The sequence below is a fragment of the Acinetobacter sp. 826659 genome (assembly GCF_000588515.1).
Taxonomy (GTDB): domain Bacteria; phylum Pseudomonadota; class Gammaproteobacteria; order Pseudomonadales; family Moraxellaceae; genus Acinetobacter; species Acinetobacter pittii.
Map to the genome: position 1 here is coordinate 576712 of NZ_JFYD01000001.1, position 115343 is coordinate 692054.

A 115343-nucleotide genomic window follows, 5' to 3' on the forward strand; every position below is an offset into this window, starting at 1 on the left:
TTTAACTTTGGTCAGTTTGAAAAAGCATTCGATATTTTAGTCACCCAAGCTGGCTATTACGGCATACATAAAAAGATTGCAGAAAAACGCGCTGAACATTATTTAGAAAAACTAGGCCTATGGGAAAAGCGTAATATACAAGCACGCATGTTATCTGGTGGTATGAAACGCCGCCTCATGATTGCACGTGCCATGATGCATGAGCCTAAACTTCTTATTTTAGATGAGCCTACCGCAGGTGTAGATATTGAGTTACGCCGTTCTATGTGGGATTTTCTGACCGAAATGAACGAAAGCGGAACTTCTATTATTTTGACTACACATTATCTCGAAGAAGCAGAAATGCTATGTCGTCAAATTGCCATCATTGACCGCGGTGTCATTAAAGAAGATACCAGCATGAAAAGTTTCTTAAACCAGTTGAGTGAAGAATCTTTTATTTTCGATTTGGCAGAACCGATTGCCCCACTCCAGTTAAATATTATTGGTGTGAAGTTCAACTTAATTGATAGCAGCACTTTAGAAGTGACGATGGATAAGGCACATACATTAAATGACTTATTCCAACTTTTAGAGTCACAAGGCATTCGTGTTCGTAGTATGCGTAACAAATCGAACCGTCTAGAAGAGCTATTCGTCAAAATGGTCGAGAAAAATCTTGAAGGAGAGGCAAAATGAATTTTAACCAACTGCAAATTGCCCTCTGGACTCTAGTTCGTAAAGAAGTACGCCGTTTTCTACGTATTTGGCCACAAACCCTATTACCACCTGCGATTACGATGAGTTTGTACTTTGTCATTTTTGGTAATTTGGTTGGTTCGCGCATTGGACAAATGGGCGGTGTGAGCTATATGCAGTTTATTGTACCCGGCCTCATCATGATGGCAGTTATTACCAACAGTTATGCTAACGTATCTTCAAGTTTCTTTAGTGTAAAATTCCAAAAAAGTATTGAAGAACTGATTATGAGTCCCGTACCACTCCATATTATTTTGTGGGGCTATGTCATTGGTGGTATTTGCCGTGGTGTATTGGTCGGGGCAATTGTGACGACAATGAGCATGTTCTTTACAGACCTTTTTATACATAACTGGTTTGTGACTATATATACAGTCTTAATTACCTCGGTTCTTTTCTCATTAGGTGGTTTTATTAATGCAGTTTATGCAAAATCATTTGATGATATTTCTATTATTCCAACCTTTGTCCTTACACCTTTAACCTATTTAGGTGGTGTGTTCTATGCCATTAGTGCACTTGGCCCTTTTTGGCAAAAACTTTCTTTAATTAATCCTATTGTGTATATGGTTAACGCTTTCCGTTTCGGCATTTTAGGTCATAGTGACGTGAACGTTACGTTCTCTTTAATCATTGTGACATTATGCTGTGCTGTACTTTACGGAATTGCTTACTATTTACTTGCTCGTGGTTCAGGAATGCGTGAATGAGTGTCGAACAATCTTTATTGGGTAAAGAAACTCAATATCCAACTAACTATCAACCTGATGTTTTATTTCCAATTGCTCGTGCTCAGTCTCGTGAGGCTTATTCGCATATTGAAGGTATTACACAAGGTAAAGATTGGTGGCATGTTTTTGAAATTTCATGGTTAAACGCTCATGCCATCCCGCAAGTTGCTATTGGCAGAATTACACTGCCCGCCTCTTCACCAAATTTGATTGAATCAAAGTCTTTAAAACTTTACTTCAATAGTCTTAACTTCACTCAGTTTGATTCTAAACAGACGTTTATTGAAACGGTTGAAAAAGACCTATCTGCTGCGGCAGGGGCAAAAGTTGAGTTAACGTTATTTCAAGTAGATGATTTAGAGATTTCTAAGCCTCAAGGCATTTGTATTGATGACCTAGATCCAGAGCGTTTAGAGCAACATCCAGATGCGACTCTTTTGAAACGAGATGCGTCTGACGAAGAAGTCGAAATTGAACTGTATTCTCATCTTTTAAGAAGTAACTGCCCAGTCACAGGACAACCGGATTGGGGTACAGTTTTTATCCGTTTTAAGGGCAAAAAACCTTGTTATCGTAGTATTTTAGCTTATATTATCTCGTACCGTCAGCATAACGGCTTTCACGAACAGTGTGTCGAGCAGATTTTTGCTGATATTTGGCAAAATTTGCAGCCTGAAAAGCTGATGGTTTATGCAACTTATACTCGTCGCGGCGGACTTGATATTAACCCTTGCCGAGTATCGGATCTTTCATGGATGCCAAAACCGATTCGATTGGCACGACAATAAAACGAATAATTTGAGGATATACCATGCCGTTTTTTGGTTTTACCCCTTCTGAAGGCTTATTGAATGATATACAAACTGGAATTGCGAATAAAAATTCTAGTGAACCTTTATATCCACTTCGCGATAAGATTGCTTTACAACTTAATGAAGAGATTATTGATAATGTCTTAATTCAATTAGTTCAGCACTTCCCAGCAAGTGAAAAGCGCGATACTGCCGAAAAACTTGCAGGCTATGTCAAATCAACAGTTGCTGTTCTTTTAAAACAATTGTTAAGCAAAGCACCGAACGATGTTGTTAAACAGTCAGTAGAGTTCTCTGAAAAAAGCTTATTTAAAGATCCACAAGGTCAATATAAAGTAGGCGTAACTTTAGATGCTGGCCTAGTGACCAACCTTAAGCATAATTTTGCAGAACTTCAGGCAGGCAATGATATTAATAAAGCAGCGTTAGCTGAACTATATAAACAGTTTGGCGATGCTATGGTTAGACACTTTATGTCTGATTTTAACAAGACATTAGATCTTGGCATGATCAAGCGTAAAGCAGCTGATATTGGCGCAGCAGCTGTAACAAAAGCAGTTCATATTGCGATCGATAAATTAATCCCTAGCTTAAATCGCACTGAGCTAAAAGCGATGGCTGAATATCATGACAGTCTATTCTTTAACTAATAAAAAATAGCCTATCGGAAACCTAGCGAGAGCTAGGTTTTTTTATTGCAAAATATTGATATACATTGCCATTAATCAGGTTTATGTTAGCATGCGCCAAGCACTGATTGACCTAGTTAACGCCGCATGTCTCCTAGCCCACAATATAAGTTTTTACGCCAAGCTCCTCGAGATGGTCTTAGCACCGCTATGCAACCATCAAGATGGCAACAACTCCACATTGACCCGTGGTTATGTCTATTTTTGCTGTTAAATGCGCTATTAGGTTTAACTGTACTATATAGTGCTTCGGCGCAGGATGTAGGGCTGGTCAGTAAACAAGCCATGAGTTTTGGTATTGGCTTTTTAGTAATGTTTGGTCTAGCCCAAATTCCGCCTAAGGTCTATCAAGCGTTTTCCCCCTACTTTTATTTGTTTGGCCTATTTTCGCTTGTGGCAGTTATGGTATTCGGTGAAGTCCGAATGGGTGCTCAGCGCTGGATTGATATTCCAGGTTTCGGAAGTGTCCAACCCAGTGAGTTCATGAAAATCGGCATGCCGATGATGATTGCATGGTTTTTAGCACGAAAACCTCTTCCCCCTAGTTTTTCACAAGTTGTTTTATCATTAATGTTAATTGGTATTCCCTTTTTACTGATTGCAGAACAACCTGATTTAGGCACATCACTTTTAGTATTAGCAAGCGGTATATTTGTCTTATTTTTAAGTGGGCTATCATGGCGGATGATTGGTGCAGCTGCCGCATGTGCAGCAATTGTAATTCCAATTGCGTGGGAATTTCTTTTACACGACTATCAACGCCAAAGGGTTTTAACTTTACTTGACCCCGAGGCAGACGCACTCGGTACGGGTTGGAATATTATTCAATCTAAAACTGCAATTGGTTCTGGTGGTTTTTCAGGTAAAGGCTTCCTTGAAGGTACCCAATCACATTTACACTTTTTACCCGAAGGACATACTGACTTTATTATTGCTGCATATTCCGAAGAATTTGGACTCATCGGTGTACTTATTTTAGTAATTCTTTATTTTGCCATTATTTTTAGAACATTCCAGATCGGTTTACAAAGCTTCCATAACTATGGACGTTTAGTTGCTGGCGCCTTTGGTTTGTCTTTTTTTGTTTATGTATTTGTAAATGCGGGAATGGTCAGTGGTATTTTACCTGTAGTAGGTGTTCCTTTACCTTTTATGAGTTATGGCGGAACAGCTATTATTACTTTAATGGCCACCTTTGGTTTAGTCATGTCCATTCATACACATCGATAATCTGGAATTTTAAAACGATATGTTGTCTCAACACTTAAATAAAACTTTAAAAATGCTCGCTTTGTGTACTGGCTTAATCAGTACAAGTCATTTCGCTCAGGCCAACGATTTTGCAACACATCCTGATTATTTGAATTTTAAACAAAAAACGATGAATGCTTATGGCTTAAGTAGCGATCAAGTCGATGCAGCCATGAGTGGCGCAAAAAATTTACCAAACATTCTAAATATTATGACTCGTCCGGGTGAAAGTAAGCCTTGGTATGATTATCGCTCTATGTTCTTGGTTGAAGGCACAATTCAACGTGGTGTCCGTTTTAAAAATCAATATGCAGATGCGTTAAATCGTGCAGAACAACAATATGGCGTATCTCAAGCTGTCATTTTAGGTATTTTGGGCGTTGAAACAGGTTATGGCGCAAATAAAGGTTCTTTTATTACACGTGATGCTTTAGCTACGCTTGCTTTTGGCTACCCTCGCCGTGCTGAATATTTTGGTGATGAGCTAGCTGCTCTTATTGCTTGGACTTATAAAGAAGGCTATCCAACAAATAGTATTGTAGGTTCCTATGCAGGTGCGATTGGCTATCCACAATTTATGCCAAGCAATATTAGTAAATATGGTGTGGATTATGACGGCAATGGACATATCGACTTAAGAAACTCAGCAGAAGATGCTATTGGATCAATTGCAAACTACTTAGCAAAACAAGGTTGGCAACGCGACCAACCGATCGGGTTTATGGCTCGTTACACTGGGTCAAATCCAGAAAGTATTATTGCTAAAGATTTAACGCAACCTTTCCCATATGGTGCATTAAAGACACTCGGTATTTCTCCATTGAATCCTTTAGTTAAAATTGATGATCTCGATATGGTGAATGTTATTCAATTACAAGACTATAATGGACCAATTTACTATTTAACTTACCCGAATTTTCAAGTGATTACGACTTATAATAAGAGCCGTATGTACGCTACTGCTGTATGGTTATTAGGCACCGAAGTAGCTAGCCGATAGGCTAGCTTTTTTATACTTTATGTAAAAGTCAATAAATATTTTTGTTAAATAGATCACAATACATACATTTTTAATAACTTGTTACATTATTGATTATTTTTTAGACTAAAACTGTAAGTTTTTGCCCTTTTTGTAAAGATTTCTCGTTAAAGACTAGACACTCTCCGTAACCGATGAATATTATCCACCCCAATATAGCAATTGCAAAAGTGAATAATAAGGCATGTTCACTTTAAATTTCAGTCAATGGCTGAAAGAAAAAAGTACATGTTCTCAGGAGTTTATACAAATGCAGTTATCGCTGAAATACGTTCTTGCACTGACGGCTAGTTTAAGTATGGCCCCACTGCACGCTGAAATGGTGCAGTCATCATCATTAAACAGTGATGTAGATGGTCCTAATCTAGCAGCACGTGTATTGAGTAAAGATACTCAAAACTTTAATTCTCGTTTTTCTAACATTAACAGTCTTTCAATCACTGAACGTTCTGGCGATCAAATCCGTCGTCAAGCTATCGCAGCAAAAATTGAAATCCCTGAAGATGAGCCTTCAGTGATTGAAAAACTTAACACAGTAGCTTCAAACACTGTTCGTAAGTTTAGCCAAACTGGTATGGCATCTTGGTATGGCCGCCAATTCCATGGTCGTAAAACTGCAAGTGGTGAAACATTCGACATGAATGCTTTAACTGCTGCTCACCGTAGCCTACCGTTGAACTGTTACATTCGAGTAACGAATAAAGACAATGGTAAAAGTGTGGTTGTAAAAGTAAATGACCGTGGTCCTTTCCATGGCAACCGTGTACTTGACCTATCATACGGTGCAGCTAAACGTCTTGGTATTACCAATGCTGGTACAGCTAAAGTAAATATTGAGCGTGTTGATGGCCCAACTTCATAAGTTATAGCCTCTCGAGTTCATGTAAAAAGCCGCAATTTTTTCTGCGGCTTTTTTATATTTTAAGTTATTAAAATGATGCCTAACGTAAAGTTAAAAAATCCTCTTTTTTTGACCCTTATCCAGCTCTGAATTTGAATATTTTTTAAACAAAAAACTATGTTTATTTAATACCAGTTAATTTTACGTCTAATTTGCGTTTAGAGCGTCTTTTTTAAATTTGCGCTACCCTAGTACCATTTTTCCAAAATAAAGGCTATTTATGGCGTTTTTAGAGTAGATGAGTAGAGCTTTTTCATACAATTTTCCCATCAATCTCAAAATTACGCTTTTTTAGATGATTTCATCATCTAGCAACACAAAAAAATATTATGAAAAATCGCCCCATTCTTGTGGTCGAATTGTCCACCTTGTCAATTACACTCGCATTATTTTTTCATTTGCCCTTTCTTAGTTTTTTTAATACAACGCTCCCTATAGTTGAATAGTGTTAGTTTCTTGTCGAGATCCTCAAGAACAGGCTAAAATATACTCACAAAAAATAAATCAAAGTTAAAACAAGGAGTGTGCTACTAATGAAATCCATTACTGAATGGTTTGATGAATATAGCGAAAGTCATCAAAATCCAACCAATAAACAAATTCACTGGCTTTGCGTTCCCGCCATTTTATTTTCTATTATTGGAATCATTGCACATTTCAGCACATTGCTTACTGCTTTATTACTTGTGTTGACCTTAGTATTTTATGCACGTTTAGATCTTGTACTTGCTGTGGCAATGGCTGCTTTACTTGTTGTTATGGCATGGCTCATTTATACCCTACCTGTAGGAGTCGGGTTTTATATCGCTATTTTTGTGATTGCTTGGGTTGGACAATTTTATGGACATAAAGTGGAAGGCAAAAAGCCCTCGTTCTTTAAAGATTTACAATTTTTACTCATTGGGCCAGTTTGGTGTATGGATGCTTATCTCTCAAAAATCTTACCAAAATGGAAAAGCAGACAAAAACAAGCTCTTGCTTAAAGATGAATTTAAAGCTGAATCCTTTCGATTCAGCTTTTGCATGTTAGTAATTTATTAGAAAATTTATAAAATAAAAAAATCCTAAACTTGCTATCACACTTAAAAGAACTTTTTTTAGGTACATAGCAATCACAATACAAAAAATTGCTGCATAAATATAAGGATTATTTATCACGCCTCTTAAATGATTACCATCGAAAAAAATAACTGGAATACAAATTGCAGTTAACAAACAAGGTGCAGAATAGTTAAGCATCTTATTCAGAATAAGCGGCAGTTTAATTTTTACGTGAGGTTCTAAAAAATAATAGCGATTAAAAAAGACGATTGCTGCCAAGCCTAAAATCATAAACCAAGACATATTATTGCTCCTTACCTATTTCTTCAGTTAAAACAGCAATCAACATTCCCATCAATCCTGAAAGTAAAATCGCACCCTCAATTTGATAAAATTTAAATAAAAACCCACTTAAACAAGTTGTTAGCACCCCAGCTATGACCGGAAATCCTTTACATAACGGCACAATCATAGCAATAAAAATAGCAACGATCGAAAAATCCAAATGGTAATTTAAAAGATCAGGTATCACTGTCGCCAGCAGTATTCCCACCAAACTAAAAGCAACCCAAAATAAATAAAAACATAGTCCAGCTCCCAACAGATATTCCGAACTTCTTTTTTCAAATGGAGCACTCACCGCAAACAATTCATCTGTTAATAAAAAACCTAAACTCAATCGTTTAGGTAGAGACAAGATAGAAATGTCATTTCTTAAAGTTAATGCATAAATAAAATGCTGAGCCGTTAAAAAGAAAATAGTCAAATAAATTGTAAAAACAGAAGCACCTTCCATAGCCATGCTTAAACTAACCAACTGAGCAGCTCCAGCAAAGACGAGCCCAGACATTGCTAGTGCTTTATAGAAAGATAATCCTGCATGAATTGCCATAGATCCCGCTAAGATTGCCCACGGAATAACAGAAATTGATAAGGGCAAAATATCCATTGCGCCACGTAAAAATAAATAGGATGGCTTATTTTTTGAAAACCCAACTGGCTGATTAAGCTGAATATTCATATATAAAATCCAATATAAGAAACATCTCTATACCATGCTTGATGAGTGCCGACTTATATTGGATAAAATTGCTTTAAAACTAATTTATTTATATGTTCAAACTTGCTACATATTGAGTGGGTGTGACGCCCATTGCTTTTTTAAAGTGACGGTTAAAATGGCTTTGGTCAGAAAAACCACATTGTTGTGCCACCATGGCAATTTGGTCCCCCTGTTTTAATAACTGTCTTGCTTTTTGTAAACGTGCTTGTACAAGCCAAGCATGAGGTGGCAAACCTACATATTTTTTAAATTGCCTTAAGAAATGCCAAGCGCTCAAGCCGACCATGTCAGCCAAATCTTGTAAAGAAAAGTTTGTTTCAGGGATTTCTACAAGTAATTCTTTAACTCTTAATATTTTTGAATATGCTTCTGGTAACTCACAAAAAGTATGATTTGATTTACCATGTCTCTTCATAAGACAAGCTAAAGTTGTTAAATACATCGTTTCTTTGAGCAGGAAATTATCTTTTTGTTCTAATAAATCAAAAAGTAAGCAAAGCTGTTGAGCCAAACCTAGGTCGCGAATCACGGCTTGAGGAAACCATGGTGCGCCATGTGGATTTTCAAAAAAATCTTGGCTAACTTCTGCTAACATTTCAGGTGTTGGATAGATCGCTCGATAACGCCACCCTGACTCAACAGCCGATGAACCAGTATGAATCTCATCAGCATTGACTAAAATAATATCGCCTTTAGGAGCTACATGTAGCTGTCCCGTCCTAAAAAAAGACTGTGCTCCCTCTTCAATCACACCAATACAGTACCCTTCATGAGTATGCTTTGAAAATTGTGTTTGGTGATAATGTGCTTTTAATAACTCTAAACCGCCCAACTCTCGCACATGCAGATAATCGGCTTGCTCCCGCTGCATAAATACGTCTCATCTATTCAATAAAAAAACCATAGCATGTTTTAATAAACTGAATAGAACAAAATTGCTCTATGAAAATAATCTGATTAAACGTACACGTGAGCTTTATTGATAGATCTGTCCGTCATGTTTAAGCCAACCACTTTCATGACGACCTTGTGGATCGTGATGAGTCCAATGTAGTACACCACCTTTTGGGTTGTATTCATATTCGCCATAAAACTCAACGATGTCACCTTTATTTAGATTAGAAATTTTAGGTGCCAAATCGATATTATGTGCAACCAAAATTGAAAGACCATTTTTTAATACTAGAATGAATTTCTGGTGTCTTGACCCATCATTATCATCTCTTAAAATTGCTTTGACTCGACCACTTCCCTGCACTTGAACATTACTTTGTCTCTGCTCATAAGCAGCTTTTACAGTGTCCACCCCATTATTTGAAAGTGTAGTTTCATTACGCTGAGTTGCGGGTATAGTTGATGATGGTGATTGACTTTGCTTATGCCCAGATAAATCCAGGCCAAAATAAGCAGCAATCAATAAAATAATGACACCACCAATACTGAGATTTTTTTTATTTGTCATTGTATACCCTTATTTTAACTGAGATAAAAAAAGCCCCAATGGGGCTTTTTTTATTGTGATACGAATTACTTCGCAGCAGCTTGAGCAGCAGCAACTTCTTCAGCGAAGCTAAGTTCTGCTTTCTTCTCAATACCTTCACCAACTTCGAAACGTACGAATTCAGCAACAGTAGTACCAGTTGCTTTTAATACATCAGCAACTTTCTTGTCGTTGTCGATTACATACATTTGACGATCAAGAGCAACTTCGTTCAAGTATTTATCAACTGAACCAGTTACCATTTTCTCAACGATGTTAGCTGGTTTACCAGATTCTAACGCTTTCGCTTCAGCAATTTCTTTTTCTTTAGCGATAAGGTCAGCAGGAACAGCTTCAGCATTTACAGCTACTGGGTTGAATGCAGCAACGTGCATTGCAATACCTTTACCAGTGTCAGCATCACCAGTATAAGAAACTACAACACCGATTTTTAAACCGTGTTTGTAGATAGCCAAGTTTTCGCCTTCAACGATTTTCGCGCGACGAACTTGGATGTTTTCACCGATTTTTTGAACAAGTGCAATACGAGCTTCTTCAACTGATTGACCGTCTGCTAATTTTAATTCAGCGATTTTAGCAGCATCAGTTTCACCAGCAGCTAAAGCAGCAGTAGCAACAGCTTTAGAGAAGTTAGAGAAGTTTTCGTCTTTAGCAACGAAGTCAGTTTGACAGTTAACTTCAACTAAAATTGCTTTGTTGCCTTCTTGAACGATTGTGATTGCACCGTCAGCAGCAATGTTACCAGCTTTTTTAGCAGCTTTAGCTTGACCAGATTTACGAAGGTTATCAATAGCAAGCTCGATGTCACCGTTCGCTTCTGTTAATGCTTTTTTGCATTCCATCATTGCAAGACCAGTACGGTCACGTAATTCTTTTACCATGCTTGCAGTAATTGCAGTCATGTTGATCTCCTAAAATCGGTAGAAAATAAATCTTTTCAACAAAAACGGCCCAAAGAAACTCTGGGCCGTTTGCACTCTCGACGCTTAATTTGCCACCATTACATGTCGCAAAAATGACAAGCCTGCGTCAAAACGCATTAAGCCTCAGAAGCGTCTTTCGCAGCGTCATCGCCTTTTGCTTGAGCGTTCGCTTGAGATTGAGCGTATTCTTTACCAGCAAGAATTGCGTCAGCCATAGCTGAAGCATATAGAGTTACTGCACGGATCGCATCGTCGTTACCAGGAATAACGTAATCAACGTTGTCTGGGTTAGAGTTTGTATCAACGATACCGATAACAGGAATACCTAAGTTCTTCGCTTCTTTGATTGCAATCGCTTCGTGATCAACGTCGATTACAAATAATGCGTCAGGTAAACCACCCATGTTTTTAACGCCGCCTAAAGAGCGCTCAAGTTTTTCCATCTCACGAGCACGTTCTAAAGCTTCACGTTTAGTAAGCTTAGCAAAAGTACCATCTTGAGATTGAGTTTGAAGATCTTTTAAACGGTTGATAGATTGGCGAAGTGTTTTCCAGTTCGTCAACATACCACCTAACCAACGGTGATCTACATATGGTTGACCAGCGCGTTGAGCTTGTTCACGGATGATGTTAGAAGCAGCACGTTTTGTACCAACGAACAAAACTTTGTTCTTTTTGCTTGCTAATTGGTTAGCGAAGTTCAAAGCATCATTTAACGCAGGAACAGTGTGCTCAAGGTTGATGATGTGAATTTTGTTGCGCGCGCCAAAAATGTATTGACGCATTTTTGGGTTCCAGAAACGAGTTTGGTGACCAAAGTGCGCACCTGCTTGAAGAAGGTCGCGCATGCTTACGTTGTAATCTGCCATTTTCTTTACCTTAAAAGTTGGGTTAGGCCTCCATATATCCGCATTCTCCACCTTTTTACGGGCACCCAGAGTAATGTGACGATATATGTGCGGATTTTTTACTCCATCTATCAAAATTGTTCGTAAAAGATATTCACGAAAAGCATTTGATAAAATGGGCGGCTATTTATACCATAGACACTTGTAAATTACCAAAAGTTTTTAGAGATCATGAACAGTACTTATACAGCTCCACGTCGATTAATCAAAACTCCAGATGAAATTGAAAAAATGCGCATTGCAGGACGACTGGCGGCTGAAGTTCTAGAGATGATCAAGCCCCATATTAAGGCAGGGGTGAGTACACTTGAACTTGATACCATTTGTCGTAATCACATTGAAAATGTGCAGCATGCTATTCCTGCATGTGTAGGCTATGGTGGAGCTCCTGGGCGCCCTGCTTTTCAACACTCTATTTGTACTTCGGTTAACCATGTTGTCTGTCATGGTATTCCCTCTGAAAATAAAATTTTAAAAAATGGTGACATCCTTAATATTGATGTCACTGTCATTAAAGATGGTTATCACGGCGATACCAACATGATGTATGTCGTTGGTGGTGAAACTTCTATTTTAGCCAACCGTCTATGCAAAGTTGCTCAAGAAGCGATGTATCGTGGAATGGCAACTGTTAGAGATGGTTCATATTTAGGTGATATCGGCCACGCAATCCAAAAGTATGTCGAATCAGAACGTTTTAGTGTAGTACGCGAATATTGTGGTCACGGTATTGGAACTGTTTTCCATGATGAACCTCAAGTACTCCATTATGGTCAAGCTGGTACAGGTATGCGTCTGGAAGCAGGTATGACTTTTACGATTGAACCTATGGTAAATGCTGGCGTATGGCAAACTAAATTGTTAGGTGACAAATGGACTGTCGTAACGAAAGACCATAAACTTTCAGCTCAATATGAACATACCATTTTAGTTACCCAAACAGGCATTGAAGTCTTAACTGCTCGTCCTGAAGAAGACCTATCTCGCTTCAACCAATAATTTAAAAAACTTAAATAAAAGGCTACTTTGTGTAGCCTTTTATTATTTATTATGTACTTTTTATTAATAAATCTTTCTAAATATAAACAAATATTTCAAAAAAATTACAATTATTAATTTTTAATACACAATCTATTCAATAAAACAAGGTATGGTGGGCTCAATAAAAATCAGTAAACAAATGTCGGACATGGAGTCCTTTTATGATGAAAAAGTCATTATTTTGTATGACAGCTGCCTTTTTTGCTCTGCCAACATTCACTTATGCCGCTTCACCATATTTTAGTTTTAAAGATGGCGATGGCTTCAAACGTTTTTCTGTCTCTGCTGGCTGGTTACATGCGATGCCTCAAGGCTCAGGAAACCCTGTCAATATCAATACTAGCGTTGCAGAAGGTACAACATCTAAAGTTGGAGATGTATCTACAAAAGCCGTTTTAGGTGCAATCGACCAAAGTAAAACTTCAGGAAAATTCTGGTATAGCACTATTAGCCTTCTTGATAAGTTTACAGACACTCTTCCCTCATCACTTGCAGGTACAGCAGAAGTTAATGGTCTCTCTCAATGGCAACAACAAGGTTCTGGCTTAGAAGCTGCTGATGTTGATACTGTTGGTCTTATGTTTAATTACAACTTTACGGACAATTTATCTTTAGAAATTAAAGGTGGTATTCCTCCTAAAGTAGATATTAATGGAAAAGGTAATATTTACGCTCCCCTTTCTGGAAAAGCGACTCCACTAAAAGATGGATCTTTAATAGGAGGAATCATAGGAGATGGAATTTCCGAGGCGGGGGGAGATATTCCTTTAAAACAAGACCTGCATATTACTGATCTTTCTCAGGGAGGTAAGGCTGCGACTGCTCGTGCATGGTTACCAGCCGTTGAACTACATTATCAATTTGGTAAATCAGGGGTAAATAAGTTCCGTCCTTATATCGGAGCTGGCGTGATGTATGCATACTTTAATGATTTAAAAATGAATCCCGGTATTGAGGCCGATTTAATTCAAGCGGGTCACATGATCCAGAATATCCATGATGGTAAAGCTGGTGCAGCATTAGATCGCAAAACATCATCAGCAAATCCTATCGTTAAACTAGAAGCAACCGATACTTTTGCCCCTATTGTGACTTTAGGTGCATCTTATGACTTCAACCCGAACTGGTTTGCTGTTGGTTCAGTTTCATATTCCAAAATGAATAGTGAAGCAAAAATCTATGTGACTGACCAAAATACAGGTAAAGAGCTAATTAAAGCGAATACCAAAATTGATATTGATCCACTCATTACATATGTTGGTGTCGGTTACCGCTTCTAATTTTTGTGTCACCCAAAGCTATAAAAACTTATGCACGTTTTTATAGCTTTCTTTTTTCCAAATTTTGCTTCTTTTTAAATCAAAATGCTAAAAAAATGAGCACTTTTATAAAGCCGATTGAAAAAATCTACCGCCTTCCTCTCTTATGAGCCTTTACTGATTTATTTCAATTTTTTAATTAATTTTATTTTTAATAAACTAACTCAATAGAATTAGAAAGTAATTTTTCCTTTTTAGTAAAATTAATTTTTTGGCACAAGCTTTGCTTTATTCATAGCAAGATGAGTCAACGATGATTCAATGAATAAACCAAGACGGCCAACGATGTCCGCTCTGATCGGTCTGCAGATAGGCAATAAATTGCCATGCAAATTAAAATTTCGTTCAGTTCAGAGGGACGGCGTATGTCTTCAAATATCAATCTAGATGCAAAAAAAGCAACTGAAATAAAATTATTTAGCTTTTCTACTCCTGCAATGCGCGCTTTCCATATGACATGGCTCGCATTCTTTGTGTGCTTCTTCGCATGGTTTGCTTGCGCACCATTAATGCCAGTGATTAAAGGTGAGTTCGGCTTAACCAAAGATCAAATTGCCAATATCAATATTGCCGCCGTTGCAATTACGATTTTAGTACGCCTCGCTGTCGGTCCGCTTTGTGATAAATATGGACCGAGGATTACCTATACAGCTCTTCTCTTGCTTGGCAGTATTCCTGTATTTGGCGTTGCTGCTGCTAATAGTTATGAGTCTTTTTTATTCTTCCGCTTACTGATTGGTGCAATTGGCGCAAGCTTTGTTATTACGCAATATCATACAAGCGTTATGTTTGCACCTAACGTTGTAGGTACAGCAAATGCGGCAGCGGCTGGTTGGGGTAATGCTGGTGGTGGTGCAACCCAAGCTCTAATGCCTTTATTACTCGGTGCAATTGTCATGTTTGGTGTCGAACAAACTATGGGCTGGCGTGTTGCACTAATCGTACCAGGCGTAATGATGGTCATTGTTGGTATTCTTTATTGGAAACTCACCCAAGACTGTCCTCAAGGAAACTTTAAAGAAGTCCGCGCACAAGGTATTGAAGTTGGTAGTGGTAAAAAAGGTGGCATGGCAATTTTGATGCAAGCTGCTCGTAACTACCGTGTCTGGATTTTATTTGTGGCTTACGGTGCATGTTTCGGGATTGAAATTTTTATCCATAACGTTGCAGCAATGTACTATGTTGATCAGTTCAAAATGGATTTAAAAACTGCTGGTTTAACCGCGGGGATATTTGGTCTTCTTGCACTCTTTGCTCGTGCACTTGGCGGTATTATTTCCGATAAAGTCGCACTCAAAAAAGGTTTAGATGGCCGCACTAAAGTACTAGTGCTCATGATTTTAGGTGAAGGCTTATTCTTGATTCTTTTCTCTCAAATGAATGTGGTTGCTCTTGCAATTATTTCCATGACCATTTTTGCCTTGTTTACTCACATGGCTTGTGGCGCAACATATGCTCTCGTACCATTTATTGATCGTAATGCTTTAGGTGGTGTTGCAGGCATTATTGGTGCAGGTGGCAATGCGGGTGCTGTTGCAGCTGGCTTCTTATTAAAAGGTTTGCTAGATGTTCAAACTTGTCTATTTATTTTAGGTGGTTTGGTTATGATCGCAGGCTGTAGCGTAATTCTAATTCGCTTCACGACTGAACATAAAGAAAAAGAACAAGTCCTTTTTGAACAAGCATTACTTGAACGTAATTCCGCAGCATAATTTCTACAAGAAGCAGAGATCAAAATGATGTCTGCTTCTTTAATTTTCTTGTCATAAAATACGATCCTTAAGAACTTTTTAATTCTTCTTAAATATTCCCTCCAACTATATCGATATTTTTCGATATATCTTCTACAATAAATCATCATTATTATAATTTTCCATTAATCATGACTAAAACTGGCAACCAATTTTCTCAGTCCCTCATCTATATGCTGATTGGCAGTGCAATTATTCTAGCCCTTTCATTAGGTGTCCGTCATGGTTTCGGTCTCTACCTTGTACCCATGAGCCATGAATTTGGCTGGGGACAGCATGTTTTTAGTCTTGCGATAGCCATGCAGAATCTGATCTGGGGAGCTGTTCAGCCTTTTACTGGTGCAATTGCAGATAAATATGGCAGTAAAGTTGTAGTTGCTGTTGGTGGCTTACTTTATACCCTAGGCCTACTTTTAATGGCTTTTAGTTCGAGTGTACTCATTTTGAATTTAAGCTTAGGTCTTATTATTGGTTTAGCTTTATCAGCAACCTCTTTTACTGTTTTACTGAGTGCAGTAGGCCGAGCTGCCTCTCCAGAAAAAAGAAGTATGGCAATGGGTATTGCCAGTGCAGCAGGCTCTTTTGGTCAGTTTATTATGCTACCTTCCACCCTTCTCTTGCTTAAAACGGTAGGATGGTCGTCAGCTTTAATGGTGAGTGCACTGTTAATTGCCCTTATTATTCCTCTTGCATGGATGTTAAAAGGGCCAAGTAATCAAACACCAAAAGCAATTGCTCAACCACAGCTCACATTTAAACAAGTACTGAATATTGCTAGAAAACATAAGCCATTCTGGTGGTTAGCTTTAGGATTTTTAGTCTGCGGATTTCAGGTGGTCTTTTTAGGTGTTCATCTGCCGGGCTATTTAATCGATCACGGCTTTGATGCAGCTACAGGAACTGTGTTTCTGGCACTAGTAGGACTATTTAATATTGTGGGAACTTATGGAGCGGGTTGGCTGGGAGATCGATTCTCAAAACCTAAATTATTAATGGCACTTTACGGTAGCCGTGGCATCGCAATCATCGCCTTTTTACTATTACCTCTAAGCACTTATACGGTATATGCTTTTGGCGTCATTATGGGACTTTTATGGCTCTCTACAGTTCCACTTACCAACGGCATTGTAGCGAATATGTTCGGTGTTAAATACCTTTCAATGTTAAGTGGGATTGTGTTTTTCACCCATCAAGTCGGTTCTTTCTTTGGCGGTTGGCTTGGCGGTGTTAACCATGACTTAACAGGTAATTACAATGCGATTTGGCTATGTTCAATAGCTTTGAGTATATTAGGGGTAATCGTACATTTCTTTGTAAATGAGGAGGCTGTTATTCATGACGCATAATGCCTTACTTTTGAAAACAATTATGACTTTGCTCGTGATTACTCTGCTGGCCTGTTCAATCATTTTATGGAAACAAACTCCTGATTTATTTGTATATTTCAATCAAGCATTTTGTGCCCACTAGAGATATAGACAGCCAGACGCATACTGCAAATTGTCATAAAAATATAAAAAAACTATGGTCTAATGAAAATAAAAAAGCCCGCAAGTTTGCGGGCTTTTTTATGGAAAACTTATTTAAAATCAAAACAAACGATTCATACCATTAAGCGCAGCTACACGATATGCTTCTGCCATTGTTGGATAGTTAAACGTTGTTTCAACAAAATATTTCAGAGTATTGTTTGGGCTGTGCATAACTGCTTGCCCAATGTGGATAATTTCGGCAGCGTTATTACCAAAACAGTGAATACCTAAAATTTCCATAGTGTCGCGGTGGAAAAGAATTTTTAACTCGCCCACTGTATCACCAGTAATTTGCGCACGAGCCAAATGACGGAAAGAAGCTTGACCTACTTCATACGGAATTTTCTCTTCCGTTAGTTCCTGTTCATTTTTACCAATTGATGAGATTTCCGGAATAGTATAAATACCAGTCGGGATATCACGTACTGGCTTCGCATCTTCACCACTCATGTTTGCGCCAGCACAGCGCCCTTGGTCATAAGCAGCAGAAGCAAGTGATGGCCAACCAATCACGTCACCAGCAGCATAAATATTTTCAACTTCAGTTTGATATTGATCATTTACTGAAAGTTGACCACGGTTATTTGGTACTAACCCAACATTCTCAAGACCTAAGCCTTCTGTGTTACCTGAACGGCCGTTACACCAAAGAATCGCATCGGCTTTAATCTTTTTACCACTTTGTAAATGTAGTACAACATGGTCATCAAACGTTTCAAGATGATCCATTTGCTCATTGTGACGAATCAATACACCTTGTTCACGTAAGTGATAAGACAAAGCATCAGCAATTTCATCATCTAGATAACTTAATAGTTTTTGCTGAGTATTAATCAAGTCAACTTTATGATCTAAACCAATAAAGATTGAGGCATATTCACAGCCAATAACACCCGCGCCGTAAATAATGATTTTTTGAATTGAATAATCAAGATCAAGGATTTTGTCCGAATCGAATACGCGAGGATGATCAAAGTCTAAACCTTGCGGATGATAAGGACGACTACCTGTAGCAATCACGATTTGCTTACAGATAATTGTTTCTTTAATGCCTTCATGGCTAAAAACTAAAACTGTATTTTTATCTTGAATATATGCACGGCCGTGGAATACACCGATTTTATTGCGATCGTAAAAACGTGTATGCGTATCAACCTGTTGTTGAATTACTTTGTGTGCATTACGCAAAACCTGTTTCATGGTGAACTGTTTCCATTCACCTACTTTTTGAAACATTGGATCGCGCTGATAGCGAATAATACTAGAAACTGTTTGACGTAATGCTTTACTTGGAATGGTACCTACGTGTGCACAGTTACCACCCAGTTGATCACGCACATCTACAATTGCAACACGCTTACCCGCTTTTGCAAGCTTCATTGCCGCGCCTTCACCTGCAGGTCCAGAACCGAGAACTACCGCATCGTATTTAACGAAATTCCCACTAACGACCTCTTTTTTACGTGGCATTGAAAGCTCCTTCCTCACTTGAATGACCATATTTTATAATAAATTATGGCTAATATGCGGTGAATTTATGTATTTCTCAACCCTATATTTCTGAATAACCACATTTATTATATGAATAGTTATTTTCCGCTATTAACTGCAGAAGTTCGCTATAATACAATGTCAATGTCTCTATAAACGAGTGGAAAAGTTAAATATGTCAGAACACCGTAAACCTGAACAGGGTGTAAAACTTCGTGGCGCAGAAAAAGTCGCAAGAATTCCTGTAAAAGTTGTACCTACGGTTGAAGTGCCGCGTAAACCTGACTGGATTCGTGTCAAGATGACGGCACCAGAAGAAGTTCAGCGTATTAAAACCACTTTACGTGCTCAAAAACTCCATACCGTTTGTGAAGAAGCTGCTTGTCCAAACCTACCAGAATGTTTTGGTGGTGGTACAGCAACATTCATGATCATGGGTGATATTTGTACACGTCGTTGCCCTTTCTGTGATGTAGCACATGGTCGTCCAAATGCACTCGATGCAGATGAACCTCGTCACATGGCAGAGACAATTGCTAATCTTAAGCTCAAATATGCAGTAATTACTTCGGTTGACCGTGATGACTTACTTGACGGTGGTGCACAACACTTTGTGGACTGTATCAAAGAAGCTCGTGCACTAAGCCCAAATACATTGCTTGAGATTTTAGTACCAGATTTCCGCGGACGTATGGATATTGCTTTACGCATTATGACTGAATGTCCGCCAGACGTATTTAACCACAACATCGAGACTGTGCCACGTCTATATAAAGCAATGCGCCCAGGTTCAGACTATCAACATTCTTTAAACTTATTAAAAATGTTTAAAGAATATTGCCCTGATATCCCAACAAAATGTGGTTTGATGGTGGGTATCGGTGAAACTGAAGAAGAAGTTATTGCTTTGCTTGATGACTTGCGTGCTCATGATGTTGACTATGTGACTATTGGTCAATACTTACAACCTTCTAAACAACACGCGCCAATTGACCGCTTTGTAACGCCAGAAGAGTTTGAACGTTATGCAGAGCATGGCCGTAAACTTGGTTTTAGAAATATTTGGTCTGCACCAATGGTTCGTTCAAGTTACTTTGCTGATCGTCAATACCACGGTGAACCAGTACCGGAAGTTCGTCGCAAAGTAGATCCAGCTAAAAAAATCGCTGTTCAAGTTGTCGAAGCTTAAAAATTAAATATCTATAAAAGCCCTCTACTTCAGAGGGCTTTTTATTTGTATAAGAAAATCAATAACATTTCTTGACAAATCGATAAAACAACCCATTACACTTTCACTTAAAAATATCTTATACCTAAAAGTACGATATATCCCTGCTCTAGCATATACATCAATTGCGACATAAAAAATTAAATTTAAACAGCATTAAAAATTAGCTAGTTAAGCCTTAAATATCTCCTCGCTTTTTTGTAACTTCTAACTTGAGGGCTTATCTAGCAAGGAGCAAGTATGATTTTCCTACTCTTTGTTTTAAGCGTTATCATTCAGCTTTTTGCAATATGGGCAATTTTCTTTTTTAATCTAAACAGAACCATTGGTAGTGTTATTACGATTGCTGTAGCCATACTTACTGCATTTATACTAACGCCATGGGCTCTCCTTTTAGGTATTCCCCTTATTGCCCTTAGTATCATTATTTTATTTGCACCATTACGCTTTAATCTGATTACTCAACCTGCATATAAAACATTAGCAAACTCAATGCCGAGCATCAGTACGACTGAACAAGAGGCTTTAGAAGCAGGTACCAGTTGGTGGGAAAAAGAATTATTTATGGGGGCACCCGATTGGTCTCAATTTGAAAAATATCCCTACCCAACCTTGTCAGCAGAAGAACAAAGTTTTATCGACAATGAAGTTGAGCTCCTTTGTAGCATGTTAGATGAGTGGGAAATTCATCATCACTTAAAAGATCTGCCACCAGAGGTTTGGCAATTTATTAAAGACAAAGGTTTTTTAGGCCTCATTATTCCAAAATCCTTTGGTGGCAAAGAATTTAGCTCGTTTGCTCAAAGCCGTATTATGAGCAAAATTGCTTCCCGCTCACTCACCACAGCTGTGAGTTGTATGGTTCCAAACTCATTAGGACCGGGTGAGCTACTCATGCATTACGGTACAGATGCACAAAAACAGCAGTATTTACCGGGCCTTGCTAAAGGTGAAGAGATCCCATGCTTTGGTTTAACCAGCCCAGAAGCAGGTTCAGATGCAGGCGCGATTCCAGATTCGGGCGTTGTTTGTTACGGCGAATATGAAGGTGCTCAAGTCCTTGGACTTCGCATGAATTTCTCTAAACGCTGGATTACGCTCGCACCAATTGCCACCGTTGTTGGCTTAGCATTTAAACTTTATGACCCAGAAGGCCTACTCGGAGATAAAAACAAAACAGAATACGGTATTACTTGTGCTTTAATTCCTGCAAGTCATACAGGTGTGAAAATTGGAGCACGACATTATCCTGGTTCACCATTTATGAATGGAACAGTAGAAGGAGAAGATGTTTTTATTCCTATTGACTGGATTATTGGTGGTCAAGAAAATGCTGGTAAAGGCTGGCGTATGCTCATGGAATGTTTAGGCGTGGGCCGTGGTATTTCCCTTCCAGCTCTAGCCACAGCCGCAGGTGAAATGAGCTATTTAACCGTTGGTGCTTTTGCAAAAATTCGCCAGCAATTTAATATTTCTGTCGGTAAATTTGAAGGCGTACAAGAAGCAACTAGTGAAATTGCCAGCGATGCCTATATGCTTGAAGCATTCCGTTATTTAGTGACATGTGGCCTAAACCAAGGTGGAACACCTGCTGTGATGACTGCTATGGCAAAATATTATGCAACTGAAACGATGCGTAAAGTTGTCAATCACGGAATGGATATTGCTGGAGGACGTGCTATTCAACTTGGACCACGTAATTTCCTTGCCCTTACCTATCAAGCGATTCCGATTGCTATTACAGTAGAAGGCGCAAATATTTTGACCCGTTCATTGATGATTTTTGGTCAAGGCTCAATGCGTTGTCATCCTTATCTATTTGAAGAGTTACAACTCCTTCAATCTGAAGATAAAAATAACTCAGTCAAAAAATTCGATGATTTGTTATTTAAACATTTAGCCTATACCTTTAACCGCGGTGCTAGATCATTTGCCTACGGTTGGACAGGTGGCTCAAGCGATGCGCCTCAGTCAGCAGATCAATTCACTGCAAGTTACTATAAAACGATTAATCGTTTTAGTGCCAACTTCGCACTTGTTTCAGATATGTCACTTGGCCTACTTGCAGGAGATCTAAAACGCAAAGAAATGTTATCAGGACGCTTGGCAGATATTCATGCGCACCTCTTTATTTCTACTGCGATTTTAAAATTTTATGAAGCTGGACAAAAAACTGAAGCTGAACAACTTCACGCTAAATTAGCGCTACAAAAAGCTTTCTTGAATATTCAGGAAGCATTTTGGGGATTATTTGAAAACTTCCCAGCCAAACTTCCAGCAGCATTTGTAAAATGGATTTGTTTCCCTTTTGGTCGTGTTATTTCAAAACCAGATGATGAGTTAAAACAACAAGTCGCTGAACTTATGATGCAAGAGCACCCTTTCAGAGAACAGCTTAAACATCACGTATTTTATTCAACCAAAGCCGTTGATGTAACTGGTCGTTTAGAACATGCTTTCCAAATTCTGCGAACGCTTGAACCGCTTTGGGATAAGTTTAAAAAAGCTGAATCTAAAGGCAAGTTTACGGGTCTTACTTTTGAAGAAAATATTGCACAAGCGATAAAAGAAAGCTTTATTTCTGAAAGCGAAGCTCAACAATTATTGCAATACAACGCAATTCGATTCGATAGCATGCTTACAGATGTGTTTGATGAAGATTTAAATAAAGATCTTCCTTTGTCGAACCCTCATCAAATTTAGTGACTGATGCCTCCACTAATTCACTATTGCAATCACACTTGATTCGCATTAATTAATAAACAGCCATAAAAGCGTCAATCGACGCTTTTATTTTTAGGAGAAATTAATGTCTAAGCAAGATTACGAAAATGGATTAAAAGTTCGCACAGAAGTGATGGGAGAAGCTTTTGTAAAGCGTGCACAAGAAAATACCGTACCCTTTACCCAGCCTGTGCAAGACTGGATTAACGAGCATGCATGGGGATCGACTTGGCAACGTGAAGGTGTGCTACCTCGTAAATATCGCTCATTAATTACTTTGGCAATGCTCACGGCACTAAAATCACCAACTGAACTCAAAGGCCATGTTCGTGGTGCACTCAACAATGGCTGTACAGTTGAAGAGATTCAAGAAACTTTATTACACAGCCTGCCATATTGCGGCGCCCCTGCTACACAAGAAGCCTTTCGCGCTGCTTTAGAAGTGATTCAAGAATATCAACAAAAATAACTTCAATATGAGCCAGCACTCTACTGGCTCTTCTTATCTAATTCAATTTGGATGAATGCATCTGAAAATTACGATCATCAATCACAATAGCCTGACGGCAAATCCCCTCTACTTGACGCTGCTTTTCAAAAACTGCCGCTGACATCGGTTCAAAACTATCAAAAAAGCAGATTTCATTTTGATCTATAGAATAAATGAGCGACTGGTTTCCAACCCCTTCTAAAGTGTCGTAGTACACAATTACCATTTTTCCGTTTTGAATTGCAGCTTGAATATCTTGATAGCTCAGCGCTGGTCCAGTTGGAATTTTTAATACCGTTGCTTCTTTATAGCTCATGCGTTCGCTTTGGCTAATGCTAGGATCCTCATCTGAATGAAATGACACTTCAAATCCTAGTTTCTTTAAAGCAACAGCTAAGGCAATAGTATAGGTGCCTCCTTCATCGTGTCGGCAAATATTAATCAGCTCAACCACATCAATTTGTATTCCATGATGCTGAAGCAACATCCAAACTGCAAAAACGCCACAGTTTGACTCTAGGCTTGCCAAGGACTCGGGAATATTTAATGCCATAATTAGAATCTAAAGTGATAATTACGCAGATAATAAACAAAACTGGATTGGCACTAAAAGCTTTTCCAAGTACAATGTTTCGCTAGTCGAGGGATGCTGCGACAATTGATCGGCACTAAAGATCAATTTGCCAGGCTCGACGATCGGTTAAACACTCGTTTTAACCAACAACGGCATCCGCGAACAGAATGATCAATACTATTTTTTCCTAGGAGATCCTGATGAACGCGGTTAATGCTTCATTTACAGATTACAAAGTTGCTGATATTTCTCTTGCTGACTACGGCCGTAAAGAAATCAAACTTGCTGAAGCAGAAATGCCAGCTCTAATTGGTTTACGTAAACGTTATGCAGCATCTAAACCACTTGCTGGCGCAAAAATTCTTGGTTGTATTCACATGACCATTCAAACAGCTGTTCTTATTGAAACGCTTGTTGAATTAGGTGCTGAAGTACGCTGGACATCATGTAACATTTTCTCTACTCAAGACCATGCTGCTGCTGCAATTGCTGCTCGCGGTATTCCAGTTTTTGCTTGGAAAGGTGAAACTGAAGAAGAATATGTATGGTGCCTTGAACAACAGATCAATGTAAATGGTCAACCTTGGGATGCCAACATGATCTTGGACGATGGTGGTGATTTAACTGCTCTTGTTCATGAAAAATACCCTGCGCTTTTAGAACGTATTCACGGTATTACCGAAGAAACCACAACAGGTGTTCAACGTCTTATCGAAATGTGGAAAGACGGTTCTTTGAAAGTTCCTGCAATTAACGTAAATGACTCAGTTACTAAATCTAAAAACGACAACAAATATGGTTGCCGTCACTCATTAAATGACGCAATCAAACGTGCAACTGACATGCTTTTGTCTGGCCGTCGTGCACTTGTAGTGGGTTATGGTGACGTAGGTAAAGGTTCTGCTCAATCTTTACGTCAAGAAGGCATGATCGTTCGTGTAACTGAAGTTGACCCGATTTGTGCAATGCAAGCATGTATGGATGGCTATGAAGTTGTATCTCCATACAAAAACGGCGTACAAACAGGTAAAAAAGAAGATATTAACCAAGATCTTCTTGGCAACACTGACCTCGTTGTAACAACAACTGGTAACTACCACGTGTGCGATGCAGCAATGTTAGACAGCTTAAAAGCTGGTGCAGTTGTATGTAACATCGGTCACTTCGACACAGAAATCGATACAGCTTATTTACGTGGTTACAAGTGGGTTGAAGTTAAGCCACAAGTTCACCAAGTTTATCGTTCAGAAGATGAAAATAACTACCTTATCCTTCTTTCTGAAGGTCGCCTTGTAAACCTAGGTAATGCAACTGGTCACCCATCACGTGTAATGGATGGCTCTTTTGCTAACCAAGTTTTAGGTCAAATTCACTTATTCCAAGAGAAATTTGCTGATCTTCCTGCAAATGAAAAAGCTGCAAAAATTCGTGTAGAAGTTCTTCCTAAGAAACTTGACGAAGAAGTTGCTGCTGCAATGGTTGCAGGTTTCGGTGGTGTACTTACTCAGTTAACTCAAGAGCAAGCCGATTATTTAGGTGTTGCTGTTGAGGGACCATTCAAGTCTGACGCTTACAAGTACTAAGAACTTAAGGGCAGACGGTGAACCGACTGCCCTTTTTTCTAAAATGTTTCGCTGTTTACAAGGATTTGACATGACTAAACGTACACCTATTTCTTTTGAGTTTTTCCCGCCAAAAACTGATGCTGGTGCTGAAAAACTTCGTATTGTTCACCAAGAATTACAACTTCTGAACCCTGAGTTTTTCTCAATTACTTATGGGGCTGGTGGTTCTACTCGCGAACGTACTCTGGCTGCTATTGATGATTTCAATGGTAAAGGTACACCAGTTGCACCTCACCTTTCTTGTATTGGTGATGATAAAGCTCGTATTGCTGAGTTACTGGATTTATATAAAGCTCAAGGCATTAACCGTATTGTTGCTTTACGCGGTGATTTACCTTCTGGTCAGGTTGGACTTGGGGAACTTCCTTACGCACAGGATTTAGTACGTTTTATTCGTGAGCACTCAGGTGACCATTTTCATATTGAAGTTGCAGCTTATCCAGAAATGCATCCTCAAGCTGAAAACCTTGATTCAGATATTCAACGTTTTATTGAAAAAGTACAAGCTGGTGCTAATGCAGGAATTACTCAATTCTTCTTTAATCCAGATTCCTACTTTTATTTTATAGAGCGTTTAGAGCAAGCTGGAATTAACATTCCGGTGGCTCCAGGAATCATGCCAATTACCAACGCAAGTAACTTAATTCGCTTTGCAGACGGTACGGGTGCTGAAATTCCTCGCTGGATCCGTAAGCAATTACAAGCCTATGGTGATGACAGTGAAAGTATTAAAGCTTTCGGTCATGAAGTTGTTGTTAAGTTGTGTGAACGCCTTATTGCAGGTGGTGCGCCAAGCTTACACTTCTATTCAATGAATCAAATCGAACCAACTCGTCAACTTGTTGTTGATCTTGGGTTAAATTAATTTTGTAAGGCGTACCCAATGAACCGTTTTTTTATCGAAACTGAACTTACAGTTGGCTCAACAATTCAACTGACAGAATCAGTATTCCATCATTGGGTGCGTGTTTTACGTGCACAACTACAAGAACAAGCGACTCTATTTAATGGACAAGGTGGGGAATATCTCGCGACTTTGACAGAAATTAATAAAAAAAATGCGTTTGTCACAATTGAGAATTTTAACCCTGCAAACCGTGATGCCCCTTTTAAAGCTGTTTTAGGTCAAGTCATGAGTAAAGGCGATCGAATGGATTATGCCATTCAGAAAGCCACTGAATTAGGTGTAAGCCAGATTCAATTGCTAACTAGTGAGCGTTGTGAAATGCGCTTAAAATACGATCGAGATCAAAAAAAATTAGATCACTGGCAAGCTGTTGCAATTGCAGCATGTGAACAATGTGGCCTCAATTTGGTTCCAGAAGTATTAGCGCCTATTTCTCTTCATGAATGGTTAAGTTCTTCTGAGCTTCCTCAATCTAAATTTGTTTTAGCACCAGAAAAAGAACAAAAAGATGTATTGGCGGGAATACAACCTGAACTTGCCTTATTGATTGGCCCAGAAGGGGGACTAAGTGAAAATGAAATTACCCAAGCCAATCAAGCTGGATTTATGAACTGGTGCATTGGTGACCGAGTTTTGCGTACAGAAACTGCCCCTGTTGTTGCCTTGTCTATTTTAAATTATCGATTTTTATCCACCTAAGTTCTCTGCACATTGATTAAATCATTATTTAAAGTTAACTTACTTTTATTGTATGAATAAAATTTCAAATTCTTTTTCACTGATAAATCAGATTCTTTCTGTATATATGTAAAAAAAATAGGATAGAAAAATCTTATGTCTGGGCTTCAGGAAGAATATCTACAGCATCAAACAAAAATTGAACAGCTGAAACTTTCAACTCAATATATCCGCTGGTATTTAATTAGCCTGATATTACTGTGCCTCATTTCATATGGTATTTTTTCTTACTATTTTTCATCTACAATAACAATATTTAGCTGGTCTATTGGTCTTACCGTCGTTGCTCTTGTCAGCTTATTATTTATTCCAAATATTTTAACTCACTATCGTACGATTGATTTTACAAAAAAAGCTGATCGTGTCTTACAAAGTATTTGTTTATTCTCAGGAATTTTAATTGGAATAAATGTCACAATTATTCATTTTTATCTACCTCCTGAATTAATTGCACTACCAGATGCTCATATTTTAATTGCTTTATTTATTACTTCGGCTCATATCATTGGCCTTACTTTTTTAACCCAACAACCCCGATATTTTTATCTCTTATTTATTCCTAGCACCTTCCCTCTACTAATTGCTCAATTCACACATAATCCAATTACTCAGCTACCTTTTTATTTCGCCTATAACCTCACCTTTGTCGCAACTGTGCTTTGTGCATATGCAACTCAACGCAATTACAAAAAGATCTCTCAATTATTATTAAAAAATAAACAGCTTGTTCAAATTTCAGACCAGCATACCCAATGGGCTGAAGAATTATGTGTACAACTCCAACAAGAAGTGAATAAGTCCAAAGATATTGAAGCCCAGCTTCAATTTAATAATCATTTACTTGAGCAAAAAGTACGTGAACGTACCTATGACCTCACCAAAATGAATGAGCAACTCGAAAGCCATCACTATAATTTAGCTTTTGCACATGAAACTGCGGGTATTCGACCTTGGGATTGGGATATTGAAAGTCAAAGATTGGAAATTACATTTTTCGATCAACAAAAACAAACTCAAACCGCCGTTATTCATCTCAATACAATATTAGATCGTATACACCCAAGCGATAAAAAACTTTTTGATGAACGTTTAAAACAACATTTAGAAGGCGTTACAGATCATTTTAATATCACCTTTCGAATTTTACGTCGAGATGGTTCTTGGAGATGGATTCATGATGTAGGTCGTGTCATCACCAGAGATCCAAAAACACAAAAAGCGCTTCGTATGGTGGGAATGACCCGCGATATACATCAAGAGAAAAAGGACCAAGAACATTTAAGACTATCTGCAATTGTGCTCGAGCAAGCTGCGGAAGGAATATTTATTTTAGATGAGCACCTAAACTATATTGATGTAAATCCCTACTATGAAAAATTAACCGGATTTTCTAAGTCAGAACTTCTGAATAAAGAACTATTTAGCATTACAATTAATCAAAAAGAATTGCAACAACAGTTTCATACATCAATAACGCAACAACTTCTGGAGACAGGAGAATATATGGGTCAGTTTGACGAAAAGTTTAGTTCTGGTAAAAGCGTATATTTATGGTTGCATATCAATGTGGTCAAAGATGAATTCAATCAAATTACCAATTATATTGGATTTGCACGTGACCTCACTGAGCAAAAGCGCCAAGAGCAACATCTATCTTACTTAAAAAACTACGATAGCCTCACCCACCTGCCTAATCGTCTTTACTACTACAATCAATTACATCAATATCTTGTAAACCCTTCATATAACATTAAAAATTTAGCATTAATACGGGTAAATATTGACCGCTTCCGAGCTTTCAATGAATTTTTAAATAATGATAGTGGTGATGAATTACTTAAACAGTTCGCACAAAGATTACGCTTAATCAATATCAATGCGATTTTAGTCGCCTATTTAAATAGTGATGATTTTGCAATCATTTATGAAATTTCGCCAATTCATCCAAATGTTGAACAATATTGCCAAAATATTTTACAAGCACTGAATGCACCTTTTTACATTGATAATCACGAATATTTTATTACTGCATCTATCGGTGTTGCATGTTTTCCTGAACATGGTAGACAAATTGATCATCTCAACAATCATGCAGAGCAAGCTCTTTCCGAGGCAAAACGTTTAGGTGGTAATACAATTTGCTATTACTGCAATAAAACAAATCACTCATATAAAACTGCCGATTTAGAGCAAGAATTACGTAAAGCCATTCAAAATGATGAATTTGTCATTTATTACCAGCCCAAAATTAATCTACACGATCAATCTATTATCGGTTTTGAAGCACTCATTCGTTGGCAACATCCTGAAAAAGGATTAATCCTGCCAAATATGTTTATACCTTTTGCTGAGCGTAGTAGCCTGATCTCAGATATTGGGAAAGTTGTTTTAGATAAAGTTGGAAAGCAACTCCAAGAGTGGAAAAAAGCTGGTTATATCAATATTCAAGTCTCTGTAAATATTGTCGCTCAACAAATACATCGAGGCTTATTACTCAATGACTTAGATGAGGTTTTGCAAAAATATAATATTCAAGGTTCAGATCTCGAGCTTGAAATTACAGAGTCAGCCCTTTTAGACAATACTGCCAATGTAAAAACACTATTACACGCGATAAAACAACGAGATATCTCAATTGCCTTAGATGACTTTGGTACGGGTTATTCCTCTTTAGCCTATCTGACAGAGTACCCAATTGACGTATTAAAAATTGATCGTGCTTTTATTTCTAAAATTGGTGATCACAAACAAGAAGCAATAGTAAATGCAATGATCGCGATGGGTAAAAGTATGGGACTTAAACTGGTTGCTGAAGGTGTAGAAACAAAAGAACAAGTCACCTATCTACAAAAACAGCAATGTGATTTTTTACAAGGCTATTTCTTTAGTCGCCCTATTCCTGCCGAGCAGATTATTCCCTATCTACAAACAAATCCGCATATTTCTTAATTGTTCCAATCATCTATTTTACCTATGCTGCTTTTTCCAAAAATGAGCGTTTTTGACTGTGAGAAATAAAGAAGTAGTGTTATATTCTTTAGCATTTAGCTCACCACGGGGCTATTGGCAATTCGTCTACTATTCTCTTAATTGGTAAAAATTAAAGCGTAGTTAAAGAAGTGAGTTGCCTCTCCCTAAATGAGCAATTTGACTAGTTTGCTTTTTTGTATCAAATAGAGACTCAGATGGACGATCAATCTTTAAAACAGGCCGCTTTAAATTACCATGAATATCCAAACCCAGGGAAAATCAGCGTCACCCCAAGTAAGCAACTTGTCAACCAACGAGATTTGGCTCTAGCCTACTCACCAGGAGTTGCTGCGCCATGTTTAGAGATTGAGCGTGATCCATCAGCTGCTGCTAAATATACAGCTCGCGGAAACTTGGTTGCCGTAGTCAGTAACGGTACAGCTGTTCTTGGTTTAGGTAATATTGGACCATTAGCGTCTAAACCTGTAATGGAAGGTAAAGGCGTACTTTTCAAGAAGTTTGCTGGTGTTGACGTATTTGACATCGAAATTGCAGAAAACGATCCAGATAAAATTGTAGATATTGTTGCCTCTCTTGAGCCAACTTTCGGTGGTATCAACCTCGAAGATATTAAAGCGCCAGAATGTTTCTATATCGAAAAGAAACTTCGCGAACGCATGAAAATTCCTGTATTCCATGACGATCAACACGGTACAAGTATCATTGTAGGTTCAGCTTTGCTCAATGCATTGCAACTTGTAAATAAGAAAATTGATGAAATCAAAATTGTAGCTTCAGGTGCAGGTGCTGCTGCCCTTTCTTGTTTAGACTTGCTTTGTGCTTTAGGCGTAAATAAAGAAAATATCATTGTTGCCGATTCTCGCGGTCTACTCACTACTTCACGTGAAGGCTTGGATGAATCGAAAAAACGTTATGTTCAAGACATTAAAGCAACTCAGTTACATGAAGTAATGGCTGGGGCTGATATGTTCTTGGGTCTTTCTGCTGCTGGTATTCTCACCAAAGAAATGGTGAAACAGATGGCTGAGAACCCTATTATTTTTGCTTTGGCAAACCCAGATCCAGAAATTTTACCTGAACATGCACATGAAGTACGTCCTGATGTAATCATGGCAACTGGTCGTTCTGACTATCCAAACCAAGTAAACAACGCATTATGTTTCCCTTACATTTTCCGTGGTGCGCTTGACGTTGGTGCAACAACGATTAATGAAGACATGAAAATTGCATGTGTACATGCAATTGCACGTATGGCACACGTAGAAGCAGATGCAGCAACTTATGGCGAAAAATCTGCTTCATTTGGCCGTGACTACTTAATTCCACGCCCACTTGACCAACGTTTAATTTTAGAAATTGCTCCTGCTGTTGCTAAAGCTGCAATGGACTCAGGTGTCGCGACTCGTCCAATCGAAGATTTCTCTGCATACCGTCAAAAATTATCTGAGTTTGTTTATAACTCTGCATTCTTGATGAAACCGATTTTTGCTCAAGCAAAAACTGATCCTAAACGCATCGCATATGCTGAAGGTGAAGATGAGCGCGTATTACGTGCAGTGCAAATCGCAGTTGATGAAGATTTAGCTAAACCAATTTTAGTAGGTCGTACTGCTGTAATTGAAGCTAATATCAAAAAATTAGGCTTACGTTTACAACATGGCGTAAACATTGAGATTGTAGATCAAGAACAAAACCCGATGTATGAAGAGTTTTGGAAAGACTACTATCAAACAATGCAACGCAAAGGCATTACTGTTGAATATGCTCAACGTGAAGCTCGTCGCCGTTCAACTTTAATTGCATCTTTACTGGTTAAATTTGGTAAAGCAGACGGTATGTTATGTGGTACTTACAGTAGCTATAACATTCACCTTGACTTTGTACGCAATGTTATCGGTCTTAAAGAAGGCATGAACAACTTCTTCACATTAAATGCATTAATGCTTGAAGATCGTAATTTGTTCATTGCAGATACCTATGTAAACACTAATCCTACTGCTGAACAACTTGCTGAAATGACTATTTTGGCAGCTGAAGAAGTACGTCGCTTTGGTATTACTCCACGCGTAGCACTTCTTTCTCATTCAAGTTTTGGTAGTGACCAAACTGATTCAAGTGCTCAAAAAATGCGTGAAGTTTATCGTATTTTATCTGAGCAAGCTCCTGAGCTTGAAGTTGAAGGTGAAATGCACGGTGATGCAGCATTAGACGAAAACATTCGTCAATTTGCATTCCCTGGCTCACGTTTTAAAGGTTCTGCAAACTTGCTCATTATGCCAAACCTAGATGCTGCAAATATTTCATTTAACTTGTTGAAAGCAACTTCTGGTAACAACGTTACTATTGGTCCAATTTTACTTGGTGCAGCAAAACCTGTTCATATTTTGACACCGACAGCAACAACTCGTCGTCTTATCAATATGACTGCTTTAACTGTTGCTGAAATCCAACAACAAGAAAAGTAATTTAGAAACTGCTTTTTACGAAAAGCATCTCTAATGACTTGAGAAAACCTCTATTCTGTAGCATGATTGCTTGAAGAATAGAGGTTTTTTCATGCAAGTGTATTTAGTAGGCGGTGCCGTCCGTGATTTTTTACTTGGGCATCCCTATCAAGAAAAAGATTATGTTGTTGTCGGTGCAACGCCGGAACACATGCTCGCCCAAGGTTTTCAACCTGTAGGCAAAGATTTTCCTGTGTTTCTTCATCCTGAAACGAAAGAAGAATATGCACTTGCACGTACTGAAAGAAAATCTGGTAAAGGCTACCACGGCTTTCAATTTTTTACCGATACCACAGTAAGTTTAGAAGAAGATTTAATCCGCCGTGATTTAACCATCAATGCCATAGCAATGGATCAAGATGGCAAACTATATGACCCATATGGCGGTCAAACAGATTTAGAAAATAAAACTTTGCGTCATGTTTCAGAAGCTTTTGCTGAAGATCCTTTACGTGTTTTACGTGTTGCACGTTTTGCGGCTCGCTATTCTTCATATGGTTTTCAGATTGCGCCAGAGACAATGCAGCTTATGCAAACTATGGCTGAGTCAGGTGAGCTTGATGCCTTAACACCAGAGCGTGTGTGGAAAGAGACTTCTCGCGCACTTTTAGAAGATCATGCGGACGTTTATTTTCAGACATTGCGTGACTGTGGGGCGTTGAAACATCTTTTCCCTGAAATTGACGCATTATTTGGTGTACCACAGCGCCCTGAATATCATCCAGAAGTGGACTGCGGCATACATACCTTAATGTCATTACAGCAAGCTTGTAAATCAAACTATTCACTTGATGTTCGATTTGCTGTTTTAGTACATGATTTGGGTAAAGCATTGACTCCAGCTAACGAACTTCCTCGCCACATCATGCATGAAGAACGTGGAGTAAAACCTGTTACCGAGTTATGTGAACGTTTAAAAGTTCCAACTCAAACTAGACAGTTGGCATTATCAGTGTGTAAAGAACATCTAAAATGTCATCAAATTATGTCGTTAAAACCAGGAACTGTATGGCGTCTATTACAGCGTCTAGATGTATTACGTCGTCCTGAGAGAGTTGAAGCTTTTGTACAAGCATGTGAATGTGATGCTAAAGGAAGATTAGGTTTAGAAGACCGACCTTATCCACAAGCTCAATACATGTTGGATGCGATGCAAATCGTTCGCTCTATTAAAGTTCAGGATTTACCTGAAAACATTAAAGGTGCTGAGATTGGTGAAATGCTCATTCAGTACCGTATTGATGCTTTAACTGAGTTCAAACATCAGCATCAAGCACTATCTCATACTTAATTAACACCAAGAAAAAAGCCTCATTACGAGGCTTTTTTATCTTTACTGTTTAGGCAGCGGTATAAATTGTGATTGAGTATTTTGGTTTTTTCTTTCCCCTACTGTCACCACAAAGTTTTGTTGCTTCCCATCTCGCTCGACCATTACATTAATTTCACTGTTAGGTGCTTGTAATGCAACGTAATTAATCAAATGAGATGCTGAAGTGATTTGTTGATTATTCACCTGAATAATTTTATCACCAATCTTAATACCTGCTGAGGCAGCTGGACCATTTTTCAAGACATCTGCAACCACAACCCCAATTTGCTGTTTTGGTGCCAATACATCTTCTTGTGTAGGTGGCACTAAACTAATCCCTAACCATCCACGAACTACACGGCCATCTTTCAAAATTGAGTTTAGTACTTGTTGACAAACTTTAGCAGGAATTGCAAAACCAATTCCTAAAGAACCACCTGACTGAGAGAAAATAGCAGTATTTCCCCCGATTAAATTCCCAGCCACATCAATTAATGCTCCACCAGAGTTACCTGGGTTAATTGCGGCGTCTGTTTGAATGAAGTCTTCATAGGTATTAATGCCTAAATCAGAGCGTTCAGTCGCAGAAATAATACCTTGAGTTACCGTTTGGCCTACGCCAAATGGGTTACCAATTGCTAAGACCACGTCACCTACTTCATTACCACTCAGTTTAAATGGCAATACCGGTAATTTATCTAAGTCGATTTTAATTACAGCCAAATCGGTATCTGGGTCAGTTCCAACAATCGTTGCTTCTGCACGACGGCCGTCATGTAATGCAACTACAATCTGATCAGCTTGAGCAATCACATGATTATTCGTCAAAATATAACCATCAGCTCGTACAATAACCCCAGAGCCTAAGCTATTTTCATTTTGCTGTTGTTGTTCAGGAACCTGATTTCCAAAAAACTCACGGAAGACCGGATCACTTAATAATGGATGATTTTGTTTAACTTTCTGGGTCGTAAAAATATTAACAACTGCTGGCGCTGCAACTTTTACTGCAGCGCTATAAGATACCACCCCGCCCGCTCGCGAAGTATCAACGAGTGGTTCAACTTTCTCAGCAGGCATTTGCACCCCATCAACTGCAACAGTTGGTTTCGGCTGATGGTATTTTTGCCATGCAATAAAACTGGCAATTACAATAATAAGTAACACCCAAGGTAACCATGTAAAGGTGCGGCGCACGTTCATATCCTCTACGCAAAGAAGTTTTTAATTAAATTAATATATTGAACAAAAAGAGTTTTCAGTTAAGCATTTTAAATTAAATATGTCGATATACATAAAAAAGTCAAAAAAGATTTGTCTAGCTTTAGTTACACAACAAAATATGTTTCTATAGCTTTAGCAATTATTTACTACTCAATTCAGGAAATATCATGGCAAATTTGCATGAAATTATTCAGTGGTGCGACCAAACCTTAAAAGCGGCAGAATTTAAAGATTACGCACCAAATGGCCTGCAAATTGAAGGTTCAACTGAAGTAAAACGTATCGTTTGTGCGGTTACTGCTTCCGAAAATGCGATTGATGCAACAATTGCTCAAAATGCAGATTTATTACTCGTACATCATGGTTATTTTTGGAAGGGTGAACCGTATCCAATTACTGGAATGCGAGGCAACCGCATTAAAAAACTCATTCAAAATAATATTTCATTAGTCGCTTATCATCTACCTTTAGATGCACACCTAACTTTGGGCAACAATGTAGCGATTGCAGAAAAACTAAACTTGAAGAATTTAGAACCACTCGATTTAACCGAGAAACATCCGATTGGTAATATTGGTTATTTAGAGCAAGCAGTTTCTGTAGATGAGTTTAAAGCACAGCTTCAAAACAGTTTTGATTTTAAAGTGATTCATTTACCAGCAGAAAAGCAAAGCATTCAAAAAGTAGGCTTCTGTACAGGCGGCGCTCAAGATTTTATTGCTAAAGCTGCTTTGCAAAATTGTGATGCTTATATTTCAGGTGAAGTCAGTGAACGAACTTTTTATGAAGCAAAAGAATTAGGGGTTCACTATTTCGCCTGTGGTCACCATGCTACTGAGCGTTATGGAGTTCAGCGTTTGGCACAAGCGATCTCAAAACAGTTTTCAATTGAAGCTGAATATTTTGAATTGAATAATCCGATTTAATTAAGTCTTTTTTTCAATCTGTGTTATGCGTATTAATTAGATCTTTATTGTGTATAGTTCTTTAAAACGATGCCCTATTGTTACCAGAATCATTTACAATAGAGCCACTTAATTGTATAACCCAGCAAATGCAAGGAATAGGAACATGACAACCATTACTTTACCTGCACTTCCATATGGCTATGATGATTTAGCGCCACATATTAGTAAAGAAACTTTAGAATACCATCACGATAAACACCACAATACCTATGTTGTTAACTTAAACAACTTAATCAAAGGAACTGACCTTGAAGGTAAAACTTTAGAAGAAATCATTAAAGCGACTGCTGGTGATGCATCTAAAGCTGGTATTTTCAACAATGCTGCTCAAGTTTGGAATCACACTTTCTACTGGAACAGCATGAAGCCAAATGGTGGTGGTAAGCCTACTGGCGCAATCGCTGCTAAAATTGACGAAGCTTTTGGTAGCTACGAAAAGTTTGCAGAAGAATTTACTGCTGCTGCAACAACTCAATTTGGTTCAGGTTGGGCTTGGTTAGTTGCTGATGAAGTAAATGGTAAATTATCTATTACTAAAACTTCTAATGCAGACACTCCACTTGCACATGGTCAAATTGCTGTTTTAACAATTGACGTATGGGAACATGCTTACTACATCGATTTCCGTAACTTACGTCCTAAATACATCGCAACTTTCTTAGAAAGCCTTGTGAACTGGGACTATGCAAATGCAAAACTTGCAGGTCAACCAGCTGGCGTAGAGAAATAATTTTATTTCTTTATAAAAAACCACCCTATTTTGGGTGGTTTTTTTATTTTTAATACAACAAAAGCATATTAATCAAGCAAACGATTCATTTTCTTTAATATTCTTATTGACGCTTTTAGATTTCATCCATAAAATGCGCATCAGATTCTCCAATAGCTCAGTCGGTAGAGCGACGGACTGTTAATCCGCAGGTCCCTGGTTCGAGCCCAGGTTGGAGAGCCATCTACTAATCTCCCATAGCTCAGTCGGTAGAGCGACGGACTGTTAATCCGCAGGTCCCTGGTTCGAGCCCAGGTGGGAGAGCCAAGATTATAAAAGCCCGCATTTATTGCGGGTTTTTTCTTTTCTAATGATTTAATCATTTTTTCATTATTTTGAATAAAATCAATGTTTCGAGTATTTTTAAACCAAACGATTAGATATTCACTCTAATTCTGTTATTAAGGCTTGACCCAGCCCCCTTTCCTGCCTAAAATCCTTTTCCAGATTCTCCCATAGCTCAGTCGGTAGAGCGACGGACTGTTAATCCGCAGGTCCCTGGTTCGAGCCCAGGTGGGAGAGCCAAGATTCTTAAAAACCCACTCATCATGAGTGGGTTTTTATTTGTATGATGCCTTCACATGTTCGAATCGAGTCACTTATTTTTTATTGTTTTAGGTTGCGTAAGCACCTGTATTTTTCTTCTTGTTTGTTTACGCCCTTATTTATTTCCAAAACAAAAATTCTTTGCTCGTCCTGTCATTACAAACTTTGAAACTCAAATGTTTATACGTTTAAAACAAAGTTTTCCAAATTATCATGTATTAGCACAAGTGGCTTTTAGCGCTTTAATTACGAGTAATGATTATAAAATTCGTAGTCAGTTCAATCGTAAAGTTACTGACTTTGTCGTGCTAAACGACAAAATGGAAGTCATGGCCATTATTGAGCTAGATGACCCGACCCATCTTGAAAAAGTAGAAGAAGACCGTATTCGTGATCAAATGCTCACTGAAGCAGGCTACCTTGTAAAGCGTTACACAAATATTCCTACTGTACGCCAATTACAAAAGGATATTCATTAACAAGCTATTTCGATTCAGAATTTGCAGCTTCTTTCTCAGCTATTCTTTTTGCCATCTCTAAACGCTGCTGTTCATATTGTTTTTTATTCTTAGCATCACTTTTTGCAGCCAAGAAAAGTATTCCAATAATCAGAAAAGGAATAAGTAAACCTAATCCCATTAATAACCAAGGAACAGATTTTTTTTCAACAGGTTGCTGGCTCATAAGTTCTTCAAACTCAAATAGTATCGATTTCAGAATGCGTAACAATATAACAAAAAGAGCCACTATAACGTGGCTCTTTTAAAAGCTAATTTCTAATTAAACAAATAAATCTTAGAATTTACCTGTGCAGTGTGGACTTTGGCTGGCATCTTTCTGTGCATCAGTCAGCACAATACCCGTACCCGCTGACATATTAGCTTGAATGAAATCTACAGCATTGGCATTTTGACATACGATTGCTTGTGTATGAGTTGCGTTCGGTACAATTGTTAAGTTATAGCCCTTATCGTAAGCTGCTTGAGGGAAAAACTTCAAAGCATTCGCTTTCATATTCGTGAATAAGCCTTGCGTTACCACAGGCAATACCGCTTGATCTTTTTCGCCCTGAATAATAAATACCGGTGTTTTAATAACTTTCTCAGCAGTAGCATTCGTTGCAGGTTGAGTAGCAGTCAAGAAGCGTTGAACAACTTGATCTGCTTTAAATTTATTTAGATCAATACCGTACTGGGTAATTTGATGTGTAGGGTCAGCCAAGAAAGCTAAGATTCCCGCTTTAAATTTCTCTTGCAGGCCGTTTGCACTATCAGGTGTAGGATAACTTAAACAAGCACCATCATCCCCTGTACGACCATAAGCCAATTCTGCAATGTCAGCCGCTCCCGATGTAAAAATTGCTTTCAAATCATAGTCTGGTTGCTGTGCTTTAATCCCTGCACTAGCAAAAGCGGCATATGCTAACAATTCGGCATATCCTTCTGCAGTTTTATCAATTGTAGGTACAGCAAGCGCCAGTGGATCATTTGGAGACATTTGCCCTGCAGCAATCGCTGCATCAATCTGTCTACGCGCTCTAATTGCCTGATCTAGCTTACTAACTGCAAAATTACTATCTTGATTCATTGCAGGATCAATATAAATTTGAATGATTGTTCCTAAGCTTGATGCAGGTGCTCCAGCTACCGCACCTTTATAACTTACATCCGTATTAGCAAACTCAGCAGTACCCAATGATGCATGGCCACCTTGAGACTGACCAATCGACATCCAATCACCTTTTAACTGAGCACCATAATGCTCTTTTACTGCTTTAACTGCAGCTAACGCTGATTTTGCTTCGCTAGATAAGTTTAAGTACGGATGTACCCCTGGTGTGCCTAAACCCTCATAATCTGGTGCCACAATCACATAACCTGCTGCTAATAAGGACTCAGCAAGGATTTTAAATCGCGGATTAATAGCATTTTTGCTTGGCGCACAACCATCACCCACCCCAACAGTTCCATGTTCCCATACCACTACACGATAACCATCTCTCGGTTGTGTTGCTTTTGGAAACAATACCATTGCTGTAGCAGTTGCTGTTTTTCCTTGAACATTTGCCATGTTATAAGTCATTACTTTGATCGTTGAAGCATTATCAACTTTATCAATCGCGTAATTACTTTCTGAGACATAAGCTTTATTTGTGTCTATCCCTGTATAGTCATCATCATCGTCATTACACGCTGTAAGAAATAGTGCTGAAATTGATAATGTTATAGCTAAAGCAATTTTTGACCGTTTCATAGAATATCCTTTTTATGTGTTATTTATTCCGCATATTTTTATGCACAAATATTAAGACATAAAAAAAGTGCTCTGCATAGAACACTTTTCAACCTCACGGTCATTTTTACTATATGAAATTTAAAAATATTCCTAGAAAAATGATTAATCCAACCCAGCGATTGTGACGAAATGCCCAAAAACATACTTGAGGGTTGCGGTCTTTGGTTTTAATTGTTTGATATACAAAATCAAAGGCCACTACAACTAAAGCAATAATTGTCCAGGGGAATAAGATATTTTCTAAATATAATGCAGTACCAATCAAAACAAGACTAGTTGCTTGTAAAAGAGCAATAATCTGGATGTCATATCGACCAAAAAGAATAGCTGTAGATTTCACACCAATCTTTAAATCATATTCACGATCTGTAATTGCATATTGAGTGTCAAAAGCCACTGTCCATGCCAAATTACCAAAATAAATTAGCCAACACGTTATATCTAAAGGCTTACCCATTGCAGTAAATGACATTGGAATCCCCCAAGAAAATGCCATACCTAACACTACTTGCGGTAAATGGGTATAACGTTTCATAAAAGGATATATAAATGCTAACGCTAGGCCCCCTAATGCACAGTAGAACGTCGCGATAGGTAAAAAGAACAATGTACAAGCACTGGCAAATACTAATGCTAAAAATACATACACCGCTTCTCTTGGACTAATTACCCCTGTTGCCAAAGGGCGTGTTTTTGTACGCTCTACATGTCCATCTACTTTACGATCAGCAAAATCATTAATTGCACAGCCAGCGGCACGCATAAAAATTGTACCTAATACCATCGCCAAAAGAATATGTAGAGGTGGCATTCCCTCTGCTGCAATCCAAAGTGCCCACATGGTTGGCCAAAACACCAGTTCTGTTCCAACAGGCTTATCAAATCGACATAGATAATAATAAGCCTCTAAACGCTGACGCCATGTTGTACCTGTTGCAGTCGTCATAGTAATTCCTTGTCGTGCTGCTGATTTAAAAAAGCTTCAAAAGCCGGTAAGAATGTTTCTTGGACGATAAATTTACATCCATGCCAAGTATAGCAACTTTGTCGCGTCCAGCCTTCTGACAAACGAATGACACGACGGTCACAAAGCGGAGTTGTTCTTTGAAATAGGAAAAAGCCAATCGGTTTAGAACCGATGTGCTGAAATATACGCGCTCTTTTTTGTAAGCTTTGAATTGGAAAAATACTTTTTGCTTTCACCCACGGCTCTGCTTCACAACCATATAAATAGGTTTCCCTTACCCATGAAGTATGAGCATGAGGCATATTCATCCATTGACTATCTGCCAAAGTTAAACGCTGAAAGTGCTCTTTAAAGGGCTTCACACTGAACTGGCCACCACCAAGCTCAGTGAGTTGTTGAGTCAGAGAACCAGAAGCATACAACCATGTTTTCAACTCAGGATTTAAAGCCTTTTCCTGTTTAAGTACTGGTTGTCGTTTACGCATAATCTGCTCACATGAAAACTCGCACTTAGTTTACTCCAATTTTTTGATAAAAAACGTAGATAATTCAATCAACATTCCAAGCAATAAAAAAGCCTGCATATGCAGGCTTTTTTACGAAATACGTATTACAAGCTGTAGTACATATCGAATTCAACTGGGTGAGTAGTCGTGTTAAGACGACGTACATCTTCAGTTTTAAGTTCGATGTATGCATCAAGCATTTCTTTAGTGAACACGCCGCCTTTCAGCAAGAACTCGTGATCTGCTTGAAGTGCTTCAAGAGCCATATCTAAGCTATGAGCAACTGTTGGGATTTTTGCTTCTTCTTCTGGAGGAAGATCATACAAGTTCTTATCAGCAGCTTCGCCCGGATGGATCTTGTTTTGGATACCGTCGATACCAGCCATTAACAATGCAGCGAAGCCTAAGTACGGGTTCATCATTGGGTCTGGGAAACGAGCTTCGATACGCTTACCTTTAGGGCTAGAAACGTATGGAATACGGATAGAAGCAGAACGGTTACGCGCTGAGTAAGCAAGCATAATTGGTGCTTCGAAGTGAGGAACCAAACGCTTGTATGAGTTTGTAGATGGGTTTGTGATTGCATTCAATGCACGAGCGTGCTTGATGATACCACCGATGAAGTACAACGCCATTTCTGAAAGGCCTGCATATTCATCACCAGCAAACAAGTTCTTACCATCTTTAGAGATAGACATGTGAACGTGCATACCAGAACCGTTATCACCTACCATTGGTTTAGGCATAAAGGTTGCAGTTTTTGCATATTGATGTGCAACATTCCAAACAGCATATTTGAACTGTTGAACTTCGTCAGCTTTACGTACAAGTGTATTGAAGCTCACACCAATTTCTAACTGGCAAGAAGCAACTTCGTGGTGATGTACTTCTACACGACCTGGACCCATAATGTCTTCGATTTTTGCACACATTTCTGCACGCATATCTTGTGAAGAATCAACTGGAGGAACTGGGAAGTAACCGCCTTTAACACGTGGACGGTGACCAGAGTTACCAGACTCATAGTCTTTACCAGTAGACCAAGCAGCTTCTTCAGCGATTAATGTATGACGAGCGCCAGACATATCGATGTCCCACTTCACTTCGTCAAATACAAAGAATTCTGGTTCTGGACCAAAGAATGCAGTATCACCGATACCTGTAGATTTTAAGTATTCTTCTGCACGGCGAGCAATCGAACGTGGGTCACGCTCATAACCTTGACCTGTTGAAGGTTCAATAACGTCACAAGTCACAACTACAGTTGGTTCAGCAAAGAACGGGTCGATGAAACCAGTTTCTGCATCTGGACGTAAAATCATGTCAGATGCTTCAATGCCTTTCCAACCAGCGATTGAAGAACCATCAAACATTTTACCGTCTTCAAAAGTATCTTCATCAATAGAATCAGCTGGGTAAGTTACGTGCTGTTCTTTACCCTTAGTATCAGTAAAGCGAAAATCGACCCATTTTGCGCCACTTTCTTGTATGAGTTGAAGGACCTTGTTCGCCATGCTCATTTTGCTCCAATGAAATTTTGTTGCACTTGTTAAGTGCGTGTTAGTTGCTGGTATTTATATAGCAATTCTCATACCAACTTTATAAGACTTACCTAAAACATTGAATTGCTTATAACTATCCATGATTTAGGCCCCTTGTCTCGAACCCATTATACTGTTTGCATAGTTAAATGCACCATATTCAGACATTTTCAAATTATGGCATACAAGAATAGCTCGCAATCGCCCTAATTTAGTGCAAAATTGTTGCGCCAATATGAATCATCGCATCAATATCTAGCAGTCATTCATGATCATAATACTTTCTTATATATAATGTTGAGATTCTTATGAGATTACACAAAAATATTTACACCTCTTAAAAAGCTACAGATTTCGCCCTTTTTTACGCTTCTTAAAAGACTCAAGTTTCTTGACTAAGCAAGTTTGAAAAGTTCTTTATTGCTTATCCACAATCTACCAAATACTTTTCATTTTTATGAATTCTTAAAGATCATTTCGCTTCTTAACAGTTCTTTGATTTGTCAAATGAACGCTCCTTTCTATTATTTATTTAATAACAAACTCCACTATTCATGTTCTTTTTCATTCACTTTTTTTATACAAGGTAAATTTGCTTTTATTGTTAAAAATAACTAAAAAATAAAAACATAAATTTTGGTTATAAATAAACAAACTAAAAGTTATGTTTATAAAAAACATAAAATCATTCAAGGATTTGAATAATGAAACATGAACTTGAACAATCTGATAAAGCATTTTTCGGTCATCCAAAACCACTAAAAACTTTATTTTTTACAGAACTTTGGGAAAGATTTTCTTATTATGGAATTCGGCCTTTACTCGTTCTTTATATGGTTGCTATGGTGAATGACGGTGGGCTAGCACTTGATCGACCAACTGCCGCCGCAATTGTTGGGTTATTTGCAGGCTCTATGTATTTAATGACCGTTTTAGGTGGTTGGATTGCCGACAACTGGTTAGGTCAAGCACGATCCGTTTGGTATGGCTCCCTCATTATTGCTTTAGGTCACTTATCAATTGCGCTTACCCCCATCTTTGATCAGTTCTTTTTTTATTTCGGCTTAGTCCTTATTGTTCTTGGGTCAGGTTTATTTAAAACCTGTATTTCAGTGATTGTCGGAACATTATATAAAGCTCAGGATAGTAGACGAGATGCCGGCTTCTCCATTTTTTATATGGGGATTAATATGGGGTCGTTTATTGCCCCGCTTATTACAGGTATATTGGCTCGCGATCATGGCTGGCATCTAGGTTTTGGGATTGGCGGCCTTGGAATGTTGATTGCATTACTCATCTTCCGTGCATTAGCCATTCCTCAACTACAATCATTCAATCAATTGCGTCAGCAAACTGACAATTGGAATAAACCTGTCGTAGAAAATAGAAATGCGCCAAAAATTGCTTTCTCATTTTTACTATCTGTTGCAGTCGTTATTGCTCTTACTTTCTTTGGCGTTATTCATATCAATCCAGTCGCGGTAGCAACTTATTTAACAGTCGGAATCGGCGTTGGAATTATCGCTTATTTTATCTATTTATTATTTTTCCTTGGTTTAGAAAAACATGAAAAATTTAAAATTATTATCTGCTTTATCTTATTAGCAACATCAGCTCTTTTTTGGTCTGCTTTTGAGCAAAAACCAACATCTTTTAACCTATTTGCGCAAGATTACACAGACCGTATTGTTTTCGGATTTGAGATTCCAGCAGTATGGTTTCAATCAATTAATGCTCTGTTTATTATTATTTTTGCCCCAATTGCAGCATGGCTTTGGGCTAAACTTGGTAAGTCAAATAAAGACCCAAGTTATATCAGCAAATTTATTATTGCACTTTTACTGGCAGCAGGCGGTTTCTTGTTGATGTCATTTGCAAGCCGTTTTGCTATTGCAGGTGGATTAGTTTCACCATTTTGGTTAGTCGGAACTTTATTTCTACTTACTATCGGAGAACTTTGTTTAAGCCCGATTGGTTTATCAACTATGACTAAACTTGCACCTGATGTTATACGTGGTCAAATTATGGGTCTATGGTTTACAGGTTCAGCTTTAGGTAATCTTATCGCTGGTCTTATTGGCGGGCACGTATCGGCAGATGGGATTAATCATTTACCTACCCTATTTATGCGATGTGTTTTAGCGTTAGTGATTGGCGCAATCGTGTTATTTTTATTAAAGAAACCTATTAATAGATTAATGAACAAAAGTACCAGTAAAGTTCAACCTGAGTTGGAAACTATATGAGCGTTTTAACTGTTCCAGAAAAACTTGAGAAACTTCGTGAACTCATGCGCAATCAGCATGTTGATGCTTTGATTGTGATGAGTGCAGATCCCCATATGTCAGAATATTTACCAGACTATTGGAAGGCGAGACAATGGCTCAGTGGTTTTAGTGGTTCGGTTGGTACGCTTGTGGTGACCCAAAACTTTGCAGGCCTATGGGCAGATGGCCGCTATTGGGTACAAGCCGAGCAACAACTTGCTGGAACTGACTTTCAATTACAAAAACTGACCAGTGATGAAACTTCTACACATCTCGCATGGATTGAGAAAAATCTACCAACTAGTTCGGTCATTTCAGTAAATGGCCAAACATTATCCATTCAACAATTTAAAGCGCTCGAACATACTGCACGAGTTCATAACTATAAACTCGAGACTCAAAAAGATTTAGTTGGAGAGATTTGGTTAGACCGCCCAGAACTACCCTCTGAAAAAATCCATTTAATGCCTGAAGGGCTAAATGCCCTCTCTCGTAAAGAAAAAATTCAGGCTATTCGTGAGACTTTACATAGCAAGAATATTGCGGGACATTTTATTTCATCTTTAGATGATATTGCATGGGTCTTAAATGCACGTGGACAAGACGTAGAATACAACCCTGTTTTTCTTTCTCATTTTTATATTAATGCAGAGCAAGCTGTTCTGTTTATTGATAGCAGTAAACTGGATTCAACCATTCAACAAGCTTTCGCAGCCGATGGCATTCAAATTCGTAATTATGAAGATACGTCTAAGTTTTTAGCTAATATTTCTGATCCATCTGTGCTTTTAGATCCAGCAAAAGTATCGATTTTTCATGAACAAGCCATCGCAAAAGATATTCAGGTTGTATACGACATCAATCCGAGTACGCTTTTTAAATCGCGTAAACATGAAAGTGAAATTACGCATATCCGTCATGCCATGGTGAAAGATGGAGTCGCGCTTTGCCACTTTTTCCACTGGTTAGAGAAAGCCCTTCATCATGGTGAAAGCATTTCAGAACTCACTATTGATGAGAAAATTACGGCTTTCCGTGCTCAGCAAAAGGGTTTTATAGGCCCAAGTTTTTCAACGATTGCTGGCTTTAATGCTAATGGTGCTTTACCTCACTACCGTGCAACTGAAGAGCACTATTCATTTATTGAAGGCGATGGTCTATTGCTGATTGACTCAGGTGGGCAATATGTAGATGGAACAACGGATATTACTCGTGTTGTTCCTGTAGGCACGCCAACAGGGCAACAAAAACGTGACTATACTCTGGTTTTAAAATGTCATATTGCTTTGGCAAAAACGATTTATCCAGAAGGTTTAGCTGCACCGCTACTCGATTCAATTTGTCGTAATACTTTATGGCAACATGGTTTAGATTATCGACATGGAACAGGCCACGGCGTAGGCTTTGCGCTTAATGTTCATGAAGGGCCGCAAGTTCTTTCTTATTACGCGCCTATTCATGCCTATAGCAAATTGCGTGAAGGAATGATTATTTCTAACGAGCCGGGCTTATACCATGAAGGACAATACGGCATTCGTATTGAAAATCTGGTTGCAAACAAACTTCACTCAGGGTTTGAGAAAACCTACGGTGATTTCTTAGAGTTTGAAACGCTGACCCTTTGCCCGATTCATTTAGATTGTATCGTCGTTGACATGCTAACGAATGAAGAGAAAGACTGGTTAAATACCTATCACCAAATGGTTCAAGAAAGACTGGCCGAACATTTATCTGGCGATGTTTTAGATTGGCTGATCTATAACACACGTAAGATTTAATCTTCTTGTGTGACCAAGGCAGAATAGTTTTTTATCTCTAAGAAAAGCTTATTCTGCCTTAATTTTAGTTATCTCTCTTTCTAAATTAATAAAGTAAAAGATCCTTATTCATTGATAACTCCACAACTATTAGCCATCAAACAATTTTTATTAGGAATTAGTAAACATAAACGTAACTATAAAGAAGTAGTTTTGAAGAGAACTTTGTAAGCGATATGCTATTTTTAAACGCATTGAATATTTCTTTGAATTAAAGGGTTTCCCTATGCAGGTATCCAATTTCGCAGTTACACGTGATGATAATTATACTGTTTCTACAGATCCCTCTAAACTCGACATAGAGATGATTCATTCTTTTTTATACCATTCAAAATGGGCAAAAGGGATTGATTTAGAAACAATGCAAACCGCTATACAACATAGTTTATGCTTTGGATTATATGATCCGAACAACCAACAAATTGGTCTTGCTCGTATCATTACAGACTATGCAACCTTTGCTTATGTAAAAGATGTTTTTGTCATCGATGAGTTTCAAAAGTTAGGTTTAGGGCGATGGCTGATGGAATGCTGCTTAGAACACTTGGAAACTCTTAAACTTCGCAGAATTATGTTACTTACCAGTACAGCTTCGTGGCTCTATCAAAAAATAGGGTTTACTCCACTGAATCAAGAAAATTTTGTGTGGCAACTTTTGCCTAATAACACAGAGACAATTTCAAATTAAATTATCGATTTTCCCTACTCTTTTTTAGTTTAAGAAATACATCAACTTATAATTATTAATATGCTTTTGCTAGCAATAAAGCATGAAGTTATTACAAGCCAAGCAAATTCTGGTACATTAGCCGCTTAGATAGCGGCTTTATTTTTGCCCCAAATTTTAGTGAGATGCTAAAAGCGGGTAATTAAACGGGTAAAAATTTAAACTGTTATTTAAATAAATATCATATATCAAGAGGTTAGACTCAAAATGCTTCTAATGATCGACAATTACGACTCTTTTACCTACAACATCGTCCAATACTTTGGCGAGTTGAATCAGGAAGTAAAAGTAGTTCGCAATGATCAAGTCACATTAGAGGATATTGAACGATGGCAACCTAAATATCTCGTGATTGGTCCTGGCCCTTGCTCTCCAAGTGAAGCTGGTATTTCAATTCCTGCAATTAATCACTTTGCTGGGAAAATACCTTTGCTTGGTGTGTGTTTAGGACATCAAAGTATCGGGCAAGCTTTTGGCGGAAAAATTGTAAGAGCCAAAACAGTGATGCACGGACGTTTATCTGACATGTACCATAGCAATAAAGGTATTTTCAGTAATCTTCCTAGCCCATTCTCGGCAACTCGTTATCATTCGTTGGTGATCGATCAGCAAACACTGCCTGATTGCCTTGAAGTAACGTGCTGGACTAATGAAGCAGATGGTTCAATGGAAGAAATCATGGGTGTTAAACATAAGACATTGCCTGTTGAAGGCGTGCAGTTCCATCCTGAATCAATCTTGAGTCAACATGGCCATCAAATCTTTAAAAACTTTTTAGATATTTACGCATAAGCCAGTCGTAAATAGATTGTTTTAAAAGTAATTTAATAAGAATCCTAAATAAAAAGCCAACTGCGATCAGTTGGCTTTTTTCATGTTTGAATCAATTACAACTTTAACTGTTGCACAATTGATCCATCTTGTTTTGCCACCAAAGATTCGCAGAGTTGAATACGTTCTTTGGTTTGTTTCAATCCTCTTTCAACACCGACCAATTCTTTAGTTCGTGGTGCAAAAAAGTCATTTAACTGTGCCGCTTTTTGTTGGCTACATGCTGCTCCACTGAACATTGCAGGAAAACGCCCAGCCGAAGATTTACCTAAACGATCAAACACGGCGTCATGATTTACCTTAAACCAAGACCATAAGTCACCTTGTTCATCTCCATAATTATTGATGGAGTTAACCACAGTACGAACTTCACCGACTTTAACACGCGGGTTTAAAATTAACTGACGTGCTTGTTGGCGTGTTGCTTCTTGATTTGCTGAACCTAGGGCTGTAAGAATTGCAAGACGTTGTGTCGGTTGAGTCACGCGTTGTAGCTCTCCAGATAAACGATCAAAAGCAGGTTGGCCTTTTTCTTGTACACGTACAGCTAAAATAGTTGGCAATAATTCAGGTGTTACTTGAGCAAAGTTAAGCTGCTTTTGAGCAAAGAGAGCATCTGACTGTTTTAACAGTTGTGTACGAACTTCTGAAACTTGAATATCTAAAGCAAGAAATCTAACCAACTCACTACGCCATAAACTGTCTTCAGCTGGTTCACCTGTTTTGCTGACATAACCCAACTGATTTAATTTAGGTAAATATAAATTAGCTAAGACTTTTCTAAAATGTTCACGTTCAGCTTCTGTTTTCAATACATGACGATAAATCGTACTTAACTGGGAAAACAGCGCTGTACTAATTTGTCGGCTATTTGAATTGGCAAATTTCTTCGCAGCATCTACGACAGCCAATAAATTAATATCACCGTGGTTAAATGCCGCTGAAATCGCGTAGGCGTAAGCCAACTGTTCAGTATTAGAAAGCTTTTCTGTAGCAGCAGTCAGATGAGTAAACTCTTTTTGAGGCAAACTAAATTGGTAATATCCTGCCGCATCTGCATTTGGAATATACCAACTGCCAAGGCTGGCACCTTTGAGTTCAATCTTTGCTTCTGCTTGGTCTACCAGCTCACACTGGACCTTACTGGCTGCATTTGGAACTTCATAACGTACGCATAATGGTACACCCCACAGACTTCTTGCATCACCTTTTGAGCCCACAGGTAAATAACGTGTTTGCTTCACATTTAAAAAGACTTTATTGCCTTCTTGCTGTAATGCGGTGTTAATTAAAGGCACACCAGGTTGATCAAGGAAACTTTTCATCGCTCTGGCAAAACGCTCACCTTGTCCAGACTGCTCTGCTAAAGCGCTAATTAAATCATTGGCTGTCGCATTACCATATTGGTGCTTATTAATATAATTGCGTACCCCTTGTTTGAATTTTTCTTCGCCTAAGTAGCTTTCAAACATATTTAAAACAGCAGCACCTTTTTGGTAAGTAATACCATCAAAAGCCGTTTGAATATCGGCATTGCTTAAAATAGGTTGGCGAATACGGCGCACACTCATTAAGCTGTCACTTTTCATCGCATCTGCGGTATCCGCAATACGTTCTAGGTCAGCATTAAATTCCGAATGTAATTTTTGAGTGATTTTACTTTGCATCCATGTCGCAAAAGATTCATTGAGCCACAGATCATCCCACCATGGCATCGTGACCACATCACCGAACCATTGATGCGCCAGCTCATGTGCATTGACATTAAATGAATTCTGTACAAAAGAGACTGGCGAGTCCTTATCTAGCAACATCAAGTAATCTCTAAAAGTAATTAGCCCTGGGTTTTCCATTGCACCAGCGGCAAAGTCTGGTGCTGCCAGTAAATCTAGCTTGTCAAATGGATAACCAAAGGCAAAATAATCTTCTAAAGTTTTTAAAATGGCTGGCGTTTCAGATAAAGCATGCTGCATTTTTTCAGCTTTTGCATCGGGTGCAATACCACGTAACTGGATCGGCTGCTTACGCCATGAAGTTGCACCAATATCAGGCCCTTTTTGTAATTGCCAAGGTCCGACAGCCAACGCAAGTAAATAAGTGGGTAGTGGTTTAGTTTGTGCAAAACTGAGTGTTTTCCAACCTGACTTATCTGCTTGCTCAGATGTTTGTTGGGTATTGGCAAAACCTGAATATTTGCTTGGAATCGTCAAACGAATATTAAACGGCGTTTTAAAACGTGGCTCATCAAATGACGGAAATGACTGGCGTGCACTAATTGCTTCCATTTGAGTCATCACATAAGGTTTACCTTCAAACTCAATTTTATAAATACCGTCAAGTTGCTGGTCATACGCTGCATTAAAATCTAGAACGAGTTGATACTGTCCTGCGGGCAAGGTTTTGGCAAATTTAATTTTACTTACCCCATCAACCTCGGAGGCTTGCTCATACTTTGCTTTGGTTTTGACGCCCTCTGCCGATGTGATATTCACATCTTTCACCGTCAAAGATTTACCATGAATCCAGATGTGATCTGTGGCTTGAGCCAGTTTTAGATGAATCGTAGTTTTACCGGTATAGCCTTTTTGTGCGGGATCAATCTTAAAATCTAAATCATAAGATTCGGGTACGACCCACTCGGGTAATTTACCAATCGGGATTTGTTCACTGTTATTCGATGCAAAAATCTGTGTCGCCGATAAAGATAATAATGTTGTAAGTAGTAATCTTTTTTTAAATGAAGGCTTGACCAACATAAGGGGTTTTATCCTCTGTAGTTTTAAATAAAAATATGCAGCAAATGCTGTACCACTTCGCTGCATCCACACATCATTCTTAGAATTTATAGTTAAACTCCAACCAACCTTGACGGCCGAATGGTGAATATGATCCTACTGGATAATACGGCCAACCGCCCGTGTCATCTCGTTTCACTTTGTCAAACAGGTTATTAATAATGATTGAAGCAGAAGCTTTTGGAGAGATTTGATAAGTACCACTCCAGTTCACCAAATACGTTGGGCTTAGGTAAGCAGTTTGGTCGCCGTTTGGAATTTTGCCATAACGATTAACTAATACTGTTGATGCCCAATCTCCGAAACTCCAGCTGAGACTGGTATTAAAACGGTCACGCCAATCAGGAATGGTTAAATCTTTTAGGTAGTCATCTTTCTCGCCATCTTTTGATTGTTGATATTCATGTTCTAGTACACGGCTATAATTTACCGTCCAGAGAAAGTTACCAAAGCTGTCTGTTTTCCAGCGCCATCTGCTAGTGAAATCAATCCCGCGGGTATGGTCTGATGCAGCATTAATCGGAACAATATTAATATTCTTAATCACATTTGGATCGACAACTGCATTTGCAGGGTTACGCTCTACACGTGCCAATGCATCAATACAAGCCGCAGAGTTAATATCTTGGTTGCCTAAACGACAATCTGCTTCTAAACGTAGAATTTTGTCCTCACTTAAGTTGGTCACAAGATTATCAATTTTGATATCCCAGTAATCGACGCTGATATCAAACTTATTGGTTGGCGACCAAACAAAACCTGCACCATAAGATTTACCCTCTTCAGGTTTAAGCTCTTTGTTTCCGGTTAAAGTGTAGTTCGCGCCAGGTGCGTAATCTTTAAAGGTACATTTATCTAAAGATTGTCCCGTTTGGCTACAACGTAAATAATCGGTGGTCTTTTCGAAATAACCTTTTTGTTTATTTAAAAACAGATAGTTCATATCTGGTGCACGAAAACTAGTTGCGTAGTTACCGCGCACCAATAAAGTCGGATGTGGCCTAAATTCAAGGCCTGAACCGAAAGTTAGCTTATCAATACTGTTATCTGACAAAGCATAACGGTCATAACGTCCGGACAAGGTTAAATTTAATGGTTTTGCTAAGGGTAAGAATAATTCAGCACCGAGTGCTTGGCGCGTACGTGTACCTCCATATTCGCCACTAGTACTTAAATTATAATATTCACCATTTTCGATCGCCTCATCTGGCTTAATCGAGAAGCCTTGACGTCCGATTTCAGCCACAGCCGCAAGTTTGGCCATTCCTGCAGGTAACTTAAATACGTCACCATTCGCGCTTAAGGTCAAACTTTGTGCCCATGACTTATCTTTTTCTTTTGTTGTACCAGAAATACTTTCAAATTCGCTTGCTGTTAGTGGTCGACTTAAACGATCTAAACGAGGTGAATAAATAGGAATACCATCTGCATCTGTGCCAAGTTGCTGACCTAAGAAATATTCATCAACACTCGAACGTAATAAGCCTTGGCGGCGTAGCTGACTGGTATAAATGGAACCATTATAGGCTGCTTCATAACTCCAGCTCGTCTCTCCAATATCGCCTCGAATTCCGAAGTTTAAGTTCGAAGAAAGTTCTTTCCACTTTTTATTTACGCGCTCTACCCCACCTAATTCTTCAGGTGCAAAACGACGATTCCAAATTTCATAATTTCCCGAATCTTGATTGAGGAAATAACCACTTGATCCACCTAAAGATGTCCATGTCGGACCACGCGTATTGTTTTCAATTTGATTGGCGCCAATTAAAAAATCGGCAAACAATTGAGTTTTATCATTTAACTCATAGTCTAAACCGAGATAACCATTTTGACTGCGGTTTTGGGTTTGGACCGTCCAATAGGTTGGTCGTGCCAAACCACTAGCACAATTGTCTGCACCAGCTTGTCCTATATTACTGACTGAACCCTTAAATAAACCATCAAAGGCCTGACACCCTCCAATTGAAAGGTATTTACCAGTATCGGCATTTTTCCGGCCGACGACAGTATCGGGTTTCTCCCCCAAACGAGTTCGACTCGACATAAAATCTCGATCGGCTGCCCAAATCGGTTCACGGCCACTGAGTTCAACCCCATAAACAAGGCTGAGCTTGTCTAAAGTTTTACTACCACTCAGTTGTAAACGTAAGTTTTCACCACCTTCTTTTGTTCCGCCTGCCTTAATATTAAATTGAGTACCGTCTGTTTTCTTTTTCAGAATAATATTCACGACACCTGCGATTGCATCTGAACCATAAATTGCAGAGGCACCACCGTTTAATATTTCAATACGGTCAATAATAGCGGTTGGAATATTGGCTAAATTTACGAAATTGACAGAACCGTCGTACGGTACAGGATAGTCTGCAACCCGATGCCCATTAATCAAAGTCAAAGTATGATTCGGTCCTAAGCCCCGTAAACTAATAGCATTAGCCGCAGGCGTAAAAGTATTTCCATAATCGGCGCCTTGTACAAAACCCGTGTTCTGCGTCAGGTTATTAAGCGCATCAAATGCATTACTAAACCCTTGTTTTTCAATATCGGCTGCGGTAATTACGGTCACACTCGTCGGGCCATCTTTTTGTGCTTTTGAAATCCGAGACCCTGTCACAGCAACACGGACTACTTTATCTGTTTTAGCTTGCTTTTGTGGTTGCTCTACAGCTTCTTGCGCATAGCTTTCCAGTGGATGAAACAGTGCAACAAATACAAAAATAAATGAGCGCTTATTTTTTAAAGCTCCTACATATTTCAAGTTATTTAAATACATATTTATTAGTAGACAAAATAAAGATCGCCCTACTATATCCACTTTTATTTGGTTGATTTATACGCATTTTTCCTAGATATATTTATGTTTAAGATATACCAAATGGTTAATTATTTATCATAAAAACTCACAATAAACTAAAACCTTTTTCAATGAATAAATTCTGTTTATTAATCAAACTAAAGTAATAAACCAGCAAATTTTTTAAAACTCGTATCGAACAACAAAAATCTTTGGTTATTTTCTGCTAACATAGCTCCCCGTAGCTAGTGAAACATGGAACGCAACAAGCTGAACATCCCACTCTTGATCAACTTCACCTAAAAATTTTAATCATTAATGCTGTAAATCATGACTATGAATATCCAACAGGCGCTCAACCACATTACCAAGAACATTCATTTGACTCAGCCTCAAATGGAAGAAATTATGCGCAGCATCATGCAAGGTGAGGCAACCGAAGCACAAATTGGTGCTTTAATGATGGGCCTACGCATGAAAGGTGAAAGCATTGACGAAATGACAGCTGCTGCACGTGTCATGCGCGAATTTGCGATCAAGATCGATGTTAGCGATATCAAACATTTAGTTGATATTGTGGGTACTGGTGGTGATGGTCAAAATTTATTTAACGTCTCTACAGCGTCAAGTTTTGTCATTGCAGCAGCAGGCGCAACCATTGCAAAACATGGTAACCGTGGCGTTTCAAGTAAATCGGGTTCATCAGACCTACTTGAACAAGCAGGTATTCATCTTGATTTAGATATGCAACAAACCGAGCGCTGTATCCGTGAAATGGGTGTAGGTTTCTTGTTTGCACCAAACCATCATAAAGCCATGAAATACGCTGCTGGCCCACGTCGTGAACTTGGTATTCGAAGTATTTTTAATTTACTTGGCCCACTGACCAATCCGGCTGGTGTAAAACGCTTTGTAATTGGTGTGTTCTCAGATGAACTTTGTCGCCCAATTGCCGAAGTGATGAAACAACTTGGTGCCGAACATGTCATGGTGGTTCATTCAAAAGATGGTCTTGATGAAATCAGCCTTGCCGCTCCTACTGCTATTGCTGAGCTTAAAGACGGTGAAATTACGGAATGGACCCTTAATCCTGAAGATGTGGGAATTGAGTCGCAAACTTTAAGTGGTTTGGTTGTCGCTGATGCAACAGCAAGTCTAAAGTTAATTAAAGATGCTTTAAGCAAAAATAAATCTGATATTGGTGAAAAAGCAGCAAACATGATTGCGCTTAATGCAGGCGCAGGCATCTATGTGGCGGGCATTACCAAAACTTATGCTCAGGCTGTTACATTCGCTCAAGATATTATCTATGGCGGACAGGCATTAGAAAAAATGAGTGTTTTGGCTGAATTTACCAAAACATTAAAGCAATCTCAGGCAGATTAAGGACTTCTCATGATTAATATTCAAAATACCATTTTAGGTAAAATTGTTGACCGTAAACATGAGGAACTTGCTGCGCGTTTAAAACAACGTAATTTGCAAGACGTTGAAGAATTAGCGAAAGCGGCAACACCAGTTCGAGGTTTTGCAAATGCTTTAAAACATAAACGTCCGGGTGTAATTGCTGAAATTAAAAAAGCCTCTCCATCAAAAGGGATTATTCGCGCAGACTTTAATCCTGCCGAAATTGCCCAGCAATATGAACAAGCTGGAGCAGCATGTCTATCGGTACTGACCGATGTTGATTTCTTTCAGGGTGCAGATGAAAATATTGCGATTGCTCGCAATCATTGTGCCCTACCTGCTTTACGTAAAGACTTTCTGATCGATCCATATAATGTAGTTGAAGCACGTGCTTTGCATGCGGACTGTATTTTATTAATTGTTGCTTGTTTGTCTGACCAGCAACTTGAAGAAATGTCTAAAACTGCGTTTGAGCATCAACTTGATGTATTGGTTGAAGTTCATGACGAAGAAGAAATGGAACGCGCTTTAAAGCTTTCTGAGCAATGTTTATTAGGCGTGAATAACCGTAATTTAAAAACGTTTGATGTAGATTTAAATACATCCATTCGATTGAAAAAATTACTTCCGACCTCACGTTTATTAATTACTGAAAGCGGTATTGCGACACCAGATGATGTACATATGATGCAAGAGCATGATATTCACAGCTTCTTGGTGGGCGAAAGTTTTATGAAACAACCTCGTCCAGATCAAGCTTTTACTGCCCTTTTTGGACAACCTCAAACGGTTTAATGAAGATATATGAGTAATAAAGATTCATCGCTTTCTAAAGAGCAACAGAAGTTATTGAAGCAATTTAAAAAGCAAATCTCCAATCCTCATTCAAGCAAAATCACAAATCAGCCTGAGTCTAAAAAATCTCAGGCTGAGCCTGAAGAATTGGAAGATACACATCTATTTCAACAGGCTGTTGCAGGTGTGAAACGCATCAACAATAGTAATGTTGCCGATGTAAAAACACCTCGTGCCAGAAAAGTCGACGCACAAACTCTAGCGAAACGTGCAGCCGCAGAAGGTGGCCGTGATACCGAGCATGCCGAGTTATCAGATACTCAAGCTGCTTTAAATCCAGTCGCAAGCCAAGCAACGTTAAGCTATCGCATTGCGACTCTGCAACATAAGGTTTTTGAAGACTTAAAAGCAGGCAAGATGCGTTGGTTTGAAGCTGTAGATTTACACGGCTGTACGATTGAACAAGCACGTGACGCAGTTTTACAAATTATCCAGATGGCAAAAGATGAAAATCAAAATGTCATCAAAATTGTGCATGGTAAAGGCCCTGAAGCGGTCTTAAAAACCTATGTCAACGGATGGTTACGTCAACACCGCGATGTTTTGGCCTTCGTAAGTGCACCTGAAAATCAAGGTGGTACAGGTGCCGTTCTCGTACTGCTTAAACGTGCAGAAAAAAATCCTAAGTTCGAACAAAAAAAATGATCCTTTGGGATCATTTTTTTACATCAAATACTTGTAATAATTGAGCAACCACTGCAACTGCAATCATTGCAGGTTGTTTCGATGAAATCCCTTCTATCCCGATTGGGCAAACCAAACGTTGTAATGTTTCCTGAGTATAACCACGTACTTGCATACGTTTTTCAAAAATAGCCCTTTTACTTTTTGAACCAATCATTCCTACATAAGCAAATGGTTTTGCCGTAGGTTTTAAAGCTACAAAACACAGTTGCAGATCTAATTGATGGTCATGAGTTAATATTAAAATTGCTCCTGAACGGTCAAAATGCTCGATCTCGGCTTCTAAGGTATCAGTCGTTAAGCATTGCACCTGTTCCAATAAATCGGATGGGAAAATATCATCACGTGGATCAATCCATTTCACCCGAATTCCAATAGGCAATAAACAGCGAACAATTGCTTCTCCCACATGCCCGGCGCCACAAATCAGCACTTGCATGGCATAAGGCTGAATCTGCTGGCTAAATTGCCACTGCTCACTACTGTCAGAATCAAACTCGAAACTTGGTTGTCGTTCCCTATCCATAGTCTGCCAAGTGGATGCATATTGATGTGAGACGGTACGCGATATACGCTTTCCAACTCGCCATGCTTGCAAACTCACGGATAAATCCGATGTGACCGTAGCGGGTGATATTTTTTCAAACAATAACCACATTACTCCGCCACAACACTGCCCCAACCGAGCACTGAGGTTAAAGCGTTCAATACGCCTCACACAAGTTTCCGTTTCTTTTAACATTGCTTTAGCGATATCAATCGCCTGAAACTCTAAATGCCCGCCACCGATCGTATCTGACTGCTGCCATTGCTGTTGTAAATTAAACCGCAATAACATGGTTGCACCAACTTCTCGTGGAGTTGAACCATCAGCACGGACTACTGTGACCAATACCATAGGCAGAGCATCGACTTGCCACGCTACAAAATCAGTCCACCATTGTAAATGTTGCATAATCTTTTACATTTTAGCCTGTGGGCGAGCAGCCAAAGCTTGTCCCCGTCCAATAGCAATTGCACGTAAAATTTCTTCGGCAGTTGCCGGAGCATTGAGTACGAGCGGTGCATTTTCTGGAATAGCCACCTGTACTGCCTGACGAATTGCAGAGAAAACCGATAATGCCAACATAAATGGCGGTTCACCTACAGCTTTGGAGCGGTAGATGGTGTCTGCCTGATTTTGGTTATTAAACAGTTTGACCTTAAAAATATGAGGAATATCCACACTGGTCGGGATTTTGTAAGTTGAAGGTGCATGGGTAAACAAACGGCCTGCGTGTGGCCCCTGCGGCTGCCAATACAACTCTTCTGTCGTGAGCCACCCCATCCCTTGCACAAACCCGCCTTCAATTTGCCCAATATCAATTGCAGGGTTAATTGACCGCCCGACGTCATGCAAAATGTCGGCACGTAATACTTTCATTTCCCCAGTTAAGGTATCTATTGCGACCTCACTGACCGCTGCACCATAGGCATAATAGAAAAATGGACGCCCCAAATGGTTGACCTGATCATAGTGAATTTCTGGCGTTTTATAAAAACCACTGTCCCATAGTTGTACACGTGCCATATATGCCCGCTGAACCAAGTCAGGAAATGTCCATGAATAGCCATCGGCTGTTGAAACCATACTATCTTCAAACTGGACTTGGTCAGCTTCACTTTGACTTATTTCGGCTGCAAGTTTAGCCAGACGCTCACGAATTTTAATACAGGCATTTTGAACAGCTTTACCGTTTAGATCTGCGCCACTCGATGCTGCAGTTGCCGAAGTATTTGGTACACGAGAAGTATCGGTTGCAATTAAACGAATACTATCAATTGGTAAACCCAACTCATGTGCAGCAATCTGACGTACTTTGGTATATAGCCCCTGTCCCATTTCTGTACCACCGTGCGTAATCGCAACAGTGCCATCCATATACACGTAGACCAGTGCACCCGCCTGATTGTAATGCACAGCGTTAAATGAAATACCAAACATTAATGGGGTTAACGCAATACCACGCTTAATGATGTCATTGTTCTGATTAAAGGCATGAATAGTCTGTCTACGCTTCGCGTAATCACTACTTTGCAATAGTTCAGCTACCAATTTTGGCGCAACATTATCACGGACTTCTGCCCCATAGTGCATACGATCACGTCCCCCACCGGGCTGCTCGGCAAAGAAATTGCGCTGACGAATTTCAACCGGATCGCAACCTAAATAACGAGCAATGTCATCAATAATATTTTCAATGACAAACATACCTTGCGGTCCACCAAAACCACGATATGCCGTATTGGAAACAGTATTGGTTTTACAACGTAAGTTACGTAGCTCAACTGCATTTAGATAATAGGCATTGCCAATATGGCAAATCGCCCGTTCATTCACTGGCCCAGAAAGATCAGCCGAAAAACCGCAGTTTGAAGCCAGTTGTACCTTTAAGCCTTGCAGAACACCACTGTCATCAAAAGCCACAGACCACTCATAAGCAAAACCGTGACGTTTGCCTGTAGCACTCATGTCATCATCACGATCTAAGCGTAATTTACACGGACGGCCCGTTTTTTGTGCTGCCAAAGAGGCAATACATGCCCACTGCGCTGACTGTGACTCTTTACCACCAAAACCGCCACCCATACGGCGACTTTCCACGCTGACCTGATGCATATTCATGCCTAATGCATGACAAATCAGTAACTGCATTTCGGTTGGATGTTGTGTCGAGCAATAGACTTTTAAACTCTGATTTTCTTGTGGAATCGCATAGGAAATTTGCCCTTCAAGATAAAAATGCTCTTGCCCACCCAGCTCAATAGTACCTGAAAGTTGATGTGCTGCGTTTTGAAATGCCTGCTCAACTTCACCATGGCTAAATTCAACAGGCGGCAACACCCACGATTCTTTTTTAATCGCATCTTGAATCGTTAAAATTGGGGTTTCGGGCACATACTCAATTTTTGCTAAGCGAACTGCCTGACGGGCTTGCTGATAACTCTCGGCCACAACCACAAACAAAGCTTGTCCATAAAACTCAACCTGTTCCTCGGCAAAAATTGGATCATCTTTAACAATTGGCCCCCAATTATTTTCAACCTCAATATCTTTTGCAGAAAAAACTGCATAGACACCATCAGCCTGACGTACGGCATCCAAATCAAACTTACTGATTTTGCCTTTGGCACAACTTGAAAATCCCACTGCCAAATGCATGGTATTTTCAAGCTCGGGTAAATCATCAATATAAGTTGCCTGCCCCGTTACGTGTAAATGCGCGCTCTCGTGTGGAATCGAGTCGCCTGCTTTAGCTGATTTTTTAGAAATATTTAAGTCAATGGTTTGATTCATATTAGATCTCCACCATAGCAATTAGGTCATTCACACGAGTGAGTGTTTGAGACAGAATTTTTTCTACATAAAAGCGCTGTAAACAGTTTTTCGCGACGTGTAAACGATATGCCGAGCTAGCACGTCCATCATCTAAGGGTTGATAGTCTTGCGACAAGGCCTCTTGTGCCTGAACGATCAATGCTGCTGTAATTTGCTGGCCTTCCAATATGGCTTCTGCATATTTTGCACGTTTGGGAATAGCTGCCATGCCACCAAAAGCAATTTTTACATTGTGAGCGACATCATAATGATCTAACTCGCATGAAATGGCCGCACATACCGCAGAAATATCTTGCTCAAAACGTTTAGCAATTTTATAGCTGGCAAATTTAAAACGCGTCTGCCCTTCACGAAGCGAAACAATAATTGCCTCAACAAACTCACCAAGTTGTAATGCTGTTTTTTGATAATCTATATAAAAGTCTTCCAAAGCAATTTCACGGGTCTGCACACCTGCACGCAAAATCAATCGTGTACCTAGCGTAATTAATGCCGGCATTGAGTCGCCAATAGGCGAACCATTGGCAATGTTTCCACCTAGAGTTCCTGCATTTTTAATCGGCATGGAAGCAAAACGGCGCTGTAATTCTTGAAAGTCAGGATAAACATCTGAAATTTTAATGAGTGCATCACTCAAACTTACATTTGCCCCAATCGTTAAAGCATGATCTGTGACTACAATTTTTTTGAGTTCTTCAACCTGACCGATATAAAGCATATCTCCTAAATTACGGCCTTGCTTTGTGACCCACAAACCAACATCTGTGCTGCCAGCAACAATACGTGCCTGCGGCAACTGTAACCGTAAAGCGGCAAAATCCTGCAAAGTCTTTGGTGCAAAAAATTGTTGAGCATGATCATTCAAATGCAACGCAGGCAATGCTTTGATCTCTTTTAATACTTCAATTACTTTTTGACGTTTTAATAAAATACGTGGATAGTCATATGCTTTTTGTGCTGCATCGAAAATAGGGCGATAGCCTGTACAACGACACAAATTTCCAGAAAGATAATTACTGACTTGATCTTTGCTTGGACAGTGTTGCTCATTTTCATACATTGCCCATAAAGACATGATAAAACCGGGAGTACAAAACCCGCATTGTGAACCATGCATATCGACCATCGCCTGTTGAACCGGATGAAGTGCCCCATCCTTTTTAGGCAATAATGTACAAAGATCTTCTACTGTAAATAAAGCCTTACCATCTAAAGTAGGTAAAAACTGAATGCAAGCATTCACACTGAGTAATTGCAAGCTTTCATTGACCAACTCACCAATCACTACCGTACATGCACCACAATCGCCCTCAGCACAGCCCTCTTTTGTGGCGGTCTGCCTGGTCTTACCAGTTTGGATATACTCTCGCAGAAATTGTAAAACTGTCATTGTGGGTGTTACATTTTCAACTTGCTGCTGGCTACCACGGAAAAAGAAGGTGATTGGACGTTCTGACATGTTTTATCCTTATGCTCTATAACACTGCATCTGTGCAAATATGATGCCATTAGGCGATCATTTAGAACCTATCAACATTAAATACACATTTGACGTTCAAACTCTTGACTATTAACGATAAAAAACATGAAATTTATTCATCTTTTATTAAACACACATAAAACCAGAATAAATATAGTGCGAGGAGTTATGAACATCAGGTCATGTTTCTGATACAATGCCGAGCTTGTCTAATAGAGTAAACTTATACGTCTTATGTCAATGCAGCAATCGTACGCAAATATCCTGACTGCCGTCGGTGAAGATCTTGATCGTCCCGGCCTTAAAGATACGCCTGTGCGTGCGGCTAAAGCTTTTTCATATTTAACTTCTGGCTATAGTAAAACTTTAGAAGAAGTCACCAATAATGCTGTTTTCCCATCAGATAACCATGAAATGGTATTGGTGAAGAATATTGAATTCTATTCGCTTTGCGAACATCATCTCCTCCCATTCTACGGCCGTGTTCATGTAGCCTATTTACCGGAAGGCAAAGTTCTCGGTTTATCTAAATTTGCACGTATTACTGAGATGTTTGCTCGCCGTTTGCAAATTCAGGAAAATCTGACTCAACAAATCGCAGAAGCCGTTGCTGAAGTGACTGGCGCTCGTGGTGTTGCTGTAGTTATCGATTCAGCACATATGTGTATGATGATGCGTGGTGTAGGTAAACAAGAATCTACAACTCGTACAGTTTCATTTGTCGGCGATTTTAAAACCGATAAAGAAGCACGCCGTGAATTTTTAAGCGCAGTACCGGAAAGTTATTAATCTGGTTTTAATGCAAAAATAAGAGCCCGACGACGTTGGGCTTTTTTATATCTAGTTAGAGCACTTAATCTATAAAACATAACAATTAAATTAAGTGATTTTTGTTATAAAAGTACGCATCTTTCTTTTTAAATAATTTATGAGTTCATCATGCGATTTAAAAAAATTTCTTGCTTACTTTTACCGCCTCTTTTTATTTTTAGTACCTCAATTTATGCGGGCAATACACCAAAAGAACAAGAAGTTAAAAAACTGGTAGATCAAAATTTTAAGCCTTTATTAGATAAATATGATGTGCCTGGTATGGCCGTGGGAGTCATTCAAAATAATAAAAAATATGAAATATATTATGGCCTACAATCCGTTCAGGATAAAAAAGCCGTAAATAGCAGTACCTTTTTTGAACTAGGTTCGGTCAGTAAATTATTTACCGCTACAGCTGGTGGATATGCAAAAGCAAAAGGAAAAATCTCTTTTGATGACACACCCGGAAAATATTGGAAAGAACTAAAAAACACACCGATTGACCAAGTTAATCTACTTCAACTTGCGACGTATACAAGTGGCAACCTTGCTTTGCAATTTCCAGATGAAGTTCAAACAGACCAACAAGTTTTAACTTTTTTCAAAGATTGGAAAACTAAAAACGCAATCGGTGAATACAGACAATATTCAAATCCAAGTATTGGCTTATTTGGAAAAATTGTGGCTTTGTCTATGAATAAACCTTTTGACCAAGTCTTAGAAAAAACAATTTTTCCACCTCTCCATTTAAAAAATAGCTATGTAAATGTACCTAAAACTCAAATGCAAAATTATGCATATGGCTATAACCAAGAAAATCAGCCGATCCGAGTTAACCCTGGTCCGCTAGATGCCCCTGCGTACGGCGTTAAATCGACACTACCAGATATGCTGACTTTTATTAATGCCAACCTCAACCCACAGAAATATCCGAAAGATATTCAACGTGCAATTAATGAAACACATCAAGGTTTCTATCAAGTCGGTACGATGTATCAAGCATTGGGTTGGGAAGAATTTTCTTATCCAGCGCCTTTACAAACTTTATTAGACAGTAATTCAGAGCAAATCGTGATGAAGCCTAATAAAGTGACTGCCATTTCCAAAGAACCTTCAGTTAAGATGTTCCACAAAACTGGCTCAACAAATGGCTTTGGAACTTATGTGGTGTTTATTCCAAAAGAAAATATTGGTTTAGTCATGTTAACCAATAAACGTATTCCAAATGAAGAACGCATTAAGGCAGCGTATGCAGTATTAAATACAATAAAGAAATAATCGTCTTATCTAAAAACAAAAAAGAGAAATGAATAAACTCATTTCTCTTTTTTATACATTTATTCTTTAAAAGAACCAAACATATCCTAGACTTGATTTCATCCAGTCTTGATGGTTTTGTTGTTCATAGTCCCAATTCAATCGAACAGCATTATTGCGATTAATCACATATTGCCACTGAGTATTTACTCTCAAATTCCATTGGTTTTGATCTTCCCAATATGGCAATTCAATTTGCACCACAGAGTTGAAACGCTCAAACCATTGATTTATACAACCTAAAGTTGGCCCCATACCTACGCGCCACCCTTTATCTAGATTTGAACCTGTTTGTACATAGGTTTGTACTTGTCCATAGCAAATATGCTTTCGCCCATAGTCTGCAAGACTGTAACCGACCTGAGCATTAAAGCTTGCTACGCCGTGTTGTTTGTCTTCACTAAAGCTTCCATCATGAATGGCTTCTTGACGCCAACCTAAATTAAAACCCCAACTCAGCGGTGTTTTAAATGGTTGAATTGGGTTATAAGAGTTCACTTCTAACAGATCAAGACGTTCTAGTTTTAAATGGTCATCTCGCCACTGTGCATTACCATTTAAAAATAGTAATTGGGTCCCTGCACGATAGCCTCCTTGAGGATCTATTAAGTCATGATAGGCTTGCCGATGACCAAGTTCGATAAACTTATCACCTTGCACCTCACCAGCTTTCACTGAAAGATTACGTGCGTTATGGCCTTGAGTCGGCTCTTTTGTTGGTCTTTTTGGTTCTTGACGTTGCTTATCTAAATCAATCTGACTTCTGAGTGCTAAAAGCTGACGTAACTGCGGCTGAGCAATGCTTTCGTCAACTTTACGACCAATAAACTGTAGATATAAATCATCGTAAGCCATCTCGAGGATTTTAGCCTGATCCTGCTCAGTAAATGATTTTAAAATCTGAGAAGACTGCTGTATAGGCAGCATCGCAATTTGATGAGCCACCTTCGCCAGTGAGGCACCATGCTGATGAGCTTGGGACAATAATTGGGTTTCTAAAGCAGGTCGATATACAGGAGCTTTGGTGAGTCCCTGCTGCTGCATCGATTTAATGGTTTCCATTGGAATAGATGCATAGGTGAATTTCTCTTGCAAGTTAGACTCAGGTTTTACTAAATCCACTAACCCCAACAATCGATAGGCACAGTTATCACTCACAAAGTAATAAGGGAAACTCACATGTTGCATTTCCCAAATATGGCTTACTAAAAACCCAGTTTCTTCAGATGATAGATTTAACTCATATTCCCACAAATCGCGGCTTTCAAAATCACCATACTCTTTTACCTTACGATAATAAGGCATCAATGAATATTCGCCTGGATACTGCCCCGTTAAACCTTTCCATGCATATGACCAGTTGTCGTTGCCTGCCACAGTTGCTGCATAGTTTACGGCGTAAGAGACAAGGTTTAACTGCTGTTGATCTTTTGGGTCCAAACGCAATAACGTATGACCAAACATTGAGCTAGGATTGCCCATAAAATCGGTCGCATAAATTAAGGTCGCTTTATGAGGCTTAATCTGCCCAATCCAATTTTCAAATTCGGTACACTTTACTTGAGGCAATTCACTTTCTTGAATGCCGACTTTTTGCATGAGCCATTGACTACGTGCCGGGAACTTACAGCGAATCGACTGGTTATCTTGAGCAGGCATAAATAATGCTGAGATATCCGCTTTCAGTTCTTCTTTTAAGTTATTTTTTCCATTTTCTGATAGGAAATAGCCAGAATAAGTGACCTCACTTTTCTGATTTTTATTGGCATACATGAGCCTTTGCCATGTAATGTCTTGATCTAGATTTTGTTGTTCTGCAATTGACCAATATTTTTGAATAGATGGATTTATATCTGCTGAATACGCAATATTCACTGCCAAAGAGGCAAAAACTAAAACAACTGACTTCATTAAGCTCATCAATTTTTATCATTAAATATAAGAAAAACCCTGCCATAGGACAGGGTTTTCAGTTTCAAACTTATACGTAGGCTTTTAAAACGTCGTCTTTAGCCATTACAGTTTGTAATGATGCTAAAACTTGAAGCGTATTTTGGTTATTTGCAGAATAGATTTCACCAAAGTTTGCTTTTGAAACTTTAAAGAAACGATCTTTGTCTTGAGGTTTAATTTGCATTAACTCAGCAAGTACGTTCAGGCTTTCACCTTGGCCTACTGCCATATCACGCGCTAAAGCTTCAGCATTTTCATTTGTGAATGTAACCACTTGAGCAGTTACTGTTCCGCCTTGACGGCAGCCTAAAGTACCGAAAGTGATCCCTAATAATTGGTTAGTAAAAATACCGTTTGTTGTTGCAGCAAGAATTTTAGGCGCTACTCCTTTTTTGCCAGCCCATACTTGTGTACCCACACCACAACCTACGTCGTTGTCAGCCATTGCAACACTTGACCCAGCCGCTAATAACGCAGCTAAAGCTATTTTTTTTAACATAGATGTAAATCTCCAAAATCATTATTGATCGTTTCTTATGTGTTGTATTGTTATGTGTAATTTTTATTACACGCTATTAAAGATAGCGAGATGGTTGTGAATTAGCAATTAAAAAATAAACAATATGATAAAAAATGCAAAAGAAAAATTTATCTTAAATTCCAGTTACCTTGATTATCTCGATGACCCAATATTTTAAGTACCAGTACTAAACTTAAGAGTAATAATAAATACCATGACCCCAGTTTACCCCAACCCACCATATGCCAAGCATCTACCTGACTTGGATAGAGCCAGATTTTATAAAAAGTACTAATATTTTCAGCAATCCAGATTAGAAAAGCGAGGGTCAACAATACAGGTAACATCGGGATTTTAAATTTATATTCATTTAGCTGAAAATAAAGTTTGGTCTTCCAAAAAATAAAAATACTGATTGCAAATAAAATATAGCGAATATCAGGTACAAAAAATTTACTCATAAAGTTTATATATGAGAAAAATGCGAGTAAAAGCATCGTTCCAAAACTTGGAAGTTTTTCGAAAGAAACCTGAAATAATCGGAGTGATCGCGCAAAAAAACTACCTACAGCCGAATACATAAAGCCTGCAAATAAAGGCACAGTTAAAATTTTAAATATAGCAGGCTGAGGATATTGCCATGATGCGATCGCAGGGTGCGTTAAAAATATTTCCATGACCATCGCCATGACATGAAATAAAGCAATAACTTTGGCTTCTGCCCATGATTCAAGTTTTAAATATAAAAGACAGATCTGAATCAGCACTGCATAGATGAGTAAATAATCATAACGATAAAAACCCATATATTCGTGGCTTCCCATCGGTGCTGTTAAAGCAAAAGCAATTAAAAGTAGAATACCAAACAAGGCTGCCGAAACAGCCTTGCCGATAAAATGAATTGGTAAAGCGAGATGGCGCACAAAAAACTATCCTAGATATTTAGCACTATACTCATGTACTGTATCTACAAAGATTTTTGGTTGCGCAGGGTCTACCCACTGGGTAATACCGTGGCCTAAGTTAGCAACGTAACCTGTTTTTTCACCGTTTGCATAAGCATCGTCTAACATTGCTTTTACAGCTTTTTCAATTGAAGCAGCCGAGCCATATAAAACAGCAGGGTCAAGATTACCTTGTAGCGCTACACGTCCCGACACAATATTACGAGCTGTATTAAGTGGAGTAGTCCAATCTAAACCTAATGCATCTGCACCAGTCGTAATCATTGGCTCTAACCATTGACCGCCACCTTTAGTGAAAACAATAATAGGAATACGGCGACCATCTTTCTCACGTTGCAAACCAGCAATGATTTTATTCATGTAGTTTAAAGAGAATTCGACATATTCACGATGTGCTAATGCCCCACCCCAACTATCAAAGATCTGGATAGCCTGAGCACCTACATCAATTTGAGCATTTAAATAGTCAATAACTGAATCTGCTAAATGATCAAGTAAAGCATGCAAAACTTCTGGTTGCGCGTACATCATCTGCTTGGTAAAACGGAACTCTTTACTTGAACCACCTTCAACCATATACGTTGCTAATGTCCAAGGACTACCAGAAAAACCAATCAGTGGAACTTGGCCACCTAAAGCAGAGCGAATTGTGCTTACTGCATTCATCACATAATCAAGGTCTGACTTTGCATTTAGCTTGGGTAAATTCGCGACATCTTGTTCAGTACGAACAGTTTTTTGAAACTTAGGGCCTTCACCCGTTTCAAAATAAAGCCCTAAGCCTAATGCATCAGGAATTGTTAAAATATCTGAAAATAAAATTGCTGCGTCTAAGTCGTAACGGCGTAAAGGCTGCAAAGTCACTTCACAAGCAAATTCTGTATTTTTACATAGAGATAGAAAATCGCCTGCTTTTGAACGTGTTTCACGATATTCAGGCAAATAACGTCCCGCTTGACGCATCATCCATACCGGTGTGGTATCTACAGGTTCGCGTAACAAAGCTCGTAGGAAACGATCATTTTTCAAAGTCGTCATTACCAATCTCTATATTCTTTATGTGGCAGCATCATATCAAAAACATAGAGATTTTTATAATTTCAATTTCACACAAAAAACTCGTCAATCTACTAAAAAATGCATATTTACACAAAAGTCTACTGCAACCAGCAAGGTTTTCTGCAATACTTGCAACATGTTACATCGGGTCTATTGATATTCTTTTAACCACTAAATTGCCAATCTTGGGCTCATAGAGATGAGTTATTGGTAATTTTATGCAATTTTAGATTAGATCATGCCCCTATTGCTTATATGAAAATTCTTAAGGTTGAATTACATGTTTGTTCGCTCATTACTCGCTATGAGTTTAAGTTGTATTATTGCTAATGTTGCTTTTGCTGCTTCAACAACTGAGCAACCCCTGAACCCTAAAAAGGTATCAGCTCCTGTAGAAGATCCGATTGATCCTTTAGCAGTAGATGCAGCTTCAACTGTAAAAGCTCAAGCTTCGACACAAATTACCGCTCAAGAACAAAGTGACTTAAATCGAGCGTCAACAACATTACAAAATTTGCAAAAAACTGAAGACCAAAATGCTGATTCAGGTATTGCCGCTTCAGCACCAGTAGCCGTAGCTAAAACGACCACAACAACTGCTAAGACTTCAGCTCCAGCAGTTTCTTGGACATTAGATAGCTTAAATTCGGCTGAATGGTATGAAAATATTGGTAAGGGCCAGTTTCCAGTTTATGCTCGTGCTCACGTCATGCTAAATAATGCACATGCATCACCGGGTGCAATTGACGGTATGAGTGGCAAAAACACGTTAAAAGCAATCTCTTCATTCCAGCAAATGAATGGTTTATCACCTACTGGTGAACTAACTAAAGAAACTTGGGATGCATTAGTTGCTAAGCAAACAAAACCTTCATTTATTGAATACACCATTACTGATGCTGATTTAAAAGGCCCATATGCACAATCAATTCCTTCTGATTATGCTTTACAGGCTAAAATGAAAGGTTTGTATTACACTCGTGTTAGCGAAATGTTGGGCGAAAAGTTTCATATCGATGAAGCTTTCTTAAAAACAATCAATCCAACAGCAACATTCAAAAAAGCGGGTGAAAAAATCATTGTTCCAAACGTACGCAATGATTTACCAGAAGACATTCATTTGATTATTGCGCATAAAGGTGCAAAACAATTGTATCTCTTCAATAGCCGTAACCAAATGATTGCGTCATTTCCTGCAACAATTGGCAGTACTGATACGCCTTCTCCGACCGGTACTTACAAGGTAGTTGGTGTGGCTCGTAATCCTTGGTATAGCTACTCACCATCAAACTTTATTCAAGGTAAAAACTTGAAACCTCTTTCTTTACCACCTGGTCCAAATGCACCTGTAGGTAATATCTGGATTGGTTTAAGTAAAAAATCTTTTGGTATTCACGGAACACCAAACCCGTCTTTAATTTCTAAAACAGCTTCTCACGGTTGTATCCGTTTAACGAACTGGGATGCTAATGATTTAGGTAATAAAGTACGTTCTGGCGTAACTGTTAAATTCTTAGAATAATCCTCTTAAATAAAAAGCCTGCTTTACGCAGGCTTTTTTATTAAATTTTTACTATATCTCACTAGAATACTTAGTTATTGTTTTGATTATAAAAATAAAACCAGCCTAGGTTTACTAATTACACAGCAATTTTTGTATTTAGAATATTCAACATGGTTTGCATTTTAGCTTCTGTTTCTAACCATTCAGCTTCAGCATCTGATCCTTCCACAATCCCCGCACCAGCATATAAGCGCATTTTATTTTCACTGAGTAGACCACATCGAATCGTCACTACCCATTCTCCATTACCCTCGGCATCCATCCAGCCTACTAACCCCGTGTAATAATGTCGGTCATAACCTTCATGATCTAAAATAAACTGCTTAGCAACATGAGTTGGTGAACCACAAACCGCTGGTGTTGGATGTAATTCTAATGCAAGGTTTAATGCATTCGGTGCCTGTTGTTTGAGCATACCTTGGAATTCTGATGATAAATGCAGCATTGTTGATGTTTCTAAAATATCTGGAAATTCAGAAACCTTAAGCTCTACACAATGAGTGGCTAAATTTCTAATAATATTTTCAACCACAATTCGATGTTCATGTTGGTCTTTCTCAGAATGATTTAATTCTTGTTGGCTGACGAAATTTTTTTCAGAAATCGGTGATTTGGGCCTAGAACCGGCCAAAGGATTACTGGTTACAATACGACCTTGTTTTGATAAAAGCAGTTCTGGGCTTGCGCCTAGAATATAATTATTATGTTCTACTGGAATCACAAAATTATAAGCATTTGGATTTTGTTTTAATAAAGCAGCCAATAAATTTTCTGGCTCTTGATGATGGTTAAACTCATATTCAACAGCCTGAGAAAGAACAACTTTTTCTACCTTCTTTTTTTCAAAAGCATCTAAAGCTAACTGTACTGTACCTTCAAATTTTTGGCGTTGAATGAGTAATGATTTATTAATTACCTCAATGTTATTACGTTTTTTTAATGAGTTAATCGTAGAAGATGCTTGTGTTATTTTTTTATGATCAGCATAAAAATTTAAGCTACTTTTCTTTGTAATATCAAAAGGTATAGCACCAATTAAAACTGGATTTTGATGGCCTTGCTTTTTAATTTCTTCAAAACATTTTGCAATCTCATCATTAAATAGTGCGGTATTTGCTGCAGGTGTATTTAGCGTTTTAACGAATTCGTTCACTTCGAGATAATAATTTTTCGTAGAGAAACATGAAAATTTCTTTTGACCGATATGATCTAAATTTTGCTCTACTGATATTTGAGTCTGCATCATCTGTATATCACCTCTCACATTGATTTTTTTTCAAGCAAATTCTGTAGTACTTCTTTTTAAATATAGGAGTATAAAAATACTGAAACACACATTAATGCAAATGATTATTATTATCAATAATAAAATTAGTTTTCAATGCAAGAAATTGTAATTATCTCGTTATTTGTAAAAAAAAATTGAACTTTAATCTCTAGATTTATCTCGATTGAACTTTCTTGACTAAGGTAAAAATAAAGAAACTCACCATCTAGTTGTTTTAAATTTATATTTTTAAAATCAATAATTTGCTTATATTTTAAATAAATTGCTTTAATGATACTTTCTTTAGCAGAGAATATTACCAAATATAAATATGCTTGTTTTTTTTGCAGCTTTTCAATTTCTGCTTGTTCATTTTTATTTAGAAAAACATCATAAAATTCATCTTTCTTTTGAAAAAAAATATGATGTTTTTGAGACTCTATATCGATTCCAAATATTTTTTCTTTAGCCGTGGTATTTCTAGCATATGCGATGGCATGACATGATTTTTTTGATCCAACATGGCTAATCCCACCCAGCACTCCTTCGGGCCATAGGGGTTCCCCATGTCTACCTTGATAGACAATAGAATGTTCTAAATTGAGGCTTTGTAATGCATATTTTGCTGCTAAGCGTCCCGTCAAGAATTCTAATTGTCGAATGAAGCGTGAGTTTTTTATCTTCGGTGGAAGAAATATATTCAGCTCTTGATAGATATGATCAAGCTGAGGTATTTCTTTGATTTCACTGAGCTGGACTTTATGTATATCTAGCCCGAAAGCTGTTAGCTTTTCATATTGAATATTTATTTCATCCAGACATGAATTAGCCCCTCTATTTACCTGCTTCTCCCTATTCATAGCCTGCACTTTATTCAATATTCACGGTCAATGTTTCAACGATGGCAGCAATGTTTTTAAGCATCTTTATTCGGGTCTCGGGATTGAGAAAGTAGAAATGGTCCCCTTCAAACTCAATACTTCCTAACCAATTTTCTGTGTGTTGTTGCCATGCATCCATCATTCTTTTGTTAGGAATATCAGGGTCCTGTTTGCCATAAAATGCAACGATCGGAACCTCAGTCTTGTGTATGTTCTCGCTAAGCAATTGATCACTAAGATAGAAGTCGTTACGAATGATTTTGAGAAAGAATGTGAGTGCATCCTGATTATTTAAAATTTCATCAGGAAAATTATTGTATCGTTTTAATTCATCAATAATTTTTTCATCAGTTAACTCATGCTTGTACCGCATATGTTGAATATAGTGATGCTCAGGTCGGCTACTTATAACGATTAATCTCAACTGATCAATCATTGTTTTTTCATTCAAATAATTGAGTACTTTCCAAATCAAGCCACCTCCCACACTATGTCCAAATAAAATAAACGGTGTGTCTGAATAAGCTTGTATTTCATTGGCAATTTGCATAGCCAATAGATCAGGATCATCGATCAGTGGTTCATTTATTTTTATACCATGGCCCGAATATTCAATAGGAATAATACGAATATTGTCAGAGATCTGCTTTTTCCATGGATGATAAATACTTGCGCTACTCCCCGCAGGCGGTAAACAGAACATATTATATTGAGGTTTATTCATTTAAGAATTCTCCAAATATTAAGCATTTTTCTTTTATAAAAAATGCTTAAATCAGGTTTCTGCGCTTTTTTTAAACAGAGGTTGAAGCTAAATTTATAGTTTGAGTCGGTTGCCAAATAGCTGAGTCACGATGTGTCACAAAAATAACCGTAGAAGAAAGGGCACGTATCGTTGTAACGATTTCCTGCTCAGTCTCTTCATCCAAAGCAGAGGTGGCTTCATCAAGTATTAAAATCGGCGCATTTTTGAGTAATGCTCGCGCAATTGCGACCCGCTGACGTTCACCACCCGACAATGCGGTGCCTTGTTTACCAACCGATTGATTAATTCCTTCTGAACTACGGTCAATCATTACGCCTAATGCAGCATCTCTTGCAGCCTTTTCTATTTCATCATCAGTTGCATCAGATTTTCCTAAACGGATATTTTCAGCCAGTGTTCCTGTGAACAAAATAGGTTCTTGTGTGACATAAGCAATATTCGAGACCAAATCTTCATATTTCATTTGATCAAGAGCTATGTCACCTAGGGTAATTTTTCCTCTTTGTGGATCATCAAATCGTGTAAGCAATTCAAGTAAAGTGCTCTTACCACTACCGCTTGGTCCGGTAACCCATACTCTGCTCCCCAATGCGATGTCGAGAGTCATATTTTCAAGTGCTGGCGCATAGCTAACGCCTTGTACCGAAATATGATGGCCAGTAGGAATTTGAGGATGTAATGGCTCAGGCAACTCAGGTGGATGTGTCATCTGATTAAAGTTGCGCAGTGCAGCAAACAAATCATTAATATGCAACCCTGCGGTAGCAAGTTCACCTAACGGCGCTGCTGCACGTCCAATTAAGACGAGTAATGCCAACACCAAAGCAGCATGATTGACTCCAGCGATCACCAGATATGTTGCCATGCCTGCAATGGGTAAAACACTTGCCAAGGTTGCAATAAAACTTGCAAATGCAGCAGCACGATTGATCCGTACTAATGTCTCTTCTTGCTCTTCCCAACGATGTTCCAGCCTTTGAACCGCACGTTCTGGTCCCGCTGCTGTGCGTAATAACTCAACATGATCAACCAATTCCAGCGTTGCTTGTGAAGCAGCTAAATCGGCAGTATTACGCTTTTTATCAATATGCATGAGTGCACGTTGTGCTAGGAATTGGGCAAATAAAGAGAGTAAAAGTAAGCCTAAAGCGACAAATGCTCCCCCGGCTCCAGCAAGCATGCCTATTCCTATTGTTAGAAACAAAGGCATAAAAGGCGTATGTAAAAAGGTTTGCAATTGATGAGCAGGAATACTCATAAACCCAGGAATTCCCTGTCCAGCAATCGTTTTAATCTGAGCACGCTGTTCATTGGTAAACCAAGAGAGCTTAGCACGAGCTAAAGATTTGCCTAACTCAGCAAATAGGTCTCCTGCTAAACGCACACCAGTAAGGAAGCCAGCACGAGTGACCACCACTGTCACTAATATTGCTGCAATTGCACTGATGAGAACCCAGCTTGGTGACCATTGATTGACTATTGCAAATGCCAATACGGTATATGCGATTGCTTCAATTGCTGCAACAATGATCCATCCGATACCAACAATAATTAATTTTTGTTTGGCCGCACGAGGAAGCATCGAAAAAATCTGATCTTTATTTAATTTAGCAGGAGTATTCATAAAGATTTCCCTGAGTCAGTTGGGCCGTTAAGCACTAACCTGCTGTCAGCATGAGCAGCTAAGGCAAGATCATGAGTGACCATGACGATGGTTTTATTCTGGTTTTTAGCTAAGTCACTTAACTCCAATATTATTTTTGTCGCATTGGTCTGGTCGAGTGCACTCGTTGGCTCGTCTAATAAAATAATAGGAGCTGAGGATAAAAAAGCACGCGCTATACCTATGCGCTGTTTTTCACCGCCTGAAAGTAAAGTTGCATCTGCATTTAAATCTACTTTTAATTGGGCCTTGAGTAATGCCTGCTCAAGTTGTTCATCATTTGCATTAATGGCAGATAAGGACAAGTTTTCTCTTACTGTGGCCGGTAATACATCTCCACCTTGTGGAATAAACAAAACCTTTTCATGTCTTAATTTTTCATGTAATTGCAAAATATCTGTTTTTGCTAATTGAACGACACCTTCTTGCAATACAGCGAACCCAGCAAGTGCTCGCAGTAAGGTTGTTTTGCCAACTCCACTTGGCCCTGTAATTGCAGTAATTGAATTTTTTGGAAATGCATAACTTAATCGATCCAATACTTTTTGATTTTCAATTGTAAAGCTCGCATTAACTATTTCGAGTGTTACATCTTGCTCAATCTGTTGTAGATTGCCCGATGAGAGTACTGGCTCTTTTAAGAATGTAGATAGACGAGTAGCTGCAGCTCGCCCAGCAGCGACATAATCAAGACCATGCCCTAAACGTAGTGAAGGTGTCACGATAGCCAAGCTAAAGAAAAGTGTTGCAGCCAAGGTCATACTGTCGTATTGATAAGCCACGAGATAGGCTATGGCAAAGGTTGCAACAGCTTGTAGTAATGCAGTGGCAACAGCAGCGAGTGTTGCGACTTTACTCACCCAAGACACCATATTTTGAGTGAAATTTTGTGCTGATTGAGTATAGGCTGTTAAAGCGCCTGATTGTTGCCCATATATTCGATTATCACGAATGCCACGTGCATAATCATCAGCGGAACCAATAATATCTAACATGACCTGCATACGTGCAGCGCCATCTCGTTTTGATACATGGGGAACAATAATTAAATAATAGAGTGAAGCAATTGCCCCAGGTAATAATACCCAAAGGGCCATCGGGCCAACCAAAGCAATTAATAAAACAATAGAAACTAAAGGGATTACAGCAAAAATCGCAATTTCCGACGGTAAATGCGCCACCATGTGATGTAAAGTTGCGATATCGTCTGAAACCAGTCGTTTTAAGCTTTGGTCACCCTGTTTTGATAGGGTTGTGTTAGGTAACCGAATTAAATGACGAGCAATTTGACGACGTAATCGTGCCGAAAATCCAGCCTCTGCATCATGCACTAACCATGAAGCCAGTGCTGCCAATGCCGCCCCGACTATCCAAAAAACCGCTGAAAAGATCACCCAATAAGAAGATAAATAACCAATCAACTGAATCATGCCCCACAGGGCTGTTAAAATGGCTAAACCAGAAAATACGGCAGCAAGTGTTCCTGCAAATAATTTAGGAAATGCTGGCTTGAGTGCAGGTGCCAAGGAAGAGTCTGTCATCAGATGAGATAACTTTAAATCAGACATGCTTATCTCTCTTTATATTCATAGAAAAAGCGGTACTTAAAATAAAATCTCGCTTCAATTGACCAGCAAGAATTGTCATTTTCGGCTTTAAAAAAGCATGAATAAGAAAATCATATAAAAAGTATTTTTTTAAAAACTTTAATTGCATCAAAAACTTCCTAACCACCCTATCAAAATATTTTTAGATCATTTTCTAGACTGTAAAAATTAATATGGATTTGTCTAAATCATTTTGGTTGATATGACTAAAAACCAACTGTACGTTTAGAGGCACCTTGTAAATCAAAAATAACGTCGTCAATTAAGCTATCAATCTGACGTGTATCTCGGTGATGTGCCGTAGTAATTAAATGAGCCATATTTCCCGAGGTTGCCAGATAATGCTTTTTCCAGATGTGCTCTGAAGGACACGGAAATACCACAGTGATTGAATTTGGATTCCGCCAAGCAGGAATGCCCACTGCTTGAAAGCGATCAACTGCGTACTGGGCCATTTTTAGACAATGTTGAATTCTCTGCCGTCTTTGTAAATTGGTTTGGCTACGTATTGCCGCCCACATCAACAAGACAGTATGGCCATTGCGAGAACCACTAATGGTTTGATCACGTGTAGAGATATAGTCCACATCTACCGATATAAGCTCTACATTTTGGCGCTTGGCCACAACAATGCCACACGGAATTGGTGAGCCAATCATTTTATGGCCAGACACACAAATCGAGTCGATGCCATGAGCAAAGGAAAACGCTTGAGGATAATCAACAAAAGGTAAAATCATGCCACTTAAGGCAGCGTCGGCATGAATATAATAATCTCGGCGTATGATTCCGATTTGCGCTAAGCGCTCTTGAATCATTTCAATATCATCAATTGCGCCAGTCATGGTCGTACCAATATTTGCAAAAATAATGGGGTGACTTTCTTTATTGGTTTTTATTTTATGGATTAAATCATCGTAGTCGATTTCACCATTATTCAATGATTCGATCACACAAGATTTCATCTGCAATAATTTGGCAATTTTTCCCACCGAATAATGCGTATCTTTTGAGTAATATAATGTTGAATCTGGAAATAGCTCACGCGCCAGATAGCAGCCAAACATATTACCTTCTGTGCCACCATTGGTTACATATCCCCAGCTTTCTTCAAAGGGAATTTGAAAAATTTCGGCAAAATACGCCATCACATCTTTTTCAAAATCAAAAGAATTCAATGCGTAATTGCTATAGTCTTTCCAATCACCACAATTATTAATAGAGAATTTGAAAAAACGAAATAAAGCGGAATAATCAAAATCTGCAGATTCAGGATACCCAATATTGAAGTATTGATGTTTTAAACAGTAATTCCAGAATGTCTCTATTTTCTCTTGATCAGCAGGCGATAAAATCATTTTTTGCTCCGTTAATATGACGATTACAAGTCGTCTAAGGAGTCGCTATCAAAGATATAAATTTTATGTATAAATTTAGCGACCAGGATTTGTCGTATGCCTTATGATGGCAACCCTCTACCCTGCAATCCGTTGCCGTGCATCAACCAATGACCACCAATTTGATAAAGTGGGTGTGCGTCCTAATTCTTCAAAACTAATATTGATTCCTTGTGCTTTGAGTTCCGAAGAAAACTGCATAATTCGTAATGAGTCCAATCCATAAAGAATCAGGTTTTCTTCTGGATCTAATTCATCTTCTTCAATCAGTTGCTGGACCTTTTGCTCTAGCCAAGGTCGTGTAATGCCTGTTGCCACCTGCCCCACTACAGATTCGGTATCAATGACTTGACCACAACGTGAAGACACATATTTCAAAGCTAAGCGATGTTCTTCTTCTGAAAAATCGGCAACTGCATCCCCAACCAGAAAGGGTTGTATGTCGCTCATAAAAGCTTCAATTGCCGTAACCATACAACCGATATGGGCATAAACACCGCCAATAATGAGCTGATCACGATTCCAGTTTTGCATTCTTTCAAGCAAATCCGAACGTTTAAACGCGCTATAACGCCATTTCGTTAAGACAATGTCATGTTCAGCAGGAGAAAGTTGATCAATAATTTTTTGCTGATCGATTGTTGAGGCTGGCAAACCCGGTCCCCACATCGCATTCAGTAATGCACGATCTGCCGCTGGCTGTTCATAAGGCTGTGCTGTATAGACAACAGGAACATTGTTCTGATGTGCCCAAGTTCTTAGTTGAACTAAATGATTAACAACCGTCTTAATTAATTCACTTTCAGCATCGTAAAAATTTAAAAAGTAACGCTGCATATCATGAATTAATAAAACTGCTCGAGAAGGATCTAATTGCCATTCTGTTTTATTATTTGGATAACTCTCTCGTTTGGGCATGAGATAAGTAGAAATTTTTGCAATAGCCATATGCTGCTCAATATTTATTAAGATGTTGTAGATGTATTTAAAATGCTGCGAAGTTGCTTTTTGTCCACCTTACCGACTGCGGTTAGTGGCAAACTTTCGATTAATTTGATCTGGTCTGGAAGTTTGTATTGTGCAATACCCAACTCCATGAGATGGCGTCTGAGCACAACAGCTTTAAGTTCAGGATTCCGAGAAACAATAAAAGCACAACTCTTTTCACCGAATTGTTCATCAACAATCGCGACTAAAGCTGCGTGCATAACTTCTGGATGCAAAAGAATAAGTTTTTCTATTTCTTCCGAAGCAATCTTTTCACCACCACGGTTAATCTGGTCTTTAATTCTTCCTACTACACGTAAATTGCCATCCGAAGTACGCTGCACGAGATCGCCCGAATAGTAATAGTTGTCCTCATCAAAGACCTGTGAATTATGTTCAGGGCTTTGGTAATAACCACAAAAGGTATAAGGTCCCCGAGTCGCAAGCATCCCTATTTCACCTTCTGGAACCTCTTTATACTGTTCATCCACAATTTTGATTTCATCATCAGAACTGATAGGACGCCCTTGGGTCGTAAAGATTTGCTCATCGGAGTCATCTAGTCTGGTGTAATTGACTAAGCCTTCGGCCATTCCAAATACTTGTTGTAATTTACAATTGAGGACTTCAGGAACTTGACGGGCTAAAGATTCAGGGAAACTTGCTCCCCCCACTTGAAGCAACTTTAAAGACTGGATTTGATCTTTATATTGAGCGGCTTTTTCTAGCCACATAATGACAGCACTCGGCACTAAAGATGCCATATTGACTTGATGTCTTTGAATAATAGAGAAGCAATTGAGCGGCTCAGGATTTGGTGCCATCACAACACATCCACCTGCATGTAAAACGCCTAATGCACCGGGTGAACTCAACATAAAATTATGCGGAGCTGGCAGAGCGCACAATAACCGGGTATTTGAGTTTAAACCACAAATCTCGGCACTGGCCCGCACACTGTAGTCGTAGTCATTATGCGTTCGTGGAATAAGTTTTGGTGTTCCCGTACTTCCACCTGACAACTGAAAGAAAGCAACTTCATCAGCAGGTGTAGATGAAAAATCGACAAAGGTCTCTGCTGATGTTTCAATCCAGTCTAATAGTCCGAAATCGGTAGCTTGATGATTGAGCATCAAAATAATTTCAGGACTTAAATTTACTTCATGAAGTGAGTCAATAAATTGATTATTGTTAAAGACTTCATGCTGACGCGAACCAATTAAAAGCTTAGGTTGAATCTGTTTAATAAAGGCATTTAGTTCATATTGGCGATGGCTATATAGCGCATTGAGCACAACCACGCCTGCCTTAAGCAAGGCAAAAAAGACAATATAAAACTCCGCAACATTGGGAAGTTGTACTAAAGCAGTATCACCCTTGCCCAAGCCTTTTTCAGCTAGTCGAGAAGCTAAATTTGTTGATAGCTGGTCCAGCTCGATATAACTCAACTGACGCTCACCACAAATAATTGCCGGCGAATGCGGGTGCAATTGAACCCCTACCGTTAAAATGCGCGTCAAAGGTTGGTCAATCCAATAACCTTTATTTCGATAGTGTTGCGCTCTCTCTGGAGACCAGCGAACAAACTCAATCAACTGTTTTTTCATGACATTCTAAATATTCAATTTAATTTAATGGTTATCAAGCTATTGATTCTTCGTAAATTTTCTTACATATCGGCATAAATATTTAATTTGAATACCGACAAAAGAAAATTCTTAAGACGGACAAGCTATATATTCACAGCAAATTGGAAATGATTAACAAATGCAACTGGTAATCATTTTCATTTGTTTGTATGATGCTGAAACAAGATTAATTTGTCAACCGAGTTATCGTTCAATGTGTGAATTAACTTCGATGCAAGCGGCCTGCTGGTTTGGTCGCTCTGGCAACGCAACTTTAGGTGGGGTTGCTGCCCACCTCTATGCAGAATTTGACGGTCAATTTATTGATCTACAAAAATTACATTTAGCACTTCAACGGCTTTATAAAGAACACCCTATTTTGAGATTAAGTTTGAGTGCCGATGGCATCGTAAACATCATGGCTGAGAAGGCTCAACAGATATTAGAAGTCGATGATTTTTCAAAGCTTAGCGATCATCAAATTGAGCAAATGCTCATGCAAAAACGTGAGCAATGGACCCATCAAAAACTTGATTTAAGTCAGGGTCAAACTGCAAGATTTTCTGTAAGTGTTCTTAAAAATAATATTTTTCGTTTTCATGTAGATACGGACATGATTGCTATAGATCCGTCCAGTTTTTTGAACTTGATGGAAGATCTTTCTTTGTTTTATGAAGACCCAGAAATATCATTCTCCCGTCCGCCTAATTTTTTTGACTGGTATCAAAAAATACGGACAGACCCTGAGCTAAAAAAATTAAACCAACGAGACCGCTTATGGTGGAAACAACGTCTGCCTCATATTAGCCCTGCTCCTTCTCTACCTTTCATTCATCAAGAGTTCAAAACAGCAAAAAGTGATCGTTTAAGTACTTGGTTATCGCCAAAAGAACGAAAAGCATTACAACAACTTGCTAGAGAACAACGCATTACTGTGACCAATCTGATATTAGGTCTATTTGCCTATACGCTTGGTCATGCAACCAAAGATCACAGCTTCCGATTAAATATTCCTACTTTTTGGCGCGAACCGGTTTTAAAAAATGTCGAAGGCACTATTGGTGATTTTGCTAATTTAGTCATCCTTGATGTCGATATGAATGAGACGACTACCTTAGCCGCATTCTGCAAACAAATAGCAAATCAAATGCTTGAGTTATTAGAGCATTCACATTATTCGGGTGTTAATGTTCTACGTGACCTGTCCCGTTATCATGGTAGTGCACAGATTGCTCCCGTGGTATTTACAGCGGCACTCGACTTAGAAAATGATAATTTACTTTCCGAACGTGTCCGTCGCGTTTTTGGCTCAATGAATTGGGTCATTTCACAAGGACCACAAGTTGCACTTGATGCACAAGTTGCTCATGTAGATGACGGTATTTTAGTTAATTGGGACATCCGTTTAGACGCTCTACCCAAAGAATGGACCACGAATTTATTTGAATCTTTCATTCATTTACTTAAAAATCTTGCAGCGCACCCTGCACAACTTAATACACAAATTATAAGCCCAGCACAAAATACCTCATCAGATCGTACGTCCCAAAAACCATTAAATGCATTACAACAAGCCTACCTATTAGGCCGAACTCAAGCCCTTGCTTTAGGTGGTGTTGCCATGCAAGAGTTTAGGCAGTATCACGGCAAAATGGATATTGTTTTATTAAGACAACGATTGGCAGAAATGGTACGGCGGCATGACAGCTTACGAACCTATATTGATAAAAATAGGTTAGTACAATATGTAAGCGATCAAGTGAGTGTCAATTTAAAAGAAATAGACCTAACTACAAGGGAACCTGAACGTGCTTCTCACCACATCGAGTCCTATAAAAATAGTTATACGCATGAGTTATTCGATTTAAATCAGTCGCCTTGGAATATCACCGTCTTTTTATTAAAAAATAATCTACTAACGATTTTTGTCCGCTTTGATGCATTAATTTTAGATGGCCGATCTATAGCTTCACTTATGTTAGAGCTATTCGATGGACAACAACATGATATCCAAACGCAAATAGAAGAAAATGAAGTTGAAAATAGCGTATCTATTCATCAGACAGATATGGCTTACTGGGAAAGAAAATTTTCTAAATTATCTAACATTCCTGCGCTTCCGTGGAAAACACCCTTACAGAATCTACCGACTTCTCGTTACCAACGTAACAGTCTAGTTATAGAAAAAGCCAAATTTAAACAGTTGTCTAAAATTGGCGCAAAACATTCACTGTTTAAAAACTCAATCATCATGGCGATTATTTTGGAAGTGCTATCTCATTGGAACACTGAAAAATCTCTATGTGTTGCTGTTCCTACACTTCCCCTCTATGCCGGACCATTTTCCAATAGCTCTACGTTTATTGCTGTTGAGTGGAAAACTTCAGATCAATTTGCTGAACAAGCAAACCGTTTGCAGACGGAAGTTTTAGAGGGTTTACAGCATCTTTCATTTTCAGGCGTTGATCTCGCTCGACTATTATTTGAAAAAGTTGGCACTGCTCCAGTATTACCGATTGTAATTACAAATGGTTTATCATGGCCTGTATTATCTGAATCTCATCCTATTCAGCAACAAGATGGACTGACCCAAACCCCTCAAGTTGCAATTGATATTCGCTTTAGCACAAGAAATGACGGCGCTTTAATTTTCGATATTGATTATGCTCAAGAAGCATTTCCTCCCCATATGATTGAGGATTTCTTGGACGCGCTACAATTGGCAATCAAGCAAATTATTGGTTCAGAAATATTCAGTTTTGATCTCAGTAATTTTTTCAGTGAGCTTCAAAATAAACGACTATATTTTAAAAATAATGAGTCCAATCATTCATCTATACCACTTGAAAATAATGCTAAACAGCAAAATCAACTACTCGATATTTATTTAGAAGTGATAGGCCACACACCAAATAAGGAAGTGGACAGCTCAACTCATTTTACTCATCTCGGGCTGCGTCCACATCATTTAAAGGTCGTCTCAAAACGTATTAATGAAGCATACGCGATTCAGCTCTCACCTGTTCAACTTATTCAATGTCGCAATATTGCTGATGTAGAGAAACTACTAACACCACATTAATTCGTATTTTTAACTTTCATCATTTTGGAAACAGATAAAGTATAAACATGAAAAAAATAGATATTACCGGAATTGGTATTGGGCCATTCAACTTAGGTTTAGCTGCTCTTTTGTCTCATCATCCCGAAATCAAAAGCGTATTTTTAGAACGTAAACCAGAATTTCGATGGCATGAAGGGCTGCTATTGCAAGGCACGACATTACAAGTCCCTTTCTTTGCCGACTTGGTCACTATGGCCAACCCTTGCCATCCCTTAGGCTATATTAATTATTTACATCAACATGATCGTTTACATCAGTTTTATTATTACGACAGTTTTTTAATTCCACGCCGTGAATACGACCATTATTGCCGTTGGGCTTCAAAACAATTACCTGATTGTCGATTTGGAGAAAATGTAAGCCATGTGGAATATGACTCCAAGCTGGATAAATTTATTATAGAAAGTGAATCAGCCTCGGGTGAAAAACAAAAATATATAAGCCAAAATCTGGCGATTGGCATTGGGACTAAACCTCGAATTCCTACATGGCTAGAAACATGCAAGCACCCTTTAGTAAAACATTCTGCGGAGTTTGCAAAAATTCAGGAACAACTTAAACAATGTAAACAAGTCACAGTTATTGGCTCGGGCCAGAGTGCAGCAGAATGTGTACTTGCTTTATTTAATTCACTTACACCAGAACAAGTAAAAGCAGGTGCATCTATTCGTTGGATCACACGTTCTGCCGGCTTTCACCCAATGGAATATTCTAAACTTGGACAAGAGTGTTTTACCCCTGCATATATGCAATATTTCCAAAGCCTGTCTAGAGATAAACGTCGTGATATTGCTGCTAGTCAGGGCCTGATCTATAAAGGAATTAGTTTCTCAACCATTGGTGATATATATGATGTTCTTTATGAGCGTTCAGTGGCTGGTGAGAAATCCGGTTTAAGCCTATACACAAGCTGTGAAGTTGAATCGGTTGAACAACTTGAATCGGGTTCTCTACGTTTAACCTGTTTACACACCCAACTCGATCAACGTTGCGAATTAGAAACTGATGCCCTTGTCACAGCTACAGGCTATGTTCATGATTGGCCTGAATGGTTCCAAAATATGAAGGGTTCTATTTTAGCGGTTGATGATAAAAATGATTGTATTGTTCAAGAAGACTTTACGGCATTACGTTGTGATCAGGGACAAGGTCGAATTTTCATTCAAAATGCCGAGATTTTTCAGCAAGGTGTAGGTTCTCCAGACTTAGGGATCGGGGCAACCCGAAACTCAGTGATTATTAATCAATTACTGGGGCGTAATGCTTACCGAATTCCTAAACAGTCTTCTTTCCAGCACTATGGTTTACCAGAATAAAATATGAATATCATAAAAAACCCGCGATTGCGGGTTTTTTATTCGGTTGAAGATTACAACAAATTAAAAGTCATATGATACAGATAGCATATACGTTCTTGGTGCGCCTAAAGCCAAATTCGTCAATTGTGGCTGTGCCCAATACGCTTTGTTGGTTAAGTTGTAGATATTGGCACGGAAAGTAACTGGGTGGTTCTCAACTTTCGTGCTATAGCGTGCGCCAACATCTAAGAGCGTACGCCCTGGTACGGACAAGGTATTTTCTGCATTAATATATTGCTTGGAAACTGCATTGATATTTCCTGATAAGGTTAAAGTCCCTTGTGCTACTTGAGTATCCCACTCTGCTCCAAGCTTAGCCTGATTTTTTGGCACAGCAACTGCTGTATGACCATCGTTTTTTCCACTCTTAGTCTTGGTAAGTTCAGGATCAAGATAGGTAAAACCACCCATTAAACGCACATGTTCAATCGGTGAACCAAAGAATGACCATTCAATACCACGATTTCGTTGTTCTCCATCCGAAACAAAGGTAGATAAGTTATTCACAAGCTTTGAAGGATCTAAATAACTATTTGGTTTGGTAATTTCAAATGCACTCAATGTATGCGCAAATGTCCCCAAATCAACCTTCAAACCAAGTTCCTGTTGTTTGGTTTTTTGAGGAGGAAATATTGTCCCCGCATTTGATGTATTTGCAGGTGCCTGTTCACCCTTTGTCAAACCTTCAATATAGTTTGCATAAACAGAAATTTTATCATTCGCTTTAATCAGTAACGCGACACCAGGCGTGGTTGCTGATTTAGCATTTTCAGGTAATGTATTAACAGAACTTGTTGCTTTTACATTCTGATGACGAAGTCCTAAAGTCAACTGTACTTTATCTTGAGCAAACGACAATGTATCGGCTAAACCGAAGCTAGAGGTAGAGAGTGTCGAATGCAATAGAAACGGCGGTGTAAATTCCGGTTTAGGCCCCCAATTTGGATTGGGATCATAAATATTCGTAAAAACAGGATCACCAAAACCTGGGATAATTCTATAACCATAATCATCTTGTGCATGATTATAGTAGGTTGCGTTGGCGACCCATTGATGTTTCACAGGCCCCGTCTCAAACTTGCCTTTAAAACCTGCATCTGCTGATTTTTTATCGACTTCAAAAGCAAGTTGTCCAAGTATTGAACTCAGTGTTCCAGTGCTACTCGTAATCGTCCCTGCACTTGCCCCATTATATTTATATTTGGTTGTACTTTGTCCATAAGCCGCATATGCCATCAACTGATCAGAAAAATCATATTCGCCACGAATCATGGCACCTTTATCTTTGGTTTCCACAGAGCCCCAATCCGGACTAAGTAAGGTATCCGCTTTCGGTGGTTTCGGAATTCCAACTGCAGTAGAGACGTTAACACCACGTGTTACACCATCAACATGATCTAAGGCATCGTAAGCATCAACAAAAACACGTGCTTTTTCACCTTGCCAATCTAAACCAAGCGAAAATAAACGACTTTCTTTCGATTGATCATTAACTGCTGCATCACCATCTCTATACATCCCATTGATACGAACGCCGAATTCTTTATTTTCACCAAATCTTCTTCCAACATCGACATGTCCACCAAACTGAGCATCCGACATATATGTCGTAGTCAATCGTGCAAACGGTTCATCAGCCGCATATTTGGTCACTAGATTTACCGTTCCACCCACCGATCCTGCTGGCGGCATCCCATTTAACAAAGCGGAAGGACCTTTCAACACCTCAACGCGGCTAAACATTTCCGGAGAAGTTCGATAAAACGGTGTGATACCAAAAAGTCCGTTCATTGACATATCATTCGTGCTCGAAGCATATCCACGAATATAATAGTTTTCACTCCAACCACCACTTGCACCGTTGGTATATATCGATGGATCAGTTGCTGCAATCACTTCTGTAATATCTTTTGCCTGTTTATCTTCGATATATTTATCGGTATAACTAATCGTATTAAATGGCGTATCTAGAAATTTTTTACTACCGAGAAATCCAACATTGCTCGATGTTGCAACTTGTCCACCTGCATAAGTATCGTCTTGTTCAGCTTTTACAGTAATTGCTGGTAAAGCTGCTACATTTGTTTGAGCAGTTTGTTGTTCTAAAGTTTTTGTTGAATTATCAATAACAGCAGCATAGGTATTTGATGCACATAGTACAAATACAGTGCCTAATGCATAGCCTAATCGAAGGGCCATTTGTGCAGATGCAATACCATTTAATACAAAAGAACGGTGATTAATTCTTTGATCATTTCCACTTTTAAAATTACGGTTATCGCTAACGTTGTTCATTGAAAGACCTTTAATGTTGTGATTCATTTTTTATTAACTATCTGCTTAAAATTCATAGCAAAATAGTGAAAATTTATGCTGTAAAACTTGACTAAGTGATGTGCTTAAAAATTTATTGGTAGCCTTTTTTTACATCTTCCATCACTATTTTGAGCGAGGTTGGGCTTGCAGCCGTGGTGTACCACGCATCGGCATCGACAAAAATGACACGACCGTTTTTCCATGCTTTGGTTTGACGCAATAATGGATTTTCAACACTGGCAGCATTAATGTTTGAGCGATGTTCCATCACAGCGGTGCGGTCCACGATATAAAGAATGTCGGGATCCGCTTTTTTGATGAATTCACTCGAAATAGGTTGCCCATGTAGACTTGTATCCATCACACCACTTGCAGGCTTTACTCCAAAAGCATTAAAAATAAAGCCATAGCGTGACTGAATACCAAAATTACTAAATGCCCCATTGTTATGAAGAACGACTAACGCTCTTTCTGGGCGATTGGCCGTTACGGCTTTTACTTGCTTTACCTCTTCCTCGAGTTCAGAAACTTTCTGGCGGGCTAAATCTTCTTTATTAAATATTTTTCCCAAGGTCATCATATGGTCTTTAACCAGACCAATATGATTACTCTCACTATTGTTGAAGTTAATATCGTAATGAATGGTCGGGGCAATTTTTGACAGTTCCTGATACTGATTAACGTGTAATGGCGTCATCAAAATCAGGTCTGGCTTTAATGCATATATCCGTTCCATATTGGGCTGTACAATTGCACCCAAATCCTGAATTTGTGCATCTTTTTTATATTTTTCCAAAAAGTGTGGAACATAATCTTTTGGCATTCCCATAATCGGGACATTCAGTTGATCTAAAAAGTCAGCTTCATTCATATCAAGTACGGCAACGCGTTGCGGTAGATGATCTATCACCGTGGTTCCAAGCGCATGTTTCACCGTAATCGGTTCTGCTAGCTTCTGAGAAGCTTGAGTGGTATCTGCAACTTTTTGATCACATGCTTGTAGAGTGACAGCTGCCGCTATGATTAGGGCTACTCCCCCATACTTTTTCTTCCAGTTCATATGTATTCAAGCTCCAGATGAGTTGAAGTAATTACACATACAGCCACGCTCACTGTATGTAATTTCAAAATCAAGCTCGTACAGATCATTTAATTGCGCCTCTGTAATCACTTGTTCGGTTAAACCACTGAAATGAAGCTTGCCGTTCTTGAGCGCGACAATATGGTCCGAATAATTCGTGGCAAAATTGATGTCATGAATAACTAAAATCACGGTGCGCCCTTGTTCATCACATAAGCGCCTGAGTGCACGCATAATTTGAACGGCATGTTTCATATCAAGGTTATTTAAGGGTTCATCTAACAAAAGTACGTCTGTTTGCTGTGCGATCGTCATCGCCAAAAAGGCCATTTGCCTTTGACCACCACTAATTTCATCTATGTAAGATTTGCGCAGCGGCTCTAAAGAAAGAAACTCAATCGCCTCATCAACCACCTGACGATCTTGCTCGGTTAAAACACCACGGCTATAGGGAAAGCGTCCAAATGAAACCAGCTCTTCTACGGTTAAGCGCAAATTAAAGCCAGGTGCTTGACGTAAAGTCGCGACATGCTTGGCGTAAACAGCGGTTTTAATATCCGCAATATTTTGATGATTAAGAAAAATCTCGCCTTTATCTGGTTCAATTAAACGTGCCATCATCATGAGCAAAGTCGATTTTCCGGCTCCATTTGGACCAATGAGTGACGTCACCTGACCTGTAGGAAATTCAACATTTACGTCAGTCAGTACTGGCTTATTTCCATATGACTTATTGATATTCTTGACATGAATCATGCAACACCTCGGGTACGAACCGTCAGCGCAAGGAAATAAATGCCACATACCAGATTGACCAAAATGCTGACGGTCGTTTTGTAATTAAAAACGTGCTCAACTAAAATTTGAGCAGCAATAAATATGGCAATCGTGATGGCACAACCCATGGGCAACGTTAATTTATGCTTATAACTTCTTGCTAGTGCATAAGTAATGTTGGCAATGAATACGCCCATAAACACTGTCGGGCCAATCAGACTGGTAGATACCGCAACCAAAATAGCGATCAGGGCTAAATAGAAACTGACATAGCGGTGATGATGAATGCCTAATGAAATCGCTTGTTCACGTCCTAAAACCAGAACATCCAAAACAGGAAGTGCTTTCCTACCAAGGAATAGAACAATGACTACAGCTAAGCTGGCATAAAATAAAGTTTCTGGTTGAGAGCGACTAAAAGAAGCATAGCTAAGGCCTTGGAAAACAGAAAATTCACCAGGATTAATTTTGAGTTGAATAAATTGAGTAACCGTCCCGACGACCATCGTAAGGACTAAACCTAAAAGCAACAGGAGAAAGACATCATTTCTGCCATATGGCAATAACCACTTATGGATTACCCACGAATAAAGCAGCATTAAAACGATAGAGATAAAGAAATTGCCGTTTACCCCTAACTGACTTAATCCATGTGTTCCCCAAAAAAACAACAACAAAACTTGCCATAAGAGATAAATCGCTTCATAGCCCATAATTGAGGGAGTCAAAATACGATTACCGACCAGTGTCTGAAAAACAATCGAGGAAAAAGCAACGCAAATACCAGCTATCACAATCGTGGCAAGACGCAGAAGTCGATTAGGAATGACGTAATCAAAATCTAACCCTGAGTTTAAAAATAAAAAACTTATTGCTAGGCAGATGACAATCAGATAAATCGTCCATAGCTTTGTAATACGCATTATCTGAACTCCCTCAAAATGAGGATGAGGAAAATAATTCCCCCCACACCACCTGCGGTAAGTCCAATTGGCACTTCAAATGGGTAAATAATCGAGCGACCAAGAATGTCGCAAACCAGTAATAGAGACGCCCCACCTAAAGCCACAATGGGCAAGGTTTTAGCTAAGTTTTCTCCGTATTTCAGTGCGACTAAATTGGGAACCACGAGCCCGACAAAAGGAATGGCACCAACCGTAATTACTGTGGTTGAAACTGTAATAGCAACCAGTATTAAACCAATCGCGGCTATAGCTGAATAACTAAGTCCTAGGCTAGAAGCCATCTCTTCACCCATACCAATCACGGTAAAGCGGTGTGCAAAAAGATAAGTCAGGACAACAATCGGAAAAATAATGTAAATAACTTCATAGTGGCCTTGGACAATTTTTGAAAAATCTCCTAAAAGCCACCCTTGCATACTTTGTAAAATATTAAAGCGATAGGCATAAAACTCAGCTAAGGCACTCAGTACACTGCCGTACATCAAGCCAATAACCGGTACTAAAACCGTATTTCTAAAACGGATTCGACGGATAATTGCGATATAAATTAAGCTGGCAATAAAACAAAAAATGATCGCAAATATCATTTTACTCAGCGTACTGGTTACCGGAACTAAAGTTAACGACACTAAAATTCCTAGTTTGGCAGCATCTAAACCGCCCGACGTTTCCGGTTCAACAAACTTGTTACGCACAATATGCTGCAAGATGACACCACATACCGCCAACCCGATACCGGTGAGCACAATGGTAATTAAACGAGGGATACGGCTGGCTGTAAGAGTGAGCCAACTCTCATGAGAAAAAGAAAATAAGGTAGACCACTGTATTTGCTCAGCCCCGAGCAATAATGAACAAATACATAAAATGATAAAAATAAAAAATAAGCCGAATTGCATCAGTGGCGTGCCCCACTTGAGCGTAATAAAACCGATGCAAATTGCAAATTGAGTCCCATCAAACCAAAGCGAGGGAAAATTTGTTCAATATTTGATGGGCTTATTAACCTTTCATGATTGAATATTCTCATGAAAATTCCTCAATTTTATCGAGACAACAGAATCAGTTCCTTTTGAATAGGCAAAATCACAGCCCTATTCTGAGGATCGTTTTTTTCATCTTTAAATTATTTTTGCCGAACCAATTTCGAATTAAATAAATATTAATCAATCACTTATTATTTATTTTCTATTTTAAAAATTCGTCATTCTCAATTGGCACCATCTTCTTGCAAATAATAATCTTGATGTAAATGAGAATCAATTATAGTATGTTTAAAGGTAAAATGTAACCCTACTGTTACATCAGTACAGTTCATGTGGACATCAACTCATTAGAAAAAGGTCAATTTTTGCAAACAAGCAAATCTATAACATTATGAATTATATGAAATTTAATCTAATGTAAAAAATTTGCGAAATAAAAATTGATGAAAATAGCCATTTGATAAACCAGGATTCATTTATGTTGGAACAATTTTCCAAATCGCCCTCTCTCCTTTCGGTTACTGATTACGAAGAACATATCTGGATGTTGCAATTACAGCAGCCTGAACAAGTTAATCGACGTTTTAATCTGTGGAAAGTTAATCAAGGTTTAGATATTCAACTGCTGATTAAAGCAATTCAAGACATTATTAAAAATACACCTGACTTAAATGTCCGTTATAAATTTAGTGACGAAGGCGATTTATACAAATATCCATTTGATGACCATTCATCTTGCCTAGAATTAAAAAAGAGCAATACAGAACAAGTATTTGAGCAGGTAGCTACCTTAAAAGCGCAATCATGGAATGCAGAATTTCATCCCCCTTTTTTTACAAGTCTCGTAGAAACTGAACAAGACTATTTTCTTATTTTAGCGCTCCATCCTATTCTTGATGAAAGCTATCAAAAGTCAGATTTCATTCAGGCCATACAAAATCGTTATCAACAATATTCACCCAATAATATGCCATTGGTACTGACTGAAATTGATATCTCACATCATCTAGATACAAGTTTCGCAAAAGCGCCAGAACAACATAACCAAACTTATGTTTCAGAAATTATTTTAGAAGAGTTCCGAAATACGCTCGCTGAACCAGAAATGAGCCAACATGATGACTTTTTTGATTTTGGCGGCCATTCACTCTTAGCAACACGAATTATTGGAAACCTACTCAATAAACATGGAATTGAGATTCAATTTAATGATTTCTTTAAATCCCCATCTGCTGCTGACTTAGCCCAATACGCTTTCGTTAAATCTGCAAAAACTGAAAAATCCACCTTACAAAGTGTCGATAAAGCCCCGCTTACTTTAGCTCAAGATTTCCTGTGGCAAGCTTATTCTGCGTTCGATTTTAGCCCAATTTATAACTTGCCATTTGCCGTAGAATTCCTTGCAGAAATTAATGAAGATATTTTCTTTCAAGCCTTTACAGATATTGTTGAGCGCCATGCGGGTTTACGCACAATTTTTAATACCGACAATGCTCAAACCTATCAACAGGTGGTTCCTACATCTGAACTTCAACAATTCAAATGGTTTTGGAACAGTGCCGAAAGTAAAGATGCAACGCTTGCCGGTGAAGCTTCATATAAATTTGATTTAACTCACGAACTTCCCTTAAGAATTCGTTTAATTCGAAATGCAAAAGGCCGCCAAACTCTATCATTCTTAGTTCACCACATGGTGATTGATGAATGGTCTTTAAATACGATTATGGCTGACCTTACGCATGCTTATCTTGCTCGCTCAAATACTCAAGCACCGAACTGGAAGGCACCCGCTCAATCTATTCTTGATTTTTCTTTACTCCAGCAAAAGCAAGGCATCAACCAAGACCATCTAAATTATTGGACTAACCTGCTAACAGGAGCAACCAAAGGTCTAAGTCTCCCTGTTTCAGAAAATGAATTAAATGCTGAAAAGGAAAAACCTCCTGTCCAATGGCTCGAACTTAAATTTGCACCGGAAATGTATGAAAAGCTCCTCGCATTTTCGAGACAACACGGCTCTTCTATTTTCGCGGTTATCTATACTGCTATCGCCAATGCGTTACAGCAACAAGGTAATTTAAAAGATATTGTGATTGGTACTTCTGCTTCTGGACGAACTGATCCTGAGTTTTTTGATACGGTGGGTTACTTTACGACCATGGTTGCGCATCGCACACAATTTAGCCCATCAGATTCATTCCAATCGTTGCTCCACAATATCAGCACAATGATTAATACCTCGATGGCCTATGCAGATATTCCCATCAACCATATACAAAATGCATTAGGAATGAGCGCCGATGAAGGATTGTTATTTGATGTGTTTATTCATATCCATTCAAATAACGCTTTAAACGGCGCGCTCAAAACACCTCAGGGACAAGACCTTCCTTATCGTCAGATCTTGCCGGAACGTGATGAATCAATGTTCGGGTTACATTTTGAAATTATGGAAAATGTGATTGATGGACAACATCATTTAAGCATGATCATTACGTATCAAGCCCACCGCTTCCCGACTACAACAGTGCAAAGTATCTGTGAAAAAATTAAGGTAACCTTAGCTCAAATCTAGTTGCCCTAAAACCCACCATGTGCTTAAAAGCAAACAACTCAACTCCGCTTTTAAGCACATTTCAATTTTTCTATTTTATTTGCTGCTCTACTTTATTCACCACATCCTGAATTGTTTTGCAGCTAATGAGTGTATAAAAATCAATTTCTGTATTGAGCTTCTGAGAAAGTTTCTGAGCAATACTCATGAGTTGTTTCGGACGAATTCCTATCGCTAATATTTCACTTCTATAAAAAATATCCATTTTTTCAGCTTGGCTGTCAGCTATGCATTCACGGAAAACCGATAAGACTGAATCTCCTACCTCAGCGACTGATAACTGTGTTTTAGAGGAGTTTGTAGACAACATAGAAGATACGTAAATTTTCCCCTGAGCGATTTCTTGCACAGCTTTACGATCAATTTTTCCATTTCGGGTCAGAGGTATGGTTTCGACGGCCAAATATTTCGAAGGAATATGAGAACTTGGCAAATGCACTTTTAAAAAGTTCTTTAATTCGGGGCTATTTAAGCGAGTAGTTTTGTATTTATTTTCTAGAGTATAAACGGCGACTAACTCTTGAGTTTCAGTCGTTGGATGTACACAACTTACCACCACACAGTGATGAATATACGGGTTCTTCGTTAAAGCATTTTCAACCTCGGCCGCAGAGATTCTCACGCCTTTTATTTTTAAATAACCTTCCTCACGTCCAGCAAAAATAATATTTCCATCTTCCCTAAAATATCCTTGATCACTCATGCGAAAAGCAGTTTGAGTTTCATTTCCGCTCACTTGAATATCCACGAAATCTTTATAATAAATTTCCCCATCAAGTAAATAACCATTAGATAAATTCAGGCCGGTCATATACATCGTACCGACCTCGCCCATTTGGCAAGGCTTCAGATTTTCATCCAAAATAAAATAACGGTTATTTTCTAAAGCTTTTCCATACGGAATAATTTCCTGATCCTGCTCATTTATTTTATGCCATATACTCCAAATTGTGGTTTCAGTAGGTCCACCTAATGAAAATAAACGAGCGTTAGGTAATTGTTGTCTTAACTTCGCTATAAGTGAAGGTTTGATATAGTCGCCGCCTTGGGCAATTAAACGCAAAGACTGTAATTGTTCTTTTTGAGCTACACTGAACAACATATCAACAATGGCAGGCACACTGCTCCAAAGCGTAACCTTGTAGCGATCTACTAAATTGGCCCAGACAACGGCATTTTTGCTTTGCTCAAAGGATGGAACCACCAAAGTTGCACCCACTGCCATTGAAGCAAAAACATCAAATACCGACATATCATGATGAAACGGTGTTACCGCCATAATCACATCATCCGCAGTAATTCGCCATTCCGAGATCGTCTGTTGTAGCGTGTTTTCAGTGGCTTGATTATTTAGGACCACACATTTCGGAGTCCCTGTACTTCCCGAAGTATACAAATAATATGCTGGAAGTCGGTTAATTTCGGCATTAAAGCTCGGTTCATACTCAGTTGTAGCCAATAAAATCTCATTAATATTTAGGTTTTGAACACCAGCAATGGATGAGTCACTCACCACAACATCTGCCCGACTATTCGTCAATAAATAGTTCAGTCTCGACGGCGGAGAATCCATATCTACAGGTAACCAAATGATGCCTGTGAGCGCACATGCCAAGGCTGTATAAATATGCTCAGGACTTTTTCTCAGGCAAATTGCAACCACAGACCCTGTCGCCAAATCTTGCTTTTTTAGCGCATACATGACTTTGGCGACCTGAGTCCCTACCTCAGCATAACTAATGCTACGGTCTTCAAAAATAAGTGCTGTTCGATTGGAATTTTGATCAAAAATATTTTCATAAATTCGCTTTAAGAAATTTTCTACGTTGTTATTTTTATCATTCATTTGCCCTAAATTTTGACTCAAATCTTTTAGCATTTATCTTGGTCCTCACCCTATTCTTTATGCAATACCACCTCACCTAATATTCAAAACAAAGTTATAAAAATGTCGTCTTTATCGCTGTTTGTTCAAATAATAGATATCCCAGCACAATAATACAAATGATAATCATTTACAATTAATATTGTGAGAAATATCTATTTCCCTCCTTTAAAAGCACTTTATAAAAAATAATAAATATCAAAACAATAAGATAATTTTTAACCTTAGGCCTAATCATTTAGAGGGCTATATTTATGAACTAAAAACCACAATTAATAATGATTATTATTTACATTTGGAGCCAAGTTGGTTATCGTAATGAATAGAGAGACTACATCTATATCAATTATTACGCTCTATAGTAATCATGAAGCTTGGGTTATATGTATGACAAAAATTGCAGAAAAATCGAAACAAGAATATGGCGACTTACTAAAAGAAAAAGACCATTTACAAGATATGGAACAGCTTGAGATGACTATCGTCTCGATCCATACGCCGTATCCGTCCATTGTAAGAATTCAAGGAAAAATCAACACATTACAGCCTGAGCTTTGGCAAGCTCCCAATTTGGCAATTCGGTTAATTGTGAGCAATCCGCCAGAGGGTCAACCCATCTCACGCGTCTATACGATCCGTTCGTTCAATCCTGTAAACGCTCAAATTGAAATTGATTTTGTTAAACATGAAGATTTAAGCCCAGCAATGGAATGGCTTAATTCGGCTCAAGTGGGTACAAAAATCGGGCTTATTGGCCCCCGCCCTCATTTCATTCCCAATTTCATACATAAAAAACATGTGGTCATGTTTGCCGACGATACGGCTGTACCTGCGTTATATTCAATATTGAATGAATGGGAAAATGGCGTAAGTGCTGATATTTTTATTGAAAGTTTTGAAAAAGATATTGCTAGCCAATTACCCCATCATGACCATGTCAAAATTCATTCGTTCCATAAAGAACATCATACGCCACAAAAAGGTCTTCTTTTAAAAGCAGCATTTGCACTAAAAACTTATGACAATATTACGATTTGGGCGGCTTGCGAACGCAAAGAAGCCAGAGCTTTACGCCAGTTTTTTCTAGAAGACAAACAGTTTAATAAAAATGACGTGCGTATTGCTGGCTATTGGAGAGATGGCGTATCAAGTTCAGAACTAGACATATTACGTGCTCAACATTATCAGAAACATATTCAGCAAGGTAAGACATTGAATGAATATGATGACCTTGATTTAGCGAACTAAGATAAGCAATCATTTGAATAAAGCCTGCCTTGTGCAGGTTTTTTTGAGTCAACATACATCTATAAATATAAAGCTATACGACCATATCAATTATGCAACGACATGTTGCAGTTAACCTATTTTTCTAGCCTCTATAGAACATTACTATATTTCTCAAGAGATAAATAAAAATTTGGGAGATTAGATCATGAATGCTTATCTACATCGTAGTGAAGATCGTGGTCATGTTAAAGCAGGCTGGTTAGAGTCTTATCATAGCTTTTCGTTTGGTAGCTGGTATAACCCTAAATATATGGGGGTAAGTGCACTTCGAGTCATTAATGATGACCGAATCGATGCCCACAACGGTTTCGGTACTCACTCGCATGACAACATGGAAATTTTAACCTGTGTGCTTGATGGTGCAATTTCACACCGTGACACCATGGGAAATGAAGGCCAGATTAAAGCAGGTGAATGGCAACTTATGAGTGCCGGTACAGGTGTTGCTCATAGTGAGATTAATAACACCGATACGCCAGTGCACTTATTACAAATCTGGATTATTCCTGATGTAAAAGAAGCCGAGCCAAATTATCAGCAAATTAGTTTGGACCCACGTAATCAACCTAACGAATGGCATTTGATTGCAGGGCCTGATGCAAATGCACCAATGCATATTCGCCAAGATGCAGAAGTAAAATCTGCGGTACTTGAAAAAGGTCGTGAACTGCCAGTTGAGACTTCAAAACGAGTTAATTACGTTCATGTAATTTCAGGTGAAGTTCGTATTGGTGAGTACGAAGTGAAAGCGGGTGATGCTCTGGTCTTTGAAGATAACGCCGTGATTCATGCAAATGAAGACAGCCAATTTATCTGGTTTGATTTACCTTAAACTGCTTAAAAGCCCTTTTATATGAAAGGGCTTTTTAGTCACTGCTACCGCCCCCATCACATCCGCCTGAGTCGGAAAATGATGAGCAATCATTTGATGAATGAGAACTATGGTGACTGTTATCGTAAATATGGTGGTGTTGTGGATGTGTTGAAACTGAATAATCATGCTCACCCGATGGTGAATAATTTTTTGAATTTCTGAGTAATGCGATTAAGCAAATGATTCCAATACTCGAAAAAATGGCAATAAATATCACAATAAATAACTTCAAATAACGTCCTCCCTCATACAGCTATAGAGATCATTGTTGTTTTTCTCTTTCATTATTTAAAGGAGCCATGCTGAATAAACAAGTTATTTTTTGATAAATACAGCATACAGCCCCCTTTCTTATGACTCGTATTTAGCCGCTAATGGCACAACCCTAAACTTTTCATTTGCATGTAGTTAGTCCTCTTAAAAAACATTCAAACACATTCTCCCGCTCGCTTACCCCACCAGAGCTTAAAAGCTGAATAATTGTGCCCTCCACCATATATACAAATAGCTTGGCATCGGTAAAAGAGACATCGGGTTTAAGCAATCTAAACTGGCTATAAATCTCATTTTTTAGCCATGTTCTATAGCGCACCGCGGTTTGATAAGCGTTAGGATAACTATTTTTAATTTCAAAAACGGCTTTAAATAATAAGTAATACGGCCCTTCTATATCGGTGTGTAAGTCATAAAGCTTTTTGAGTTTATCTATTGCGGAGGTACTTAAGTCATACTCGACCATTGCGACCACTTGTTCTTGGAGCTTTTCTTTTTGCACCACAAGGCAGATTTCAATAAGCCGTTCTTTAGAGTGAAAATAATTATAAAAAGTCGCTTTTGTAATCCCTGATTCTTTCACTATTCTGTCGACCCCAATAATGTGGAACCCACGGTGATGAAACAGATCAATTGCTTTATTTACAACGTATAAGGCACGTGTTGGGAGAATTAAATTTGGCATAGTTTTACCGTTATAAATTCTTGTTGTTTGTAAATGAGATACTTTTTTGGGAGAAAAAAAGGCACAGTAAAGCTTATAAAGACTGTGCTTGGCACATCTCAAGTTTTATGGTGCTAAGTTTTTGGTTGTGACGATTTAAAGCCTGAAAAGCCTAATAGCCCTCAAACTGCTTTAAGATTTATGTGGTGTCGTTATAGCATTTGGCAAAGGCTGCCAAGAAATAATGGATGTGCAAAGCCAACTCCTTTTTATTGGGAGTTCTGCCAAAGCATTAAAATTATGGTGGCAGAACGAGAAAGGGTTAGCAGACTGGTGAAAGATATAACCAGCACACCCGTAGGTGTCCCTCTCCCGTCCTACCGCTACGGGAGGAGACTAGGAGTTTACACATAAGAGTATCCCTCAGATAGGAATAACTCTGATGCGATCTTTCATCACGGTCTGCTAAAACCGACTGGCAATGTGGCCAGCAGGCAAAGGATAAGCTTCACATTTATTGCAGTCAAGCACACAAAATGACATTTGCTTTAATTTAGATCATTAAAAAAGTAAGGCTAAATAATGAGTAAGTTATTGTTTAAGAGGGGTTTATAAAGGTGGAGTTGATCTGTTTAGTTAGTTGGATGCCGAGGAAATGAACGGATAAATTTCTCTAGTCCTTAAAAGTAAAATGAAGATATTTAGTCTTACGAGAATGTATTTACCAAAACTAAATAAAACTAGTGATATATAGGTTAGAATCTATTTTACAAAAGAAATCCGTAAGACTAATTTTTTGAATTAGCTAAATCTAATATAGAGGCTTAATCAAATTTTTTAAAATTTTCATGTGGCGGATCTACATTAAAATGATAATAAGTTACCTCTCGTTTTAAGGCATTTCCAGAAAATGCACGGGTTAGTCTGAGTTTTTCATGATCATAAGTAATATTATCTATTAAACATTGCTCAGCAACTTTTGGATTGAACTCATATAGAGCAGCAAAATTTTTTTTAGTCCAGCTTAATACAACTTTGTGTAAAGCTTTTATATCTCTATAGTCAACTGAATTTTCATTAACTTTAAAACCAAGTAGATAAAGGCAAAATCCCAAAATAGCGGCTCCTTGAAAATTAGGAAATTCGTTCATTCTTAATATTTCGTTATATATAATTCTTCTTAATTTGAATTTAAAAGCTCTACCAATATAAGTATCAAAACTACCATAATTAAAAAATTCGCTCCAAATAGTATTATGGTGAATATTCCAAAGCTCAAAAGAAGAAGAGGAAGATTTTATAAAGGATGCTTTGCAAATTATTTCAAACAACATATTGACTAAATGATCATAAATAGTTCTGTCATAATAAATATTTTCTTTATCTAAACTACGCAATTTAATTTTTTCGTCTGCTCTTTTTTCCTCAAGTAACTTTAAAAACTTTTCTATAAAACCAATCACTACTTTTAGACGCTCATAAGTATCATTTTCTCCCATATTTGGGCTTCCATTTAATGTATATAAGTCCCTAACAGAGTTTTCCAAGTTATTCATAGCACTATAAATTGTATAACAAGGATTTATAAATTTTTTCTCCAATAAGTTTTCTATAGTAATTAATACAACTCTACTATAAGCCTCCCATTGCGGTGCATCCCATTTAGTAAACGGTGCATCAAATATAGTTCCTATACTTTCCACCATATCAAAGTTTGAAAATATAGATTGTGTTATAGGCTTTTCATTTCCAATTAATCCTGAATCATATCCTTCTGTTTCGTGATATATAAATGAATCTTTATTAGTTATTGCTTCACTTACAATATTTCTAGCAAAAACTCTTATATCAACTTTATATTTATGCTGTTTCTCTATTTCTCTAAAAAAAGCAAAAGTAGTAATTGGAGATGACTCAACTACTACCTTACAAAATCTTTTATCTGCAATTAAATTAAGTAAATCATGAGCATATAATTCTACTTTTTCTAATTTAGCCGAATTATCAACTTTTTCAAATCTATAGCTTTCTGGAGCATATTTTATAACTCTTGAGGCCGAGTGAGTCAGTTCATCGGCAATTATCGCTAAATTAGTAGGTACACCTTCAACTAAATATTTATAAACAGTACTGACATAACGTTTTGAATTCAATTTACTAAATAAAGGAGGTCTTATAAAAGCAAACCAAATCCATATTAGAAATGTAGAAAAAAAGGTAATACCTAAAAAGGCCTGCCAAAGCGCTGAGGTTATAAATGTCTGGCTAAGTACAAACCATCCAGATGCACGCCATAGATCTGTAAGAATAGTAGATAAACCAATAAAAACAACGACAGAAAAAGTAATCATTTTTAACGGTAGAGGGGCTACTTGTACTCTAAAGCGATAACGAACATCAGCAATTGTCCAAGCCAAAATCATTAAAGCCAACCCTGCTAAAAATTCAGAGAAACCGAAAAATTTAGGCCCATTTATATCTAATGGTGAAAAGCAAATTTTATAAAAACATTTTTCAATCAATTTCTATAACCTTAATTTAAATAAATTAATTATTTTCTTTAGTTATAAATGATGGGGAAAAATTATTAAAGGATAATCTTCCAATTAGGTATTCCCTATTTACTTAAGTATTTCCTCACTAACTCCCCCATTGTGATAGAAGGAGACACCACACCTAACTTTGATCTAAGGAATAAAGTTTCAGTTGTTGATATTATAGAAATTAAATTATAAAACCCATAAAAAAGCCCTAAACCATTACAGTTTAGGGCTTTTCAGTCATATAAAGCTATTCGAGTTTATATGACTTTAAATCTTGGTAGGCATATCCACTACCGAACAATTTAACAAACCATTGAAACTTAAATATATATTAAAGAAAAATATATTAATGATACAAACCATGATACAAAAATATTCCTATTGCCTTTGCTGTGGCTTAATATCAATACTTGCTTCTCAGTTTAATTTAAGAATCAGTTAAATTTTAGAGGTTACAAAGGTTACTGAGATTACACCCTTATGTGGCAAGGCTTTCAGGGTGTAACCTTTTAAAAAAGAGAAAAGGTTACAGATTTCTGAGGTTACATATGGATACTTCATAAACAATAATTTAATTCAATAGTTAAAAATCACCTTCCCTCACTGAAGATGGGTGCCTATTTAAAGCGATCATTTCAATTTTCATGTAAGGGTAAAGTGGTAAACCTTGTAATAAGTTATGTAGTTCTTCATTGCTTTCGACATCAAAAATACTAATGTTTGCATACTGCCCTGTTATTCTCCATAAATGGCGACATTTACCTTGTCTTTGAATTTCTTGAGAATAAGCACGTTCTCTTGCTTTGATATCTTCAATTTCCTGCTCAGATAAATGGCTAGGTAAAATCACATCTTTTCGTACATAAAATAGCATTAGTTCTTTCCCTTTAAATAACACGTTCAATAATCAATGCAATACCTTGGCCCACACCAATACACATTGAACACAAGGCATAACGACCACCTGTTTGTTCAAGTTGGTTTAAGGCTGTGGTCACTAGGCGTGCACCTGATGCACCAAGTGGATGACCTAAAGCAATGGCACCACCGTTTGGATTTACCTTGTCAGAGTTGTCTGGTAAGCCTAAATCACGGGTCACTGCCAAAGCCTGAGCAGCAAAAGCTTCATTGAGCTCAATTACATCCATCTGCTCTAAAGTCAAGTTGGCTTGTTTAAGTAATTTTTTAATGGCTGGGGCCGGAGCAAAACCCATAATGCGTGGTTCTACACCTACGGCCGTTGAAGCAATGATCTTGGCACGTGGTTTTAAGTTGTAAGCCTGAACTGCATCATCAGAAGCAATCAGTAGAGCTGCCGCACCATCATTAATACCTGAAGCATTACCCGCAGTAACTGTGCCATCTGCTTTCACAACAGGTTTAAGTTTGCTTAAGCCTTCAAGCGTGGTCGATGCACGAGGATGCTCATCGGTATCAATCACCACAGCATCACCCTTACGCTGAGGGATTTCAACTGCCACGATTTCTTTAGAAAAAAAGCCTTTGGCTTGCGCGCTTGCGGTGCGTTGTTGGCTCACCAAGGCAAACTGGTCCTGATCTGCACGATTGACGTTGAACTGTTCAGCGACGTTTTCGGCAGTCTGGGGCATGGTGTCTACACCATACAATTCTTTAAGTTTAGGGTTAATGAAACGCCAGCCCATGGTGGTGTCTTCAATCTTCTGGCTACGGCCAAAGGCACTGTCAGACTTACCCATCACATAAGGTGCACGGCTCATGCTTTCTACACCACCTGCAATTACCAAGTTCGCTTCGCCGGCTTTAATGGCACGGGCAGCAATGGCAATGGCATCGAGTGATGAACCGCATAAACGGTTAATGGTGGTTGCTGGCACTTGATATGGTAACTCAGCAAGTAGTGCTGACATACGGCCGACATTACGGTTATCTTCACCGGCTTGATTGGCACAGCCATAAATCACATCATCGACCTGTTCCCAATCTACACTTGGGTTACGCTGCATGAGTGCTTTAATCGGCACAGCGCCAAGGTCATCGGCACGGACAGGTGCAAGGCCACCGGCGTAACGGCCAAATGGAGTACGGATGGCATCGATGATATAAGCGTTTTTTAATGTCATTTCCCTACTTCCTTACCCTTGAGTCGCATCAATCAAAGTTGCACCTGTTAAAGCCTGTAACTCATCAAAGCTAAGACCTTCCACTTTCTCAATCACCTTTAAACCGTCTTTGGTCACATCAATCACACACAGGTCAGTGTAAATACGGTCAACACAGTGTTTACCCGTTACCGGATAAGTGAGCTCAGCGACAATCTTTGGCTCGCCTTGTTTGGTCACATGGTCTGTAGTGATAAATACTTTCTTGGCACCAACCGCTAAATCCATCGCACCACCAACAGCAGGAATCGCATCAGGTGCACCCGTGTGCCAGTTCGCTAAGTCACCATTGGCTGCCACCTGAAATGCACCGAGTACAGCAATATCAAGGTGACCACCACGCATCATGGCAAATGAATCGCCATGGTGGAAAAAGCTGCCGCCTTCAAGCATGGTCACATACTCTTTCCCCGCATTAATCAGTTCAGGGTCTTCTTCCCCTGCCGCTGGAGGAGGACCAAAGGCCAACAGGCCATTTTCGGAATGAAGGAAAATATCTTTGTCATTCGGTAAGTAGCTGGCAATCTTGGTGGGTAGGCCAATACCTAAATTTACATAGGCGCCATCTGGAATATCTTGTGCCACACGCTTTGCAATCTGGTCACGGCTGAGTTTCTGGTAGCTCATGTTATTTCTCCTTATTGCTTACTGTGCGGGTGCGACTTGTACAACGTGCTGTACAAAGATACCTGGGGTGATGATGTGCTCAGGGTCTAATCCACCTAATTCAACCACTTCAGAGACCTGAGCAATGGTGACATCAGCAGCCATGGCCATGATCGGGCCAAAGTTACGTGCAGATTTACGGTAAACCAGATTGCCCCAGCGGTCGCCCTTGTAAGCTTTAATCAAAGCAAAGTCAGCCTTGATTGGATACTCAAGTACGTAATCTTTACCAGCAATCTCACGGGTCTCTTTACCTTCAGCTAAAAGTGTTCCAAAGCCAGTTGGTGTAAACACAGCGCCTAGGCCCATACCAGCTGCCTGAATACGACACGCCAGATTACCTTGCGGTACCACTTCAAGCTCGACCTTTCCAGCACGGTACAGTTCATCAAACACATAAGAGTCAGACTGACGTGGGAAAGAGCAAATCACTTTTTTAACTGAACCGGCTTTCAGCAATTTCGCCAGACCATAATCACCATTACCGGCATTGTTGCTGACAATGGTTAAGCCTTTAACACCGAGTTCAATAAGACCGTCAATGAGTTCAGCGGGTTGTCCTGCGGTACCGAAACCACCAATCAGAATGGTCGCGCCATCTTTAATCTGCGATAGAACCTCGCTAAGTGTGGACTTACTTTTGTCAATCATATGGAAAAGTCTCTTAAAACCGTAATGCACAAAATCGATTAGAAACGAACGTTCCTGAACGTCCGTTTCTTTAAGGAACAACTATGATTTTTTCGCGAATTGTTGTTTAGCAAATTTACCAATGGCATCCGCTAAAGCTTTCGGTTGCTCTGGAACTAAGGCATGACCTGCATTTTTAATTTCGACTATCGTCACTCGATCACCTAAAGCACCTTTTAAAACACCTCTTAAAGGTTTAGGCGCAACTGTGTCGTATTCTGGTTGAATATCTAAAATTGGTGCTTTGCCAGCAGCAAAATAGTCATCTACAGGAGTGTTATTACGCGCATAACCTTGTGCATCGTGTGCTTCGTGGTGCCAACCAGTTAGCCATACGCGCGGATCATTCATTGGTGCAAAGAATGCACGTTTTAAATATTCAATACGCTTAGCTTCTGGAAGCTCTTCATTTCCAGCATTATCAATCGCCTCACGAATTTCAGGACCAATTGGTTTACCTTTATATCCCTCTGGCACTTTACCTGCGGAAGCGCCTGCTAACACCACCCCTTTAACCAAATCTGGACGTTGCGTTGCGACCATACGGGTTGGGAAATTGCCCCATGCATGACCGACTACAATTGCAGGACCAGCTTTAAAATGTTCGATCACTGCTGCAACATCATTTCCATAATCTTGAATATGCAGTTTTTCCATTGGACCACGGCTTAAACCAATTCCACGAACTTCAGGTCGAATCACTCTAAAGCCTTGTTTAACTAAATCTTGTGCAACTACGTCATAGTCACGTACAGAACGCCCTAGTGACGACATAATCACAATGGTTGGCCCCTTACCTTGTACATAAGCTTGAATAGAGACATCACCATACTTCACCATCTCATAAGGCACATTGCTTACCTTAGAGGCAGCTGCCGTATGCGTGGCTGGTGTAACGTTTGTTTGCTTTGCTTCCGTAACCGTTGCTGTGGCTAATAATATTGCTGTAGATAAAATAGCTAAGGTTTTGTTCATCTTAATCAACTCCATGTTTTAGATGATTGTGGTTTAAAAATTAAATAAGCAGATTTAAGTCAACTAATAGGCTGAATAAACTTGTTTGGAAAATTTGGCTATCGCATTTGCCATCGCTTCTGGTTGTTCTGGTACCATCGCATGACCTGCGTTTTTGATGACCTGTTCAATAACTCGCTCAGGCAAATACTCTTTCATTACATTTTTGACGACAACGGCATCGTACTCTCCTTGTAAATCAAGGATTGGAACCGTTTTCCCACCCGAAAAATACTCATCAATTGGCGTTACAATTCGTGCATGAGCTTCAGCAGCATGGTTTTTTTCATACCAACCGTTTAACCACACATGTGGATCATTCATAGGTGCGAAGAAAGCTTGTTTTAGATATGTGATACGTTGTTCTTGAGGAAGCTTATAATTCCCTGCGTTATCAATTGCATCTCGTAAACGCCCATACGGTTTTTCAGTTGAATCTTTAGGTAACTTACCTGCTGAAGCAGCGGCCATGACAATACCGCGAACCAGATCTGGTCGATCAGCAGCAAGCATACGTGCAGGCTGACTTCCCCAGGCATGTCCAACGACTACCACTGGACCAGTTTTTTCAGCATCCAAAACTAAAGCAACGTCAGCAGCAAAATCGTGGAGAGTTAAATTCTCTAAAGGCCCTGTACTGCCATTGATGCCTCTAGGTTCAGGACGTATTACCTTAAAGCCTGATTTTGCAAGATAATCTGCAACAACATCAAAATCTCTAGCTCCACGACTTAACGAAGGCAGTAATACAATTACGGGGCCCTTCCCTTGTACATAGAACTCAATTGAGACATCACCTTGTTGGATCTGCTTTTTATGAACAGAGAAATTTGAAATTAAATTTGCTTGATCCATATTAGATTCAACCTTATCAAGACTTGAGCATCCCATGAGGCTCAATGATGTCGATAAAATTGCAGTTAAGTATTTCTTCATGGTGATTCCTCACTTACCAATTGGTTCCAAACCACTACTGGTCAAAATACTTGCTGCTTGTTTAGACTTTAAAAACTGTACAAATTGAGCTGCAATTTGAGGATGTTCAGCTTTTTTTGAAATAACCGATGAAAACTTACTAACGTATTGCAAACTTTCAGGTAAAGGTGCAACAAAGGTAATCCCTTTAGTATGCTTAAGCTCACTAATCTGTTGCATTCCCACATCAGCCTGATGTTCTGCTAACACTTCTCCAACCAGTTTTTTGCCTGGAACCTCAAGCCCTTTTGTTTGCATTTCCTGTTCAATATTCAATTTTTTGAATAATGTTGAGCGAATATAGACACCACTTGAACCTTGAGAGTAGGCAACTTTTTGGGCTGATAATAAGGCTGCCTTTAAGTCTGCTTCATTTTTTAATGGTGGTACTTTAGTACCTTTACTCACAGCCAAACCAATTTTTGAATTTGCCAATTCAGTACGACTAGATAAGTCAAAATTTTGACTTAATTCATTAGATTTAAGTGCATCATCCAAAATAATAGCCAAGTCCATTTTTTCATTGTTTTTAATTCGCATTGGTAATGATTCAGGAGACTTTCCGGCAGATGGCCCCCATTCGATATGAACCGTATTTCCAGTTAATTTTTCATACATCGGAATAAGGGTATCCATAGCGCCATGAAAAGAACCAGATGCAATAACATTTAATTGCGCTGCATGTGCTGACACGACCATAGCAATTGATAAGCCCATTCCTGAAACTAGTTTTTTTAAACTCATTTTTTAACTTCCTTTTAAGTGAAGAAGTATTCAGTCAATGAATACTTCATTGGTTTTAAAACATTAATTTTCTCTGAAATATAAATTCCGTGGATTATCGATAAATACGGCTTGTAGTAATTCAGGCGTATCGAGTGCTTTTAATGCAAACTTTAAAAGCTCATCATCATTAGGAACCTCACCTTTTACATTTGGATGAGGCCAATCTGTTCCCCACACCACGCGGTTTGGTGCAAGTTTGATTAACTTCTGAACCCAATTCAGTGAACCATCCCAAGTGCTGGCAGGTTGTCCATTCTGTGCGCGATCAATTCCGGAAATTTTTAGCCAATGCTTCGGATTAATCATGACTTGTTGCAACTTGTTAAAAGTATTTTCTGCATCTTGTGAATCAAGCAAATTAGGTCGTGCCATATGATCAATCACAATATCGACATCTATGTCTTGCCAAGCTTCAATCGCTGGGAAGATATCCTCAATTTTTCCGTGTATCTGAATATGCAATCCGAGCTTTGCAACTCGTTCAACCAAACCTCGTAATGCTTGTGGATCATGATTTCCAGGCAAATGCCCCATCATGTTAAAGCGAATGCCACAAATTCCGCCGTGCTTTAATTCAACAAGTTGTTCATCTGTAATATCATGATCTACTAAAGCAACTCCTCGATAATTAAAGTTACTTTGTTCAATCGCATCTAAAATGATGAAGTTATCTGAACCATAGGCAACAGCTTGAACAAAAACACCGTGTTCAATTCCTAAACTTTTGTGTAATTCAAGCAACTGCTTAAATGTTGCTGGTTCAGGATGATATGCAGCATCTTCAGGTAACGGAAAGCGATCAAAAGGCCCGTATATATGAAAATGGCAATCCCATGAACCTTTTGGCAAATTAAATGACATAGTACTTCCTAAACAAATCTTATTAGGTTCAACAAATATTCCATGTACCTCACATATTTGGAGTTACTCAGAATTCACCTTAATCACAACGTGCGGTCATTCCGCCATCGACCACAATTTCTGTTCCAGTAACAAAACGGGCTTCATCACTTGCTAGAAACAGAGCAGCAAAAGCTGTGTCACGACCATCTCCCATAAAGCCTGCGGGAATTCGTTTTAAACGACTTTCAAGCAATTGATCGACATCACCGCCAGTACGTTGTCCTGCTAAACGGACCTCAACCATTGGAGTATGTAATTGACCAGGTAGTACCGTATTTACTCGTATTCCTTTAGGGGCATATTCGACGGCTGTGACTTTTGATAGTTGAATAATCGCGGCTTTACTTGCGGCATAAGCAACCTGTGGAGAACCTGTAAAACGGATTCCAGAAGTTGAAGCCGTATTTACAATCGACCCACCGCCTTGTTGCTCCATATATGGAATGGTGTGCTTACAAGTTAAAAACACACTTTTTAAATTTAGGTCGAGCTGTTTGTTCCAAGCTTCTTCTGATAACGCGACAGCCCCACCAGCGGCAGAACCACCTACGTTATTCACTAAAATATCGACACGACCATATTTCTTTACACAGGCTTCAACCATGGTTTGAACTGACTCACTGTCAGTCACATCACATGCAAAAGGTGTCACTTCACCACCGAAGTTTTGAATACGATTTAAAGTCTCTTGCATTGCATCAATCGAGCGATCTACAGCAAAAATTTTTGCCCCTGCTTTTGCAAAAAGTACTGCCGCTGCACGACCATTTCCCCAACCCGGACCAACACAACCGGCACCCGTAATGATTGCAACTTTATCTTGCAAACGTCCTTGAGGATTAATTTCATCAAACATATTAAATTCCTGCTTTTGGAGTTGGTAATTCAGGAGCTACACCTGCTGGTGGTGGAACTTCGAAAACATTAATCGTCATAGAAATAAGGGTGTAATAGCCTGCAATCGCGACTAAATCGATTAATGTATCTGTCCCAAGTAGTTGCTCTATTTCTTGATAAGTCTGATCAGAAACCCTTTTGGTCTCGTGAAGCTCACAAATAAACTGATAAATTAATTGTTCGTCCTTATGAATAAATGCGGGTTGCTCACCTAAACGAATAGCTTCAATGACGTCTGTATTTAGGCCAGCCTCAATTGCATATGGTTTATGAGCAGCCCATTCATATTCAGCGAGCCAGTGTCTACCCATTAGTAAGATGGCTAATTCACTCAAACGCGGCTCTAAACAACTATCGTATCGGCAATATTGACCAAGACTTTGTGCCAAATTGGCTAACTTCGGATGATGCAACCAGATCGCTAAAGGACCTCGCACCCCTTTACGTGGACCGCTTGCAATTGCATCGAAAACAACTTGTTGTTCAGCAGTTAAATGTTCTGGGTCTATCGCTTTTAAACGCATGTCTATTCTCGATATAAGAAGTTGAGATAATTAATGAGATTTATCTAAAACTTGACTTGATTGATTTGAATCGGAGGCTAATGGTGTCTCTACCAAAGAATCTTTCGCCCGTAGCAAACTACGTTTAGGTCTCTTACCTGTTTGTTTTTCAAAAGCATCAGCATCGAAAGCATTTTCCCAACGAGCAACCGCATAGACTGCAAGCGTGTTTCCAATAATGTTGGTAATTGCCATGATAGTTGCCATAATTCGGTCAACACCAAATAACAGTCCCAAACCACCGAGTGGTAAAGTTTTTACAGACTGTAAGGTCGCCGCCAACTTAATAAAGGCGCCGCCAGCGACAGTAGTTCCCCCTTTCGATGTAAAGCTTAAGATTGCTAATAAAACCAACTGGTCGATTAAGCTCAAAGGTGTGTCAGTTGCTTGTGCAATAAAGCCCACCGCAATTGCCATATATAAAGCTGTGCCATCTAAATTAAAGCTATAACCTGTAGGTAATACGAACCCGACAACAGCCTCGTCACAACCCGTTTTTTTGAGCTTTTCAATCAGTTTTGGAAAGGCAACTTCACCTGATGCTGTACCGAACACCAAAAGTATTTCGTCGCGAATCACTTTTAAAATGGTGAGAAAAGGTAGACCAATAATCCATGTCACTGCACCAAGGGCAAACACCATAAAGAAGAAGCATGCTGCATAGAAAACACCAATTAATTTCATTAAATAAATGAGTGTTTCACCGCCGTAACTACCAATTGCAGCCGACATCGCACCAAATGCACCGAGCGGAGCAAGTTTCATAATAAAGCCCAGCATCTTGAACAAGATGGTTTGCGCTTCATCAATTCCTTTAACAATTACAGAGTCTGGGCCACAACATAAATTGATAGCCATACCCGCTAAAATCGAAACAACCAATACTTGCAATACGTTTCCGGTCGCAAAAGCATCTACGATGGTGTGCGGAATCATATTTAAGAAGAAATCAACCGCCGAAAGTGTTGCTGAACCTTTTGCCGCATCAGGTTCGGCTAAATCGGTTGCATGAAGTCCTGAACCGGGCTGCAACACATTGACAAATACAAAGCCAATCAGCATTGCTACAGTTGTTAGCACTTCAAAATAAATAAGTGACTTAACACCCAAACGGCCCAGTTTTTTCATATCTTTAATATGAGTTAAACCATGAACCAAGGTAAGAAAAATCAAAGGAGCTAAAAGCATTTTGAGTAAAGCAATAAATGCTTGACCTAATGGCTTCATTGCCTTTGCCCATTCAGGAGAGACTAAACCCAAAATAATGGCAGCAATAATTGCAATAATTACCTGCACATGTAGTTTTTTTAACATGTCGAATTCCTATATCGAAACTTTAAAATGCTTGTGCTTGAACACATCCCTGCATTTTTTGGCAAACGAATCCCCTATAAACAACATTCATATGTGTTTAGATTTAAATTTAACGGGGGGTTCAATTGTCTAGAGTGATTAACTCATCGAAAAGCTAGATTTAAAAGATAATCTGTCATAGAATCAGTCCTTAATCATATTTTTCCAAATAAACCTGATCAATCCTATTTACTAGATCAGGTTAAAAATCAACAATAATATCAATAACTTTTGACCAAAAAATTGATATATTTTGATAAAGCATCACGTAAATAAGAACCTTATCTATAACTTTCCATACAAGTTCCGTTCATTACGTCTGAATTCATTGTTATATAATCACCATCTTTATGGAATAGGATTTAGGCACTATCAGATATGAATGAAATTAATATCGAACAAATCGACTTAAATCTTTTGAAGTGCTTTGAAATCCTATATGAAGAGCAGAATGCTTCGCGTGCAGCGGAACGTTTAGGAATTACTCAGTCTGCGGTCAGTGCATCTTTAAGACGCCTCAGGGATATTTACCAAGATCCACTTTTCCAACGGACTGGCCGAGGTCTAGCACCCACTACTAAAGCCCATGCTTTAAAACCATTGGTCAGCAATGCCTTAAATATTTTTAGAGAAACACTGATATCTCTACCAGATAATACCAATACATTACAGCAAAGAATTATCACTCTTGGTATGTCAGATGATTTTGAAATTGCATTTGCACAAGAGATTATCGAGCAAATTAGATTAAAATTTCCGCATTATAGAATCGTGATAAAACAGACATACATGCATATTATTGCTGAAATGTTAGTAAAACATAATGTTGATATTGGAGTGACTTCTGGTGGTATTTACTATCACTCTTTGTACCGAGAATTAATGGTTTTAGGTGATTATTCTTGTTTAGTCACTCACCCTGAAGATGCTGTTGATCTGACCTTGGAAAAGTTTTTAGGTTTTGAACATCTATTAATTTCTAATACAGCACAGATCGGAATAGTTGACGAACATTTAACAAAATTAAATAAAACCAGACACATATTTGCATCCACCTCTCATTTTGCAGCCATTCCTTGGTTATTAAAAAGAAAAGGAACGGTTTGTACGCTTCCAACCCATGCTGCAAGAAAAATTTCTGAAATTGTACCCTCACTGATTTATACAAAATGTCCAATTTCGATCCCGACCTACCCGATGGTTCTTTCATGTAGAAAAACATCTCTAAAAGACAAAGCTATTTTGGATGTACAAGAAGTGATTAGATCCGTTATAAATAGTTATAAATAGGATTGTTTTATACGTTGATTTTTTCATTTGTCCTAAACAAATCCCGCCAAAAAACAATCCAACACCTTTTCCCTCTCAATTGCCGCATCCGGGCTTAAAAGCTGAATGATTGCGCCTTCAATCATATATAAAAATAATTTGGCATCCTGAAAAGTCGCATCGTTTTTAAGTATTCTAAGTTGGCTATAGATTTCATTGATGAGCCACGTTCTATATCTCACTGCGGTGATATAGGCTTTTGGATAGGTCAGTTTCGTTTCAAAAATTGCTTTAAATAATAAATAGTATGGCCCTTCTACATCGCTATGTAAGAAATAAAGTTTCTTAAGTTTATCCTTCCCGTTTGTACTTTGATCGTACTCAACAATTGAGACTACTTTTTCTTTTAAGCGTTCTTTTTGCACGATCAAACAGATTTCAATAAATCGCTCTTTAGAGTGAAAGTAGTTATAAAAAGTTGCTTTTGGAGTGTGAGACTCTTTCACGATTCGGTCGATGCCCACTGTGTGAAATCCGTGATGGTGAAACAAATGAATCGATGTATTAATGATTTGGATCGCACGTGTTGAGAGAACTAAATTTGGCATATTTTTACCGTTATAAATTCTTGTTGTTTCTAAACGAGATGCTTTTTTGGGAGAAAAAAAGGCATAGCAAAGCCGTAAGACTGTGCTTGGCACATCTCAAGTTTTATAGTTAATGCAAGTTTTTTGAGCCGTAATGACTTAAAGCCTGAAAACCCTAAAGGTCATCAAGCTGCTTTAAATTTTTAAGTTGTATCGTTATAGCTTTTGGCAGCCGCTGCCAAGAAATTATGAATGTGCAAAGCCAACTCCTTTTTATTGGGAGTTCTGCCAGACATTTATAGAATTATGGTGGCAGAACGGAAGAAGGTTGACAGACTAGTAATAACTCAAACTAGCACCCCCGAGGGTGTCCCTCTCCCGTCCTACCGCTACGGGAAAGGAACGAGTAGCTACCACACAAGACTATTCCTCAGAAGGAATGACTCTGATGCGGGAGTTATTATTCAGCCTGTCAAAGCCGGCTGGCAATGTGGCCAGCAGGCAAAGGATAGTGCTCTGCCCTTTACCAGTCAAGCACACAAAATGACATTTGTTTTAAATTAGATCATTAAAAAGTAAGGATAAATAATGAGTTGGTTATTGTTTAAGAGGGGTTTATAAAGGTGGGGGTTTTGGCAGCTATAACTTTATAGGTTGTAACCTTTTAACAAGTTTAAAGGTTACACCGCTCAATTAAATTATAAATAGAAATTAGACTTAACCTATTTTCATAAAATATAAATCAGTGCCTTTTGCAATTGTCTGCTCTTGAAAAGGTACTATCACAATACAATTCGCTTTAACAAATGGCTCTATCTGATATGACTGTTGTTGCTCAATAATTTCTAATACATATTCCCCATTTTCTTGAGGCTTATAGTGCCCCCATAACAACTTTCTATTTGTCACATCAGGAACAATCTCTATGTCAGTTTTACCTTTAAAGTAAGCATGATCAAAAAAGTCTGAGATGTGCTTATTCAAAATATATTTCACAAAAGCATGCATTAGAATCGCAATATCTTGGATGTCACCCGGTAAATTAATAATAGTCGCTTTGTCTTCTGTAACGACTACACGCATACCTTTATGATTACCGCTTTCATCATATATCTGCACAGTCTCACGACTAGGTGGAGTCCTATCTTGTCCTTTAAGAATTTTAATTTCATTAGCTGGCATACAACGTGTATTCAAGGCCGATGACATGCTGCTTTGATCAAAGATTGGAAGTTTTTCAAGCTGGAATAAAGAAGAACGATTATTTTGATATGTGCAGCAAATAATGACATCAAAGTTTGAAGTTTGTTCTTCAAAGAATTTTATATAATCGTCCCTGCTTGTTGTTAATGAGTCATCTAAAGCTGGGTCATTATCTTTTTTAAGATTATTAAATGCAGCATCAAAACGTTCAGGTTTGAGTGATTTGATTTCTACCTGTTCGTAGCCCCATGTTTTCAAGACATCTTTAACATACAGACTTTCCTCACTCATTTCTTCTTTATCAAAGGAATGCATACTTACAATGAGGATTCTGGGGTTTTTATATATAGATAATTCTTTGATTCCCGCTCGTCTTAAAACAATTAATTTTTCAGGAGTCAGTTTCTCATCTTTTTTTAGAATCACATCGCCTTGTTTAAATATACTGCCCTTTGGGATAACACCATGCATGGCAGGAATAGAACCAGTAATTTTTTTAGCATCGGTATCAGAGAGATCTAATCTCTCATCTTGTTCAGCAATCACTGAATCTAAAGACTCTGGTAATTTTGTATAGGCAGGAATTTCTAACAAACTTGGAGTTTTTAGATCTAATTTATACGGATTAATAGATCTATAAAGCTGTTGCCCCCAATAGTACCAATGAGTAATTAATAAAGGGCTATCTTTACTTGCAGATTGAGTTGTTTCTGAGTTAAGAGCCCAACCCGCATATTCAGATAAATTATGCAGAGGATAATCCTGTAAAGCATATACATCACTTGCGTTAACTTGATTTATTGCTTTATCCAGCTCTACAGTTTCTTTTAAATCACCTTTAGGCAAATTTATATTGATATGATAAAAAATGTCCGTTAAATGATTTGGTAAGTTATCTGGTATTGGAAGTTTTTTTTGCATAAATATAGATCCTAGAAGTACCTCAAATAGGAGGTACTTCGCTAATTTTAATTATTAATAAAGAATTTATCGTTATCTAAAACATTCGGTATTAAAAAAGCTCCAAACTGCTTCAGCCTTTTAGGAAATGAAATTGCTCTTTTAGGCGAATATAGAAACTGAAATTAATTTATAAAAACAATAAAAAAACCCTAAATCATTATAATTTAGGGCTTTTTTAAATCATATAAAGCTATGCGAGTTCATATGATTTTAATATCTTGGTAGGTATATCCAGACTCGAACTGGAGACCTCTACGATGTCAACGTAGCGCTCTAACCAACTGAGCTATACACCTAGAATGGAAAGCATAATATTCATTTTTCAAAAGCAAAACAAGTGATTTGCCATCGAAAAAAATACAAATGAGCAGACTTTAAGCAAACTCTTTTTCATTTTCCAAAAAAGAAAAACGGTACATGGTTTAACCACATACCGTTTCTTTAGCTGACTATTAATCTCAACTTAACAAGGGCATTTCTTTAAATTACCCCCTGCCGATGGATATCTCGAATCAACACA

At 38.6% G+C, this 115343-nt stretch carries 93 protein-coding genes, 4 tRNA genes and 1 pseudogene (2 of these 98 only partly in view); 43 read left to right on the plus strand and 55 right to left on the minus strand.

What is annotated here, in order from left to right:
- The 8 genes from J663_RS02765 to J663_RS02800 form a co-directional block, all read left to right on the plus strand.
- On the plus strand, nt 1-678 hold the 3' portion of the coding sequence (locus J663_RS02765; RefSeq protein ID WP_002118101.1) for an ABC transporter ATP-binding protein. Its footprint begins 258 nt before the window's first position; only the last 678 of its 936 coding nucleotides appear in the window; its start codon lies off the left edge, out of view; its stop codon occupies nt 676-678.
- Nucleotides 675-1448, plus strand: a complete 774-nt coding sequence (locus J663_RS02770; protein WP_031948927.1) for an ABC transporter permease — start codon at nt 675-677, stop codon at nt 1446-1448. Before J663_RS02765 ends, J663_RS02770 begins: the two co-directional genes overlap by 4 nt.
- Complete coding sequence (gene queF, locus J663_RS02775; RefSeq protein ID WP_033847652.1) at nt 1445-2257, plus strand: NADPH-dependent 7-cyano-7-deazaguanine reductase QueF; 813 nt, start codon at nt 1445-1447, stop codon at nt 2255-2257. The genes J663_RS02770 and queF overlap by 4 nt, the downstream gene beginning before the upstream one ends.
- A 23-nt stretch (nt 2258-2280) precedes the next feature.
- A complete protein-coding gene (locus J663_RS02780) occupies nt 2281-2931 on the plus strand; it encodes a hypothetical protein (RefSeq protein ID WP_033847654.1) in 651 nt (216 codons plus the stop codon).
- A 126-nt stretch (nt 2932-3057) separates the two neighbouring features.
- A complete protein-coding gene (gene rodA / locus J663_RS02785) occupies nt 3058-4200 on the plus strand; it encodes a rod shape-determining protein RodA (protein ID WP_005068220.1) in 1143 nt (380 codons plus the stop codon).
- A gap of 19 nt (nt 4201-4219) precedes the next feature.
- The gene (gene mltB, locus J663_RS02790) at nt 4220-5221 is read left to right on the plus strand and encodes a lytic murein transglycosylase B (protein WP_005068218.1); all 1002 of its coding nucleotides are present in this window, start codon (nt 4220-4222) and stop codon (nt 5219-5221) included.
- A 289-nt stretch (nt 5222-5510) separates the two neighbouring features.
- Nucleotides 5511-6122, plus strand: coding sequence for a septal ring lytic transglycosylase RlpA family protein (locus J663_RS02795; protein WP_002118141.1), 612 nt, complete (start codon nt 5511-5513; stop codon nt 6120-6122).
- A 572-nt stretch (nt 6123-6694) separates the two neighbouring features.
- Nucleotides 6695-7144, plus strand: coding sequence for a DUF962 domain-containing protein (locus J663_RS02800; RefSeq protein WP_002118194.1), 450 nt, complete (start codon nt 6695-6697; stop codon nt 7142-7144).
- A gap of 43 nt (nt 7145-7187) precedes the next feature.
- Here the strand turns inward: J663_RS02800 and J663_RS02805 are convergent, their stop codons facing one another.
- The 6 genes from J663_RS02805 to rpsB all read right to left on the minus strand — a co-directional run bounded on the left by J663_RS02805 (nt 7188) and on the right by rpsB (nt 11558).
- Nucleotides 7188-7505, minus strand: a complete 318-nt coding sequence (locus tag J663_RS02805; RefSeq protein ID WP_017386543.1) for an AzlD domain-containing protein — start codon at nt 7503-7505, stop codon at nt 7188-7190.
- A 1-nt stretch (nt 7506) separates the two neighbouring features.
- The gene (locus tag J663_RS02810; RefSeq protein ID WP_017480735.1) at nt 7507-8223 is read right to left on the minus strand and encodes an AzlC family ABC transporter permease; all 717 of its coding nucleotides are present in this window, start codon (nt 8221-8223) and stop codon (nt 7507-7509) included.
- Between the two features lie 88 nt (nt 8224-8311).
- Nucleotides 8312-9136: a helix-turn-helix transcriptional regulator gene (locus J663_RS02815; RefSeq protein WP_033847657.1), complete on the minus strand. Its 825-nt coding sequence runs from the start codon at nt 9134-9136 to the stop codon at nt 8312-8314.
- Between the two features lie 105 nt (nt 9137-9241).
- A complete protein-coding gene (locus J663_RS02820; protein WP_033847658.1) occupies nt 9242-9727 on the minus strand; it encodes a DUF3465 domain-containing protein in 486 nt (161 codons plus the stop codon).
- Between the two features lie 65 nt (nt 9728-9792).
- Nucleotides 9793-10668 (minus strand): translation elongation factor Ts, encoded by an 876-nt coding sequence (gene tsf / locus J663_RS02825; RefSeq protein ID WP_002118238.1) that lies wholly within the window; start codon nt 10666-10668, stop codon nt 9793-9795.
- A gap of 137 nt (nt 10669-10805) precedes the next feature.
- Nucleotides 10806-11558 carry a 30S ribosomal protein S2 gene (gene rpsB, locus J663_RS02830; protein WP_002118204.1) on the minus strand — a complete coding sequence of 251 codons (753 nt, stop codon included), beginning with the start codon at nt 11556-11558 and terminating at the stop codon, nt 10806-10808.
- Between the two features lie 210 nt (nt 11559-11768).
- Between rpsB and map the strand changes: the two genes are divergently transcribed.
- The 4 genes from map to J663_RS02850 all read left to right on the plus strand — a co-directional run bounded on the left by map (nt 11769) and on the right by J663_RS02850 (nt 17054).
- A complete protein-coding gene (map, locus tag J663_RS02835) occupies nt 11769-12596 on the plus strand; it encodes a type I methionyl aminopeptidase (protein ID WP_002118165.1) in 828 nt (275 codons plus the stop codon).
- Between the two features lie 203 nt (nt 12597-12799).
- Nucleotides 12800-13918 (plus strand): OmpW/AlkL family protein, encoded by a 1119-nt coding sequence (locus J663_RS02840; RefSeq protein ID WP_033847662.1) that lies wholly within the window; start codon nt 12800-12802, stop codon nt 13916-13918.
- A 404-nt stretch (nt 13919-14322) separates the two neighbouring features.
- Nucleotides 14323-15669: an MFS transporter gene (locus tag J663_RS02845; RefSeq protein ID WP_033847664.1), complete on the plus strand. Its 1347-nt coding sequence runs from the start codon at nt 14323-14325 to the stop codon at nt 15667-15669.
- Between the two features lie 170 nt (nt 15670-15839).
- Complete coding sequence (locus tag J663_RS02850) at nt 15840-17054, plus strand: MFS transporter (protein WP_033847665.1); 1215 nt, start codon at nt 15840-15842, stop codon at nt 17052-17054.
- Nucleotides 17055-17297: 243 nt separating this feature from the next.
- On the opposite strand, the gene sthA is transcribed toward J663_RS02850, so the two are convergent.
- Nucleotides 17298-18710 carry a Si-specific NAD(P)(+) transhydrogenase gene (gene sthA / locus J663_RS02860; RefSeq protein ID WP_002118117.1) on the minus strand — a complete coding sequence of 471 codons (1413 nt, stop codon included), beginning with the start codon at nt 18708-18710 and terminating at the stop codon, nt 17298-17300.
- A 196-nt stretch (nt 18711-18906) separates the two neighbouring features.
- On the opposite strand from sthA, the gene lipA reads away from it, so the two are divergent.
- From lipA to J663_RS02875, 3 genes are all read left to right on the plus strand, one after another.
- A complete protein-coding gene (lipA, locus tag J663_RS02865; RefSeq protein ID WP_002118167.1) occupies nt 18907-19920 on the plus strand; it encodes a lipoyl synthase in 1014 nt (337 codons plus the stop codon).
- Nucleotides 19921-20199: 279 nt separating this feature from the next.
- The gene (locus J663_RS02870; RefSeq protein ID WP_033847668.1) at nt 20200-22662 is read left to right on the plus strand and encodes an acyl-CoA dehydrogenase; all 2463 of its coding nucleotides are present in this window, start codon (nt 20200-20202) and stop codon (nt 22660-22662) included.
- A 106-nt stretch (nt 22663-22768) separates the two neighbouring features.
- Nucleotides 22769-23152 carry a carboxymuconolactone decarboxylase family protein gene (locus J663_RS02875; protein WP_032055395.1) on the plus strand — a complete coding sequence of 128 codons (384 nt, stop codon included), beginning with the start codon at nt 22769-22771 and terminating at the stop codon, nt 23150-23152.
- Nucleotides 23153-23189: 37 nt separating this feature from the next.
- On the opposite strand, the gene J663_RS02880 is transcribed toward J663_RS02875, so the two are convergent.
- On the minus strand, nt 23190-23726 hold the full coding sequence (locus tag J663_RS02880) for a cysteine peptidase family C39 domain-containing protein (RefSeq protein WP_033847671.1): 537 nt from the start codon (nt 23724-23726) through the stop codon (nt 23190-23192).
- Between the two features lie 221 nt (nt 23727-23947).
- Here J663_RS02880 and ahcY point away from each other — a divergent pair, with 221 nt between their 5' ends.
- From ahcY to J663_RS02910, 6 genes are all read left to right on the plus strand, one after another.
- Nucleotides 23948-25330: an adenosylhomocysteinase gene (gene ahcY, locus J663_RS02885; protein WP_033847673.1), complete on the plus strand. Its 1383-nt coding sequence runs from the start codon at nt 23948-23950 to the stop codon at nt 25328-25330.
- A 70-nt stretch (nt 25331-25400) separates the two neighbouring features.
- On the plus strand, nt 25401-26237 hold the full coding sequence (gene metF / locus J663_RS02890) for a methylenetetrahydrofolate reductase [NAD(P)H] (RefSeq protein ID WP_032004580.1): 837 nt from the start codon (nt 25401-25403) through the stop codon (nt 26235-26237).
- Nucleotides 26238-26255: 18 nt separating this feature from the next.
- Nucleotides 26256-26978, plus strand: coding sequence for a 16S rRNA (uracil(1498)-N(3))-methyltransferase (locus J663_RS02895; RefSeq protein WP_002118152.1), 723 nt, complete (start codon nt 26256-26258; stop codon nt 26976-26978).
- A gap of 135 nt (nt 26979-27113) precedes the next feature.
- Nucleotides 27114-29966: a putative bifunctional diguanylate cyclase/phosphodiesterase gene (locus J663_RS02900; RefSeq protein WP_033847675.1), complete on the plus strand. Its 2853-nt coding sequence runs from the start codon at nt 27114-27116 to the stop codon at nt 29964-29966.
- Nucleotides 29967-30202: 236 nt separating this feature from the next.
- Entirely contained in the window at nt 30203-32473 is a 2271-nt protein-coding gene (locus J663_RS02905; protein ID WP_002118176.1) for an NADP-dependent malic enzyme, read from the plus strand.
- Nucleotides 32474-32564: 91 nt separating this feature from the next.
- Nucleotides 32565-33803, plus strand: a complete 1239-nt coding sequence (locus J663_RS02910; protein ID WP_017398614.1) for a multifunctional CCA addition/repair protein — start codon at nt 32565-32567, stop codon at nt 33801-33803.
- A gap of 42 nt (nt 33804-33845) precedes the next feature.
- On the opposite strand, the gene J663_RS02915 is transcribed toward J663_RS02910, so the two are convergent.
- Nucleotides 33846-35021 (minus strand): trypsin-like peptidase domain-containing protein, encoded by a 1176-nt coding sequence (locus J663_RS02915; RefSeq protein WP_032012401.1) that lies wholly within the window; start codon nt 35019-35021, stop codon nt 33846-33848.
- A gap of 194 nt (nt 35022-35215) precedes the next feature.
- Between J663_RS02915 and J663_RS02920 the strand changes: the two genes are divergently transcribed.
- The 6 genes from J663_RS02920 to J663_RS02945 all read left to right on the plus strand — a co-directional run bounded on the left by J663_RS02920 (nt 35216) and on the right by J663_RS02945 (nt 37810).
- Nucleotides 35216-35974, plus strand: a complete 759-nt coding sequence (locus J663_RS02920) for a Nif3-like dinuclear metal center hexameric protein (RefSeq protein ID WP_033847678.1) — start codon at nt 35216-35218, stop codon at nt 35972-35974.
- Between the two features lie 145 nt (nt 35975-36119).
- Nucleotides 36120-36746, plus strand: coding sequence for a superoxide dismutase (locus J663_RS02925; RefSeq protein ID WP_000208083.1), 627 nt, complete (start codon nt 36120-36122; stop codon nt 36744-36746).
- Between the two features lie 146 nt (nt 36747-36892).
- Nucleotides 36893-36968: transfer RNA gene (locus J663_RS02930), tRNA-Asn, on the plus strand.
- An 8-nt stretch (nt 36969-36976) separates the two neighbouring features.
- Nucleotides 36977-37052, plus strand: a tRNA-Asn gene (locus tag J663_RS02935).
- A gap of 182 nt (nt 37053-37234) precedes the next feature.
- A tRNA-Asn gene (locus tag J663_RS02940) sits at nt 37235-37310 on the plus strand.
- Between the two features lie 56 nt (nt 37311-37366).
- On the plus strand, nt 37367-37810 hold the full coding sequence (locus J663_RS02945; RefSeq protein WP_005068176.1) for a DUF2726 domain-containing protein: 444 nt from the start codon (nt 37367-37369) through the stop codon (nt 37808-37810).
- A gap of 4 nt (nt 37811-37814) precedes the next feature.
- Here the strand turns inward: J663_RS02945 and J663_RS02950 are convergent, their stop codons facing one another.
- From J663_RS02950 to glnA, 5 genes are all read right to left on the minus strand, one after another.
- Entirely contained in the window at nt 37815-38015 is a 201-nt protein-coding gene (locus tag J663_RS02950; RefSeq protein WP_000082753.1) for a hypothetical protein, read from the minus strand.
- Nucleotides 38016-38126: 111 nt separating this feature from the next.
- Entirely contained in the window at nt 38127-39584 is a 1458-nt protein-coding gene (locus J663_RS02955) for a lipase family protein (protein ID WP_033847680.1), read from the minus strand.
- 109 nt (nt 39585-39693) lie between these two features.
- Nucleotides 39694-40572, minus strand: coding sequence for a 4-hydroxybenzoate octaprenyltransferase (gene ubiA / locus J663_RS02960; RefSeq protein ID WP_033847681.1), 879 nt, complete (start codon nt 40570-40572; stop codon nt 39694-39696).
- Complete coding sequence (locus J663_RS02965; RefSeq protein ID WP_033847684.1) at nt 40569-41078, minus strand: chorismate--pyruvate lyase family protein; 510 nt, start codon at nt 41076-41078, stop codon at nt 40569-40571. Before J663_RS02965 ends, ubiA begins: the two co-directional genes overlap by 4 nt.
- A 125-nt stretch (nt 41079-41203) precedes the next feature.
- Nucleotides 41204-42619, minus strand: a complete 1416-nt coding sequence (gene glnA, locus J663_RS02970; protein ID WP_002052696.1) for a type I glutamate--ammonia ligase — start codon at nt 42617-42619, stop codon at nt 41204-41206.
- Nucleotides 42620-43324: 705 nt separating this feature from the next.
- Between glnA and J663_RS02975 the strand changes: the two are divergent.
- The 4 genes and pseudogenes from J663_RS02975 to J663_RS02990 all read left to right on the plus strand — a co-directional run bounded on the left by J663_RS02975 (nt 43325) and on the right by J663_RS02990 (nt 48243).
- A pseudogene (locus J663_RS02975) lies at nt 43325-44886 on the plus strand (peptide MFS transporter).
- Nucleotides 44883-46685, plus strand: a complete 1803-nt coding sequence (locus J663_RS02980) for an aminopeptidase P family protein (protein WP_033847687.1) — start codon at nt 44883-44885, stop codon at nt 46683-46685. The pseudogene J663_RS02975 and the gene J663_RS02980 overlap by 4 nt, the downstream one beginning before the upstream one ends.
- Nucleotides 46686-46950: 265 nt before the next feature.
- Nucleotides 46951-47412 (plus strand): GNAT family N-acetyltransferase, encoded by a 462-nt coding sequence (locus tag J663_RS02985; RefSeq protein WP_033847689.1) that lies wholly within the window; start codon nt 46951-46953, stop codon nt 47410-47412.
- 246 nt (nt 47413-47658) lie between these two features.
- Nucleotides 47659-48243 carry an anthranilate synthase component II gene (locus J663_RS02990; protein WP_000925676.1) on the plus strand — a complete coding sequence of 195 codons (585 nt, stop codon included), beginning with the start codon at nt 47659-47661 and terminating at the stop codon, nt 48241-48243.
- A gap of 95 nt (nt 48244-48338) precedes the next feature.
- Here J663_RS02990 and J663_RS02995 read toward each other — a convergent pair whose 3' ends face one another.
- Nucleotides 48339-51110 (minus strand): M1 family metallopeptidase, encoded by a 2772-nt coding sequence (locus tag J663_RS02995; protein WP_081404567.1) that lies wholly within the window; start codon nt 51108-51110, stop codon nt 48339-48341.
- A gap of 7 nt (nt 51111-51117) precedes the next feature.
- The gene (locus J663_RS03000; protein WP_033847693.1) at nt 51118-53850 is read right to left on the minus strand and encodes a TonB-dependent receptor plug domain-containing protein; all 2733 of its coding nucleotides are present in this window, start codon (nt 53848-53850) and stop codon (nt 51118-51120) included.
- Between the two features lie 357 nt (nt 53851-54207).
- Here J663_RS03000 and trpD point away from each other — a divergent pair, with 357 nt between their 5' ends.
- The 3 genes from trpD to J663_RS03015 are packed head-to-tail and all read left to right on the plus strand — an operon-like array spanning nt 54208 to nt 56778.
- On the plus strand, nt 54208-55257 hold the full coding sequence (gene trpD / locus J663_RS03005; protein WP_002118605.1) for an anthranilate phosphoribosyltransferase: 1050 nt from the start codon (nt 54208-54210) through the stop codon (nt 55255-55257).
- A 9-nt stretch (nt 55258-55266) separates the two neighbouring features.
- Complete coding sequence (trpC, locus tag J663_RS03010; RefSeq protein WP_032035720.1) at nt 55267-56073, plus strand: indole-3-glycerol phosphate synthase TrpC; 807 nt, start codon at nt 55267-55269, stop codon at nt 56071-56073.
- A 9-nt stretch (nt 56074-56082) separates the two neighbouring features.
- Nucleotides 56083-56778 (plus strand): Smr/MutS family protein, encoded by a 696-nt coding sequence (locus tag J663_RS03015; RefSeq protein ID WP_033847694.1) that lies wholly within the window; start codon nt 56083-56085, stop codon nt 56776-56778.
- A gap of 10 nt (nt 56779-56788) precedes the next feature.
- Here J663_RS03015 and xdhC read toward each other — a convergent pair whose 3' ends face one another.
- From xdhC to xdhA, 3 genes are read right to left on the minus strand one after another with little or no spacing between them, the layout of a single operon-like run.
- Nucleotides 56789-57772, minus strand: coding sequence for a xanthine dehydrogenase accessory protein XdhC (gene xdhC, locus J663_RS03020; protein WP_033847696.1), 984 nt, complete (start codon nt 57770-57772; stop codon nt 56789-56791).
- A 6-nt stretch (nt 57773-57778) separates the two neighbouring features.
- A complete protein-coding gene (gene xdhB, locus J663_RS03025; protein WP_033847697.1) occupies nt 57779-60154 on the minus strand; it encodes a xanthine dehydrogenase molybdopterin binding subunit in 2376 nt (791 codons plus the stop codon).
- Nucleotide 60155: 1 nt separating this feature from the next.
- Nucleotides 60156-61655, minus strand: coding sequence for a xanthine dehydrogenase small subunit (gene xdhA / locus J663_RS03030; protein WP_033847699.1), 1500 nt, complete (start codon nt 61653-61655; stop codon nt 60156-60158).
- 261 nt (nt 61656-61916) lie between these two features.
- On the opposite strand from xdhA, the gene folE reads away from it, so the two are divergent.
- Both folE and blaADC read left to right on the plus strand, forming a co-directional pair.
- A complete protein-coding gene (folE, locus tag J663_RS03035; RefSeq protein WP_002118643.1) occupies nt 61917-62465 on the plus strand; it encodes a GTP cyclohydrolase I FolE in 549 nt (182 codons plus the stop codon).
- Between the two features lie 150 nt (nt 62466-62615).
- On the plus strand, nt 62616-63767 hold the full coding sequence (blaADC, locus tag J663_RS03040; RefSeq protein ID WP_033847702.1) for an ADC family extended-spectrum class C beta-lactamase: 1152 nt from the start codon (nt 62616-62618) through the stop codon (nt 63765-63767).
- Between the two features lie 66 nt (nt 63768-63833).
- On the opposite strand, the gene J663_RS03045 is transcribed toward blaADC, so the two are convergent.
- The 4 genes from J663_RS03045 to hemE all read right to left on the minus strand — a co-directional run bounded on the left by J663_RS03045 (nt 63834) and on the right by hemE (nt 68282).
- Nucleotides 63834-65726: a DUF4105 domain-containing protein gene (locus tag J663_RS03045; RefSeq protein WP_081404568.1), complete on the minus strand. Its 1893-nt coding sequence runs from the start codon at nt 65724-65726 to the stop codon at nt 63834-63836.
- Nucleotides 65727-65787: 61 nt separating this feature from the next.
- The gene (locus J663_RS03050; RefSeq protein ID WP_005039106.1) at nt 65788-66258 is read right to left on the minus strand and encodes a DUF3015 family protein; all 471 of its coding nucleotides are present in this window, start codon (nt 66256-66258) and stop codon (nt 65788-65790) included.
- A gap of 149 nt (nt 66259-66407) precedes the next feature.
- Nucleotides 66408-67202 (minus strand): DUF817 family protein, encoded by a 795-nt coding sequence (locus tag J663_RS03055; protein ID WP_033847703.1) that lies wholly within the window; start codon nt 67200-67202, stop codon nt 66408-66410.
- Between the two features lie 6 nt (nt 67203-67208).
- Nucleotides 67209-68282, minus strand: a complete 1074-nt coding sequence (hemE, locus tag J663_RS03060) for a uroporphyrinogen decarboxylase (protein ID WP_033847704.1) — start codon at nt 68280-68282, stop codon at nt 67209-67211.
- A gap of 301 nt (nt 68283-68583) precedes the next feature.
- Here hemE and J663_RS03065 point away from each other — a divergent pair, with 301 nt between their 5' ends.
- Nucleotides 68584-69825 carry a L,D-transpeptidase family protein gene (locus J663_RS03065; protein WP_017398631.1) on the plus strand — a complete coding sequence of 414 codons (1242 nt, stop codon included), beginning with the start codon at nt 68584-68586 and terminating at the stop codon, nt 69823-69825.
- Between the two features lie 118 nt (nt 69826-69943).
- On the opposite strand, the gene basJ is transcribed toward J663_RS03065, so the two are convergent.
- The 8 genes from basJ to basE all read right to left on the minus strand — a co-directional run bounded on the left by basJ (nt 69944) and on the right by basE (nt 80042).
- The gene (basJ, locus tag J663_RS03070) at nt 69944-71113 is read right to left on the minus strand and encodes an acinetobactin biosynthesis isochorismate synthase BasJ (RefSeq protein WP_032005243.1); all 1170 of its coding nucleotides are present in this window, start codon (nt 71111-71113) and stop codon (nt 69944-69946) included.
- Between the two features lie 125 nt (nt 71114-71238).
- Nucleotides 71239-71994 (minus strand): 4'-phosphopantetheinyl transferase family protein, encoded by a 756-nt coding sequence (locus tag J663_RS03075; RefSeq protein ID WP_033847707.1) that lies wholly within the window; start codon nt 71992-71994, stop codon nt 71239-71241.
- Between the two features lie 10 nt (nt 71995-72004).
- On the minus strand, nt 72005-72739 hold the full coding sequence (basH, locus tag J663_RS03080; RefSeq protein ID WP_033847709.1) for an acinetobactin biosynthesis thioesterase BasH: 735 nt from the start codon (nt 72737-72739) through the stop codon (nt 72005-72007).
- A 70-nt stretch (nt 72740-72809) separates the two neighbouring features.
- The gene (barB, locus tag J663_RS03085; protein ID WP_033847710.1) at nt 72810-74405 is read right to left on the minus strand and encodes an acinetobactin export ABC transporter permease/ATP-binding subunit BarB; all 1596 of its coding nucleotides are present in this window, start codon (nt 74403-74405) and stop codon (nt 72810-72812) included.
- Entirely contained in the window at nt 74402-76012 is a 1611-nt protein-coding gene (gene barA / locus J663_RS03090; protein ID WP_033847711.1) for an acinetobactin export ABC transporter permease/ATP-binding subunit BarA, read from the minus strand. The genes barB and barA overlap by 4 nt, the downstream gene beginning before the upstream one ends.
- Before the next feature lie 245 nt (nt 76013-76257).
- Nucleotides 76258-77409, minus strand: a complete 1152-nt coding sequence (gene basG, locus J663_RS03100) for an acinetobactin biosynthesis histidine decarboxylase BasG (RefSeq protein WP_033847713.1) — start codon at nt 77407-77409, stop codon at nt 76258-76260.
- 117 nt (nt 77410-77526) lie between these two features.
- Entirely contained in the window at nt 77527-78396 is an 870-nt protein-coding gene (basF, locus tag J663_RS03105) for an acinetobactin biosynthesis bifunctional isochorismatase/aryl carrier protein BasF (protein ID WP_002118594.1), read from the minus strand.
- A 17-nt stretch (nt 78397-78413) separates the two neighbouring features.
- On the minus strand, nt 78414-80042 hold the full coding sequence (gene basE, locus J663_RS03110; RefSeq protein WP_033847716.1) for a (2,3-dihydroxybenzoyl)adenylate synthase BasE: 1629 nt from the start codon (nt 80040-80042) through the stop codon (nt 78414-78416).
- A 160-nt stretch (nt 80043-80202) separates the two neighbouring features.
- On the opposite strand from basE, the gene basD reads away from it, so the two are divergent.
- Together basD and basC are read left to right on the plus strand one after the other, a co-directional pair.
- Nucleotides 80203-83145, plus strand: coding sequence for an acinetobactin non-ribosomal peptide synthetase subunit BasD (gene basD / locus J663_RS03115; RefSeq protein ID WP_033847718.1), 2943 nt, complete (start codon nt 80203-80205; stop codon nt 83143-83145).
- 47 nt (nt 83146-83192) lie between these two features.
- A complete protein-coding gene (gene basC, locus J663_RS03120; RefSeq protein ID WP_033847720.1) occupies nt 83193-84503 on the plus strand; it encodes a putative histamine N-monooxygenase in 1311 nt (436 codons plus the stop codon).
- Nucleotides 84504-84566: 63 nt separating this feature from the next.
- Here basC and bauA read toward each other — a convergent pair whose 3' ends face one another.
- The 5 genes from bauA to bauD all read right to left on the minus strand — a co-directional run bounded on the left by bauA (nt 84567) and on the right by bauD (nt 90583).
- A complete protein-coding gene (gene bauA / locus J663_RS03125) occupies nt 84567-86867 on the minus strand; it encodes a TonB-dependent ferric acinetobactin receptor BauA (RefSeq protein WP_033847722.1) in 2301 nt (766 codons plus the stop codon).
- A gap of 85 nt (nt 86868-86952) precedes the next feature.
- Nucleotides 86953-87921: a siderophore-binding periplasmic lipoprotein BauB gene (gene bauB / locus J663_RS03130; RefSeq protein WP_033847725.1), complete on the minus strand. Its 969-nt coding sequence runs from the start codon at nt 87919-87921 to the stop codon at nt 86953-86955.
- A gap of 6 nt (nt 87922-87927) precedes the next feature.
- Nucleotides 87928-88698: a ferric acinetobactin ABC transporter ATP-binding protein BauE gene (gene bauE, locus J663_RS03135; protein ID WP_032004524.1), complete on the minus strand. Its 771-nt coding sequence runs from the start codon at nt 88696-88698 to the stop codon at nt 87928-87930.
- Entirely contained in the window at nt 88695-89642 is a 948-nt protein-coding gene (gene bauC, locus J663_RS03140) for a ferric acinetobactin ABC transporter permease subunit BauC (protein ID WP_033847727.1), read from the minus strand. Before bauC ends, bauE begins: the two co-directional genes overlap by 4 nt.
- Entirely contained in the window at nt 89642-90583 is a 942-nt protein-coding gene (gene bauD, locus J663_RS03145; protein WP_033847728.1) for a ferric acinetobactin ABC transporter permease subunit BauD, read from the minus strand. Before bauD ends, bauC begins: the two co-directional genes overlap by 1 nt.
- Before the next feature lie 631 nt (nt 90584-91214).
- Here bauD and basB point away from each other — a divergent pair.
- Nucleotides 91215-93245 (plus strand): acinetobactin non-ribosomal peptide synthetase subunit BasB, encoded by a 2031-nt coding sequence (gene basB, locus J663_RS03150; protein WP_081404570.1) that lies wholly within the window; start codon nt 91215-91217, stop codon nt 93243-93245.
- A 70-nt stretch (nt 93246-93315) separates the two neighbouring features.
- On the opposite strand, the gene basA is transcribed toward basB, so the two are convergent.
- A complete protein-coding gene (gene basA, locus J663_RS03155; protein WP_033847732.1) occupies nt 93316-95163 on the minus strand; it encodes an acinetobactin non-ribosomal peptide synthetase subunit BasA in 1848 nt (615 codons plus the stop codon).
- A gap of 393 nt (nt 95164-95556) precedes the next feature.
- On the opposite strand from basA, the gene J663_RS03160 reads away from it, so the two are divergent.
- Together J663_RS03160 and J663_RS03165 are read left to right on the plus strand one after the other, a co-directional pair.
- On the plus strand, nt 95557-96417 hold the full coding sequence (locus J663_RS03160) for a siderophore-interacting protein (protein ID WP_033847733.1): 861 nt from the start codon (nt 95557-95559) through the stop codon (nt 96415-96417).
- Between the two features lie 187 nt (nt 96418-96604).
- Complete coding sequence (locus tag J663_RS03165) at nt 96605-97291, plus strand: pirin family protein (protein WP_000995333.1); 687 nt, start codon at nt 96605-96607, stop codon at nt 97289-97291.
- A 34-nt stretch (nt 97292-97325) separates the two neighbouring features.
- Here the strand turns inward: J663_RS03165 and J663_RS19400 are convergent, their stop codons facing one another.
- The 14 genes from J663_RS19400 to J663_RS03230 all read right to left on the minus strand — a co-directional run bounded on the left by J663_RS19400 (nt 97326) and on the right by J663_RS03230 (nt 110762).
- On the minus strand, nt 97326-97565 hold the full coding sequence (locus J663_RS19400; RefSeq protein WP_171073652.1) for a hypothetical protein: 240 nt from the start codon (nt 97563-97565) through the stop codon (nt 97326-97328).
- Nucleotides 97566-97727: 162 nt separating this feature from the next.
- Nucleotides 97728-98291 carry a TetR/AcrR family transcriptional regulator gene (locus J663_RS03170; RefSeq protein ID WP_033847737.1) on the minus strand — a complete coding sequence of 188 codons (564 nt, stop codon included), beginning with the start codon at nt 98289-98291 and terminating at the stop codon, nt 97728-97730.
- Between the two features lie 803 nt (nt 98292-99094).
- Nucleotides 99095-100792 carry a hypothetical protein gene (locus J663_RS03175; protein WP_033847740.1) on the minus strand — a complete coding sequence of 566 codons (1698 nt, stop codon included), beginning with the start codon at nt 100790-100792 and terminating at the stop codon, nt 99095-99097.
- Nucleotides 100793-101396: 604 nt separating this feature from the next.
- Nucleotides 101397-101687: a muconolactone Delta-isomerase gene (gene catC / locus J663_RS03180; protein WP_033848038.1), complete on the minus strand. Its 291-nt coding sequence runs from the start codon at nt 101685-101687 to the stop codon at nt 101397-101399.
- A 13-nt stretch (nt 101688-101700) separates the two neighbouring features.
- Nucleotides 101701-102915 carry a 3-oxoadipyl-CoA thiolase gene (gene pcaF / locus J663_RS03185; RefSeq protein WP_033847742.1) on the minus strand — a complete coding sequence of 405 codons (1215 nt, stop codon included), beginning with the start codon at nt 102913-102915 and terminating at the stop codon, nt 101701-101703.
- Nucleotides 102916-102927: 12 nt separating this feature from the next.
- On the minus strand, nt 102928-103581 hold the full coding sequence (locus tag J663_RS03190) for a 3-oxoacid CoA-transferase subunit B (protein ID WP_033847745.1): 654 nt from the start codon (nt 103579-103581) through the stop codon (nt 102928-102930).
- Between the two features lie 18 nt (nt 103582-103599).
- The gene (locus J663_RS03195; RefSeq protein ID WP_033847746.1) at nt 103600-104271 is read right to left on the minus strand and encodes a 3-oxoacid CoA-transferase subunit A; all 672 of its coding nucleotides are present in this window, start codon (nt 104269-104271) and stop codon (nt 103600-103602) included.
- A gap of 81 nt (nt 104272-104352) precedes the next feature.
- Nucleotides 104353-105285, minus strand: a complete 933-nt coding sequence (locus J663_RS03200; RefSeq protein ID WP_033847748.1) for an alpha/beta fold hydrolase — start codon at nt 105283-105285, stop codon at nt 104353-104355.
- 63 nt (nt 105286-105348) lie between these two features.
- Nucleotides 105349-106260, minus strand: a complete 912-nt coding sequence (locus tag J663_RS03205; protein WP_228132943.1) for an alpha/beta fold hydrolase — start codon at nt 106258-106260, stop codon at nt 105349-105351.
- A 9-nt stretch (nt 106261-106269) separates the two neighbouring features.
- Nucleotides 106270-107043: a substrate-binding domain-containing protein gene (locus J663_RS03210; protein WP_033847750.1), complete on the minus strand. Its 774-nt coding sequence runs from the start codon at nt 107041-107043 to the stop codon at nt 106270-106272.
- Nucleotides 107044-107106: 63 nt separating this feature from the next.
- Complete coding sequence (locus J663_RS03215) at nt 107107-107946, minus strand: amidohydrolase family protein (protein WP_033847751.1); 840 nt, start codon at nt 107944-107946, stop codon at nt 107107-107109.
- 79 nt (nt 107947-108025) lie between these two features.
- Entirely contained in the window at nt 108026-108844 is an 819-nt protein-coding gene (locus J663_RS03220; protein WP_033847752.1) for an SDR family NAD(P)-dependent oxidoreductase, read from the minus strand.
- 1 nt (nt 108845) lies between these two features.
- The gene (locus tag J663_RS03225; RefSeq protein WP_017402678.1) at nt 108846-109409 is read right to left on the minus strand and encodes a carboxymuconolactone decarboxylase family protein; all 564 of its coding nucleotides are present in this window, start codon (nt 109407-109409) and stop codon (nt 108846-108848) included.
- 30 nt (nt 109410-109439) lie between these two features.
- On the minus strand, nt 109440-110762 hold the full coding sequence (locus J663_RS03230; RefSeq protein ID WP_017402677.1) for a C4-dicarboxylate transporter DctA: 1323 nt from the start codon (nt 110760-110762) through the stop codon (nt 109440-109442).
- Nucleotides 110763-111179: 417 nt separating this feature from the next.
- Between J663_RS03230 and J663_RS03235 the strand changes: the two genes are divergently transcribed.
- Nucleotides 111180-112091: a LysR family transcriptional regulator gene (locus J663_RS03235; protein WP_017402676.1), complete on the plus strand. Its 912-nt coding sequence runs from the start codon at nt 111180-111182 to the stop codon at nt 112089-112091.
- Between the two features lie 32 nt (nt 112092-112123).
- Here the strand turns inward: J663_RS03235 and J663_RS03240 are convergent, their stop codons facing one another.
- From J663_RS03240 to J663_RS03260, 4 genes are all read right to left on the minus strand, one after another.
- Nucleotides 112124-112678: a TetR/AcrR family transcriptional regulator gene (locus J663_RS03240; protein WP_033848040.1), complete on the minus strand. Its 555-nt coding sequence runs from the start codon at nt 112676-112678 to the stop codon at nt 112124-112126.
- Between the two features lie 696 nt (nt 112679-113374).
- Nucleotides 113375-114781 carry a molybdenum cofactor biosysnthesis protein MoeA gene (locus tag J663_RS03250; RefSeq protein ID WP_033847756.1) on the minus strand — a complete coding sequence of 469 codons (1407 nt, stop codon included), beginning with the start codon at nt 114779-114781 and terminating at the stop codon, nt 113375-113377.
- A 261-nt stretch (nt 114782-115042) separates the two neighbouring features.
- Nucleotides 115043-115119, minus strand: a tRNA-Val gene (locus J663_RS03255).
- 167 nt (nt 115120-115286) lie between these two features.
- A protein-coding gene (locus tag J663_RS03260; protein ID WP_000980869.1) for a YbdD/YjiX family protein crosses the window boundary here: on the minus strand, nt 115287-115343 show its 3' portion. 249 nt of this gene lie beyond the right edge of the window; the window shows 57 of its 306 coding nt (coding positions 250-306); its start codon lies beyond the right edge, outside the window; it ends in the stop codon at nt 115287-115289.

What these genes read in the sequence shown, in the direction of transcription:
- J663_RS02770 (WP_031948927.1), top strand. Translation starts at nt 675, where the DNA reads ATGAATTTTAACCAACTGCAAATTGCCCTCTGGACTCTAGTTCGTAAA.
- queF (WP_033847652.1), top strand. Translation starts at nt 1,445, where the DNA reads ATGAGTGTCGAACAATCTTTATTGGGTAAAGAAACTCAATATCCAACT.
- J663_RS02780 (WP_033847654.1), top strand. Translation starts at nt 2,281, where the DNA reads ATGCCGTTTTTTGGTTTTACCCCTTCTGAAGGCTTATTGAATGATATA.
- rodA (WP_005068220.1), top strand. Translation starts at nt 3,058, where the DNA reads ATGTCTCCTAGCCCACAATATAAGTTTTTACGCCAAGCTCCTCGAGAT.
- mltB (WP_005068218.1), top strand. Translation starts at nt 4,220, where the DNA reads ATGTTGTCTCAACACTTAAATAAAACTTTAAAAATGCTCGCTTTGTGT.
- J663_RS02795 (WP_002118141.1), top strand. Translation starts at nt 5,511, where the DNA reads ATGCAGTTATCGCTGAAATACGTTCTTGCACTGACGGCTAGTTTAAGT.
- J663_RS02800 (WP_002118194.1), top strand. Translation starts at nt 6,695, where the DNA reads ATGAAATCCATTACTGAATGGTTTGATGAATATAGCGAAAGTCATCAA.
- J663_RS02805 (WP_017386543.1), bottom strand. Translation starts at nt 7,505, where the DNA reads ATGTCTTGGTTTATGATTTTAGGCTTGGCAGCAATCGTCTTTTTTAAT.
- J663_RS02810 (WP_017480735.1), bottom strand. Translation starts at nt 8,223, where the DNA reads ATGAATATTCAGCTTAATCAGCCAGTTGGGTTTTCAAAAAATAAGCCA.
- J663_RS02815 (WP_033847657.1), bottom strand. Translation starts at nt 9,136, where the DNA reads ATGCAGCGGGAGCAAGCCGATTATCTGCATGTGCGAGAGTTGGGCGGT.
- J663_RS02820 (WP_033847658.1), bottom strand. Translation starts at nt 9,727, where the DNA reads ATGACAAATAAAAAAAATCTCAGTATTGGTGGTGTCATTATTTTATTG.
- tsf (WP_002118238.1), bottom strand. Translation starts at nt 10,668, where the DNA reads ATGACTGCAATTACTGCAAGCATGGTAAAAGAATTACGTGACCGTACT.
- rpsB (WP_002118204.1), bottom strand. Translation starts at nt 11,558, where the DNA reads ATGGCAGATTACAACGTAAGCATGCGCGACCTTCTTCAAGCAGGTGCG.
- map (WP_002118165.1), top strand. Translation starts at nt 11,769, where the DNA reads ATGAACAGTACTTATACAGCTCCACGTCGATTAATCAAAACTCCAGAT.
- J663_RS02840 (WP_033847662.1), top strand. Translation starts at nt 12,800, where the DNA reads ATGATGAAAAAGTCATTATTTTGTATGACAGCTGCCTTTTTTGCTCTG.
- J663_RS02845 (WP_033847664.1), top strand. Translation starts at nt 14,323, where the DNA reads ATGTCTTCAAATATCAATCTAGATGCAAAAAAAGCAACTGAAATAAAA.
- J663_RS02850 (WP_033847665.1), top strand. Translation starts at nt 15,840, where the DNA reads ATGACTAAAACTGGCAACCAATTTTCTCAGTCCCTCATCTATATGCTG.
- sthA (WP_002118117.1), bottom strand. Translation starts at nt 18,710, where the DNA reads ATGCCACGTAAAAAAGAGGTCGTTAGTGGGAATTTCGTTAAATACGAT.
- lipA (WP_002118167.1), top strand. Translation starts at nt 18,907, where the DNA reads ATGTCAGAACACCGTAAACCTGAACAGGGTGTAAAACTTCGTGGCGCA.
- J663_RS02870 (WP_033847668.1), top strand. Translation starts at nt 20,200, where the DNA reads ATGATTTTCCTACTCTTTGTTTTAAGCGTTATCATTCAGCTTTTTGCA.
- J663_RS02875 (WP_032055395.1), top strand. Translation starts at nt 22,769, where the DNA reads ATGTCTAAGCAAGATTACGAAAATGGATTAAAAGTTCGCACAGAAGTG.
- J663_RS02880 (WP_033847671.1), bottom strand. Translation starts at nt 23,726, where the DNA reads ATGGCATTAAATATTCCCGAGTCCTTGGCAAGCCTAGAGTCAAACTGT.
- ahcY (WP_033847673.1), top strand. Translation starts at nt 23,948, where the DNA reads ATGAACGCGGTTAATGCTTCATTTACAGATTACAAAGTTGCTGATATT.
- metF (WP_032004580.1), top strand. Translation starts at nt 25,401, where the DNA reads ATGACTAAACGTACACCTATTTCTTTTGAGTTTTTCCCGCCAAAAACT.
- J663_RS02895 (WP_002118152.1), top strand. Translation starts at nt 26,256, where the DNA reads ATGAACCGTTTTTTTATCGAAACTGAACTTACAGTTGGCTCAACAATT.
- J663_RS02900 (WP_033847675.1), top strand. Translation starts at nt 27,114, where the DNA reads ATGTCTGGGCTTCAGGAAGAATATCTACAGCATCAAACAAAAATTGAA.
- J663_RS02905 (WP_002118176.1), top strand. Translation starts at nt 30,203, where the DNA reads ATGGACGATCAATCTTTAAAACAGGCCGCTTTAAATTACCATGAATAT.
- J663_RS02910 (WP_017398614.1), top strand. Translation starts at nt 32,565, where the DNA reads ATGCAAGTGTATTTAGTAGGCGGTGCCGTCCGTGATTTTTTACTTGGG.
- J663_RS02920 (WP_033847678.1), top strand. Translation starts at nt 35,216, where the DNA reads ATGGCAAATTTGCATGAAATTATTCAGTGGTGCGACCAAACCTTAAAA.
- J663_RS02925 (WP_000208083.1), top strand. Translation starts at nt 36,120, where the DNA reads ATGACAACCATTACTTTACCTGCACTTCCATATGGCTATGATGATTTA.
- J663_RS02945 (WP_005068176.1), top strand. Translation starts at nt 37,367, where the DNA reads ATGTTCGAATCGAGTCACTTATTTTTTATTGTTTTAGGTTGCGTAAGC.
- J663_RS02950 (WP_000082753.1), bottom strand. Translation starts at nt 38,015, where the DNA reads ATGAGCCAGCAACCTGTTGAAAAAAAATCTGTTCCTTGGTTATTAATG.
- J663_RS02955 (WP_033847680.1), bottom strand. Translation starts at nt 39,584, where the DNA reads ATGAAACGGTCAAAAATTGCTTTAGCTATAACATTATCAATTTCAGCA.
- ubiA (WP_033847681.1), bottom strand. Translation starts at nt 40,572, where the DNA reads ATGACGACTGCAACAGGTACAACATGGCGTCAGCGTTTAGAGGCTTAT.
- J663_RS02965 (WP_033847684.1), bottom strand. Translation starts at nt 41,078, where the DNA reads ATGCGTAAACGACAACCAGTACTTAAACAGGAAAAGGCTTTAAATCCT.
- glnA (WP_002052696.1), bottom strand. Translation starts at nt 42,619, where the DNA reads ATGAGCATGGCGAACAAGGTCCTTCAACTCATACAAGAAAGTGGCGCA.
- J663_RS02980 (WP_033847687.1), top strand. Translation starts at nt 44,883, where the DNA reads ATGAGCGTTTTAACTGTTCCAGAAAAACTTGAGAAACTTCGTGAACTC.
- J663_RS02985 (WP_033847689.1), top strand. Translation starts at nt 46,951, where the DNA reads ATGCAGGTATCCAATTTCGCAGTTACACGTGATGATAATTATACTGTT.
- J663_RS02990 (WP_000925676.1), top strand. Translation starts at nt 47,659, where the DNA reads ATGCTTCTAATGATCGACAATTACGACTCTTTTACCTACAACATCGTC.
- J663_RS03000 (WP_033847693.1), bottom strand. Translation starts at nt 53,850, where the DNA reads ATGTATTTAAATAACTTGAAATATGTAGGAGCTTTAAAAAATAAGCGC.
- trpD (WP_002118605.1), top strand. Translation starts at nt 54,208, where the DNA reads ATGAATATCCAACAGGCGCTCAACCACATTACCAAGAACATTCATTTG.
- trpC (WP_032035720.1), top strand. Translation starts at nt 55,267, where the DNA reads ATGATTAATATTCAAAATACCATTTTAGGTAAAATTGTTGACCGTAAA.
- J663_RS03015 (WP_033847694.1), top strand. Translation starts at nt 56,083, where the DNA reads ATGAGTAATAAAGATTCATCGCTTTCTAAAGAGCAACAGAAGTTATTG.
- xdhC (WP_033847696.1), bottom strand. Translation starts at nt 57,772, where the DNA reads ATGCAACATTTACAATGGTGGACTGATTTTGTAGCGTGGCAAGTCGAT.
- xdhB (WP_033847697.1), bottom strand. Translation starts at nt 60,154, where the DNA reads ATGAATCAAACCATTGACTTAAATATTTCTAAAAAATCAGCTAAAGCA.
- xdhA (WP_033847699.1), bottom strand. Translation starts at nt 61,655, where the DNA reads ATGTCAGAACGTCCAATCACCTTCTTTTTCCGTGGTAGCCAGCAGCAA.
- folE (WP_002118643.1), top strand. Translation starts at nt 61,917, where the DNA reads ATGCAGCAATCGTACGCAAATATCCTGACTGCCGTCGGTGAAGATCTT.
- blaADC (WP_033847702.1), top strand. Translation starts at nt 62,616, where the DNA reads ATGCGATTTAAAAAAATTTCTTGCTTACTTTTACCGCCTCTTTTTATT.
- J663_RS03045 (WP_081404568.1), bottom strand. Translation starts at nt 65,726, where the DNA reads ATGAGCTTAATGAAGTCAGTTGTTTTAGTTTTTGCCTCTTTGGCAGTG.
- J663_RS03050 (WP_005039106.1), bottom strand. Translation starts at nt 66,258, where the DNA reads ATGTTAAAAAAAATAGCTTTAGCTGCGTTATTAGCGGCTGGGTCAAGT.
- hemE (WP_033847704.1), bottom strand. Translation starts at nt 68,282, where the DNA reads ATGACGACTTTGAAAAATGATCGTTTCCTACGAGCTTTGTTACGCGAA.
- J663_RS03065 (WP_017398631.1), top strand. Translation starts at nt 68,584, where the DNA reads ATGTTTGTTCGCTCATTACTCGCTATGAGTTTAAGTTGTATTATTGCT.
- basJ (WP_032005243.1), bottom strand. Translation starts at nt 71,113, where the DNA reads ATGATGCAGACTCAAATATCAGTAGAGCAAAATTTAGATCATATCGGT.
- J663_RS03075 (WP_033847707.1), bottom strand. Translation starts at nt 71,994, where the DNA reads ATGAATAGGGAGAAGCAGGTAAATAGAGGGGCTAATTCATGTCTGGAT.
- basH (WP_033847709.1), bottom strand. Translation starts at nt 72,739, where the DNA reads ATGAATAAACCTCAATATAATATGTTCTGTTTACCGCCTGCGGGGAGT.
- barB (WP_033847710.1), bottom strand. Translation starts at nt 74,405, where the DNA reads ATGAATACTCCTGCTAAATTAAATAAAGATCAGATTTTTTCGATGCTT.
- barA (WP_033847711.1), bottom strand. Translation starts at nt 76,012, where the DNA reads ATGTCTGATTTAAAGTTATCTCATCTGATGACAGACTCTTCCTTGGCA.
- basG (WP_033847713.1), bottom strand. Translation starts at nt 77,409, where the DNA reads ATGATTTTATCGCCTGCTGATCAAGAGAAAATAGAGACATTCTGGAAT.
- basF (WP_002118594.1), bottom strand. Translation starts at nt 78,396, where the DNA reads ATGGCTATTGCAAAAATTTCTACTTATCTCATGCCCAAACGAGAGAGT.
- basE (WP_033847716.1), bottom strand. Translation starts at nt 80,042, where the DNA reads ATGAAAAAACAGTTGATTGAGTTTGTTCGCTGGTCTCCAGAGAGAGCG.
- basD (WP_033847718.1), top strand. Translation starts at nt 80,203, where the DNA reads ATGCAACTGGTAATCATTTTCATTTGTTTGTATGATGCTGAAACAAGA.
- basC (WP_033847720.1), top strand. Translation starts at nt 83,193, where the DNA reads ATGAAAAAAATAGATATTACCGGAATTGGTATTGGGCCATTCAACTTA.
- bauA (WP_033847722.1), bottom strand. Translation starts at nt 86,867, where the DNA reads ATGAATCACAACATTAAAGGTCTTTCAATGAACAACGTTAGCGATAAC.
- bauB (WP_033847725.1), bottom strand. Translation starts at nt 87,921, where the DNA reads ATGAACTGGAAGAAAAAGTATGGGGGAGTAGCCCTAATCATAGCGGCA.
- bauE (WP_032004524.1), bottom strand. Translation starts at nt 88,698, where the DNA reads ATGATTCATGTCAAGAATATCAATAAGTCATATGGAAATAAGCCAGTA.
- bauC (WP_033847727.1), bottom strand. Translation starts at nt 89,642, where the DNA reads ATGCGTATTACAAAGCTATGGACGATTTATCTGATTGTCATCTGCCTA.
- bauD (WP_033847728.1), bottom strand. Translation starts at nt 90,583, where the DNA reads ATGCAATTCGGCTTATTTTTTATTTTTATCATTTTATGTATTTGTTCA.
- basB (WP_081404570.1), top strand. Translation starts at nt 91,215, where the DNA reads ATGTTGCAATTACAGCAGCCTGAACAAGTTAATCGACGTTTTAATCTG.
- basA (WP_033847732.1), bottom strand. Translation starts at nt 95,163, where the DNA reads ATGCTAAAAGATTTGAGTCAAAATTTAGGGCAAATGAATGATAAAAAT.
- J663_RS03160 (WP_033847733.1), top strand. Translation starts at nt 95,557, where the DNA reads ATGACAAAAATTGCAGAAAAATCGAAACAAGAATATGGCGACTTACTA.
- J663_RS03165 (WP_000995333.1), top strand. Translation starts at nt 96,605, where the DNA reads ATGAATGCTTATCTACATCGTAGTGAAGATCGTGGTCATGTTAAAGCA.
- J663_RS03170 (WP_033847737.1), bottom strand. Translation starts at nt 98,291, where the DNA reads ATGCCAAATTTAATTCTCCCAACACGTGCCTTATACGTTGTAAATAAA.
- catC (WP_033848038.1), bottom strand. Translation starts at nt 101,687, where the DNA reads ATGCTATTTTATGTACGAAAAGATGTGATTTTACCTAGCCATTTATCT.
- pcaF (WP_033847742.1), bottom strand. Translation starts at nt 102,915, where the DNA reads ATGACATTAAAAAACGCTTATATCATCGATGCCATCCGTACTCCATTT.
- J663_RS03190 (WP_033847745.1), bottom strand. Translation starts at nt 103,581, where the DNA reads ATGAGCTACCAGAAACTCAGCCGTGACCAGATTGCAAAGCGTGTGGCA.
- J663_RS03195 (WP_033847746.1), bottom strand. Translation starts at nt 104,271, where the DNA reads ATGATTGACAAAAGTAAGTCCACACTTAGCGAGGTTCTATCGCAGATT.
- J663_RS03200 (WP_033847748.1), bottom strand. Translation starts at nt 105,285, where the DNA reads ATGAACAAAACCTTAGCTATTTTATCTACAGCAATATTATTAGCCACA.
- J663_RS03205 (WP_228132943.1), bottom strand. Translation starts at nt 106,260, where the DNA reads ATGAAGAAATACTTAACTGCAATTTTATCGACATCATTGAGCCTCATG.
- J663_RS03210 (WP_033847750.1), bottom strand. Translation starts at nt 107,043, where the DNA reads ATGAGTTTAAAAAAACTAGTTTCAGGAATGGGCTTATCAATTGCTATG.
- J663_RS03215 (WP_033847751.1), bottom strand. Translation starts at nt 107,946, where the DNA reads ATGTCATTTAATTTGCCAAAAGGTTCATGGGATTGCCATTTTCATATA.
- J663_RS03220 (WP_033847752.1), bottom strand. Translation starts at nt 108,844, where the DNA reads ATGTTTGATGAAATTAATCCTCAAGGACGTTTGCAAGATAAAGTTGCA.
- J663_RS03225 (WP_017402678.1), bottom strand. Translation starts at nt 109,409, where the DNA reads ATGCGTTTAAAAGCGATAGACCCAGAACATTTAACTGCTGAACAACAA.
- J663_RS03230 (WP_017402677.1), bottom strand. Translation starts at nt 110,762, where the DNA reads ATGTTAAAAAAACTACATGTGCAGGTAATTATTGCAATTATTGCTGCC.
- J663_RS03235 (WP_017402676.1), top strand. Translation starts at nt 111,180, where the DNA reads ATGAATGAAATTAATATCGAACAAATCGACTTAAATCTTTTGAAGTGC.
- J663_RS03240 (WP_033848040.1), bottom strand. Translation starts at nt 112,678, where the DNA reads ATGCCAAATTTAGTTCTCTCAACACGTGCGATCCAAATCATTAATACA.
- J663_RS03250 (WP_033847756.1), bottom strand. Translation starts at nt 114,781, where the DNA reads ATGCAAAAAAAACTTCCAATACCAGATAACTTACCAAATCATTTAACG.